Origin of the sequence: Sabulicella glaciei (assembly GCF_026183895.1) — a bacterium.
GTDB classification, from domain to species: domain Bacteria; phylum Pseudomonadota; class Alphaproteobacteria; order Acetobacterales; family Acetobacteraceae; genus Roseococcus; species Roseococcus glaciei.
Genome location: NZ_JAPFQI010000001.1, coordinates 153,510 through 267,735, shown reverse-complemented (window position 1 = coordinate 267,735; position 114,226 = coordinate 153,510). Strand labels below are relative to the sequence as shown.

At 70.2% G+C, this 114,226-nt stretch carries 98 protein-coding genes and 2 tRNA genes (1 of these 100 running past the window's edge); 54 read left to right on the top strand and 46 right to left on the bottom strand.

Annotation, left to right across the window (positions count from 1 at the left end; translation table 11 throughout):
* A protein-coding gene (locus tag OF850_RS01170) for a M48 family metalloprotease (protein ID WP_301587832.1) crosses the window boundary here: on the top strand, positions 1–362 show its final stretch. The gene continues 856 nt to the left of window position 1, outside the view; only the last 362 of its 1,218 coding nucleotides appear in the window; its start codon lies off the left edge, out of view; it ends in the stop codon at positions 360–362.
* 14 nt (positions 363–376) lie between these two features.
* Here OF850_RS01170 and OF850_RS01165 read toward each other — a convergent pair whose 3' ends face one another.
* Positions 377–1,057: a GntR family transcriptional regulator gene (locus OF850_RS01165; RefSeq protein ID WP_301587831.1), complete on the bottom strand. Its 681-nt coding sequence runs from the start codon at positions 1,055–1,057 to the stop codon at positions 377–379.
* A gap of 56 nt (positions 1,058–1,113) precedes the next feature.
* On the bottom strand, positions 1,114–2,826 hold the full coding sequence (locus OF850_RS01160) for a thiamine pyrophosphate-binding protein (RefSeq protein WP_301587830.1): 1,713 nt from the start codon (positions 2,824–2,826) through the stop codon (positions 1,114–1,116).
* 178 nt (positions 2,827–3,004) lie between these two features.
* Between OF850_RS01160 and OF850_RS01155 the strand changes: the two genes are divergently transcribed.
* Positions 3,005–3,898, top strand: coding sequence for an amidohydrolase family protein (locus OF850_RS01155; protein ID WP_301587829.1), 894 nt, complete (start codon positions 3,005–3,007; stop codon positions 3,896–3,898).
* Here the strand turns inward: OF850_RS01155 and OF850_RS01150 are convergent.
* Together OF850_RS01150 and OF850_RS01145 are read right to left on the bottom strand one after the other, a co-directional pair.
* Positions 3,895–5,703 carry a thiamine pyrophosphate-binding protein gene (locus OF850_RS01150; RefSeq protein WP_301587828.1) on the bottom strand — a complete coding sequence of 603 codons (1,809 nt, stop codon included), beginning with the start codon at positions 5,701–5,703 and terminating at the stop codon, positions 3,895–3,897. The two genes, OF850_RS01155 and OF850_RS01150, sit on opposite strands and share 4 nt — an antisense overlap.
* A 25-nt stretch (positions 5,704–5,728) precedes the next feature.
* Positions 5,729–6,514, bottom strand: coding sequence for an IclR family transcriptional regulator (locus OF850_RS01145; RefSeq protein WP_301587827.1), 786 nt, complete (start codon positions 6,512–6,514; stop codon positions 5,729–5,731).
* A gap of 139 nt (positions 6,515–6,653) precedes the next feature.
* Here OF850_RS01145 and OF850_RS01140 point away from each other — a divergent pair, with 139 nt between their 5' ends.
* Positions 6,654–7,625, top strand: coding sequence for a Bug family tripartite tricarboxylate transporter substrate binding protein (locus tag OF850_RS01140; protein WP_301587826.1), 972 nt, complete (start codon positions 6,654–6,656; stop codon positions 7,623–7,625).
* 4 nt (positions 7,626–7,629) lie between these two features.
* Here OF850_RS01140 and OF850_RS01135 read toward each other — a convergent pair whose 3' ends face one another.
* Complete coding sequence (locus OF850_RS01135; RefSeq protein ID WP_301587825.1) at positions 7,630–9,021, bottom strand: amidase; 1,392 nt, start codon at positions 9,019–9,021, stop codon at positions 7,630–7,632.
* On the bottom strand, positions 8,985–9,650 hold the full coding sequence (locus tag OF850_RS01130; RefSeq protein ID WP_301587824.1) for a TetR/AcrR family transcriptional regulator: 666 nt from the start codon (positions 9,648–9,650) through the stop codon (positions 8,985–8,987). The genes OF850_RS01135 and OF850_RS01130 overlap by 37 nt, the downstream gene beginning before the upstream one ends.
* Positions 9,651–9,807: 157 nt before the next feature.
* On the opposite strand from OF850_RS01130, the gene OF850_RS01125 reads away from it, so the two are divergent.
* Positions 9,808–11,001 (top strand): efflux RND transporter periplasmic adaptor subunit, encoded by a 1,194-nt coding sequence (locus tag OF850_RS01125; protein ID WP_301587823.1) that lies wholly within the window; start codon positions 9,808–9,810, stop codon positions 10,999–11,001.
* Positions 11,002–11,011: 10 nt separating this feature from the next.
* Entirely contained in the window at positions 11,012–14,131 is a 3,120-nt protein-coding gene (locus tag OF850_RS01120) for an efflux RND transporter permease subunit (RefSeq protein WP_301587822.1), read from the top strand.
* 6 nt (positions 14,132–14,137) lie between these two features.
* On the opposite strand, the gene OF850_RS01115 is transcribed toward OF850_RS01120, so the two are convergent.
* Positions 14,138–14,302: a hypothetical protein gene (locus OF850_RS01115; protein WP_301587821.1), complete on the bottom strand. Its 165-nt coding sequence runs from the start codon at positions 14,300–14,302 to the stop codon at positions 14,138–14,140.
* Positions 14,303–14,455: 153 nt separating this feature from the next.
* Here OF850_RS01115 and ssb point away from each other — a divergent pair, with 153 nt between their 5' ends.
* The gene (gene ssb, locus OF850_RS01110; RefSeq protein WP_301587820.1) at positions 14,456–14,944 is read left to right on the top strand and encodes a single-stranded DNA-binding protein; all 489 of its coding nucleotides are present in this window, start codon (positions 14,456–14,458) and stop codon (positions 14,942–14,944) included.
* 114 nt (positions 14,945–15,058) lie between these two features.
* The gene (locus OF850_RS01105) at positions 15,059–15,847 is read left to right on the top strand and encodes a helix-turn-helix transcriptional regulator (protein ID WP_301587819.1); all 789 of its coding nucleotides are present in this window, start codon (positions 15,059–15,061) and stop codon (positions 15,845–15,847) included.
* Here OF850_RS01105 and OF850_RS01100 read toward each other — a convergent pair.
* The 8 genes from OF850_RS01100 to OF850_RS01065 all read right to left on the bottom strand — a co-directional run bounded on the left by OF850_RS01100 (position 15,844) and on the right by OF850_RS01065 (position 26,137).
* Positions 15,844–16,845, bottom strand: coding sequence for a hypothetical protein (locus OF850_RS01100; RefSeq protein ID WP_301587818.1), 1,002 nt, complete (start codon positions 16,843–16,845; stop codon positions 15,844–15,846). The genes OF850_RS01105 and OF850_RS01100 overlap by 4 nt on opposite strands.
* A complete protein-coding gene (locus OF850_RS01095) occupies positions 16,842–18,761 on the bottom strand; it encodes an ATP-binding protein (protein WP_301587817.1) in 1,920 nt (639 codons plus the stop codon). The genes OF850_RS01100 and OF850_RS01095 overlap by 4 nt, the downstream gene beginning before the upstream one ends.
* Positions 18,761–19,078 carry a hypothetical protein gene (locus OF850_RS01090; protein WP_301587816.1) on the bottom strand — a complete coding sequence of 106 codons (318 nt, stop codon included), beginning with the start codon at positions 19,076–19,078 and terminating at the stop codon, positions 18,761–18,763. The genes OF850_RS01095 and OF850_RS01090 overlap by 1 nt, the downstream gene beginning before the upstream one ends.
* Positions 19,079–19,109: 31 nt before the next feature.
* Entirely contained in the window at positions 19,110–19,730 is a 621-nt protein-coding gene (locus OF850_RS01085; protein WP_301587815.1) for an ImmA/IrrE family metallo-endopeptidase, read from the bottom strand.
* A gap of 11 nt (positions 19,731–19,741) precedes the next feature.
* Positions 19,742–20,542 carry a hypothetical protein gene (locus OF850_RS01080; protein ID WP_301587814.1) on the bottom strand — a complete coding sequence of 267 codons (801 nt, stop codon included), beginning with the start codon at positions 20,540–20,542 and terminating at the stop codon, positions 19,742–19,744.
* Positions 20,543–20,786: 244 nt separating this feature from the next.
* Entirely contained in the window at positions 20,787–23,150 is a 2,364-nt protein-coding gene (gene recD2, locus OF850_RS01075; RefSeq protein WP_301587813.1) for an SF1B family DNA helicase RecD2, read from the bottom strand.
* A 130-nt stretch (positions 23,151–23,280) separates the two neighbouring features.
* Complete coding sequence (locus OF850_RS01070; protein WP_301587812.1) at positions 23,281–24,114, bottom strand: ABC transporter substrate-binding protein; 834 nt, start codon at positions 24,112–24,114, stop codon at positions 23,281–23,283.
* A gap of 79 nt (positions 24,115–24,193) precedes the next feature.
* Positions 24,194–26,137 carry a hybrid sensor histidine kinase/response regulator gene (locus OF850_RS01065; RefSeq protein ID WP_301587811.1) on the bottom strand — a complete coding sequence of 648 codons (1,944 nt, stop codon included), beginning with the start codon at positions 26,135–26,137 and terminating at the stop codon, positions 24,194–24,196.
* A gap of 321 nt (positions 26,138–26,458) precedes the next feature.
* Between OF850_RS01065 and OF850_RS01060 the strand changes: the two genes are divergently transcribed.
* Together OF850_RS01060 and OF850_RS01055 are read left to right on the top strand one after the other, a co-directional pair.
* Positions 26,459–28,996 (top strand): GAF domain-containing hybrid sensor histidine kinase/response regulator, encoded by a 2,538-nt coding sequence (locus OF850_RS01060; protein ID WP_301587810.1) that lies wholly within the window; start codon positions 26,459–26,461, stop codon positions 28,994–28,996.
* A gap of 15 nt (positions 28,997–29,011) precedes the next feature.
* The gene (locus tag OF850_RS01055) at positions 29,012–29,299 is read left to right on the top strand and encodes a DUF3303 domain-containing protein (RefSeq protein WP_301587809.1); all 288 of its coding nucleotides are present in this window, start codon (positions 29,012–29,014) and stop codon (positions 29,297–29,299) included.
* Here the strand turns inward: OF850_RS01055 and OF850_RS01050 are convergent.
* On the bottom strand, positions 29,296–30,507 hold the full coding sequence (locus OF850_RS01050) for an aminotransferase class III-fold pyridoxal phosphate-dependent enzyme (RefSeq protein ID WP_301587808.1): 1,212 nt from the start codon (positions 30,505–30,507) through the stop codon (positions 29,296–29,298). The two genes, OF850_RS01055 and OF850_RS01050, sit on opposite strands and share 4 nt — an antisense overlap.
* Positions 30,504–32,063 carry an ABC transporter substrate-binding protein gene (locus OF850_RS01045; protein ID WP_301587807.1) on the bottom strand — a complete coding sequence of 520 codons (1,560 nt, stop codon included), beginning with the start codon at positions 32,061–32,063 and terminating at the stop codon, positions 30,504–30,506. Before OF850_RS01045 ends, OF850_RS01050 begins: the two co-directional genes overlap by 4 nt.
* Positions 32,064–32,163: 100 nt before the next feature.
* Between OF850_RS01045 and OF850_RS01040 the strand changes: the two genes are divergently transcribed.
* Positions 32,164–34,443 carry a penicillin acylase family protein gene (locus tag OF850_RS01040; RefSeq protein WP_301587806.1) on the top strand — a complete coding sequence of 760 codons (2,280 nt, stop codon included), beginning with the start codon at positions 32,164–32,166 and terminating at the stop codon, positions 34,441–34,443.
* 3 nt (positions 34,444–34,446) lie between these two features.
* Here the strand turns inward: OF850_RS01040 and OF850_RS01035 are convergent, their stop codons facing one another.
* Together OF850_RS01035 and OF850_RS01030 are read right to left on the bottom strand one after the other, a co-directional pair.
* Positions 34,447–35,451, bottom strand: a complete 1,005-nt coding sequence (locus OF850_RS01035; protein WP_301587805.1) for a DUF697 domain-containing protein — start codon at positions 35,449–35,451, stop codon at positions 34,447–34,449.
* Positions 35,444–36,871: a YcjX family protein gene (locus OF850_RS01030; protein WP_301587804.1), complete on the bottom strand. Its 1,428-nt coding sequence runs from the start codon at positions 36,869–36,871 to the stop codon at positions 35,444–35,446. Before OF850_RS01030 ends, OF850_RS01035 begins: the two co-directional genes overlap by 8 nt.
* 188 nt (positions 36,872–37,059) lie before the next feature.
* On the opposite strand from OF850_RS01030, the gene OF850_RS01025 reads away from it, so the two are divergent.
* The 4 genes from OF850_RS01025 to OF850_RS01010 all read left to right on the top strand — a co-directional run bounded on the left by OF850_RS01025 (position 37,060) and on the right by OF850_RS01010 (position 39,932).
* Positions 37,060–37,380, top strand: coding sequence for an ArsR/SmtB family transcription factor (locus OF850_RS01025; protein ID WP_301587803.1), 321 nt, complete (start codon positions 37,060–37,062; stop codon positions 37,378–37,380).
* Between the two features lie 23 nt (positions 37,381–37,403).
* Positions 37,404–37,940: a rhodanese family protein gene (locus OF850_RS01020; RefSeq protein ID WP_301587802.1), complete on the top strand. Its 537-nt coding sequence runs from the start codon at positions 37,404–37,406 to the stop codon at positions 37,938–37,940.
* A 68-nt stretch (positions 37,941–38,008) separates the two neighbouring features.
* Entirely contained in the window at positions 38,009–39,085 is a 1,077-nt protein-coding gene (locus tag OF850_RS01015; protein ID WP_301587801.1) for an amidohydrolase family protein, read from the top strand.
* A 721-nt stretch (positions 39,086–39,806) separates the two neighbouring features.
* Positions 39,807–39,932 (top strand): hypothetical protein, encoded by a 126-nt coding sequence (locus OF850_RS01010; protein ID WP_301587800.1) that lies wholly within the window; start codon positions 39,807–39,809, stop codon positions 39,930–39,932.
* A 153-nt stretch (positions 39,933–40,085) separates the two neighbouring features.
* On the opposite strand, the gene OF850_RS01005 is transcribed toward OF850_RS01010, so the two are convergent.
* Genes OF850_RS01005 through OF850_RS00985 form a run of 5 tightly spaced genes read right to left on the bottom strand, consistent with a single transcriptional unit; the run spans position 40,086 to position 44,161 of the window.
* The gene (locus OF850_RS01005; protein WP_301587799.1) at positions 40,086–40,607 is read right to left on the bottom strand and encodes a Zn-ribbon domain-containing OB-fold protein; all 522 of its coding nucleotides are present in this window, start codon (positions 40,605–40,607) and stop codon (positions 40,086–40,088) included.
* Between the two features lie 11 nt (positions 40,608–40,618).
* A complete protein-coding gene (locus OF850_RS01000; protein WP_301587798.1) occupies positions 40,619–41,878 on the bottom strand; it encodes a thiolase C-terminal domain-containing protein in 1,260 nt (419 codons plus the stop codon).
* A 26-nt stretch (positions 41,879–41,904) separates the two neighbouring features.
* Entirely contained in the window at positions 41,905–42,231 is a 327-nt protein-coding gene (locus tag OF850_RS00995) for a Zn-ribbon domain-containing OB-fold protein (RefSeq protein WP_301587797.1), read from the bottom strand.
* On the bottom strand, positions 42,228–43,364 hold the full coding sequence (locus OF850_RS00990) for a thiolase family protein (RefSeq protein ID WP_301587796.1): 1,137 nt from the start codon (positions 43,362–43,364) through the stop codon (positions 42,228–42,230). The genes OF850_RS00995 and OF850_RS00990 overlap by 4 nt, the downstream gene beginning before the upstream one ends.
* On the bottom strand, positions 43,361–44,161 hold the full coding sequence (locus OF850_RS00985) for an IclR family transcriptional regulator (protein ID WP_301587795.1): 801 nt from the start codon (positions 44,159–44,161) through the stop codon (positions 43,361–43,363). The genes OF850_RS00990 and OF850_RS00985 overlap by 4 nt, the downstream gene beginning before the upstream one ends.
* A gap of 248 nt (positions 44,162–44,409) precedes the next feature.
* Between OF850_RS00985 and OF850_RS00980 the strand changes: the two genes are divergently transcribed.
* The 7 genes from OF850_RS00980 to OF850_RS00950 are packed head-to-tail and all read left to right on the top strand — an operon-like array spanning position 44,410 to position 53,561.
* Entirely contained in the window at positions 44,410–45,393 is a 984-nt protein-coding gene (locus OF850_RS00980) for a Bug family tripartite tricarboxylate transporter substrate binding protein (RefSeq protein ID WP_301587794.1), read from the top strand.
* Positions 45,390–46,370, top strand: coding sequence for a Bug family tripartite tricarboxylate transporter substrate binding protein (locus OF850_RS00975; RefSeq protein ID WP_301587793.1), 981 nt, complete (start codon positions 45,390–45,392; stop codon positions 46,368–46,370). Before OF850_RS00980 ends, OF850_RS00975 begins: the two co-directional genes overlap by 4 nt.
* A gap of 7 nt (positions 46,371–46,377) precedes the next feature.
* Positions 46,378–47,925, top strand: a complete 1,548-nt coding sequence (locus OF850_RS00970) for a class I adenylate-forming enzyme family protein (protein WP_301587792.1) — start codon at positions 46,378–46,380, stop codon at positions 47,923–47,925.
* Positions 47,926–47,957: 32 nt separating this feature from the next.
* Positions 47,958–48,920, top strand: a complete 963-nt coding sequence (locus OF850_RS00965) for a Bug family tripartite tricarboxylate transporter substrate binding protein (RefSeq protein ID WP_301587791.1) — start codon at positions 47,958–47,960, stop codon at positions 48,918–48,920.
* Positions 48,917–50,095 (top strand): acyl-CoA dehydrogenase family protein, encoded by a 1,179-nt coding sequence (locus OF850_RS00960; RefSeq protein WP_301587790.1) that lies wholly within the window; start codon positions 48,917–48,919, stop codon positions 50,093–50,095. Before OF850_RS00965 ends, OF850_RS00960 begins: the two co-directional genes overlap by 4 nt.
* Positions 50,096–50,104: 9 nt before the next feature.
* Positions 50,105–51,163, top strand: coding sequence for an acyl-CoA dehydrogenase family protein (locus OF850_RS00955; protein WP_301587789.1), 1,059 nt, complete (start codon positions 50,105–50,107; stop codon positions 51,161–51,163).
* 10 nt (positions 51,164–51,173) lie between these two features.
* Positions 51,174–53,561 carry a CaiB/BaiF CoA-transferase family protein gene (locus tag OF850_RS00950; protein ID WP_301587788.1) on the top strand — a complete coding sequence of 796 codons (2,388 nt, stop codon included), beginning with the start codon at positions 51,174–51,176 and terminating at the stop codon, positions 53,559–53,561.
* A gap of 126 nt (positions 53,562–53,687) precedes the next feature.
* Here the strand turns inward: OF850_RS00950 and OF850_RS00945 are convergent, their stop codons facing one another.
* The 8 genes from OF850_RS00945 to OF850_RS00915 all read right to left on the bottom strand — a co-directional run bounded on the left by OF850_RS00945 (position 53,688) and on the right by OF850_RS00915 (position 60,488).
* Complete coding sequence (locus OF850_RS00945) at positions 53,688–54,668, bottom strand: tripartite tricarboxylate transporter substrate binding protein (protein WP_301587787.1); 981 nt, start codon at positions 54,666–54,668, stop codon at positions 53,688–53,690.
* 39 nt (positions 54,669–54,707) lie between these two features.
* Positions 54,708–55,850, bottom strand: a complete 1,143-nt coding sequence (locus OF850_RS00940; protein ID WP_301587786.1) for an acyl-CoA dehydrogenase family protein — start codon at positions 55,848–55,850, stop codon at positions 54,708–54,710.
* A 2-nt stretch (positions 55,851–55,852) separates the two neighbouring features.
* Positions 55,853–56,845, bottom strand: a complete 993-nt coding sequence (locus OF850_RS00935; protein ID WP_456313490.1) for an acyl-CoA dehydrogenase family protein — start codon at positions 56,843–56,845, stop codon at positions 55,853–55,855.
* Positions 56,846–56,878: 33 nt separating this feature from the next.
* Positions 56,879–57,058 carry a hypothetical protein gene (locus tag OF850_RS23590; protein ID WP_368044667.1) on the bottom strand — a complete coding sequence of 60 codons (180 nt, stop codon included), beginning with the start codon at positions 57,056–57,058 and terminating at the stop codon, positions 56,879–56,881.
* A gap of 103 nt (positions 57,059–57,161) precedes the next feature.
* Complete coding sequence (locus tag OF850_RS00930) at positions 57,162–58,277, bottom strand: Ldh family oxidoreductase (protein ID WP_301587785.1); 1,116 nt, start codon at positions 58,275–58,277, stop codon at positions 57,162–57,164.
* Positions 58,274–58,696 (bottom strand): nuclear transport factor 2 family protein, encoded by a 423-nt coding sequence (locus OF850_RS00925; RefSeq protein ID WP_301587784.1) that lies wholly within the window; start codon positions 58,694–58,696, stop codon positions 58,274–58,276. The genes OF850_RS00930 and OF850_RS00925 overlap by 4 nt, the downstream gene beginning before the upstream one ends.
* Positions 58,697–58,698: 2 nt before the next feature.
* Positions 58,699–59,541 (bottom strand): fumarylacetoacetate hydrolase family protein, encoded by an 843-nt coding sequence (locus OF850_RS00920; RefSeq protein WP_301587783.1) that lies wholly within the window; start codon positions 59,539–59,541, stop codon positions 58,699–58,701.
* Positions 59,542–59,579: 38 nt separating this feature from the next.
* Positions 59,580–60,488, bottom strand: a complete 909-nt coding sequence (locus tag OF850_RS00915; protein ID WP_301587782.1) for a TauD/TfdA dioxygenase family protein — start codon at positions 60,486–60,488, stop codon at positions 59,580–59,582.
* Positions 60,489–60,715: 227 nt separating this feature from the next.
* Here OF850_RS00915 and OF850_RS00910 point away from each other — a divergent pair, with 227 nt between their 5' ends.
* The 4 genes from OF850_RS00910 to OF850_RS00895 all read left to right on the top strand — a co-directional run bounded on the left by OF850_RS00910 (position 60,716) and on the right by OF850_RS00895 (position 67,383).
* Positions 60,716–61,537, top strand: a complete 822-nt coding sequence (locus tag OF850_RS00910; protein ID WP_301587781.1) for an IclR family transcriptional regulator — start codon at positions 60,716–60,718, stop codon at positions 61,535–61,537.
* A 109-nt stretch (positions 61,538–61,646) separates the two neighbouring features.
* A complete protein-coding gene (locus OF850_RS23585) occupies positions 61,647–66,473 on the top strand; it encodes a choice-of-anchor I family protein (RefSeq protein WP_301587780.1) in 4,827 nt (1,608 codons plus the stop codon).
* A gap of 470 nt (positions 66,474–66,943) precedes the next feature.
* Entirely contained in the window at positions 66,944–67,150 is a 207-nt protein-coding gene (locus OF850_RS00900) for a cold-shock protein (RefSeq protein WP_301587779.1), read from the top strand.
* Between the two features lie 98 nt (positions 67,151–67,248).
* Positions 67,249–67,383, top strand: a complete 135-nt coding sequence (locus OF850_RS00895) for a hypothetical protein (RefSeq protein ID WP_301587778.1) — start codon at positions 67,249–67,251, stop codon at positions 67,381–67,383.
* Between the two features lie 41 nt (positions 67,384–67,424).
* On the opposite strand, the gene OF850_RS23885 is transcribed toward OF850_RS00895, so the two are convergent.
* A complete protein-coding gene (locus OF850_RS23885; RefSeq protein WP_302474055.1) occupies positions 67,425–67,955 on the bottom strand; it encodes a hypothetical protein in 531 nt (176 codons plus the stop codon).
* Between the two features lie 1,092 nt (positions 67,956–69,047).
* Here OF850_RS23885 and OF850_RS00880 point away from each other — a divergent pair.
* The 4 genes from OF850_RS00880 (at position 69,048) to OF850_RS00865 (ending at position 75,877) form a co-directional block, all read left to right on the top strand.
* The gene (locus OF850_RS00880) at positions 69,048–69,875 is read left to right on the top strand and encodes an Ntn hydrolase family protein (RefSeq protein WP_301587776.1); all 828 of its coding nucleotides are present in this window, start codon (positions 69,048–69,050) and stop codon (positions 69,873–69,875) included.
* An 808-nt stretch (positions 69,876–70,683) separates the two neighbouring features.
* Complete coding sequence (locus tag OF850_RS00875; protein WP_301587775.1) at positions 70,684–72,627, top strand: AsmA family protein; 1,944 nt, start codon at positions 70,684–70,686, stop codon at positions 72,625–72,627.
* A gap of 361 nt (positions 72,628–72,988) precedes the next feature.
* Entirely contained in the window at positions 72,989–74,530 is a 1,542-nt protein-coding gene (locus tag OF850_RS00870) for a class I adenylate-forming enzyme family protein (RefSeq protein ID WP_301587774.1), read from the top strand.
* A 33-nt stretch (positions 74,531–74,563) separates the two neighbouring features.
* A complete protein-coding gene (locus tag OF850_RS00865) occupies positions 74,564–75,877 on the top strand; it encodes a flavin-containing monooxygenase (protein ID WP_301587773.1) in 1,314 nt (437 codons plus the stop codon).
* A 3-nt stretch (positions 75,878–75,880) separates the two neighbouring features.
* Here the strand turns inward: OF850_RS00865 and OF850_RS00860 are convergent, their stop codons facing one another.
* On the bottom strand, positions 75,881–76,570 hold the full coding sequence (locus OF850_RS00860; protein ID WP_301587772.1) for a GntR family transcriptional regulator: 690 nt from the start codon (positions 76,568–76,570) through the stop codon (positions 75,881–75,883).
* Between the two features lie 130 nt (positions 76,571–76,700).
* On the opposite strand from OF850_RS00860, the gene OF850_RS00855 reads away from it, so the two are divergent.
* The 7 genes from OF850_RS00855 to OF850_RS00825 all read left to right on the top strand — a co-directional run bounded on the left by OF850_RS00855 (position 76,701) and on the right by OF850_RS00825 (position 84,645).
* Positions 76,701–78,146: an aldehyde dehydrogenase gene (locus tag OF850_RS00855; RefSeq protein ID WP_301587771.1), complete on the top strand. Its 1,446-nt coding sequence runs from the start codon at positions 76,701–76,703 to the stop codon at positions 78,144–78,146.
* Between the two features lie 2 nt (positions 78,147–78,148).
* Positions 78,149–79,168, top strand: coding sequence for an NAD-dependent epimerase/dehydratase family protein (locus OF850_RS00850; RefSeq protein WP_301587770.1), 1,020 nt, complete (start codon positions 78,149–78,151; stop codon positions 79,166–79,168).
* A 72-nt stretch (positions 79,169–79,240) separates the two neighbouring features.
* Positions 79,241–80,221, top strand: a complete 981-nt coding sequence (locus OF850_RS00845) for a Bug family tripartite tricarboxylate transporter substrate binding protein (RefSeq protein WP_301587769.1) — start codon at positions 79,241–79,243, stop codon at positions 80,219–80,221.
* A gap of 7 nt (positions 80,222–80,228) precedes the next feature.
* Positions 80,229–80,888 carry an RraA family protein gene (locus OF850_RS00840; RefSeq protein ID WP_301587768.1) on the top strand — a complete coding sequence of 220 codons (660 nt, stop codon included), beginning with the start codon at positions 80,229–80,231 and terminating at the stop codon, positions 80,886–80,888.
* Positions 80,889–80,894: 6 nt separating this feature from the next.
* On the top strand, positions 80,895–81,824 hold the full coding sequence (locus OF850_RS00835; RefSeq protein ID WP_301587767.1) for a 2-hydroxyacid dehydrogenase: 930 nt from the start codon (positions 80,895–80,897) through the stop codon (positions 81,822–81,824).
* Between the two features lie 31 nt (positions 81,825–81,855).
* Positions 81,856–82,824: a tripartite tricarboxylate transporter substrate binding protein gene (locus OF850_RS00830; protein WP_301587766.1), complete on the top strand. Its 969-nt coding sequence runs from the start codon at positions 81,856–81,858 to the stop codon at positions 82,822–82,824.
* Positions 82,825–83,007: 183 nt separating this feature from the next.
* Entirely contained in the window at positions 83,008–84,645 is a 1,638-nt protein-coding gene (locus OF850_RS00825) for a phosphoenolpyruvate hydrolase family protein (protein ID WP_301587765.1), read from the top strand.
* Here OF850_RS00825 and OF850_RS00820 read toward each other — a convergent pair.
* Positions 84,609–85,217 (bottom strand): hypothetical protein, encoded by a 609-nt coding sequence (locus OF850_RS00820; protein ID WP_301587764.1) that lies wholly within the window; start codon positions 85,215–85,217, stop codon positions 84,609–84,611. The genes OF850_RS00825 and OF850_RS00820 overlap by 37 nt on opposite strands.
* A 123-nt stretch (positions 85,218–85,340) precedes the next feature.
* Here OF850_RS00820 and OF850_RS00815 point away from each other — a divergent pair, with 123 nt between their 5' ends.
* The 11 genes from OF850_RS00815 (at position 85,341) to OF850_RS00765 (ending at position 96,315) form a co-directional block, all read left to right on the top strand.
* Positions 85,341–86,216: a branched-chain amino acid ABC transporter permease gene (locus tag OF850_RS00815; protein WP_301587763.1), complete on the top strand. Its 876-nt coding sequence runs from the start codon at positions 85,341–85,343 to the stop codon at positions 86,214–86,216.
* Positions 86,209–87,201 (top strand): branched-chain amino acid ABC transporter permease, encoded by a 993-nt coding sequence (locus tag OF850_RS00810; protein WP_301587762.1) that lies wholly within the window; start codon positions 86,209–86,211, stop codon positions 87,199–87,201. The genes OF850_RS00815 and OF850_RS00810 overlap by 8 nt, the downstream gene beginning before the upstream one ends.
* Before the next feature lie 50 nt (positions 87,202–87,251).
* The gene (locus tag OF850_RS00805; protein ID WP_301587761.1) at positions 87,252–88,526 is read left to right on the top strand and encodes an ABC transporter substrate-binding protein; all 1,275 of its coding nucleotides are present in this window, start codon (positions 87,252–87,254) and stop codon (positions 88,524–88,526) included.
* Between the two features lie 49 nt (positions 88,527–88,575).
* Positions 88,576–89,322, top strand: a complete 747-nt coding sequence (locus tag OF850_RS00800; RefSeq protein ID WP_301587760.1) for an ABC transporter ATP-binding protein — start codon at positions 88,576–88,578, stop codon at positions 89,320–89,322.
* On the top strand, positions 89,322–90,029 hold the full coding sequence (locus OF850_RS00795; protein WP_301587759.1) for an ABC transporter ATP-binding protein: 708 nt from the start codon (positions 89,322–89,324) through the stop codon (positions 90,027–90,029). The genes OF850_RS00800 and OF850_RS00795 overlap by 1 nt, the downstream gene beginning before the upstream one ends.
* 22 nt (positions 90,030–90,051) lie before the next feature.
* Positions 90,052–91,248: a Tm-1-like ATP-binding domain-containing protein gene (locus OF850_RS00790; RefSeq protein ID WP_301587758.1), complete on the top strand. Its 1,197-nt coding sequence runs from the start codon at positions 90,052–90,054 to the stop codon at positions 91,246–91,248.
* Complete coding sequence (locus OF850_RS00785) at positions 91,248–92,078, top strand: phosphoenolpyruvate hydrolase family protein (protein WP_301587757.1); 831 nt, start codon at positions 91,248–91,250, stop codon at positions 92,076–92,078. The genes OF850_RS00790 and OF850_RS00785 overlap by 1 nt, the downstream gene beginning before the upstream one ends.
* A gap of 11 nt (positions 92,079–92,089) precedes the next feature.
* Positions 92,090–93,004, top strand: a complete 915-nt coding sequence (locus OF850_RS00780) for an SRPBCC family protein (RefSeq protein WP_301587756.1) — start codon at positions 92,090–92,092, stop codon at positions 93,002–93,004.
* Between the two features lie 12 nt (positions 93,005–93,016).
* Positions 93,017–94,072, top strand: coding sequence for a sugar phosphate isomerase/epimerase family protein (locus OF850_RS00775; RefSeq protein ID WP_301587755.1), 1,056 nt, complete (start codon positions 93,017–93,019; stop codon positions 94,070–94,072).
* Positions 94,072–95,208, top strand: coding sequence for a Gfo/Idh/MocA family protein (locus OF850_RS00770; protein WP_301587754.1), 1,137 nt, complete (start codon positions 94,072–94,074; stop codon positions 95,206–95,208). The genes OF850_RS00775 and OF850_RS00770 overlap by 1 nt, the downstream gene beginning before the upstream one ends.
* A 183-nt stretch (positions 95,209–95,391) precedes the next feature.
* Positions 95,392–96,315, top strand: a complete 924-nt coding sequence (locus tag OF850_RS00765; protein ID WP_301587753.1) for a tripartite tricarboxylate transporter substrate binding protein — start codon at positions 95,392–95,394, stop codon at positions 96,313–96,315.
* Between the two features lie 111 nt (positions 96,316–96,426).
* On the opposite strand, the gene OF850_RS00760 is transcribed toward OF850_RS00765, so the two are convergent.
* A tRNA-Glu gene (locus OF850_RS00760) sits at positions 96,427–96,502 on the bottom strand.
* 75 nt (positions 96,503–96,577) lie between these two features.
* On the opposite strand from OF850_RS00760, the gene OF850_RS00755 reads away from it, so the two are divergent.
* Positions 96,578–97,393 carry an alpha/beta hydrolase gene (locus OF850_RS00755; protein WP_301587752.1) on the top strand — a complete coding sequence of 272 codons (816 nt, stop codon included), beginning with the start codon at positions 96,578–96,580 and terminating at the stop codon, positions 97,391–97,393.
* 60 nt (positions 97,394–97,453) lie between these two features.
* Here OF850_RS00755 and clpA read toward each other — a convergent pair whose 3' ends face one another.
* The 3 genes from clpA to OF850_RS00740 all read right to left on the bottom strand — a co-directional run bounded on the left by clpA (position 97,454) and on the right by OF850_RS00740 (position 100,964).
* Positions 97,454–99,805: an ATP-dependent Clp protease ATP-binding subunit ClpA gene (gene clpA, locus OF850_RS00750; RefSeq protein ID WP_301587751.1), complete on the bottom strand. Its 2,352-nt coding sequence runs from the start codon at positions 99,803–99,805 to the stop codon at positions 97,454–97,456.
* Between the two features lie 130 nt (positions 99,806–99,935).
* Entirely contained in the window at positions 99,936–100,265 is a 330-nt protein-coding gene (clpS, locus tag OF850_RS00745) for an ATP-dependent Clp protease adapter ClpS (RefSeq protein WP_207538338.1), read from the bottom strand.
* Positions 100,266–100,469: 204 nt separating this feature from the next.
* On the bottom strand, positions 100,470–100,964 hold the full coding sequence (locus OF850_RS00740; RefSeq protein ID WP_301587750.1) for a phasin family protein: 495 nt from the start codon (positions 100,962–100,964) through the stop codon (positions 100,470–100,472).
* Positions 100,965–101,232: 268 nt separating this feature from the next.
* Between OF850_RS00740 and OF850_RS00735 the strand changes: the two genes are divergently transcribed.
* The 4 genes from OF850_RS00735 (at position 101,233) to OF850_RS00720 (ending at position 105,796) form a co-directional block, all read left to right on the top strand.
* A complete protein-coding gene (locus tag OF850_RS00735; RefSeq protein ID WP_301587749.1) occupies positions 101,233–102,387 on the top strand; it encodes a D-alanyl-D-alanine carboxypeptidase family protein in 1,155 nt (384 codons plus the stop codon).
* Positions 102,388–102,486: 99 nt separating this feature from the next.
* Positions 102,487–103,329 (top strand): UTP--glucose-1-phosphate uridylyltransferase, encoded by an 843-nt coding sequence (locus tag OF850_RS00730; protein WP_301588834.1) that lies wholly within the window; start codon positions 102,487–102,489, stop codon positions 103,327–103,329.
* 8 nt (positions 103,330–103,337) lie between these two features.
* Positions 103,338–104,750, top strand: a complete 1,413-nt coding sequence (gene pgmG / locus OF850_RS00725) for a phosphoglucomutase/phosphomannomutase PgmG (protein ID WP_301587748.1) — start codon at positions 103,338–103,340, stop codon at positions 104,748–104,750.
* Positions 104,751–104,824: 74 nt separating this feature from the next.
* Complete coding sequence (locus OF850_RS00720) at positions 104,825–105,796, top strand: Bug family tripartite tricarboxylate transporter substrate binding protein (RefSeq protein ID WP_301587747.1); 972 nt, start codon at positions 104,825–104,827, stop codon at positions 105,794–105,796.
* A gap of 3 nt (positions 105,797–105,799) precedes the next feature.
* Here the strand turns inward: OF850_RS00720 and OF850_RS00715 are convergent, their stop codons facing one another.
* Positions 105,800–107,026 carry a flavin monoamine oxidase family protein gene (locus OF850_RS00715; RefSeq protein WP_301587746.1) on the bottom strand — a complete coding sequence of 409 codons (1,227 nt, stop codon included), beginning with the start codon at positions 107,024–107,026 and terminating at the stop codon, positions 105,800–105,802.
* Between the two features lie 34 nt (positions 107,027–107,060).
* Between OF850_RS00715 and OF850_RS00710 the strand changes: the two genes are divergently transcribed.
* Positions 107,061–108,170 carry a DSD1 family PLP-dependent enzyme gene (locus OF850_RS00710; RefSeq protein WP_301587745.1) on the top strand — a complete coding sequence of 370 codons (1,110 nt, stop codon included), beginning with the start codon at positions 107,061–107,063 and terminating at the stop codon, positions 108,168–108,170.
* A gap of 1 nt (position 108,171) precedes the next feature.
* Here OF850_RS00710 and OF850_RS00705 read toward each other — a convergent pair whose 3' ends face one another.
* The 6 genes from OF850_RS00705 to OF850_RS00680 all read right to left on the bottom strand — a co-directional run bounded on the left by OF850_RS00705 (position 108,172) and on the right by OF850_RS00680 (position 113,496).
* Complete coding sequence (locus tag OF850_RS00705; RefSeq protein WP_301587744.1) at positions 108,172–108,528, bottom strand: hypothetical protein; 357 nt, start codon at positions 108,526–108,528, stop codon at positions 108,172–108,174.
* Between the two features lie 34 nt (positions 108,529–108,562).
* The gene (locus OF850_RS00700; protein WP_301587743.1) at positions 108,563–109,261 is read right to left on the bottom strand and encodes a J domain-containing protein; all 699 of its coding nucleotides are present in this window, start codon (positions 109,259–109,261) and stop codon (positions 108,563–108,565) included.
* A gap of 3 nt (positions 109,262–109,264) precedes the next feature.
* A complete protein-coding gene (locus tag OF850_RS00695) occupies positions 109,265–109,963 on the bottom strand; it encodes a VWA domain-containing protein (protein ID WP_301587742.1) in 699 nt (232 codons plus the stop codon).
* Between the two features lie 47 nt (positions 109,964–110,010).
* Complete coding sequence (locus tag OF850_RS00690) at positions 110,011–112,278, bottom strand: NADP-dependent malic enzyme (RefSeq protein ID WP_301587741.1); 2,268 nt, start codon at positions 112,276–112,278, stop codon at positions 110,011–110,013.
* A gap of 59 nt (positions 112,279–112,337) precedes the next feature.
* Positions 112,338–113,342, bottom strand: coding sequence for a sensor histidine kinase (locus tag OF850_RS00685; protein ID WP_301587740.1), 1,005 nt, complete (start codon positions 113,340–113,342; stop codon positions 112,338–112,340).
* A 68-nt stretch (positions 113,343–113,410) separates the two neighbouring features.
* A tRNA-Leu gene (locus tag OF850_RS00680) sits at positions 113,411–113,496 on the bottom strand.
* Between the two features lie 30 nt (positions 113,497–113,526).
* Here OF850_RS00680 and lipB point away from each other — a divergent pair.
* Positions 113,527–114,216 (top strand): lipoyl(octanoyl) transferase LipB, encoded by a 690-nt coding sequence (gene lipB / locus OF850_RS00675; RefSeq protein ID WP_301587739.1) that lies wholly within the window; start codon positions 113,527–113,529, stop codon positions 114,214–114,216.
* The last annotated feature ends 10 nt before the right edge of the window (positions 114,217–114,226 follow it).

Here is a 114,226-nt window from a genome sequence, read left to right as displayed (position 1 = left end):
CCGAGTTGCCGCGCATCCCGGACCAGGTGCGGGCCCTGTTCCTGCACGACGCGGCGCTGTCGCGCGGCGCCGGATGGTTCGCGACCCATCCCCCGATCGACGAGCGCGTGGCCGCTCTGGTGCGCTTCGCGAGCGGGCGCGACCCAGGCCCCCTCCCCGCCATCGAGGCAGCGCCGGTGCCGGCGCCCACCGACGCGGCAACGGAAGCGCGAAGCCCGTTCCTCGAAAGGCTGGATGCGATGGCGCATTTCGCGCAGACCAAGGATCCTGCGGTCATGCAGAACCAGGCCCTGCGCGAGAATGCCCGCCGTGCCGGCCAGGACCCCGACGCCGCGGCACCCCCGCAACCGCGGCGCGTGTAGGACGCGGCGCCCCGCTATTCCGCGAGGTGCGGCAGCAGCTTGGCGCCACCCTCCAGGATGTCGCGGCGGATCGCCGCCCCTGCCGCCACCCCGTCCCGTTCGCGCAGCGCTTTCAGGACGAGCATGTGCGGATGCGGGTCCGGCACCGTCGCCCCGGCACTGTCGAACAGGTAGTTCAGGAACGGGCCGCTCTGCGACCACAGCCCCTCCACCAGCCTCAGCAGCCGCGGCATCCCGGCAGCCCCCGCGAGCAGGAGGTGGAACTCCTCGTTCCAGCGCAGGGCGGCGGTGAAATCCTCGCGCGCCTTGGCCTGCATCAGCTTCTCATGGACCTGCGCCAGCCGGTTGAGGCTAGGCTGCGTGACCCGCTCCGCAGCCTTTTCCGCGGCCATGCCCTCCATCGCCATGCGAAGCTCGCGCAGTTCCAGATAGGCGGCGCGCGTCAGCACCGGCACGGTGAAGTAGCGCCCGGCCTGCATCTCCAGCGCGCCCTCGGCGGTGAGCTGCAGCAGCGCCTCCCGCACCGGCGTCAGGCTGGTGCCCAGACGCGTGGCGAGGTCGCGCCCGTTCAGCCTCTCGCCCGGGCGCAGCTCGCCGGTGGTCAGCGCCTTGCGCAGCTTCTCATAGGCGAGCGTGCCGAGGTTGCGGCGGCCGATGGGGTCGAGCGCCCGCGGCGCCGGTTTCGGGGCGCTCACGCGGCTTCTCCGCGGCGCCGGCATGATGGGGGCCATGAGGTCATGTGCCGCCCCCTTCAGCCCTTCGCAAGCGGCGAGGTCATGTCGATGTAGGAAGTGGAGAGCGAGGTCCGCACGTCCACCACCGCCGGGCGCCCCGCCGCCAGCGCCGCCTCAAGGGCCGGCTCCAGCTCCTCCGGACGCTCGACGCGGAACCCGGCGCAGCCCATCGCCCCGGCGATGGCGGCGTGGTCGAAATCCTTGAACTCCGCCGCGAAGGGACCGCGCGAATGGAGCGACCAGCCAAGGGCACTGTTGTTGAACACGACCACGACGACGGGCAGGTCGTGCTCGATGGCGGTCATCAGCCCGTTCATGGTCATGGCGAACCCGCCATCGCCGCACACCGCCACCACGGCGCGCTCGGGATGCACCAGCTTCGCCGCCAGCGCGGCCGGGATGGCGAAGCCCATCGGCCCAGCCCCGGCCGCCTGGATGAAGGAGCCGGCGGCGCGGGTCTGGAACAAGTGCATCATGAAGATGCGGTTCTCGCCCGCGTCGCAGGTGACCATCGCATCCTCGGGCAGGATCTTGTGCAGCGCGCCGACGATGCGCTGCGGATGCACCGGCGCGTCCGCCGCCTCGTAGCCCGGCCCGTCGAAATGCCCGTGCTCCGCCCGGTGCGCCGCCACCCGCGCCTCGCCCGCCGCACGGTCCCGCTCCGGCATGGCGGCGCGAAGCTGCCGCAGCACGGCGCCCGCATCGCCGAGGAGCTGATGCTCGGCAGGAAAGGTCCAGGCGGCGTTGCGCGGTTCTACGTCCACCTGCACGAAGACCTGCCGCTCGGGATCAAGCAGCGCCGTGTTCTCCCGCGCCGTGTCGGAGGCGGTGAGCTTCGATCCCACCACCAGCACGAGGTCCGCTTCCGCCACGCAGGCATTGGCCGCCGCCGTGCCATAGGTGCCGAAGACGCCCAGCGCCAGCGGATGTGTCTCCGCCAGCGCGCCCTTGCCCGAGGGGGTCGTCACCACCGGGCAGCCCAGCCGCTCGGCCAGTTCCTGCAGGGGGGCGAAGGCGCGGGCGATGCGCACGCCGTTCCCCGCGACGATCACCGGCCGCTGCGCCGCCGCGACGGCCTGCGTGGCCTCGCGCACCGCCGCTTCCGGCGCGCCGCCCGCGCGCGGGGGGAGGTAGTTTGCCGTGGGGTAAAGACGCGGCCGCGTTTCCGGTCCCACCTGCCCCGACAAGGCGGCGATGGAAAGCAGCACCGCGACCGGCCCGGGCTGACCGGCGAGGGAGTGCTTGATCGCAAGCTGCGTCGCCTGCACGGCCTGGCCCGGCTCCAGCGCCGAGAAGACCTGCTTGGTCACGCCGCCAAAGGCCCGCCGCGCGTCCCAGGACCCGTAGTCGCCTGTGCCGGACTGGTAGGGGCCATGCAGCGAATAGGGCGGCGTGTCGCTGAAGTCGGTCAGCAGCAGCATGGGCGTGCTGGACAGGAAGGCCTCGATGGTGCCGATCAGCCCGTTGCCGAGCACCCAGGGCCCCTGCCCCAGCACCACCCCGGGCCGCCCGGTCAACCGCCCATAAACCTCGGCCATCACCCCCGCGAGCGACTCCTCGCGCACCAGCACGGTGCGGATGGCGTTCTGGCAACGCGACAGCGCGGCGAAAACCGTGCCCGTGTGCCCGCCCGAGATGCCAAACACCATGTCGATGCCCGCCTCCTGCAGCACCGCCGCGATGGCGTCCGGAGCGGGCACGGGCTCGGAGAGCAAAGGCGGGACGGGCATCGCGTTTCCTCGGTTCGTTCGGTCTTTGATATATCGTATAACGCAGCCTGGCGCCAGCGGCTCGCCGAGCCACCGGGCTCGTCCACGGACTCTCTTCGGTGCGGCTCAGCCAGCGCGGCGCTTGCCGTCCTGCCACACCCGAAGCACCCTCGCGCGCCGCATGCGGAAGGAGGACGTGATGGCGCCGGACGAGAAGATTCCCGTCTGCCTGGGTCCCGACCCCTCGCCGCGCCGCCCGGCGCTGCGTCTGCCGGAGGGCGCCTGCGACGCGCATGCCCATGTCTTCGACGCGGCGCGGTATCCCTATCAGGCGGCCCGCGGCTACACCCCACCGGACAATGGCGTGGACCAACTCCTCGCCCTGCATGACGTGCTGGGAGTTTCGCGCGGCGTGGTGGTGCAGGCCAGCGTCCACGGCACGGACAACCGCGCCGTGCTGGACGCCGCGAGCGCCCACCCCGGCCGCCTGCGGGCGGTCGTCGCCGTCGGCGAGGACGTCACGGAGGCAGAGCTCCGATCTATGCACGCGAAGGGGGCACGCGGCATCCGCGTGAACCTCGTGGACAAGGGCGGTATGCCCTTCCGCTCCCTCGCCGCGCTGGGCTCAGTCGCGGCGCGCATCCGGGCCCTGGGCTGGCATGTCGAGCTCCTCGTGCATGTGGAGGACGACCCCACCGCGCTGCGCGACTTGGCACGGGCGGTGCGAGTGCCGGTTTCGGTCGGCCATGTCGGCTACACAAAGGTGGCGCGCGGCGGGGCCACCCATCCCGGCTTCCGGGAATTCCTGGCGATGCTGCGCGACGGGCTGTTCTGGGTGAAGCTGACCGGCCATTACCGCATCTCCGCCGAAGCCACCCTTCCCTATGGCGACGTGACGGAGATGGCGCATCGCGTGGTGGAAGCGGCGCCGGAGCGCGTCCTTTGGGGCAGCGACTGGCCCCACGTGGCCCAGTACCGCGCCATGCCGAATGACGGCGCGTTGCTGGACCTCCTGGCCGAATGGGTGCCCGACGGCGCGCGGCGCGACGCCATCCTCCGCGACAACCCGGCGCGGCTCTACGGCTTCGGCTAGAGACTCAGCCCGCGCGCCGCCAGCGCCTTCAGGAAGTTCGGCTCCGGCGGCGGCAACGGCGGCAAATCCCACGAACCCGTGCCGATCGGACGGATGTCGCGATCCACCGGCACCTCCACCAGGTAAGGCCGGTTCGCCTTGATGGCGGTCCCGATCGCGTCCTCCACCTCGTCAGCGTGCGTGACGCGATGCGAGGGCACGCCGAAGGACTTCGCCATCATCGCGAAGTCGGGGCTATAGGATTCGCCGGAGCGCTGGATCTCGAAGGCCGTGGCCAGTTCGCGCCCGCCGAACATGCCGTGCTGGATGTCGCGGATCGAGCCGTAGCCATGGTTGTTCCACACCACCCAGACCACGGGGATTTCGTATTCCACCGCCGTCGCCATGGCGTGCGGCGTCATCAGGAAGGAACCGTCGCCCACCACCGCCACGCAGGGCCGGTCCGGCGCGGCCAGCTTCGCCCCCAGGATGCCGGAGGTCGCGAAGCCCATCGCCGCGAAGCCCCAGGAATGGATCAGGTGGCGCGGCCGCAGCGTGTCCATCAGCTGAATGATCCAGTTGTGATGCACACCGACATCGGACGCGACCACCGCATCCTCGGGCACGGCGCGCGACAGGGCGCGCATCAGCCGCTCGGGCCGCAGCGGCATCTGGTCGCTCTCCGCGAGGCCGGATTGGTATTCGCGCCAGACCGCGCGACCCTTCTCCAGCCGCCCAAGCCAGGATGCGAGGCTGTCCCGCCCGCCGCCGATGCGCCCCTCGGCCATCTCGGCCAGCAGGTCCAGGCTGGCCTTCGCGTCGCCCAGTATGCCGAACTCGGCCGGGTAGTTGCGACCGATCTCCGACGGGTCGATGTCGATCTGGATGAGGCGCGAGGGCGGCACGGACAGCGTGTAGCCGTCAAGCCAGGCGCTGGTCGCGCGATCGTCGAAGGAGAAGCCGATGGCAAGGATCACGTCGGCATTCCTGGTCGCGTCATTCGCCGCATAGGCGCCGTTGCGGCCGATGGCGCCAAAGGCCAGTTCGTGCCGGTCCGGGATCGCTCCCTTGCCGTTCGGGCTGGTGACAACCGGGATGCGCGTGCGTTCCGCGAAGGCGACCAGCGCCTCGCTCGCCTTGCCCAGCAGCACGCCCTGGCCCGCGATGATGACGGGCTGCCTCGCCGCCAGCAGCACGTCCAGCGCGGCCGAGAGCGCCTTCGGATTGCCCGGCGTGCCGTTGATCACCGGCGTCGCCGTGCCGCCCCCGCCCACACTCGCTTCCTCCACAAAGACGTTCAGCGGCACGTCGAGATTGACCGGCCCGGGCCGGCCGGAGGTCAGCAGGTCCCAGGCCTGGGTGATCGCCAGCGGCACCATGTCCGCCCGCGTCGGCTGGAATGAGCGCTTGACGTAGGGTCGCACCACCGAGGGGAAGTCGCCCTGGAAATGCCGCCCCGTCTCCTGGAAGGGCCCGCGGTTGAACTGCCCGGTCGGCACGTTGCCGGTGATGGCCAGGAAAGCGGAGGAGTCCATCATCGCCGCGGCCATTGCCATCACGATGTTGGCCGAGCCCGGCCCGCAGGAGGTGAAGGTTGCCACCGGCTCGCCGCGCACCTTGAAGTAGGCATCGGCCATGTGGCCCGCCGTCTGCTCGTGGTGGGTGGAGATCGTTCTTATGCGGTTCTGCGCCTTGAAGGCCGCGTCCATGAAGCCGGTGATGCCGTGCCCGCACAGCCCGAACAGGTAGGGGACCTTCTGCTTCACCAGATGGTCCACGATGATGTCGGCGCCGTTCATCAGCACCTGGCGGTCCCTTCCGTCCATGGTCGTTTTTCTCCCGTGTCGTCGTTCAGGCGGCGGCCATGGAAGGGCTGCCGAGCATGCGCGAGATGCGCGAGGCGCTGGCCTTCAGCTGCGGCACCAGCGCGGCGACGCGGGCGCCGTCCATGCGCGACGCAGGCGCCGAGATGGCAAGGGCCGCCGTCGGCCGGCCGGTGTGGTCGGCGACGGGCACGGCGATGCAGCGCAGCCCGACCTCCTGCTCCTCCTCGTCCTGGGCGAAGCCGTCCTGGCGGATGTGGTGCAGCGCCTTGCGCAGCGCGCCGGGCGTCGTGAGGGTCGCGGCGGTGAAGCGCTTCATGCCGTGAGCGGCGATGGCGGCCTCCACCTCCGCATCCGGAAGAAAGGCGAGCAGCACCTTGCCCAGCGCGCTCGCATGGGCGGGGCTGCGCTTGCCCACGACCGAATGCATCCGCACTGCGTGCGTGCCCTCGACGATCTGCACCGTTACCGCGACGCCGTCGTGCAGGATGCCGACATGCACCGTCTCGCCCGTTGCTTCGGCGAGGTCCTGCAAGGGCGGCAGGGCCTGCCAGCGCAGCTGCTCATGCCGCACCGCGGCCGCGCCCAACGCGTGGAAGCGCAGCCCCAGCGAGTAATGCCCGGTGGCGGGGTCCTTCGTGAGGTAACCGAACTGCTCCAGCGTATGGAGGACGCGGAATACCGTCGCCTTGTTCTGGCCCAGTGCCGCCGAAAGCTCCGCCAGCGACCAGGATTGCCGGCGCGCGAAGCAGTCGATCACCTCCAGCCCCCGATGTAGCGAGGCGAGGTGGTAGGGGTCCTTCCCGGCGGTCATGGCGCAGGATGTCTCAGCATGAATCGCATTTCGTCATGATAGACGCTTGACCTCATGATGCGAAAGGCGGTTCGCTCTCCGAAACGCAGGGGGCCTTAAGCCTAGTGCCAAGGGACTTCGACAAGACGGGAGGAATCGGATGAAGCGTCTCTTCGCGGCCGCACTGGTGGCCCTGCTGGCATGTGCCCCTGGTCTACGCGCCCAGGATTTCACCAGCCGCCCCATCACCATGCTGGTGGTCTTCGCTCCCGGAGGGGCCACCGATGTGCTGGCGCGCATCGTCGCCGACCACATGTCGCGCACGCTGAACCAGCGCGTGATGGTGGAGAATGTCTCCGGTGCCGGCGGCACCATCGGCGGCGCGCGCGGCGCCCAGGCGGTGCCGGATGGTCACACCCTGACGGTCGGCAGTCTCGGCAGCCACTCGGCCGCGCCGTCCATCTACCGCTCCATCCAGTACGACCCGCGCGAGCTGCAGCCCATCGGGCTGATCGCCGGCACGCCCCTCTTCTTCGTGGTGCGGAACGGGCTTCCGGTGAACACCATGGGGGAGTTTCTGGCACTGGTGCGCGAAAATCCGGGCCGCGTTTCCAACGGTCATGCCGGCATCGGCTCCACGAACCACCTAGCCTGCGCGCTCTTCGCGCATCTCACCGGCGCCAGGATGAACAACATCCCTTATCGCGGCGAAGGTCCGGCCATGAACGACGTGGTGGCGCAGCAGGTGGACAGCGCGTGCCTTCTGGCGCCTGCCGCCGTGCCGCAGATCCAGTCGGGCACCATGCGCGGCCTGCTCACCGCCGCCGCCGAGCGAAACCCGAACGCGCCCAACGTGCCCTCCGCGCGCGAGGCCGGCGTGCCTGACTACATTTTCCAAGGCTGGAACGCGATCTTTGCCCCGCGCGGCACCCCCGCTCCGGTGGTGGAGCGGCTGGACCAGGCGCTCCGCGCGGCCCTCGCCGACCCGACCATCCGCCGCCGCATCGAGGACCTCGGCTCCATCCCCGCCGCGCCGGACCGCCAGGGGCCGGAGGCGCTGCTCCAGATGGTGCGCTCGGAGGTGGATCGCTGGGCGACGGTGGTGCGCGCTGCCGGCATCGAGCCGCAGTAGCGCCCTACCCCTCCACGGGTTCGATGGCCTCGCCCATCCAGCGGGCGATGGCGGTCACCGCCGCCTCGGCTCCCACCGGGCCGACCACCTGCACGCCGAAGGGCATGCCGCCCACGGCCATCATCGGCGCCGTCACCACCGGGGCGCCCAGCGCGGAACTGACCGTGTTGAACACCGTGTCGCCGGTCGGCCGCGGCTCCAGCGGCTGCCCCGGCACGTCGCCGGACCACAGCGGCGCCGGACCGGGCGAGGCGGGCGCGATGATCGCCTCCGCCAGCGTCCCGAGGGCGCGCCAAGCCTCACGCAGCGCCTCCCGCTTTTCCAGCAGCGCCTCGTAGCCCTTTGGCCCCAGCCGCTCCGCCGCTTCCACCGTCGCCTTCGTGCGCGCGCTCACCCCATCCGGGTGGTTCGTGATTAGGGCGCGCAGGGACCAATGGTTCTCCCAGCCGGTGATGCTGTTGCACATCTCCTGCACACCATGCAGGTGGCGCTCGAACTCCGCCAGCGCCGGGTTGTCGGAAGCGCGCAGCACCGTAACCTGCGCCTCGCGCAGCCGCTCCACCAGCGCCTCGAACACCGCGCGGCTCGTGGCATCCAGGCGCGGCCAGGCTTCGCCTTCCATCAGCGCCAGCGTGGCCGGGCGGCGCGGCGCGGGCGGCGCGTCGGGGCCGCGCAGGGCCATGCGCCCCGGGTCGCCGCCGGCGCGCCGGGCGATCTCGATCATGACCTGCCACATATCCTCGGCCGAGCCCGCATGGGCGCCGTGCGTGCTCATGCTGGTGGCTTGGCGCTCGCCGCGATTGATCGCGCCCTGGCTCGGCTTCAGCGCCCAGTTGCCGCAATAGGCCGCCGGCCGGATGATCGAGCCCGCGACCTGCGTGCCGATCGCCGCCGGCACCATCCGCGCCGCCACCGCCGCCGCCGAGCCAGAGGAGGAGCCGCCCGGCGTGCGCGCCGGGTCGAAGGGATGGCGCGTCGGCCCGGGATGCGACCCGCCAAGCTCCGCGGTCACGGTCTTGCCCAGCACCACCGCGCCGGCCTCGCGCAGCGCCCAGACGGCGGCGTTGTCGCGTTTCGGGAAGTTCCCCTTCAGCGCCTCGGCGCCCATCTCGGTCGGCATGTCGCGCGTCTCGAGCAGGTCCTTGATGCCGATGGGCATCCCATCGATGGGCGAAAGAGGAGATCCAGCCTTCCAGCGCTGCGTGCTCGCATCCGCCGCCTCCCGCGCGCCCGCCTCGTTCAGGCAGACCCAGGCCCGCACCTCGGGCTCGCGCACCCCGATCGTTTCCAGGCAGCGCTCCAGGTAGGCGCGCGGCGTATCGCCGCCGTCGCGGAACCGTGCGACGACGTCGTGAAAGCTCAGGGCGCGGAAGTGGCGCGGCGAGTAGCTGGGCATGCGGCGTTTCCTTCTTTGCCGCCAGCATCCCGCCCGCCGCCCCGCGCGTCCATCCCGCCAGGCGCCAGGGCGCGGGCCAGCAGCGCCGCCTGCGCCGCGTGCATCCCAGCGCGCGACGGCGCACGCCCCTCGCCCAGCATCATGCGCCACACCTCGTTCATGATGGCGGGGGCCAGCAGCACCTCGGCCATGCCCTCCTGCTCCGCCAGCGCGGCGTCGAACTCGCCGCGCCGGGCGCCATGGCGCAGGACGGCGCGGGCGATGGCGACGGCGCGGCGAAACACCGCCTCCTCGTACCAGGCGGACAATTCGGGGAAGCGCTGCCCCTCGGCGACGATGAGGCGGAACAGGATGCACTGCCTTTCCTGCCCTTCCCGCTCCGCGTAGGCGAGGTCGAGGAGGCGCTCCAGCATGACGGTGGCCGGCACGTCCTCGTCCGTCGCCTCCCGCTCCGCCTCGGCGAAGACCGGCTCCAGGCAGGCCTGCATCACCGCGCGGAACAGCGCCTCCTTGGAGGGGTAGTAGTGGTAGACGAGGCCCTTCGCGACGCCCGCGCGCTGCGCCACCGCGGTCATCTTCGCCCCGGCATAGCCATGCGCGGCGAATTCCTCGAAGGCGGCGTCAAGCAATTGCGGCTGCCGCGCCTCGGGAGGAAGCCGCCGGCGGGAGGAAGCGTTGGGTGGCGATACCGTCAGGGGGTCGACTCCTCTATTGACGATTGGGTCAATAAGCCCAAGATGGGGAGTGCGGAGGCCGGAGCCAAGCCCCTTCCGCGTGAAGAGAGCCATGCCCGACCACAACCTTCCTGAACGCACCAGCCCCGCCGAGGTCCAGGCTTCCCCCGCGCCCCGGCGTGGGCGCGCATGGCTTTGGCTGCCCGTCCTGGCCGTGCTGGGTGTGGGCGGATGGTGGGGCTGGACGCACCGTCCCGCCGAAGCCCCTCCCCCTGCCGCCATCGCCGCGGCGCCCGCCGCCCTCACCGTCGCCGTGCGCCCGGTCGAGCGCCGCTCCCTGCTGCGCCCGGTGATCGGCGACGGCTCCGTGGCCGCGTGGCAGGAACTGGTCGTCGGCGTCGAGACGGGCGGGTTCCGTGTCATCGAGGCCAGCTTCGAGCCGGGCGACCGCGTCCGCGCCGGGCAGGTCCTGGTCCGCCTGGACCCCTCGGTGCCCGAGGCCCTGCTGGCCCAGGCCGAGGCAGCGGTGGCCGAGGCGGAAGCCGCGCTCCGCATCGCCGAGGCCGAGCAGCGCCGCGCCGCCGACCTCGCCCGCACCGAATCCGTCGCCCGTGCCACGCTGGAACAGCGCCAGTCCGTGACGCGTCAGGCCGAGGCGCGGCTCGCCGCCGGCCGTGCCCGGCGCGACGAGGCCGCGTCCCGCCTCGCCCAGACCCGCATCGCCGCCCCCACGGACGGCACGGTCTCGCGCCGCTCCGTCCTTCTGGGCGCCGTGGTGCAGCCGGGCCAGGAGATGTTCCGCCTGATCCGCGACGACCGCCTGGAGCTGGAGGCCCGCGTGCCCGAGCTCGAACTGGCCCGCGTCGAACCGGGCCAGGAGGTCCGCGTCCTTCATGGCGAGCGCGAGATCGCCGGGCGCGTCCGCGCCATCTTTCCCACGGTGGAGGGGACGACCCGCCTCGGCATCGTCCATGTCGTGCTGCCGCCGGAGGCTGGGCTGCGCGTCGGGCAGTTCGCCCGTGCCGAGATCGGCGCCGGCAGCGCCCCCGCCCTCGTGGTGCCGCAGGAAGCGGTGGTGTTTCGCGGCGGCCAAGCCGTGGCCTTTGTCCTGTCCGAGGATGGCGAGAAGGCGATGCAGCGCACCGTCGCGACCGGCCAGCGCCGGGAAGGCCTGGTCGAGGTCACGCAAGGCTTGCGCGAGGGCGACCGCGTGGTGACGCAGGGCGCCGGCTTCCTGGCTGATGAAGACCGCGTTCGGGTCGCGCCGGAGCCGCGCGCGAGCCAGTCCGCATCGGCGGCGCGCTGAGGGGGCCCCGATGAGCGAGCGCCAACACGACCACGCCAACATCTCAGGCTGGGCGATCCGCAATCCGATCCCCACCATCGTGCTCTTCCTTCTGATGACGGTGGCGGGCCTCCTCGCCTTTCCGGGGCTGCGGGTGAACAACACGCCCGACCTCGACCTCCCGGCCGTGGTCGTCACCATCATGCAGCCGGGCGCCGCGCCATCGGAACTGGAAACCCAGGTGACGCGCCGCGTCGAGGACGCCGTCTCGGGCCTGGGCGACGTGAAGCGCATCAACTCCGTCGTGCAGGACAGCATGTCCATCACGATCATCGAGTTCGCGCTGGGCAAGAGCCCGGACCGCGCGGCGAATGACGTGCGCGACAAGGTGGCGCAGATCCGCGCCGACCTGCCCGCCGCCATCCGCGACCCCATCGTGTCGCGCGTCGAGATCACGGGCGGCGCCATCGTCACCTACACCGTCTCCGCCCCCCACATGTCCCCGGCCGAGCTGTCCTGGTTCGTGCAGGACACGGTCGCGAAGTCGCTGCTGTCCGTGCGCGGCGTCGGCCAGGTGAACCGCGTCGGCGGGGTGGAGCGGGAGATCCGCATCGCCCTGCGCCCCGACCGGCTACTAGCCCTCGGCATCACCGCCGCGCAGGTGAACGACCAGCTTCGCGCCGGCAACATCAACCTGCCCGGCGGGCGCGGCACGCTCGGCGAAAGCGAGCAGAGCATCCGCACCCTCGGCTCCGCCACCTCGGTTGAGGCGCTGCGGGCGCGTCCCATCATCCTGCCCGGCGGCCGCACCGCGCGCCTCGGCGACCTTGCCGAGGTGACGGATGCGACGGCCGAGATCCGCACCGCCGCCCGGCTGGACGGCCAGCCCGTCGTCGCCTTCGAGGTGCTGCGGACCCGCGACAGCTCCGAGGTGCGCGTGGCCCGGCAGGTGGCGGCCCGCGCCGCCCTGCTGGAGCAGCAGCACCCGGGCGTGCGCATCCAGCGCGTCACCTCCACCGTCGCCTTCGTGGAAGCGGGCTACATCGCCGCGGTGGAGGCGCTGCTGGTCGGCATGGCGCTGGCCGTGGTCGTGGTGTGGATCTTCCTGCGCGACTGGCGCGCGACGGTGATCGCCTGCGTCGCCATGCCGCTCTCGCTCATCCCGACCTTCCTCGTCATGTCGTGGCTCGGCTACGCCCTGTCCAACATCACCCTGCTGGCGCTGACTCTGGTGGTGGGCGTGCTGGTGGACGACGCGATCGTCGAAATCGAGAACATCGTCCGCCACCTGAAGGAAAGGCCGGAGCGCGGTCCGTTCCGCGCGGCGCTGGACGCCTCGGCCGAGATCGGCCTCGCCGTGGTGGCGACGACGGCGACGATCCTCGCGGTCTTCGTGCCCGTCGCCTTCATGCCGGGCATCCCCGGCCAGTTCTTCCGTCAGTTCGGCCTGACCGTCGCGGCTGCCGTCACCTTCTCCCTTGTCGTCGCGCGGCTGCTGACGCCGCTCATGGGCGCTTACCTGCTGCGCGTCCGCAACGACAACCGGTCGGAGGAGGTGGGCGATGGCTGGGTCGGGCGGCGCTACATGGCCCTGCTGCGCTGGTGCCTACGCCACCGCTGGCTGACCCTGGGCGGCGCCGCGGCCTTCTTCGGCCTGTCCGTCGCGCTCGTGCCGATGATCCCGCAGGACTTCGTGCCCGCCGCCGATCGCGGCCGCTCGGCCCTCGCCATGGAACTCGCCCCCGGCGCCACCCTGGCCGACACAGACCGCGCCGTTGCCCGGGCCACGCGCATCCTGCGCGAGCGGCCGGAGGTGGAATCCGTCTTCGCCTCGCTCGGCACGGCGAGCATGGTGGGCGGCCCCGGCATGGGCTCCACCACCATGCAGGGCGACCCGCGCAACGCCAACCTCATCATCACCCTGCGCCCGCGCGGCGATCGCAGGCTGAGCCAGCAGCAATTCGAGGCGGAGCTCCGCCCCCAGCTGGAGGCCATCCCTGGTGCCCGCGTGCGCTTCGGCGCGGACGGAATGAGCGGCGCCAAGGCCACCATCACCCTGATCGGCGAGGATGCCCGGACGCTCGCCGCCGCGGCGCGCGAGTTGGAGCAGCAGATGCGGACCGTGCCTGGCCTGGCCGGCGCGCGCTCCGTCGCCAGCCTGGAACGGCCGGAACTGCAGATCGTCCCGCGCGAGGCGCGCGCGGCGGAACTGGGCGTCTCGCCCACCGCCATCGGCCTGACGGCGCGCATCGCGACGATCGGCGACACGGACCAGAACCTCGCCCGCTTCAACCTGCCCGACCGGCAAATCCCGATCCGCGTGATGCTGGACGTGGAGGCGCGCAATGACCTCGACGCGCTGCGCTCCCTGCGCGTCGCCGGCCGTGCCGACATGCCCATCCCGCTCGACGCGGTGGCGGAGATCCGTCACGGCGCGGGCCCGGCGCAGATCGACCGGCTGGACCGCGTGCGCCAGGCCACAGTGGAGGCGGAGCTGAACGGCATGCCGCTGGGCGAGGCGACGGCGCGCATCGCGCAGTTGCCCATCATGCGAAACCTCCCCCCCGGCGTGCGCGAGCGCGAGACGGGCGACAAGGAAATCATGACGGAGCTGTTCAGCGGCTTCGTCATGGCGCTCGGGACCGGCGTGCTGCTGATATACCTCGTGCTCGTGCTGCTCTTCGGCGGGTTCCTGCAGCCGCTCACCATCATGTCCGCCCTGCCGCTCTCGCTGGGCGGGGCGCTGATGGCGCTGCTGCTCGCGCAGAAGGCTCTCGGCGTCTCGGCGGTGATCGGCGTGCTGATGCTCATGGGCATCGTCGCCAAGAACTCCATCCTCCTCGTCGAATACGCGATCGAGGCGCGGCGGGCGGGGCTGGCGCGAGAGGCGGCGCTGATGGAGGCGGCGCGCAAGCGCGCCCGGCCGATCATCATGACCACCATCGCCATGACGGCGGGCATGGCGCACATCGCCGCCGGCATCGGCGCCGACGCGGAGTTCCGCGCGCCCATGGCGCTGGTGGTGATCGGCGGCCTCGTCACCTCGACGCTGCTGAGCCTCGTGGTAGTGCCGGCCTTCTACGTGGTGGTGGACGACCTTGGCTTGTGGGTGGCGCGCCGACTGCGCTTCCTGCGCCCCCGCGAGGCCTGATCCACCTCAGCTCCCGGAGGGCACGATCTCGTCCGACAGGCGCGATTGCGGTCCGCCGGGCGACTTGCGCTCCTCGCTTTCCGGGCCGACGCGGCGCTTCTCCAACTCCGCCGCGCGCTTCGCCAGGGCCTCCTTGGTCTCGGGGGGCCGCTTCTTGTCCGTGTCGTTCATGGAGCCAGAACGCCACGGGGTGCCGCGACGCTGCCTCGACGTACCTTTGTTCTTTTTTTGTTCTCGTCGTCCGCGCCTTGTGCTAGAAACCAGCTCGGCAGCGGACAGGGAATCCTCCCATGGGGGCCGCGGCCAGGCGAAGGAGCGAGCCCCATGGCGGGTATGAACAAGGCGCTGATTCTGGGTCGTCTCGGGAAGGACCCCGAGGTGCGGAACTTCCAGAATGGCGGCAAGGTGGTGAACCTCCGCGTAGCGACGTCGGAGCGCTACAAGGACCGCGAAGGCAACCAGCAGGAGCGCACCGAGTGGCACTCGGTGGCGATCTTCAACGAGAAGCTGGGCGAGATTGCCGAGCGCTTCCTGAAGAAGGGCAGCGAGGTCTACCTCGAAGGCCAGCTGGAGACGCGCAAGTGGCAGGGCCAGGACGGCCAGGACAAGTACACCACCGAGATCGTGCTGCGGCAGTTCCGCGGCGAGCTGACCCTGGTCGGCGGACGCGGCAACGCAGACGATTCGCGCGAGGAGGAGGAAGCGCCGGCTCCGGTCGAGTCGTCGCCGGTCTCCAAGCCGCGCGCACGCGCCGCAGCGTCGCGGCGCGCACCGCGGGGCGGCTGGGATGCGGCGGATGACGTGCCTTTCTGAGGCGTCACGCACAGCACGGCACACACGGGAAAAGCGCCTTCGGGCGCTTTTCTTGCGAAACGGGAAACGACCATGGTAACCGCCGACTGACACGGATTCGTGTCAGGAGGATTCATGGCGAACCGGGTGCAGGCATGGCGGAAGCGGCTGGGCTGGAGCCAGCGCGACCTCGCAAGCCGCGCACGGACCAGCCAACAGCAGATCCAGCGCATCGAGAGCGGCGCGCAGGTCCCGCGCATCGGCCTCGCCATGCGCATCGCCGCCTCGCTGGGCCGCGCGCTGGACGAGGTGTTCCCCTCCCCTCCGGCAAGCAGCGCGCCACGGCAGCCAAATGCGGCCGACGGCGCCGGCCGCGTCTGGACGCTCAGCGTCTCCCTGCGCGGCGGCGCCGCCGCGCGCCTCATCCTGTCGCCGCCGGAACTGGATCGCGTGCGCGATGCGCTGCGCGTCCCGGCCGAGGAAGGCCGCTTCCTCGTCTTCGCGAGTGTGACGCACGAGGTCGCGCTGCGTCCCGACCAGATCAGCCTGTGGCGCCTCTTCTCCAGCAGTTCCGGCGACGCCGCGCCCCATGGCGGATTGCCGCCCGGCCAGGCGCTGGTTCATCTCGCCGGTGATCCGCTGCCCCTGCTCTTCACCCCCGAACCTGACGACTCCGACATCGAGGACACGGAGGAGGGCGAGGAACTCGAGGCCTGCCGCAACCAGGGCATCATGGCCGCCCTGGACATGGGCGCGCTGGGTCCGCTGTCGCGGCTGACGACGCTGGACGCGCGAACCGGCGAGATGCTGGGTTTCCTCCCACGCGACCTCGCCCTGCTCGCCATACCCTTCGAGGCGCTGCGACCCGGCGAGGCCGGCACGGCGCGCGGCACGCGCCCGCAGCACGCCGACAACGACGCCTAGCGCGAACCGCCGCGCCCCGCCGCATCCTCCAGCAGCCCGAGCACGATGCGCCGCGCCGCGGGAGACACGTCGCCCGCCGCAAGCCGCGCCTCGATCATCTCGCGCAGGAAGGCTCCGTCATCCGCCGCCACCGGGTCCATCATGCTGCTTTCGAGCAGCGAGGCGAAGGCGCTGTCGAAGGCATCGCGCTCCGCCGCATCGCGGCGCGGCGCTTCCGGCTGCACCAGCTTCCCGGTCAGGTCGAAGGCGTCGCGGCGATGCGGCACCTCGATGCGTCGCATTCCCCAGTCGCTGAAGCGCAACTCCCACACGCAGGGCGCGTGCGCGGCCTCGGTGACGCTGACGCGCGTGAGCGCGCCCGGGTTCATCCAGGTGGTCTCGCCCATCTCCACCGGCGCGCATCCCACGTGCATGTGCCCGTTGAGCGCGAGGCGGCACCCGGCGATTGGCTTCAACGCCGTGCTGCCGGGGTAGCGGCTGTTGAAGGCGAGGTCGTGATGCGTGACCCAAACCGTCGCATCCGGCATCGTCTCGCCGAACGCCCCTGCCACGCAGTCCGGGATCTCCACCCCGTGCGGCGTGAAGCCGATGCCGACGCGCCTTCCCTCGCCTTCCACCACGACGCCTGCACCGCCCTGCGGCACCGCGTGCAGCGCCCCTGCGGCGAGGAGCAGCGAAAGGCTGTCGCTTTCCGCGAGCGCAAGCCCCGAGACGTCGTGGTTGCCGACATTGCTCCAGGCGCGGCGCGGCTGCGCCAGCAGCAGGCGCAGGAGGCGCGCCTTCAGCCCGTCATCCGCCTCGCGCGCCGCATGGAACATGTCGCCGAGAAAGACCGGCAGCAGGTCGCGCGACGCGGCGGCATTCAGCGCGAAGCGCAGCTTTTCCAGCACGCAGGCGGCGTAATCCTCGTCCAGCCGCCGTCCCGGCCGGCGTGACCAAAGATGCACGTCGCCGATGAACAGCACGCCGCGCGCCGCGACGACGGGAAATCCGTTCATGCCGCCCCCGCCATCGCAAGCAGCCCACCGCCGCAAACGGGGCACACATCCATCTCGGCCAGCGCCTCCTCGCGCGCGCGTTCAAGCGCCGTCACGGCGGAAGCAGCCTCGCGCAAGGCCGCTTCGGTGGCATTTGCCTCCTCCACCCCCTGCAACAGCCGCGCCGCCATCGCCTCGGCTCGGTCCGCATCAGGCGGAACGGGAACCGCGGCGGGAAGCGGCCGCAGCGCGGCCCGCGCCTGGCCGATGCCACGCACTCGCGCCTCCGCGCGCCGCAGCGTCGCCTCGGCGGCGAGGGGCGCCGACGCGTCGGGCAGCACAGGCGCGTCGCCCGGCAGCCGCGCGCAGGCGGCCGCCGCAGCGGAAAGCCTTGCTTCCCCCTTTGCGGCGGCGGAGATCCGCGCAGCGAGCCAGTGTGCCCGATCCGCCGCACCGAGCGCGGCACCAGCGCCGTCCGGCATGGCTTCCGCCGCGCGCAGACGCTCCGTCATGCGTTCCAAGGCGCCGCGTGCCGCCAGTATCTCTCCACCTCGCACTTCGATCGCCGCCGCCTTGTCCGCGGTGGCATCGGCAGTGCGCGCCAAGGCGTCGGCGCCTTCCGCGACGCGCCGCAGCGTCTCCAGGTCCGGCCGGCGCGACAGGATGGCGTCCAGCAGCGCCGCCTCGCGCTCCAGCACCGCAAGCTCTGCCTCGCCCTGGCGGACCAGCGCGGAATCCTCACCGCAATTCTGCCGGTGACGCTCGATCATGCCGCGCAGGTAGCCGCTTTCCCGCCCCAGCGAGAGCACGGAGGCGCGGCGCGACGGCGTCTCGCCCAGCAGGAAGACCGGCGCCGCTTGCCGGGACACCTGCAAATCCATCTCGTCCACGCGGCCAAGGCCCAGCGCCTCGCGCAGCCAGTCGGGCGGCAGGCGGCCGCCGGCGCGGCATGCGCCGCCCTTCCACTCGGCCACGCTGCCGTCGCGCTCGAAAAGCGTCCACAGCGTCACGGGATTGCGTCCGGGCCGGCGCGACCAAAGCAGGCGGCGCCCGTACTCCAGCGCGATCTCCACCTCCGCCTGCTTCTGCCCGTGGCGGATGTCGCCGTCGCCGCCCTCCGCCCCGCCATAGAAGACGCAGCGCAGCGCGCGGATGAAGCGGCTTTTGCCGATGTTGTTCTCGCCGGTGATGGCGGTGACACCGGGACCGAGCGGGATGGTGGCGTCGCGGATGGAGCCGAAATTCACCAGCCGGATCGAGCGGATGCCGCGAATCTCCTCGTCGGGCCAGGCCGGCCCTTCGGCCTGGACGACCGCCGCCACGCCCTCGCGCCGCGCCTCCAGCCCGATGATGGCGATCGCGCCGCCCAGGCTCGACACGTCATGGTGACTCACCGCGAGGGTCTGCATGCCGATGCGCTCGGACAGGCGGCGCAGCACGTGGCAGAAAAGCTGCACGCGGCCGGGGCGGATCCAGCAATCCGCCTCGTCGAGCGCCAGGAAGGGCCGCAGCCCCGACTTCATGGTGGCGATGGCGCGCAGCCCGGCGCTGACCACGTTGTTCAGCGAACCGCCGCAGCCATCCAGCACGGAACAGCGCGCCCCGTCCTGCTCCGCCTCGATGTCCAGGCTCGGCAAGCCGCGCTCCGTACCCAGGGCAAGCCGGATCGCGACGCCTGGCCCCAGCACGTCCTGCGCGATGGCGGAAAGCATCGCCTCGTAGGAGCCGAGGGTGCGGCGGTGCCCGGCCTCCTGCATCTCCTCCAACAGCGCGTCCACCTCGGGCTTGGCGTCCAGCCTTCCCTTGGCGGCGGCGACGTTCTCGCGCAGCGTCGCGGCGCGGCGCGCGACGGCATCTCGCCGGCCCTCCAGCACGGCGAAGCCACGCCGGACCTCATCGAGGCGGCGCAGCAAGGGCTGGGCCGGGCCGGCGCGCATCAGCGCGGTGCCGCCCCGTCGGGCGTGGCCTGGGCGATGGCCTCCTCCGCCTCGTCCAGCGCCGCCTCAAGCTCGCGCAGCATGACATCCGCCTCGGCGCGTCGTTCCTCAGCGATGCGGCGCAGGGCGTCGGGGTCGTCCGTGCCGAACTCCTCGCGGGCGCGGCGGCGGTTCTCCTCCTGCTCGGCCTGAAGCTGGCGCAGCTTCTCGTCGAGACGGATCTCCGTCGCCTGGGCGCGGCGCAGCCGGTCGGCCAGCGCGGCCAGGCGCGCGGCGTGGCCGTCCCTGGCTTCGGACTTGGGTCGCGGACCGGGCATGGGTGTTGCTCCCGTTTGGCGGAACGCGATCCTAGGCCGCCTGCCGGCCCGTCTCCAGGCCCAGATACTCGGCACGCACCTCGGCGCTGCGCAGCGGCACGCCGAAACGCGTGGCGACGCGGTGCAGACGGTCTTCCGCTGAGATATCATCCGCGCCATCCGCCCAGGCCGCGCAGAACGCGGAAGCGGGCATCAGGATCTGATGCGCGAACCAGAAGGCTTCCAGATCGGCGCGCTGCCCCTCGACGTCGTGCGGGCTGACCATGGAGGGGGCGGCCGTGCGGAGGCCCTCGCCATTCTCCTGCCGCAGCGCCAGGTCGTGCAGCACGAAATGCGCCAGCTCATGCGCGAGGTCGAGCCGCGCGCGGGCGGGCGTCGTGATTCCCAGCAGATGCACCTCGAAACGGTCCGGCGCATCGGCGAGGAAGGACAGGCGCTGGCCGCGAAACCAAAGGTTCGGTCCGCCGCGATGGATGCGGCCGCCGAGGCGGGCGACCGCCTCCTCCAGCCTTTCCCCCGGCGCGAAGCCGAGCCGCGCGCCCAGCGCGTCCGCCGCCGCCTCGACGGCTTCGCGGCTGGCGCGCAGGGGCTTCACCAGCACCGGGCGATCCGGCGCGAAAGTGAGGTCCTGGGTGCGGGACATCTGGTCCATAATCGGATTCCTCAGGCCGCGGCCTTGGCGACGCGGCGCTTCGCCTTCTCCATCGCCGCCCGCAGGGCGTCGATCTCCTCGCGCAGGCCCAGGCGCAGCAGCGAGGGACGCAGCTTGAGCGCCGCCGCCATCGCGCTGTTGTAGCCCTCGCCATCCGTGACGGCTTCCAGCCGCTCCAGCAGGCCCGTCGCGTTGTCGCGGGCTTCCTGGAGGTCGCCCATGCGCGCCGCGCCCTCGGCCGCGACCTGCTCGGCCTCCGCATCCTGGTTGCGGGCCTCGACGTACTTCACGTCGTCGAAGCGGCCGAGATGGACGTCGGCACCGATGCCGACCTCGGACGCCGCCTTGGTCAGCGCATCGGTCAGCGACTTCTTCCACGCCTCCTCGTCCGTCTCGAAGCGGCCGGCCTCGCCGTTCTTGCCACGGCGCCAGGAAACGTAGGTGGTCTGCCCGACCTGCTCGGACTGCGCGCGCGGGCCGAGCGGCGCCAGCGCGCCGTCCTCGCCCTGCCGGCAGCCGGCGGGGTGGTACCAGAAGCGGATGCGCATGCGCTGCACGCTTTCCTGGCCAAGCACGCGCCCGGAACCGTCGATGACCGGCGCGCCGGGCACCACGTCATCGGCCAGCACCTCCACGCCCCAGCCGAGGCCGACCGGGCCGAAGGCATGGGTCAGGCGCTTTCGGACGTAGGTCGCGTTGATGGCCGTGCCGCGGAACCCGCCGGAACGGGTGAAGGGCTTGGTGTACTTCGGGTCGGTCGGCTCCTCGCGAGACCAGAGGAGCATCGTGTCGGCCTTGGGATCGATGGGCACGGGGGCCTTCCTCTCTTGCGTGCTTCCGCCAGCGCCACGAGGGCGCTTGGCGGCACTTCCCCGAAGCGGGAGCGCACCGGCCGCGCCACGGCTGGCATGCCCTATGTTCTATTTCTGTTCCGTTTTTTCAAGGGGGAATCTGCCGTTCCACCCCGGAAATCAACGAATCTTCCAGGACCTTTCCCAAGCATTCCAGCTGAGACGCAAAGTCATCGTGACGGACCTTCCCGACTGCGGAAAGTCGTCAATGACCCTCAAGTCTCACATCGGGTGAAGGAATACTCGGCGTGTCCTGCGCGGCGCGACGCCACGATGGATATGGGGAGGCGGGGAGCAGAAAACGATGGCGCTGCTCCACTTCCCGCGCGTCCAATTGCAGCAAACGTCGCAACCCCGTGTTGCGCCTCGACCCTTCCGTCCGCACCGCGCGCAGGACAGCCGAACGCGGCCCCACGAGCACCACGGCCTTCCGCGCCCGCGACACCGCCGTATACAGCAGGTTGCGATCCAGCATCCGTCCGTGTTCCTCGGCCGCCACCACGATGACCCCCTCGAACTCCGAGCCCTGGCTCTTGTGGATGGTCGCGGCACGGGCATGGATCAGGCACTCCGCCTCCTCGCGCAGGAAGCCCACGGCATCGGGCCGTCCGGGAAAAAGGACGGACACGCCCCCCTCCGACACCGTCTCCACCGTGCCGATGTCGCCGTTGCTCACGTCGGCACGCGGGTCGTTGCGGACCGCCATGACGCGGTCGCCTGGCGCGAAGCCTGTGCCGCCCACGAGCAGCTCCCCGCCGCGATCCGGCACGAGGATGCGCTTCACCGCCTCGTTCAGCGCGACCACCCCGCAGGCGCCGTGGCGCCGCGCGGCCAGGATCTGCACCTCCGTCGCGGGGTCCAGACCCAGCGTGGCGATGCGCCCTTCCATCAATTGTCGGACCCGTTCGACCACGCGCCCATCGGAGGTTTCGATCAAATGCACCCCCAGCAGGGTGCGACCTTCAGGCACCGGGTGCAGCCCTTCGCGGATACGCGCCGTGGCGAGCGGGATCTCCACCCCCTCGGCGGTGCGACGGACGCGCGTCAGCCGGGTCACCGGCACGGCGCCGCTTTCGATCACGTCACGCAGCACTTGGCCGGGGCCGACCGGGGGAAGCTGGTCCGCATCCCCCACCAGCAGCAGGGTCGAGCCGCTGGCCACCGCGCGGAGCAGCCGTTCCGCCATCTCCAAGTCGAGCATGGAGGTCTCGTCCACGATGATGAAGTCTGAGGGCAGCGGGTTGTCGGCATGGTAGACGCGTCCGCCCCGCCCCATGCCGAGGCGCAGCGTCTGATGCAGCGTCGCCGCCCGGCGCCCCGTGACGTCGCGCAGCCGCCGCGCGGCGCGTCCAGTGGGGGCCGCGAGGGTGATGCCGTAATGGTCGGGCGGCAGGCGCAGCGCGTTGACCACAGCGCGCACGATGACGCGCAGCACCGTCGTCTTGCCGGTTCCGGGCCCGCCGGTGATGACCGAGACGCCGTGCGACAGGGCTGCGGCCGCCGCGTCGAACTGCCCCGCATCGCGGTCCAGCCGGATGCCGGTCTCCGTCTCGGCGCGGGCGATCTCCGCCTCCGCGGCTTCGCGCGCCATCAACCCTGCCCCGCGGGCGAGGCGCCGGAGGTGGCGCGCCACCTGCAACTCGCGCTCCTCCAGCCGCCGCAACCCGATATGTCCCGTCTCCGGACACACGCCGAGCGGCGGCCCGGGCAGGTCCAGCACGTCCTGCAAGGCCTCCGCCGCCAGCTCCGGCGCCACGGCGAGGAGACGCGACGCCTCGCCGACCAAGTCCATCTCGCCCATGCGGGTGCCGCCCGAGGCGCCCAGCGCCGCTTCCGCGGCCGCGACACAGCCGGCCTGGAGGCGGCGCGGATCGTCGGCGGCAAAGCCCAGGGCGCGGGCCACGCGGTCCGCCGTGTCGAAGCCGATGCCCGCCACGTCGCGGCAGGCGCGCCACGGATCCTCCTCCAGCATGCGCAGTGCATCCACCCCGCCGTGGCGGGCCGCGAAGGCGCGGGCCTGGGAGGGGGAAAGCCCGATGCCGAGCAGCCGCGCCTGCGCCTCGTTGCGGCGCAGATCCTCCTGCCAGGAGGTGCTGATCCGCTCCGCCACGGCGCGGGAAATGCCCTTGACCGCGGAAAGCCGGCGCGGGTCGCGCATGCCTTCCTGCCATTCTGGGCCGAGCGCGGCGGCGATCCCGGCGGCGCGGCGCCGGCCCACCCCGGCGATACCCGCGGAGCGCAGCCAGGCTTCCAGCCCGAAGGCTTCCTCCACCGGCACGCGCCGCACCACCTCGGCGTGCAGCAGCATGCGGTCGCGCCCCTCGACGAAGCTGCCCTCGACATCCAGCGCCGTGCCCGGCGCGATGCCGGAGCCGGAGCCGTTGCGGCAGCGAAGTGGAAGGGCCCCGGAACCGAGCGCCCGCAGCGCCTCACCCGAGACGCGCAGGAGGTGGAAGCGCTCGTCGGCGGCGGCGTACAGCACGGCCTCGACATGGACACGCCCGATGAACCCACGCCCGGCCAGCCGGGGCGCGCAAGGGATGCCCGTCGTGTCACCCTGGTGTAGCAAGGATGGGCCTCCGCGTCCCGGCGAGCGTTCGTTCCTGTTCCGTACATGGCGAACGCTGGGGCGCGCTGCAAGGCGAATCGGCAGAAATCCGCCGATTCGCGGCGCGTGACGAAAGACGGGACGAATGCGCCTAGGGGGCTGACGGCGCCACCGTCGCACTTCGCTGGCCTGTCGCCTCCAGCCCGCGGGCGACGACGCCGGAGGCCTTCATCTCCTCCACGAAGGCGCGCAGCCAAGGCAGCGCCGCCTCGCGCTCCTGCGGGATGCCGATCGCCTGCTCGATCACCATGAACCGCCCTGGGATCACGCGGAAGCCCGGGTTTGCGGCGGCGTAGTCGATCAAGGGTTGCTTCACCCCGGCCGCGGCTTCCAGCGCGTCGCGCCGGAATACCTCCACCGCCTCGGGCGAAGTCCCGACGCGCACGATCTGCGCCTGGCGCAGCTCGCGCGACAGAAAGAGGTCATAGGCGCTGCCCCGAGCCACCGAGATCCGCGTGCCGGGTCGGTCAACCTCCTCGATACGGCGCAGGGGCGACGCCTCGGCGACGAGGTAGGTGCCCTCGATCACGACATAAGGCGCGGTGAAGCGGATGCCCTGCGCGCGCACCGGATCGACGGCAAGGAAGCACAGATCCCACGCCCCTTCCCGCCGCGCATCGGTCACGCGCCCAGCGGCGTCGTAGGTGACGAACTGGATGGGCAGGCCAAGGCGTCGGCCGATCTCGTTGGCCAGGTCCACTGACAATCCGCGCGGCACGCTGCTCGCGGGGTGGCGCTGCGCCAGCACCGGGTTTCCGTAGTTGATGGCCACGCGCAGCGTTCCGCTCGGGGCCAGGACCGAAGCAACCTCGCGGGGCGCGGATTGTGCATGGACTCGTCCCGGCGCGATGGCGGCCCACGCCAGCAGCGGGGCGGCACACGGCGCCGCGGACAACGTCAGGATGCGACGACGGGTGATGTGCATGGCTTCCCTCCCAGGCTGCTTTCAGCGGCCCTTTCGCGCCGATGCTCGCATGCAGGCGCGCCGGAGCACAACGCAGCGCTCACAGGCCCCGGCGCGTCGTGGCCTGGCGCAGCACGCGGGAAAGCTCCGCAGCGGCATAGGGTTTCTGGAGCAGCTCGAAGCCATGCCGTCCTTCGGAAGCGAGCACATGGCTGTAGCCCGAGGTGAGCACGACGGGCAGGCCCGGGTGGCGGCGCCGGATTTCGAGCCCCAGCTCGATTCCGCTCATGCCCGGCATCACGACATCGGAGAACACGGCATCGAAGCGCCCCTCGGACAGGTGGTGCAGCGCCTCCCCCGCATTGGCGGCCCAGACCGTCTCGTAGCCCAGATCCTGCAACAACTGGGTCGAGAAGGTCCCGACATCCGCGTTGTCCTCGACCACCAGGACGCGGCGGCCGCGCCCATCCTCCATCGCCGCGTCGCGGTCGCGGCCGGAGGCGTCCACGGGCTCCGGGGGCGCTACCCGCGGCAGGAGGAGGGTGAAGGTGGCGCCCTGTCCTGGTGGGCTCTCGACGGCGACGTCGCCGCCCGATTGCTTGGCGAAGCCGTAGACCTGCGACAGGCCGAGGCCGGTTCCTTTGCCCACCTCCTTGGTGGTGAAGAAGGGCTCGAAGATCTGCGGCAGCTTGTCCGGCGGAATACCGGCGCCGGTGTCCGACAGCGCCACCTCGACGACCTCGCCGGAGCCGCGCGGCCGACCCGGCGCGGGGCGAACCCGCACGACGAGCGTACCCTCCCCGTCCATCGCATCGCGGGCGTTCACCACCATGTTCACCAGGGCCGTCTCGAACTGGCTGGCGTCGGCCTCGATGAAACAGGGTGCCTCGGCGAAGTCGGTCACGATGACGATGCGAGAGCCCACGATGGTGCGCATCATGTCGGCAATGCCGCGCATGCGCTCGGCGACGTCGAACACTTCGGGCCGCAGCGCCTGGCGCCGCGCGAAGGCAAGAAGCTGACCGGTCAGCTTCGCCGCCCGGTCCGCGGTCTCGGCGATGGCGTTCAGGTAGCGCTCGCGCCGCTCCTCCGGCAGGTCAGGACGGCGCAGGAAATCCACCGAGGCACCGATGATGGTCAGCAGGTTGTTGAAGTCGTGCGCCACCCCGCCGGTGAGCTGCCCGACCGCCTCCAGCTTCTGCGCCTGGCGCAGCTTATCCTCCGCCTGGCCCAGCGCCTCCTGCTGCATCTTCTCGGCGGTGATGTCGCGCCCATAGGCATAAACCAGCGCGCCCTCCACGGAGGTGTGCCAGGAAATCCAGCGCGGGGTCCCGTCCTTGTGCGTGTAGCGATTCTCGAAATTGGTGAGGTTGCTGGCCCCTGCGGCCTGTTCCAGCGCGGCGAGGGTCAGTTCCGCGTCCTCGGGCCAGATGAAGTTCACGAAGTTGTGGCCGACCACCTCCTCCGGCCTGTGACCCAGGATGGCCTCCCAGGCGGGGTTCGCCGCATGGAACACGCCTTCCGCATCCACCACGGCGAGGAGGTCGCGCGAGTTGCGCCATGCCTGATCGCGCTCCGCCGCGTGCTCCGCCACGCGGCGTTCCAGCGTCTCGTTCAGCTCGCGCAGCGCCGCCTCGGCGCGCCTCGCCTCGGAAACATCCTGCACCAGCCCATAGATCCCGACGATGCGGCCATCCTCGGCACGGCGCGGAACATACTCGACCTGGACGTGGCGGTGCTTGCCCTCGGCATAGGGCATGAACTGCTCAAAGGAAACGCGTTCGCCAGCCAGGGCGCGCCGGATCCAGGGCTCCACCTTCGCGAAGGCCGCCTCACCCACCACGTCGCGCACGCGCCGGCCCAGGATCTCCTCCCGCCTTCGCGGGAACCAGCTTTCGTAGATCTTGTTGACGAAGGCGTAGTGCACCTCTCCGTCATGCGCATCGAGGTAGGAAACCAGCACCGGGAGCGCGTCGGTCAGCAGCCGGAGTTCCTCGCTGACCCGCCCCGGGTTCAGGGCTTCCAAGGTGATATCCGCGGCCATTGGCGCAGTCCTCCCATGGGGTTGCGGCAATGTCAAAGAAAAGAGATTTCCCAAGCGAGTGTGCAGCGGCCGCAACCGCGTGCGCGGCAAACGGTTCTCCCATTCTTGGAGAGGGACGGTTCGTGCGTCAGGATGCAGCCATCCCTGCGGTCTTTCGCCGCGCGCTTTGCTTGCAAGGTCGTTCCCACGAAAATACCTCCCGCGACGCGGCACGTTCATTAGTGTTCCGCATGTTGATTGGGTCATTGAGGTGGATGGGTTGTTGAGCGGAAACGGCAAGGCATCCCCCGGCCCAGGCACCCACTTTTCCAGGGACGGAGCATGACCGCTTCCGGATTCCTGTCAGGCGGGGGAGAGATGGGCGCGCTGATCCGCGTCCATGACTGGGGATCGTCGCCACTGGGCCAAGCTGAGACGTGGCCGCAATCCCTCCGCTCTGCCCTCTCGATCTGCCTGAATTCCTCCTTCCCGATGGCGATCTACTGGGGACCGGAGCTTCGCCTCCTCTACAACGACGCCTGGATGCCCATCCCGGAGGAGCGCCACCCCTGGGCGCTCGGCCGCCCGGCGGCGGAAGTCTGGGCCGATATCTGGGAGGTACTGGAGCCGCAGTTCGCGCGCGTCCTCCAGTCGGGCGAAGGCTTTTCCACCTACGACCAGATGCTGCCACTGCTCCGGGGGGGCATCCGGCGCGAAACCTACTGGAACTACAGCTTCACTCCCATCCGGGGCGAGGACGGGACGGTCGCGGGGATCCTCAACCAAGGCAACGAGACGACGGCGCGCGTTCTTGCGGAACGGCGAGGCCGCTTCCTGCTCGACCTCAGCGACCGGTTGCGCAGCCTGTCCGACCCCCGCGCGGTGATCGAGACGGCACAGGCGGCGCTCGGCGAACATCTGGGCGCCAACCGCGTCGGCTATGGCGAGGTCGAGGAGACACGGCGCTTCTTCACCACGGAGCGCAACTGGACCGACGGGAGCGTGCCGACGCGCGAGGGCACGCACGACCTCGCTTCCTTCGGGCCGGAGATCCTGGCGGCGCTGCGCGCCGGCATCCCGCTCCTGATCCCGGACGTGGAGCGTGATCCGCGCACCAACTCACCGGAAAGCCTCGCCGCCTTCGACGCCATCGACACGCGGGCCGTCATCACCGCCTCGCTGGTGAAGGCGAGCGGGCTGAAGGCCGCCCTTTACGTCCATTCACGCGCCGCGCGGCCCTGGACGGAGCACGACGCCGAACTCGTCGCCGAGGTGGCGGACCGCACCTGGGCCGCGGTCGAGCGGGCCCGCGCCGAGGAAAGGCTGCGCGACCTCAACGAAACGCTGGAGCGCCGCGTCGCTGAGCGCACCGCCGAGCTGGCCGAGACTGACCGCCGCTTCCGCGGCCTGTTCGACTCCGCGCTGCAGTTCATGGCGCTTCTGACACGCGACGGCACGGTCATCGAGGTCAACCGCACCGCCCTCGAATGGAGCCGAATCACCGCGGACGACATCGTGGGACTTCCCTTCTGGCTCGCCGCGCCGATGCGGGGGAACCCGGCGCTCCAGAATGCGATCCGGGATGCCGCGCGGCGCGCCGCCGCGGGCGAAACGGTGCGCGAGGAGCACGAGATGCGCGGGCATGGCGAGACGCGCGCGATCGTGGACTTCTCCCTGAAGCCTGTCTTCAGCGCGGATGGCGAGGCGACCTGGCTGGTCGCCGAGGGGCGCGACATCACGGAGCTGAAGCACGCACAGGACGCGCTGCGGCAGGCGCAGAAACTGGAGGCAGTCGGCCAGCTGACCGGTGGCGTGGCGCACGACTTCAACAACCTGCTGACCATCATCCGGTCCTCGGCCGATCTGCTTCGCCGATCCGACCTGCCCGACGACCGCCGCCGCCGCTACGTGGAGGCTGTCGCCGAGACGGTGGACCGGGCGGCGAAGCTGACCGGCCAGCTCCTCGCCTTCGCGCGGCGCCAGGCGCTGCGGCCGGAGGTGTTCGACGTCGCCGAGCGCATGCGCGACATCGCCGACATGCTCGGCACGGTTGCCGGCGCCCGCATCCGCATCGTCGCCGAGATCGCGTGCACGGAATGCCATGTCGAAGCGGATGTCAGCCAGTTCGAGACGGCCCTGGTCAACATGGCCGCGAATGCTCGCGACGCGATGGACGGCGAAGGCACGTTGACCGTGCAGGTGGAGCGGCGCCGCCGCGCGGCAGGCGAGTTCGTCGCCATCTCCCTCGGCGACACCGGGCACGGCATTCCGCCGGACAAGCTGCCGCAGATCTTCGAGCCCTTCTTCACCACTAAGGAAGTGGGCAAGGGCACGGGCCTCGGCCTGTCCCAGGTCTATGGCTTCGCCAAGCAATCGGGCGGCGATGTGGTTGTCGAAAGCCCACCGGGACAGGGCGCCACCTTCACCCTCCTCCTGCCGCGCGCCCAGCGGCAGGAGACGGTGGAGCCGCCGGCGCCCCCAGCGGCCGAGACGGACCCGCGTGACGGCGGGGATGGCCGTCGCGTCCTGGTGGTCGAGGACAACCTCCAGGTCGGGGAGATCTCCACCCAGATCCTGCGCGACATGGGCTACGAGACCGTCTGGGCGACGGATGCCCAGGCGGCGCTGGCCTTCCTGTCCGACCAGCACCGGTTCGACGTGGTCTTCTCCGACGTCGTCATGCCGGGCATGAGCGGGATCGAGCTGGGCGAGGAAATCCGCCGCCGCCATCCGGGCCTGCCCGTCGTGCTCACCTCTGGCTACAGCGACGTGCTGGCCGAGGAAGGCAGCCATGGCTTCGACCTGATCCATAAGCCCTATGCCGCCGCCGAACTCTCCCGCATCCTGCGCCGGCTGACGCGGCGCGACCCGTCCGCCTGAGCGAAGGGGACCCCCATGCTGTTTCTCGTCATCAGCGAGCCGCGGCCCGAGCGGCCGAGCCAAGTGACCGGCCAGCGCCAGGAATTCTGGCGCTGGATCGAACCCTTGCTGGAATCGGGCGAGGCACGCTCCGTCCATGCCCGCGTCGGGCGCGGCGCCGTCGTGCTGTTCGACGCGCCGGACCACGAGACGCTGCATCGCCGCCTGACGGAATGGGCGGACATGATCCCGGCGGAGTTCACCACCTATCCGCTGATCGACGCGCTCGCGGCGCGCCGCTTCCTCGGCAGCGCCGAACGCTAGGCCCCGCGCAGCGCCTCGAACCCTGCCTCCGCCGCGCGCAGCACCTCGTCCATGTCCGCTTCCGTGTGCGCGGCGCAGAGGAACATGTTGTGGCGCGGGTGCAGATAGGCCCCTGCCGCCAGCGCGGCGGCGCAGAACGCCCGGCCTTGCGCGAAATCCGCATCCCCATCGAACATGAAGAGCGGCATGGAAACCGGCCCGGACTGCCGCAGCCCGACGCCGAAGGCGACAGCGCGCTGCGCGAGGCCCTGCCGCAGCCGCGTGCCCAGGTGCTCCAGCCAGGGCACCACGTCGCGCCGCTCCAGCTCCTCCAGCACGGCCAGCGCCGCGGCCATGGGCACGGCCGCGCACCAGAAGGAACCGGTGACGAAGACCCGGCCGGCGGCCTCGCGCAGCGCCTCGCTCCCTGCGATGGCGGCGATGGCGTGGCCGTTGCCGAGCGCCTTGGAATAGGCGGACAGGTCGGGCCGCACCCCCACCGCCTCCCAGCTTCCGTCGGGGTGCAGGCGGAAGCCCGCGCGCACGTCGTCCACGATCAGCGCCGCCCCGCGCCGGTCGCAGATCGCGCGCGCGGCACGGGCGAAGCCGGGCTCGGGCATTTCCTGGTCCACGACGTTGTCGTGGCGGAAGGCGGTGACGATGATCCCGGCCAGATCGGGTCCGGCCGCGTCGGCCGCCGCTTCCAGGCTCGCGATGTCGTTGTAGCGGAAGCGGTGCTGGTGCGCCCGGTCTTCCGCCGTCGTGCCTGCCGGGACCGGCGTGCACCAGGGCATGGCGCCGTGATACGAGCCTTCGGCCACAAGGATGGCGCGGCGTCCCGTCGCGGCGCGGGCGATGGTGACGCAGGCGGTGGTCGCATCCGTGCCGTTCTTGCAGAAGATCGCCCAGTCCGCGTGGGCGATCCGGTCCACCAGCCGCTCCGCGAGGTCCACCATCACCGGCGCCGGCCCGTTCAGGCAGTCGCCCAGCGCCGCCTGCCGCGCGGCCGCCCCCTCCACCGCCCCGTCGCGGTGGCCGAGAATCACCGGGCCCCAGGCGCACATCAGGTCCACGTAGCGCCTTCCGTCCGCGTCCCACACATGCCCGCCCTCGCCGCGCGTGAAGAATTGCGGGTAGCCCGGCGGCATCCGGCCGGCGTGCAGGTGGCCCCACATGCCGCCCGGCACCACTCGCGCCGCGCGGGCGCGCAGCGCGGCGTCCGTGCTCAAACCCGCGCGTCCCAGAACATCGGGTAGGCGGCCTGCGGCACGTCGCGCAGCCTTTCGCGGATCCCGGCCGGAATGGTGAACTGCCCCCACATCACGCTCGGCACGTGCCGCGCGGCGTGGCCCTGGATCTCCTCCGCCAGCCGCTTGCGCTGGTCCGCGTCGCCCGCATTGGCGAACTCGCGCAGCAGGCGCTCGATGTCGCGGTCGCAATCCCAGCCCGGATAGTCGGCGCAGGTGTTGGAGACGTAGAAATTGGTCAGAGGCGAGAACATGTCCGTGCCGTTCGCGTAGACGGCGAAGATGTGCCACCCCTCGCGTCGACCACGCCGCGCCAGCAGCGTGCCCCAGTCCATCACCTGCTCCTCCGCGTCGAAGCCGGCGCGCTGCATGTTCTGGATCATCACCTGCGCGGCGGTCTGGCTGATGCCGCCCGCGGTGGTCAGGAAGGCCAGCTTCTGCCCGCGGTAGTTGGTCGCCTGCAGCATCCGTCGCGCCTCGTCCGCGTCGAAGCCCATCATCTCCGCGCCCGCGGTGCTGCTGAGCGGCGCGTCGCAGAGGAAGAAGGAGGGGCAGGCGGGCGCGCGGAAGCGCTCGGGGATGCCGATGGCGGTCAGCGTGGCCGTCTGGTCGGCGCAGCGCCACAGGACGCGCCGGATCGCCGGGTCGTCCATCGGCGCGGCGGCGTGGTTGACCCGGAAATTGCCCTGGAACTGGTGGATGCCGCCAAAGGCTGCCAGCCGCACGCCCCGCGTCCGCTCCAGCCGCGGCAGCAGGTCGAAGGGCAGGTACTGCATGTAGTCCACCTCGCCCGCCATCAGCGCCGTCGCGCCGGTGGCCGGGTCGGGCATGACGCGCAGCGCGATGGCGGGCAGGTGGACGCGCCGCCCGCCGGCCAGGAAATCCGATGGCTCCTCGCGCGGGACATAGCCCTCGAAGCGCTCCAGGATCATAACGTTGCCCGGGCGCCAATCCGCCTGGCGGAAGCGGAACGGGCCGGAGCCGACCGGCTCGCGGATGCGCTGCTCCACCGGGATGCGCGCCAGGCGCTCGGGCAGGATGACCGGCAGGGGCGCGTTGGGCTTGCCCAGCACGTCCAGCACCATCGGGAAGGGCCGCGTCAGGGTCAGGCGGAAGGAGCGCTCATCCACCGCCTGGAGGTCGCCCTTCGCCGCCCAGAGCATGCGGCCCAGGCTGTCACGCGGCGCCCAGCGATCCAGGCTCGCCACCACGTCCCGAGCAGTGACGGGCGCGTTGTCGTGGAAGCGCAGGTTGGGCCGGAGGCGGAAATCCCAGCGCAGCCCGTCGGCGGAGCTTTCCCAGGCCTCCACCATCTGCGGCCGGATCATGCCCTTCCCGTCCATGGAGAAGAGCGTGTCGAAGACGTGGTAGGCGAAGGTCCGCGTGATGGCCGCCGTGGTGGCATGCGGGTCGAGGATCACCACCTCGCTTTCCAGCACGATGTTCACCGGGGCGGATTGCGCCCGCGCCGAGGGGGTGAACGGCAAAGCCAGCCCGGCGCCCAAGGCGGCGCGGCGGGTGATCGCGGGTTGTTCCATGAACCTCGCCTCCCTGTTGTTGCGAAAAGCGTAGGGGGCGGCTTGGCGCGCTGTCCAGCGCGGGTTCATGCTGCGCGAAACAGGTGGCGAGGGACAGGGAATGACGGATTGGCGCGAAGAAGCGGCGCGCGCTGTGCCAAAGCTGGACGGCACCTTGACCGTCGCCGGGCTTTCCGCCCCCGCCACGGTCATTCGTGACTCCTTTGGCGTTCCGCATATCCGCGCCGCCACCGTGCGCGACGCCTTCTTCGCGCAGGGCTTCGTCCACGCCCAGGACCGGCTGTTCCAGATGGAGCTGAATCGCCGCCGCGCCCTGGGCCGCGCTGCGGAATGGCTCGGCGCCCCCGCCTTCGCCTCGGACGCGCTGTCGCGCCGCCTCGGCATGGAAGCAGCCAACCGCCGCGACGCCGCCGCGCTGGGCGAGGAAGCCCGCGCCATGCTGGACGCCTACGTGGCCGGAGTGAACGCCTTTCTCGCCTCCGGCGCCCCGCCGCCGCTGGAGTACCGCCTCCTCGATGCGACGCCGGAACCCTGGGAGGGGTGGCATTGCATCGCTGTGATGCGGCGCCTCGGCCTCCTGATGGGATCGGTCTGGTTCAAGCTGTGGCGCGCCGCGGCCTTGCCGCTCGCGGGCGAGGAGGTGACCAAGCTGCGCTACGACGATGGCGGCGGCGACCTCGTGATCGCGCCACCTGGTGCCGAAACCGCGCGCTGGCGCGCCGCGCTTTCCGACCTCGCCCCCGCCGTCGCGGCATTGCTGGAGGAAGCGGCGCCGGACGCGACGGGCGGCGGCAGCAACAACTGGGTCGTGTCGGGCGCCATGTCCGGCACCGGCCGCCCGGTCCTCGCCGGCGACCCGCATCGCGTCTTCGAGGTGCCGAGCATGTATGCCCAGGGCGGGCTGGCCTGCCCCGACTGGGACTTGGTCGGCCTCACCGTTCCCGGTGTTCCCGGCTTCCCCCATTTCGCCGAGAACGGCCGCGTCGCCTATTGCGTGACCCACACCTTCGCCGACATCCACGACCTCTACGTCGAGCGCTTCGACAAGGGGGCGCGCCACGCGCTGTTCGAGGGGGAGTGGGAACCCGTCCGCCGCCGCACCGAGAGCATCGCGATCCGCGGCGAGGCGGCGCGCGAGGTGGAGGTGGTGGAAACGCGCCATGGCCCGGTGATCTGCGGCGAGCCCGCTTCCGGCACCGCGCTGGCGCTGAAGAGTGTGCAGTTCTTCGAAACCGACCTGTCCTTCGACTGCCTGCCCCGCATGCTGCGCGCCACGGGCGTGGAATCCCTTTACGAGGCGACGCGCGGATGGGGGCTGATCGACCACAACCTGCTCGCCGCCGACACGGCGGGTCGCACCGGCTGGCTGCTGCGCGCCCGCGTGCCGCGGCGGGGGCGCGAGAATGGATGGCTGCCCGTGCCCGGCTGGACCGGCGCGCATGAATGGCAGGGCTGGATCCCCTTCGAGGAGATGCCGCGCCTGCTGGACCCCGCGCCCGGCTTCCTCGCCACGGCCAACAACCGCCCGGTGCCCGACGACCATCCGGACTATCTCTGCACCGACTGCCACCCGCCCTATCGCGCGAAGCGCGTCACCGAGTTGCTGAGCGATCCGGAGCTGCGCAGCGTCGACGGCGCGGCGCGCATTCACGCCGACACCTCCTCCCTCCCCGCGCGCGAGATCCAGGCGCGGCTCCGCACCCTCGACGCGCTTCCGCCCGCCTCCGCCGCGCTGCGCGACGAGATCTTGGCCTGGGACGCGCGGATGGATGCCGGGTCGCGTGCGGCAGCGCGCTACATCGCGCTGCGCCTCGCCCTGGTGCGACGCTTCGCGGAGGCGAGCGGCCTCGGCGCCCTGGCCGGCCACCCTTTCCTGGCGCCGCCCCCCGGCACGACGCCGCTGGTACAGCTCTGGTGGGCCATGCCCGCCCTGCTGCGCGCGGATGACACGTCGCTGTTGCGCGGCGCGAACTGGAACACGCTGCTGCGCGCCGCGCTGGAGGAGGCGGCCGCTGCCCGAGCCGACTCAGCCTGGGGCGAGGTGCATCGCCCGCGCCTCGTACACCCGCTTTCGGCCCTGTTCCCCGAAGCCGCCGCCCTGCTCGACCCGCCGGCCGATGCGATCGGCGGCGATGGCGACACGGTTCAGGCCAACGGCCTCGTTGCACCGCTCGGCCCGCGTGCCGCCTATGGCGCGCTGTCCCGCTACGCCTTCGACGTGGGCGGCTGGGAGAACAGCCGCTGGTCCGTCTTCCTCGGCGCCAGCGGCCATCCCGGCAGCCCGCACTACGCCGACCAAAACCCGATCTGGTCCCGCTGCGAGATGGCGCCGATGCGTCCGCGTGAGGCCGCGCTGCGCCAGGAGCTGCGTCCCGGGTGAACCCTATTTCGGAGGCGCGCCGCCCCGGGCCAGGATGCGCGCGACCGTGGGCGCCTTCCCCGGGCTGAACGGCACCGGCCGGCACCCGGCCATGACCAACGTGCCGATCCGCGCCACGCGATAGGCGGCGAGCGCGCCCTGCGCCGCCGATCCGGCGACCATCCCCGTCACCTGCCCCGCCGCGCTCGCCACCGCATCCCCGGCGAGGTCGGCGGCGCCCACCACCGCGCCCTCCACCAGCAGGCGCCGCAGCAGCCGCAACTCCGCTACGCGGCCCGGGCGAAGCCCATAGATCACCATCACCTCGCGCATCAGCATGATCGTGCGCAGCGCGAAGCCGATCATGTCCGCGACCGGATTGCCGCTGAGCGCGACGAAGCCGCCCGCCGTGACGGCGGCGCGCCGGACCGCCGCCTCGGCCCGCGCATCGGCGGCGGAGAGCGGGCCGGCCTCGAAGGCGCGCACCACCTCGGGCGCGGTGCGGGCGCCGGGGATGGCGCGGTTCCAACCTTCCAGCAGGCGCGGCGCCGCGACACCGCGCGACAGGAGGTCGCGCCCCAGCGGCGCCAGCAGATGCGTCGCCGCCTCCGCGGTCGCGGCGGCCGCGATGCGCCGGCGCAGCGCCTCCGCCCCGTCGAGGAGTTGCAGCGCACGCCATTCGCGCCAGGCGAGGCCGCCCGCGCCCAGCACGAAGACGGCGAAGGCCGCCCATCCCACCGCGCCCAGCACCGGGATCTGCGCCGACAGCGCCCAGAGCCAGTCCACCAGCCACACGAGCAGGAGGCCGGAGAGGCCGATTGCCAGCACCCGCCCGGCGCGGCTTCGCGGCGGCTGCGGGGCGCCCGGCGGCGGCTGCGCGTCCTCCATGCGCGGCGGCACCTCGGCCGCGCCCTGGCTGATCTCCGGTGCGAAGACGCGCGGGTCGGTGACGCCCGCGGGCGGCTCCGGCGACGGGGCGCCGGTTGTCAGGCTCGGCCGGAAGAGTGGCGGGTCGCGGTGGTCAGACATGGTCACCGAGCAGGAACTCGATCGCCTCGTCCAGGTGGATGTGGGGCAGGTCGTGCCGGTCCTCCAGCATGCGGGGATCCAGCACGAACTCGGGAAAGCGGAACCCCGTCACCCCCGCGCGACGCAGTGCCTCCCATTGTTGACGCGTCGGACGGCGTGGCGGCGGTGCGGGATAGGCTAGGACCTGGTCGCGCCGCACCTCCCCGGTCTCCCGGTCGCGGATGTTGCCGCGGACCGCCTCGCGCCCATTCGGGTCCACCGCGTCCCGCGTGCAGGCGACCGAGGCCAGCGGCAGCATCCGCGCCTCGAAGCTCGCCACCCCGCTGGCCTGCGCCGCCTGCAACTCACGCAGCAGGTCGCCGAGATGGGTCTCGAGGTTGGGCCAGAAGGAGGAGTGGACGTGATCCGCCTTGGTGACAGCGTAGAGCACCTTCTGCGCCGGCCGCCCGAGCAGCCATTCCCACCAGCCCCGCCCCGGCGTCAGCACCTCCGCGATCTGTGCCAGTGCGGCGCGGGCGTCGGTGTAGGCATGCTCTCCGTCCGACAGGGCAGAGAGCAGGTCGAACAGCACCACCTGCCGCGTTCCCGCCGGGCCGCGCAGGCTGGAAAAGAAAGCCTGTACAGAGTTGCGCTTGAAGGCCTCGAAGCGCTGCGCGAGCACTTGCCCGAAGGACCCCTTCCGCGCAGGGTGCCTGGACGCGCGCAGCGGAAAGAACCGGAACGCCTCCTGCCGCAGCAGGCCGGCGCGCCCGCCCACCTGCTCGGGCCGCAGGAACAGGCCCGGTTGCAGCAGCGACAGGCGATGCTGTGAGCGGCAGGTTTCCAGGAAGACGACATAGGCCTCGTGCGCCGCGATGGCGCGCGCATCGTCATAGGGTGCGGCCGGGTCCACGCGGTCCAGCGCCTGCAGGAAGCCCTGCGCCACGGAGCGGCGCGGCTCCGTCTCCATGGCGGCGAGGGTCGCGGCCGACCACTGCTCGAAGGACATGCGCAGCAGCGGCACGTCCAGCACCCATTCTCCCGGGTAGTCGAGGACGGTGACGTGGACGGAGGAAAGCGATGTCCGTGCTCCCTGCCCCATCACCCGCGCCGCCTGCCGCGCGGCCCAGGAGCGCGCGGCCACCACGGTCAGCTGCACCGTCACGGCGCGCGGCTTCTCCGTCGCCTCTGGCCAGCGGGGCGGGTCCTCGCGCAGCCGCTCCGCATTCTCGTGATAAGGAAACTGCTCCATCGCACCGAGCGCACCGGAAGGCGGAACGAGCCGCGCGCTGTGCAGCCGCCCCTCCGCCGCCGCGCGCCACGCCGCGAAGCCTTGCGGTCGATGGACGGCTTGAAACAGCGCATCCACCAGCGCCGTGATGAAGGCCGTCTTTCCCGCGCGGGAAAGCCCGGTGACGCAGATGCGGATGTCTTTCGCCATCCGGAGGAAGCGTAGGCGCGCGCTGCCCCTCCGGCAACGCCGGTGCTCACGGACCTTTGCCGCGTGCCTCACGGCGATGTGGAAGCAGCCGCGAATTCAAGAGCGGCACGCCAGCAAGAACCGATTGACGGCTCCATAAGGGATTTCTAATTTAGTTTCTCCTTATGCACCCTCTGGCGGAGAGCGGAGTGGCCACGGCCCTCGGGGACGATCTTCAGATCCTGCAGAAGAAGGCCGCGGAAGCGGCACGGCTGCTGCGGCTCCTGTCCAACGAGAAGCGTCTCCTCCTGCTGTGCCACCTCATGGCCGAGGGCGAGATGGGCGTTGGCGCGATGGCGGAAGCTGTCGACCTGTCTCAACCAGCCCTTTCCCAACACCTCGCCCGGCTCCGCGAGGACGGCCTCGTGGCGACGCGGAAGGAGGCGCAGGCGGTGTTCTACCGCCTCGCCGACCCCAGCGCCGGCCGCATCCTCGCCCTTCTGCGCGACATCTACTGCCCTCCCGCCTGATGCCCATCGGAAAGGACGCAACCATGCTGAAGCTCATCTCGCCCCGGGACGCCGCGAAGCTACTGCGCGAGGGCAAGGCCATGCTCGTGGATGTGCGCGAGGCGGACGAGCACGCGCGCGAACGCATTCCCGGCGCCACCTGCCTGCCCCTCTCGAGCCTGGACGAGACGACGCTCGAGGCGGAGGACGATACGACCATCCTGTTTCATTGCCGCTCCGGCGCGCGCACGACCGGCAGCTCCAGCCGGCTTTCCGCCATGGCCGGAACGCATCAGGCCTTCGCCATCCAGGGCGGACTCGAGGCATGGAGACGCGCGGGACTGCCGATGATCCAGGACCGCGGGCAGCCGATCGAGCTGATTCGGCAGGTGCAGATCGCGGCCGGCTCGCTGGTGGTGCTGGGCCTGTTGCTTGGCGTCCTGGTCGCGCCGGGCTTCTTGCTGCTGGCGGGCTTCGTCGGTGCTGGGCTTATCGTTGCGGGCGTCACGGGCACGTGCGGCCTGGCCCGCATCCTGCGCCTGATGCCCTGGAACCGTTCGGGCACGCGCGCGCCCGCCTGAGCGGCGCCTCCGTGGGGGGCGTGGGCCAGTGGCTTGCACCCGGCCCGCGCCGGCGGAATCCTCGCCCCATGACGCCCGCCCCGACACCGCCCTTCACCCCGTCGCGCCAGATCGCGGTGCGCGAGGAATGGCTCGCCCAGGTGCAGGAGGAGGCGCTCGATCCAGCTCTTCCGATCGTGGACCCGCATCATCACCTTTGGGACCGCGAGGGCGAGCGCTACCTGCTCGACGACCTGTTGCGCGACACGGCCTCGGGTCATGATTTGCGCGCGACCGTCTTCGTGCAGTGCGGCGCCATGTACCGCGCCTCCGGCCCGGAGGACGAACGCTCCCTCGGGGAGACGGAGTTCGTGAACGGGGTCGCGGCAGCCAGCGCCAGCGGCACCTACGGTTCCCTGCGGGCCTGCGCCGGCATCGTCGGCTTTGTGGACCTTACCCTCGGCGATCGCGTCACGCCGCTGCTGGAGGCGCATCTTGCGGCAGCTGGGGCGCGCTTCCGCGGCGTGCGCAACCGCACCGCCTGGCACCCCTCGCCGGAGGTTCGCTCCAACCTCCTTTCGCCGCCACCGGGGCCGCTGGAGAACCCGCGCTTCGTCGAGGGCGCCCGGCGTCTCGCGGCCCAGCGCCTCGTGCTCGACATCTGGGCCTACCAGACGCAGCTGCCACACGTCCTCGCCGTCGCGCGCGCCGTGCCGGAACTGACCGTGGTGGTGAATCATTGCGGCGGCCCGCTCGGCGTCGGCCCCTTCGCCGGGCGCCGCGCCGAAGGCTTCGAGGAGTGGCGGCGCGAGGTGCTGGCGCTTGCCGCGCTGCCCAACACGGTGATGAAGCTGGGCGGCCTCGCCATGGAGGTGGGTGGCCACGACTTCCATCTTCATGACCTGCCGCCGCGCTCGGCCACGCTGGCGGAGGCATGGCGCCCCGTGATCCACACGCTGATCGAGGCCTTCGGCGCGCGGCGCTGCATGTTCGAAAGCAACTTTCCCGTGGACAAGGGGATGTGCGGCTATGGCGTGCTGTGGAACGCCTTCAAGCGTCTTGCCGCCGGCACCTCCGAGGCGGAGCGCACCGCGCTGTTCTCCGGCACGGCGACACGGGTCTACCGTCTGCAAGACGCGCCGGGTTGCGAAGGCCTGGCCGCTTAGTCGGAGGCACCGGCCGGCGCCAGGATTCCAGCACGCCACCCTCGTGCAACCGGCGCGGGTGCTGCGCGCTCGGGGCCCGCGTCGTCGCTATGATGCATGGAGGCGCGCCAAGCATTCATGCCGTCGCATTTTCCCCTCGACTTCGGCCGAGGCGGACCATACCCTCCAACTGCGGGTGCGATCAGCCGGGTTCTGCCTCGTCTAGAATATGCGGTGCTTGCTGTGTGGAGCGGGCCGCACGGGGGGGCGATTCGTTGGTGGCTGGCAGCTATCTTAGGATCGACACGGTCGGGCGTTCGTCGGACGGCGCGTCATCGCGCAGGCACCCACGGCCATTTCCGCCATCGTGGGCGCGCCTGCTGGAAGGTGCAGGCATCCCGACCTTCGACGCGGACCGCCGCTGGGTGTCGAAGTCCCAGTCGGTTTCGGAACTCGACAGCAACAGGAATGGCGTCGCCAGCGCGCGGCTGACGTTCGGGACCGAGGGCTGGAAGCGCGACGCGGACGTCGCGGAGCCCGAGGGGCCGACCTCCGATAAGCCGCCGCTCCAAGGCAGCCATGGCGGGGGAGGGCGCGACGCTGCATCGGATACGGGAGGTGGGGAAGGGCCTCCCATCAACCGCGCGCCGCGACCCTCCTCCACGCGGCGGGCGAGGAAGCGCCGCCCGGCGTTAGCGCCCTCCCGCGCGGAGTTCCTGGCGCGCCGGTGCGGGGACGCAAGATGATGCGCCGTCTTCTCCCCGTCGATGCCGGCGCCATCGGCAGCCTCGTCCAGGCTCAACTGGCGAACGAGGCCGAACAGATCCGCATCACCCAGGGCCCGCCCGGCCTTGCTGCGAGGACCTAGCTCTGGAAAGTGATGCAGGCCTCCAACCGCCTTAGCGCCACCGATCGCGTCTCTGTGGCGCTGGTCGAGGCACGTCGCGGGGGCGGAACGGCATTGCCCGTGCGGCGGCCGTGACGCTGCTGCAGGCCATGCCAACTCCGATGGGCGCGGCCCTTACCCGGATGGATACCGCCAGGGCCGGTCAGGCTGCGGCGCCTCCTCATCCAGCGCCCATTGCGGCAGGGCGATGTCCTGCGCCACGTCGGTGAACACCATGCGCACCCGCGAGCCGATCCCGACCTTACGCACCATCTCGGGCGGCGCCAGCACCCCGTCCGGGGTCACGAGGTTCCCGAGCACGCGGATCGCCTCATGCTCGGTGGGCTGACTGCGCTGGGTGTCCAGCTCCACCAGCAACACCAGGTAGGGCGCGGCTTCCCGGAAGCCCGGATGGATGGCGTGATGCACCTCGGTGTAGGAATGCACCGTGCCGCGCCCCGCCACCGGCACCCACTCCGCGCGCGGATCGCCGCACCAGGGGCAAGCGGTGCCGGGCGGATAGCGCACCAGCCCGCAGGCATCGCAGCGCTGGAGATGAAAGGAGTGCCGCGCGCATAAGCCGAAATAGGCGCGGTTCTCGTGGTCCTGGTCGTCCAGGCGCAGCGGCATGCCTAGATACTCGGCTTGGATCGTCATGGCCTTTTCCTTCAGCCGCGCCGCATCACCAGGGCCGAGCCGGTGCCGGGATTGGCCCAGCCCAGGTTGGCCGTCAGTTCCACGTCGCGTACCTGCCGGCAGCCGCCCTCGCGATAGTCATGGGTGTGGATCCGCTTGCCATCCGCTCCGACCGGACAGGAATCGTCGGCGTCGTGCCGAAGCTGGCGGACATTCTCGATCACCATGTTGATGCCATGCGTGTATCCCTCGCAGAGATGGCCGCCGCTCGTGTTGTTGGGCCGCTTGCCACTCAGGCGCATGGTGCCGTCGCTGACATAGGCGCCCCCCTCGCCCTTGGCGCAGAAGCCGTAATCCTCCAGCTGCATCAGCGTGGTGAAAGTGAAGGCGTCGTAGGAGCCGGTGACGTCGATCTCCTCCGGACCCACGTCCGCATTGGGCCAGAGGATTTCCCGTGCATACTTGGCCGCGACGGTGGAGATCGGTCCCGCCTGGTAGTGCATGTCGATGCGCGGCTTGCAGCAGCGCCCCACCGTCGCGCGGATCAGCGCCGGGACGTGCCGGCAGTCCCGCGCCCGATCCGCCCGCGTGACGATGATGCAGGTGCCGCTGTCGGTTTCCACGCAGCAATCCAGCAGGTGCAGCGGCGTGCAGATCATCCGGCTGGAAAGCACGTCCTCCACCGTCACCCGCTTGGGGTAGAGCGCCTTTGGATTGTTCGAGGCGTGTTCGCTGTGGATCACCTTCACCATCGCCACCTGCTCCGGCGTGGTGCCGTAATCGTGCATGTGGCGCATGAAGGAGGGGGCGAACCACTGCCCCGGGCTCTCCCATCCGTAGGGCCGCCCGTGCAGGGCATCGCCCACCACGGGGATCGCCGCGCGGACGCCCGTGCCGCCGATCCGGACCTGGGAATAGCCGTTGAAGGCGCGGTAGATCGCGACGGTGCGGCACATCCCCGCCTCGATCACCCCCATCGCCATGCCGATCAGCGCCTCGGTGGTCGAACCGCCGCCATGCACATCCATGAAGAAGTTGGGCCGGATGCCCAGATCGCCGGCGACAAAGGTGGAGGGCGTGGAGTCGCTGCCGTACTGGTAGGAAAGCAGCCCATCCACGTCGCCGGGCCTCAGCCCCGCATCCTCCATCGCGTTGCGGATGGCCCAGGTCGCGAGCGCCCGCGTGGTCAGGCCGGAGCCGCGCGAATATTTCGTCTCCCCCACGCCGACGATGGCGTATTTGTCGCGCAGGTGGCGCGGCGTGGTGGTGTCGGTTTCCGCCGAGAGCGGCATGCGTTCCCCCTTCCTCTCCGAGGGCGTCATTCCGCGCGCCGGAAGCGCGGCAGGGTGGCGCCGTCGAATTCGTGGAACTCGGCCCGCACCGCGTCGCGGATCGCGAGGCCCGGCTCGCCATGGGCCATCAGGCGGAAGCCCTCCGCCATGTCCACCAGCAGCAGCGTGTAGGGCGCGTGTCGTCGCAGCGCCTCGGTCGGGGCGCGCGAAACCACCGTCACGGCGTGCACGGTCCCGCGCCCCGTCGCTTCGCGCCGTTCGGGCTCGGCACTGCCGCAACGCGGACAAAAGCCGCGGGCGAAATACCAGGTTGCGCCGCATCCGCCGCAGCGCTGGAAGGCAATCGCCGTCATCGCGCCCGCTCCAGGAACAGGCTGACATGGGACGACAGCACGCCCCCATCCCCGTGCAGGAGCGCGGCCGGGACGCCACGCACCTGCCGCGGCCCGGCGCGCCCCATCATCTGGATTTGCGCTTCCGCGAGATGCGCGATGGCGCCGCCCACGCCGCAATGCCCGTAGCTGAGCAGGCCGCCATGGGTGTTCAGCGGCATCGCGCCACCCCGCCCGAAATGCCCGTCCCGCGCCAGGGCCCCTGCCCCGCCGCGCGGCGCCAGCCCGATCTCCTCAAGCAGGATCGCGAGGGTGATGGTGAAGCTGTCATACACCGCCGCATAGCGCGCGTCGGACACCGCCATTCCGGACGCCTCGCTCGCCCGCGCCACCGCCTCGGCCGCGCCGAACCGCACGAGGCTCGGCGCCTCGCTGACATGCTGGTGCGTGTGCGCCTGGCCGCAGCCGCGGATCCGCACGCCATCATCCCCCGGCCGTTCGCGCGTCACCACGAAGGCCGCGCCGCCATCCGAGACCGGACAGCAATCGAGGAACTTCAGTGGCGCGGCGATGGGGCGGGAGGCCATCACCTCCTCCACCGTCACCGCTTCGGTGAGTTGGGCGCCGGGCGTGTCCCCGGCGTGGCGGCGCATCAGAACCGCAAGCTCCGCGAGATCCTCCTGCCGTACCCCGTACTCGTGCATGTAGCGGGAAGCGACGAGCCCGTAATAGGCGGGAATGGTCGGGCCGAAGGGCACCTCGTATTCCGGATGCCCCACCTGGGCGAGGCTCCGCACCGCCTCGTCCCGCGTCTGCCCGCTGAGCCGGTTCTCGCCCGCCACGACCAGCACGTTCCGGACCACGCCGGATTCCACCAGCGCATGCGCCACCATCGCCATCGCGAAGCCCGTGGCCCCGCCGACCTGGACCGCGTGGCAATAGCGTGGCTGGACCCCGAAATGCTCGGCGAAGACCGTGGCCAGCATGATGTGTGGCAGGGTGGTGGAATAGCCGCACAACACCCCTTCCACTTCGCGCCGCTCCAACTCCGCATCGGCTAGGGCAAGCGATGCCGCTTCCGACATCAGGTCCAGCGTGGTGCGGCCGGGCAGCCGTCCGAAGGGGGTCAGCCCGACTCCCGCGATCCAGCTCATGCGCGCCGCGCCTTCCGCGCGGGCGGCACGGCATTCCCTTCGGCCAGCAGCGCCGAGAGCGCCGCCGCCTCCCGCTGCAGCATGGTGGCGAGTTTCGCTTCGCGTTCGCGCATGCGGTCGATGGTGCCGGCCAGGCTGAAGGCGCCCACCACGTCGCCCAACGGGCCCCGCACCGGCACGCTGACCCCGCCCATCCCCTCATAAGTGTTACCGAGCAGGACGAGGTAGCCGCGCTTGCGCGCCGCCGCCATCTCCGCCCGGATTGCGTCCAGCGGCAGGCGCGACATCGCTTCCAGCCGCGGCGTCACCTGCTCCAGCAGTGCTTCGGCCTCCGCCTCCGGAAGCCAGGCGAGCAGGCCGAGGCTGCTCGCGCCGACGCCAAGCGGACGCCGAGTGCCCACCTGCAGGATGTTCGGCTGCATCGGGAAATCGCCGACTTCCCGCGCGATGTAGGCGGCCTCCGTCCCGCTCCGCACTGAGAGCAGCGCCGTGTCGCCCGAGGCAGCAGCGAGGCGCAGCAGCCCCGGCGCCGCCAGCGCGGCGAGGTTGGGCACGGCGCGCCGCGCCGCGGCCATCACCAGCGCCTCACGCCCCAGCGCATAGGTCTTCGTGCCGGGCACGCGCTGCACGAAGCCTTCCGCTGTCAGCGTCTCGAGGATCCGCAGCGCCGTCACCTTGTTCAGCCGCGCCGCCTCCGCGATGGCCGTCAGGCGCATGGGGGCGGGTCCGGAAAGGGCACGCAGCACCGCGCAGACCTTCTGCACGGCATTGGTCACGGGCGGGGACGATGCGGTCATCTCGGGTCCAGGCGGCTGATCGGGAGGGAGCATGCCCCGTCGCGGCCCGCCCGGCACGAGAGCATGCTTTTCATCCTCAAGAATTCGCCCGAAGTTATGCCCCAAGGAACAATCCCCACGCCTTCATCGTTGTTTATGCTCGGCTTCTGGCGCATCTTCAAGCATCCGGCGCCAAGCACCCCTTCGTGTTCCGCTGGGCAGAAAATCCGACCGGGCGAGCGCCCGGCGCTTCGAGGAGGGAGGAACGGGTGGTCGAGGGACTTCAGATCGGGCGGCGCACCCTGCTCGGCGCCGGGGCCACGCTTGCCGCGCTGGGCCCCGCCATGGCCCAGGAAAGCTACCCCAACCGCCCCGTGGTGCTCGTCACCGGCTACCCGCCCGGTGGCCACACGGACATCACGACCCGTGCCCTGGCGGAGCACATGGCACGCAGCCTCGGCCAGCCCGTGGTGGTGGAGAACAAGCCGGGCGCCGCCACGGCGATCGCCGCGCAGCAGGCGGTCCAGGCGCGCCCGGACGGCTACCAGCTGCTGATGGGGACGGCGAGCCTCGCCATCAATCCGGCATTGCAGCCCGGCACCCCGCCCCAGGACCCGCGCCGCGAGTTGCTTCCGGTCGGCATGGCCTACCGGACCTCCTTCGTGCTGCACGTCCACGCCGACCTGCCGGTGCGGAGCCTTCCGGAGTTCCTCGCCTTTGCGAAGGAGCGTCCTGGCCGGCTGAACTACGGCAGTGGCGGCAATGGCGCGGTGAACCACCTCGCCTTCGCGCTGCTGTGCCAGCAGACGGGGCTGGACATGGTCCATGTGCCCTATCGGGGCGACCCGCCGGCGACGCTGGACCTCCAGGCCGGGCGCGTGCAGGCCATCTTCCAGTCGCCCGTCGCGGCCGCGCCCTCCGTCGCCGCAGGGAAGACGCGCGCCCTGGCCGTGTCCTCGCGCGACAGGCTCCGGGGCTGGCCGGAACTGCCGGCGGTGGCCGAGCTCCTGCCGGGGTACGAGGCGGTGTTCTGGCAAGGCCTTTTCGCACCGATCGGCACGCCGGAGCCGGTCACCGCGAAGCTGGCCGCCGCGCTGCGCGCCGCGACGGACGACGCGGAACTTCGCGAGGCGATGGAGCGACGCGGCGTCACCTTGGTTTCCGGCGACGCCGATTACTTGCAACGCCTGCTGGCGGAGGACACGGAGCGCTGGGGCGGGCTGATCCGCAGCGCCGGAATCCGCGCGGAATGAGCCCCTTCGCCATGCGCCGCCGCCACGCCTTCGCCGCCGGGCTCGCCCTGCCCTTCGCCCGCACCGCCTTCGCGCAGGGGGATTATCCCAGCCGTCCCGTCACGGTCGTCATCGGCTTCACGCCTGCCGGGCTGACCGACACGATGACGCGCATCATCGCTGGGCGCATGGGGCGCGAGCTGGGCCAGAACCTCGTGGTGGAGAACCGGCCTGGCGCCGCAACCTCCATCGCCTCCGCCCATGTCGCCCAGGCGCGGGCGGATGGCTACACGCTGCTGATGGGGACTGCGAGCCTCGCCATCAACCCGGCGCTGCAGCCCAGCCTGCCGCCGCGCGACCCGCGGCAGGATCTGGCGCCGGTGGGCATGGCCTATGAGAGTCCCTTCCTGCTGATCGTTCGCGCCGACCTGCCCATCCGCGACCTTGCGGACTTCGTCGCCCATGCCCGCGCCCATCCCGGCCGGATCGAGATGGGCAGCTCCGGCACCGGCGCGACCAACCACCTGCTGATCGCGATGCTGGCGCGCGAGGCCGGGATCCAGCTGGAACACATCCCCTATCGCGGCGCCGCGGCCGCGCTGACCGACCTGCGCGGCGGCCGCATCGCCGCCACCTGGGCCACGCCTCCCGATGCCATGCCGCTGGTCGGGGACGGGACGGCACGCGCGCTGGCCGTCTCTTCGCGCGAGCGCATGCGAACCCTGCCCGATGTCCCCGCGGCGCCGGAAACCCTGCCGGGCGTCCACGGCACTTTCTGGCAGGGTCTCTTCGCGCCGCCCGGGACGCCCGAGCCCGTGCTGGCCCGCCTCGGCGCCGCCTTGGACGCCGCGACGCGCGACCCCGAGATCGTCCGCCGCGCGGAGGAAAGCGGCGTCGTGATGCGGCCTGGGGATGGCGGTGCGCTGCGGGCCTATCTCGCTTCCGAGACGGAGCGCTGGAGCACGCTGATCCGGGCGGCGAACATCAGGGCGGAGTGATCGCGGCGTGACGGGAACCGGCATCGACCCCGCGACCGCGTGTGCGGCCGCGTCGATCACGATCGCGGGGCTGTTTCATGAGCGGGTGCGCCGCGAGGGCCATGCCGTGGCGCTGGAGGAGGATGGGCGCCTCCTCACTTGCGCCGCGCTGAAGGACCGCGTGGACCGGCTCTGCGGCGTCCTCTCGGCGCGCGGGGTCGGCCGCGGCGACCGCCTCGCCATCCTTTCGGAGAACCGGACCGAGTTCATCGAGGCGCTGCTGGCCTGCGCGGAACTCGGCGCCATCCTCGCCTGCCAGAACTGGCGCCAGTCGGGGGAGGAGCTGACGCACTGCCTCACCCTCGCCGAGCCGCGACTGACCATCGTCTCGCCGGGCTTCGCGTCGCGGCTTGCCGCGACCGGGCTTGGCGGTCCCACCCTGCTTCTCGGCGAGGAATACGAGGCCGCCCTGTGCGCGCAGGTGCCGCGCGACCCCGCCTCCCCGGCCGAGCCGGAGGACGGGCTCGTCATCCTCTACACCTCCGGCACGACCGGCATGCCGAAGGGTGCCTTGGTCTCGCACCGTGCCATGATCGCGCGCGGCGTCATCGCGCGGCTCGACGGCAATTTCTTTCCAGGCCGAAGCTTCGTCTGCTGGTCGCCGCTCTTCCACATGGCCGGGCTCGACAACGCGATCACCGCCGTGACGCAGGGCGCCAAGGTCATCCTGCAGAACGGCTTCCAGGCAGCGCGTCTGCTCGAGATCGCGGCGCGCGAGGAGCTGGGCTGGCTGTCCCTGATGCCGGGCACGACCGCGCAGGTGATCGCCGAGGCGCGCGCCATGCAGCTCCGCCCCAAGGGGATCTCGGTCATCGGCGCCATGCCCGACTTGGTTCCGCCTGGGGAGATTGCCGAGATCACGGCGCTGCTCGGCGCGCCCTTCCGCAACACCTTCGGCTCCACCGAGACCGGCATGGCCCCCGCCTCGGCAGGGCGCATCCCCATCGGCGTCGCCCCCGCCTCCTTCGGCAAGACCCAAAGCTCGCTGTGCCAGATCCGCCTGCTCGACGAGCACGGCCATGAGGTTCCCGACGGCACCCCCGGCGAGGTCGCCTTTCGCGGCCCTTCCCTGTTCTCCGGCTACTGGCGCAACGAGACCGCCAACCAGGAGGCCTTCCGCGGCGGTTGGTACCACATGGGCGACGTGCTGCGCCGCAACCCCGACGGCACCTTCGACTACGTCGACCGCCGCAAGTACCTGATCAAGTCGGGCGGCGAGAACATCTACCCCGCCGAGATCGAGCGCGTCCTGCTCGCCCACCCCCAGGTGGCCGACGCCGCCGTGGTGCGACGCAAGGACCCCCGCTGGGGCGAGGTGCCCGTCGCCTTCGTGCTGCCCCGCGCGCCCGGGCTTTCGGCCGACGACCTCCTCGCCGCCTGCCGCGCCCGCATCGCCTCCTACAAGCTGCCGCGCGAGATCCGCTTCGTCACCGAAAGCGACCTCCCACGCTCCACCACAGGAAAGATCATGCGACACAAATTGGAAGAAACATTGAAGGACAAGAACGGCGGCTGACGTCGCCCCGGGATGAAGGAGGAGACGAAACAATGATTGGACGCCGCACCCTGCTGGCCGCCCTGCCAGCCGCGCTTCCCGTGCACCGTGCCGCCGCGCAGGAGTTTCCCTCCCGCCGCGTCACGATCGTGGTGCCCTACCCGCCCGGCGGCACGACGGACGCCATGGCACGCATGCTGGCGCAGCGCATCACCGGGCCGCTCGGCCAGCCCGTGGTGGTGGAGAACCGCGCCGGCGCCAACACCGTGATCGCGGCGGAGCACGTGGCGCGCGCCGAGCCGGATGGGCACACGATCCTCGTCTCCTCCGGCACCACGCATACGCTCAACCCGCTCCTGAACCGCTCACTCCCCTACAAGCCCGAGGATTTCGCGCCGGTCGCCCTCGTTTCGCGCGTGCCCTTGACGCTCCTCGCGCGCAAGGATCTCCCGGGGACGCTGCCGGAGTTCACCGCCTGGGCGAAGTCGCGCGGCGCCGCGGTGAACGCGGGCACGAACGGCCCGACCAGCATCCACCACCTCACCGTCCTGATGCTGAACCAGGCTCTCGGCCTCTCGCTGCAAGGCGTTCCCTACCGGGGGGATTCCCAACAGATCGTGGACCTGCTGGCCGGGCGGATCGACCTCGCGGTGGTGGGCGGCGGCACCAGCATCGCCGCGCACCGCAACGACCAGGGCCGCATCCTCGCCTTCACAGGCGGCCAGCGCCTGCCGAGCCTTCCGGACGTGCCCACGCTCAGCGAATCCACGCCCGACCTGCTGGCGCAGACCTGGTTCGGATTGATGGTCCCGGCCCGGACGCCACGCCCTGCCATCGACCGCCTGAACCAGGTGGTGGTCGCCGCCCTCGGCGACGCGGAGCTGCGGCAGCGCCTGGAGGCGGACGGCCAATTCGTGTCCGGCCCCACCACGCCCGAGCAGGTCTCCACCTTCCTGCGCGAGGATGCGGAGCGCTGGGCCCCGATCGTCCGCGGCATCGAGCGCCGCCCGGAATGAGGCTCGACTTCACGCCCGAGGAACTCGCCTTCCGTGAGGAAGTCCGCGAATTCGCCGCCAGGGCGGCGCCGGACGCGATGCGGCGCAAGGTGCGCGACGGCGAGGAGCTGACCAAGGACGAGTTCGTCGCGTGGCAGCGCATCATGCAGGCCCGCGGCTGGGCCGCGCCCTCCTGGCCACGCGAGCATGGCGGGACGGGCTGGACCCTGTCGCAGCGGCACATCTTCGAGGAGGAGATGGCCGCGGCCGACTGCCCGCAGCAGGCGCATTTCGGGCTCAGCCTGATCGGACCCGTGCTCTACACCTTCGGCGACGAGGAGCAGCGCCGGCGGCACCTCCCGGGCATCCTTTCCGGGGATGTCTGGTGGTGCCAGGGCTACTCGGAACGCCAGGCGGGCTCCGACCTCGCCGCCTTGCAGACCCATGCGGTGCGCGACGGCGACGACTATGTGGTGAACGGGCACAAGATCTGGGTCACCTACGCGCACTGGGCGGACATGATTTTCGCCCTGGTTCGCACCTCGCGCGAGGAAAAGCGCCAGCGCGGCATCTCCATGCTGCTGATCCCGATGGACGCGAAGGGCGTGACCGTGCGCCCCATCGAGACGATCGACCGTAACCACCAGATCAACGAGATCCTCCTGGACGACGTGCGCGTCCCGGTCGCGAACCGCGTGGGCGCCGAAGGGGCAGGCTGGGGCTACGGCAAATTCCTTCTCGCCCGCGAACGCGGGGTCGGTGCCACGCAGCGGCGCCTCCGCCGCGCGGTGGAAAGGCTGCGCGACCGGCTGCGCCGCGCGCCCGGTCCCGACGGACGCCCTCTGGCCGAAGACGCCCTCTTCGCGGACCGGCTGACGCAACTCGAGATCGAGGTGATCGGGCTGGAGGTGACAGTGCTGCGGGTGTTGGCCGAGCTGGAGGCCGGGCACGAGCCGGATGCCCGATCCTCCATGCTGAAGATCCGCTCGGCCGAGCTGCTGCAACGGATCACCGAGATGGCAGTGGAAGCGGGAGGCACTGAGGCCATGCCCTTCGTCCCGCTGGATGACGCGACCTTGCCGCCCGGCGCGGCGCATGCGGTGCGTAACTATCTCTACACCCGCGCCACGACGATCTTCGGCGGCAGCGCCGAGATCCAGCGCAACGTGATCGCCCGGCAGATTCTCGGGCTCTAGCGAGGCTCCATGGACTTCTCCCTCACTACGGAGCAGCAGATGCTGTCCGACAGCGTTGCCCGCTTCGCGCGTGGCGGCACGGAGGCTAGTTGGGCCACGATGGCGGCGCTGTGCTGGACGGCAATCGCGATCCCCGAGGCCTCGGGCGGCCTCGGCGGCAGCGCCGTCGAGGTGATGATCATCATGGAGGGGCTTGGGCGCGGCCTCGTCGCACAGCCCTTCGCCGAAAGCTGCGTGCTGTGCCCGACGCTGCTGACGGAGCTGGGAGAAGGACACCGGCCCGAGCTGCAAGGGATGGCCAGCGGCACACTTCGCGCCGCCTTTGCCGGGGCGGAGGCGGAGACGCGATTCGATCCGCTCAATCCGCGGCTTCGCGCGGGGCGGAGGCCGGATGGCTGGATCCTAGACGGGGTGAAATCCTTCGTCCCGGACGGAGCGGCGGCCGACCATTTCCTCGTTACCGCGCGGACCGGCAGCGAAGGTCCCTCCGTCTTCCGGGTCCCGCGCGACGCGCCAGGACTGGAGCGCGAGGATTTCCTCTGCTTCGACGGCCATCCCGCCTCGCGGCTCCGCTTCACCGGAACAGCGCTTCCGGCAGATGCGCTGCTGGGCGCGGAGGGCGGCGCGGGCCCCGCCATCGAACTCGCGCTGGACCGCGCCACGGCGGCCCTCTGCGCCGAGGCCCTGGGCGCGATGGAAGCGCTGCGCGAGGCGACGGCGGAGCACCTCCGCACGCGCCAGCAATTCGGCCAGCCCCTCGCAGGGTTCCAGGTGCTGCAGCACCGGCTGGTGGACATGTTCCTGGCCTGCGAGGAGGCACGCTCCATGACCCTGCTCGCCACGCTGCGCCTGGAGGCGGAGCGGCGCGAACGGATCCGCGCCGTCTCCGCCGCCAAGGCGCGCATCGCGCAGCTGGCGCGGTCCGTCGCGTATCAGGCGATCCAGCTTCACGGCGCCATGGGCATGTGCGAGGAGTTCACGGTCGGCCGCCAGGCCAAGCGGCTGATCGCCATCGGCATGCTCTACGGCGATGCCGACCACCACCGCCGTCGCTTCGCCTGCGCGTGAAAGGCCTGAGATGACCGACCTCCCCTTCCGCTCCCTCCGCGTCGCCGAGCTGGGAACCGGCGCCGCCCTGGCCTATGCCGGCAAGCTCTTCGCGGATTTCGGCGCCGAGGTGTTCAAGCTGGAGCCGCCCGAAGGCGATCCAATGCGCCGCGAGCCCCCGCTGGTCGAGACGGGCGACGGCGCTGAATCCGCCCTTTTCGCCTGGCTCAACACCAACAAGCGCGGGATGACGGGAAGCCCGGCACGGCTGCGCGCCGTCGCTGCCGGGTGCGACGTGATCCTGGACGGAAGGCCGCGCGCGGAGCGGGAGGCGCTCCCCCTCGGACGGACCGACCAGGTGGTCGTGGAGATTTCCTGGTTCGGCGATCACGGCCCGTATCGCGACTTCCGCATGACCGATCCGCTCTGCCGTGCCCTGGCGGGCGTCTTCGCCGCGACCGGGCCGCGCGAGGGGCCGCCCGTGATGCTGGGCGGCATCGCGGCGCAGGTCATGGGCGCCCTGGCCGCCTTCAACGCCGCGGCCGCGCAGCTTCTGTCGGGCCATGCCGCGCGGCTGGAGGTCAGCATCCACGAGGCCAATGTCTGCGTGGCCGAGTACCAGGCCACGCAGGGCCTGGTGAATCCCGAGGCGGAGCAGCGCCATGGCGTCAACCGCTTCGCCCCCACCAGCCCACTCGGCGTGTATCGCTGCAAGGAGGGCTGGCTGGGCATCACCGTGGTGACGCCGGCCCAGTTCCGCTCCCTGTGCGAGATGGTCGGCGCCCCGGAGCTGGGGCGCGACCCGGGCCTCCTCGTCGGGCTGGACCGGCTGCGCCGCGCGGATGAGCTGGAGGCGGTATTCGCGCCACGCCTGCTCGAGCGGACAGCCGCAGAGTGGTTCGAGGAAGCGATCCGCCGTCGCCTTCCCTTCGCCGTCGTGCCCGACATGGCGCAGCTTCTCGAGACTCCCACGCATCGGGCGCGCAAGGCCTTCGCCACGGTACGGATCGGCGGTGCCCGCTTCGAGGGGCCGGCCCTGCCGCAATACCTGACCCGCACCCCGCCGCTGAAGGAGGGTGTTGCGCCGCGTCTCGGCGAGCACGACGCCCTTCCCTCGCCCGACCGGCGCCCGTCCCTGCCGTCCGCCTCGCCCGGCGCGCTTCCCTTGGCCGGGCTGCGTATCCTGGACCTGTCCATGGGCTGGGCCGGCCCGCTCTGCACGCGCCAGCTTGCCGACCTCGGCGCGGAGGTGCTGAAGGTCGAGGCTTGCCAGTACCCCGACTGGTGGCGCGGCGTGGACCCGCGCCCGGAATTCTTCGCCCGCCAGGGCTATGAGCGCGACCCGCGCTTCAGCGCGCTCAACCGCAACAAGACCGGCATCACGCTGGACCTGTCCTCGCCCGAAGGGGCGGCGCTGCTGAAGCGGCTGGTGCGCGACGTGGATGCAGTCGTGGAGAACTACGCCCGCGAGGTACTACCGAAGCTCGGCCTGGATTATCCGGCGCTGTCGGCGGAGCGGCCCGACCTCGTGATGGTCTCCATGCCGGCCTTCGGCGGCGAGGGCCCGTGGCGCGATGCCCGCGCCTATGGCTCCACGCTGGAGCACGCTTCCGGCCTCCCCAGCGTGTCCGGCGAGGCCCATTGGCCGCCCACCACCAACCATGTCGCCTATGGCGACCCCGTGGGCGGCATGAACGCGGCCGCAGCCTTGCTCGCCGCGCTGCTGCACCGGCGCCGGACGGGGGTCGGGCAGCATGTCGACCTCGCCCAGGTGGAGTGCATGTTTCCCCTGCTAGCCCCTTGGCTCGTCGCCCAGTCGACGACGGGCTCGCCGGGCCCACGGCATGGCAACCGGCACGCGACCCAGGTGCCGCATGGCTGCTTTCCTTGCGCAGGCGGCGAATGGCTCGCCCTTGCCGTGGAGGACGACGCGGCCTGGGCGCGCCTGTGCGGCGTCATCGCGCGGCTGGATCTCGGGGGCGACCCGGGCCTCGCCACGCTGGAGGGGCGCCGGACGCGGGAAGCGGAACTCGAGGCGGCCCTGTTGGCCTGGACGGGCGCGCGGGAGGCGGACGCAGCCATGTCGGAGCTCCAGGCAGCCGGCGTCGCGGCGGCCACGGTGCGGCGCCCCACGACACTGTGGCACGATCCGCATCTCAACGCCCGTGGCTTCTGGCAGCATACCGAGCGCGCCTTCCTGGGTCCCCATCAGCAGCCCTCGGCGCCGCTCCGCGTGGCGGGCCAGGGGCCCTACCCCATCCGCCGGGCCGCGCCCACCCTTGGAGAAAGCAACGAGGAAGTGCTGGCCGGGCGGCTCGGCCTCGACGCCGCTGCCATGGCGCGTCTCGCCCGGTCTGGCGTCATCGGATGCAAGGCCATCCCGGTTTCCGAGCGGAAGTCGCGCGCAGCTGCAGGTTGACCGGAGGCCCCGGGCAAAGCCGCCCGGCCCGCTTGCGGCGAGATCGGCCTCTCGCCGCCACGCGGCACGCCACACGCTTGGGGAAGAAGGGGATCGCGGCGACGTCGATTCCGTGACCCCGGCCCGTCAGTTCATCCGCAGGTTGAGGCGCCGCACGATCTCCTGCTCCCGCACCACTTGCTGCCGCACGAAGTTCGAGTAGGCCTCGCTGTCCATGTAGACGACGGGCTGATCCAGCCCTTCCAGGTATTTCAGCGAATCCGGATGGTAGAGCGCCTCCTTGAACGCATCGTGCAGCGTCCGGACCACCGCCGGGTCCATGCCCTTCGGCCCCGCAAGCCCATAGGGCGAGGTGGCGACGATGTCGTAGCCCAGCTCCTTCAGGGTCGGCGCGTCGGGGTAGCGGCGAATGCGGTCGGCGGTCCAGACATTCAGCAGGCGCAACTGCCCGGCCTGCACCAGCGACGACCAGTGGCTGGCCGTCGCGACGGCATGGATCTGCCCGCCGAGCAGGGCATTGGTGAGCTCGCTGCCGCCGCGGAACGGCACATGCAGCCACTCGACCTTCTCCTGCTCCGCGATGCGGTCCATCACCACTTGGGATTCGGTGCCGATGCCCGGCGAGCCGTAGGAAATCTCCCCAGGCCGCTGCCGCGCTGCAGCCACGAGGTCCTGCCAGGTGCGGTACGGCGAGTCCGCGCGCACCACGAGGCCGAAGGTGTAACCGGTCAGGCAGATGTTGTAGGTGAGGTCGTTCACCGGATCATACGGCATGCGCGCCATCATGTAGGGCACGCGGAAGACCGAGCCCGGTATCTGCGCCAGCGCATGCCCATCCGGGCTTTCGGTGGTGACGGCGCGCGCCGCGAGCGTTCCGTTGGCGCCGGACTTGCTCTCGATCACCACGGGCTGACCCAGGCGCGGCGACACGATCTCCGACAGGACGCGCGTGTAGACATTGGGCCCCGGCGCCCAGGCGCCGAAGATGCGGATGGGGCGGTTCGGGAAGGGCTGGTCGCGACGCTGCGCGAAGGCCGGTGCGGCCAGGCTCGCGGCGGCGCCGGCCAGGACCGTGCGCCGGCCGATGGGTCCGGGGATGTCTCGCATGATCGTTTCCTCCTGATCTTCTGGGGTGGGCGCGGCGGTTCAGGCGACGGCGGACACCTCTGCCGCCAGCGTCTCCAGGTGGTGGTCCACGTTGCCGAAGAGCGTGTCGATCGCCGCGAGGCGCTTGAAGTAGTGCCCCGCCGCGTACTCCGTCGCGATGCCGATGCCGCCATGCATCTGCACCGCGTGCTGCCCGATCAGCTTCGCCGAGCGGCCGATCTGCACCTTCACCGCCGACATGGCGGAGCGACGCTCGGGCGTGGGCTCGTCCAGCATCATGGTCGCGTACATCGCCATGCTGCGCGCCTGCTCCAGCGCCACCATCATGTCGGAGGCGCGGTGCTGCAGCACCTGGAACTGGCCGATGGCGCGGCCGAATTGGTGGCGCGTCTTCAGGTATTCGAGCGTCAGGGCATGGAGCGCCGACATGCACCCCACCGCCTCCGCTGCCAGGGCGGCGATGGCCTCGTCCACCACCCGCTCGACCAGCGGAAGCCCCTCCGCCGGATCGCCGAGCACGGAATCCGGCCCAACGCGCACGCCGGAAAGCGTCACCTCCGCCGCGCGCTGCCCGTCCACGGTCGCGTAGCCCTGGCGCAGCAGGCCCGGCGCACTTGCTGGCACCAAGAACACGCCGATCCCCGCCCGGTCCGATCGCGCGCCGGAGGTCCGGGCCGTGACCACGACCCAGTCGGCGGTGTCGCCATGCAGGACGACGCGCTTGCGTCCCTCCAGAACCCAGCCATCGCCATCACGCCGGGCCTCCGTCGCGACGTCGGAGAGGGAGTAGCGCGACTGGGTCTCCATCTGGGCGAAGGCGACCAGCGCTTCCCCCGCCGCGATCTGCGGGACCAGCGCCCTGCGCTGCGCCTCCGAGGCGCCGTGACGCAGGAAGCCGCCGCCGAGCACGACCGTGGTGAACCATGGCTCCAGCGTCAGCGCCTCACCCAGCGCCTCGGCGACCAGCATCGCTTCCACCGGGCCGCCGCCGAAGCCACCATCGGCCTCCTCGAAGGGGAGGCCGAGCAGGCCAAGCTCCGCGTAGCTGCGCCAAATCTTGCGGCTCCAGCCCTCCGGCGCCGCCATCGCGGCATTGCGCTGCGTGAAGCCGTAGCGGTCCGCCAGCAACCGGCGCAGGCTTTCCTGGAGAAGGCGCTGCTCCTCCGAAAGGTCAAAATTCATGCTCAGAGTCCCATAAAGGCCTTGGACATGATCTGCCGCTGGATCTCGTTCGTGCCGCCAAAGATCGAGAGCTTGCGCCAGTTGAAATAGACGGGGGCGATGGTCCGCGCCCAATCCTCCATCAGCCCGGGCTCGTTCGTGCCATCCATCTCCGGGTCGGCCAGGGCCGGCAGCGCGTAGGGGCCTGCCACCTCCATCATCAGCTCCGTGATGGACTGCGCGATCTCCGAGCCCCGCAGCTTCAGAATGGAGGAAGCAGGATCGGCGTTGCGCGACTCCCCGGCCCGCTTCGACGCGGCGAGGACGCGCAGCACCGTCATCTCCAGCGCCTTCAGCTCTACCTCGATGCCGGCGATCTTCTCGCGGATGCGCGGGGAATCGATCAGCCGCCGCCCGCCCTCCTCCACCTGCGAGGCGACGTATTTCAGCCGGCGCAGCCGCTCCTTGCTGACGCCCACCCGCGCGGCGCCCGTGCGCTCATGGCCAAGCAGGAGCTTCGCGCAATCCCAGCCGCGATTCTCCTCGCCGACCAGGTTCTCGACGGGAACGCGGACATCGTCGAAGAAAACCTCGTTTACCTCGTGCCCGCCATCGATGGTGATGATGGGCCGCACCGTGATGCCCGGCGTCCTCATGTCGATCAGGAGAAAGGAAATCCCCTCCTGCTGCTTCGCCTCGGGATCGGTGCGGACGAGGCAGAAGATCCAGTCGGCATGCTGGGCGTAGGTCGTCCAGGTCTTCTGGCCGTTGACGACGTAATGCTCGCCCTCCCGCACCGCGCGCGTCTTGAGCGAGGCAAGGTCCGATCCCGCGCCGGGCTCCGAGAAGCCCTGACACCACCAGTCGTCGATGTTGCGGATGCGCGGCAGGAAGCGTCGCTTCTGCGCCTCGGTCCCGAATGCGATGAGGATGGGGCCGACCATGTTGGTGCCGAAGCCAACGGGCTGCGGCGCTGGAGTCTGCTGCAGTTCCTCGCGGAAGATGTAGCGCTGCACGGCGGTCCAGCCGGTTCCGCCGTGCTCCTCCGGTCAGTCGGGCACGGCCCAGCCGCGCGCGTTCAGCATGCGCTGCCAGGCGACCGTCTGCGCCTTGGTTGGCACCCGTCCCTCGACCATGCGTTGCCGTGTGTCGGCGGGCAGGTTGGCGTCGATGAACCCGCGCACCTCGGCGCGGAAGGCGCGCTCCTGCGGCGTGTACCTCAGATCCATGCGTTGCTCCGCTTCCTCGTTCCGCTCTGCCGCCCGGATTCCCGACCGAACGGTCGGTCGGGTGGATGCTATGGTCAACCAGTCCTGTTCGACAAGCGATGTGTCAGGCCGCGCCGCCCAGCACGTAGGATGCACCGCAGCGCTCGCAGATGGCGCGGATATGCCGGTCGAGCGCCGCCGGGATCGGGATGCCGTGCCGCAGGCGACGCTCGCGCTCCTCCTCCTCCGGGTCTCCGGCGACGAGGACCGGCTTCGCCGGATCGGCGGGCGGCGTCGCGTGCAGCACGTCGATCGCGTCGTCCAGGTCTTCCTCGAAGGCGCCGTCCTCGCGGAAGGCCTTCGGGTCCAGCGCCATGAAGAAATGGCCGAGATCGTCGGGGTCGGTCGGCTTCTGCGTGCGGTTCCGGATCGGCGAGAAGGAGGAGCCGACAAGCGTCCCGCCCAGGATGTGCACCATCATCGCCAGGCCGTAGCCCTTGTGGCTCGCCATCTCCGGCGTGCCGCCGAGCGGCGTCAGGCCGCCCTCCGGCCGCTTCTGCAGCACTTCCATGCCTTCCGCCGCGTCGGTGACGGGACGGCCTTCGCCATCCACCATCCATCCCGCCGGGAGGGGGCGCCCATTCAGGTCATGGACCTTGATCTTGCCGGCCGCGGTCGTCGTGGTCGCCATGTCCAGCACAAAGGGCCGGTTGCGCTTCGTCGGTGCCGCAAAGGCCAGCGGATTGGTGCCCAGCACCGGCACCGAGCCCCGCGTCGGCACCATGGTCACGCCACGCGTCGCGCTGGTGACGAGCCCGATCACGCCGCGCCGTGCGGCGATGCGCGCATAGACCCCCGCCGCGCCGAAATGGTGCGAGTTGCGCACGCCCACGATGCCGACACCGGCCGCGAGCGCCTTGTCCACGGCAAGGTTCATGGCGAAGGCGGAAACCGAATGCCCCAGCCCCGCCATCCCGTTCACCATGGCGGTGCAGGCCGTCTCCCTCTCCACCTTCGGCGGGGTGCGGAGGTCCAGCTTTCCTTCCTGCATGCGTTGCTCGTAGGTCATCATCATCGAGATGCCGTGGCTGTCCACGCCGAACAGGTCGGTCTCGACCATCAGCTTGGCCGTCGTCGCGGCCAGGTCGGGCGCCATGTTCCAGGCATGCAGCACCCCGAGGATCTGTTCCCGGACCCGATCCGCCGGGACACGGAGGGCGTGGCTGACGGATTGGTTCATGCTGCGAAGATCCTCCGTGAGCGGCGTTCCACCGCGAGCCACCGGTCACCCTCGCGACGCAGGCGGTCCACGTGGGCCGAGATCGAAAGCGGCTGCGACAGCGGCGCGGGTCCGGTTCCGCCTTCACCGTCATGGCGGTAGACCAGCGTCATGTAGCGCAGGGTCGCGCTGCGCTCGTCCGCCAGATCCACCACCAGGTTCTGCACCAGATGCGCGGTGACCCGGCCCGCGGGCCGCTCCGCCAGCGCGGCGCGGACCTCGTCCGGTCCGGTCAGCATCTTGCCCTGGCGGTGCCAGGAACCCTCCGGCGCCATGCTGGCGGCAACGCCCGCATAGTCGGAGGCATCCAGCGCCGCGTAGAAGCGGTGAACCGCCTGCTGGCAGCCGATCAGGAGCGCGGCACGGCGCAACTCGTCCATCGCTACGCCTCCTCGGCGACCGGGTTTCGGAGCGTGCCGATGCCGGAGACCTCCACCTCGACCACGTCGCCGGGCTTCAGCCAGAGCGGGGGATCGCGGTGGAGCGCGACACCTTCCGGCGTTCCCGTGGCGATGACGTCGCCGGGCGCCAGCGGCGTAATGGTCGAGATGTATTCGATGAGGAAGGGGATGTCGTAGATCAGCTCCCCCGTGCTGGCCCGCTGCACCTGCTCGCCGTTCAGGCGCGTGGTCAGGGTGAGGGCTGTGGGGTCGGGGATCTCGTCCGCCGTGACCATCCAGGGCCCGAGCGGTCCGGTGGCGTGAAAGTTCTTGCCGGAGGTGGTGGTGTGCTTCTGCCAATCCCGCACGCTGCCATCGTTGAAGCAGGCATAGCCCGCGACATGTTCCATCGCCCGCGCGGCGGGGATGTGCCGCCCTGGCTTGCCGATGATGACGGCAAGCTCCCCCTCGAAATCGAGATGGGCAGAAACGAGCGGACGCCGCATGGGCTGGCCATGGCCGAGTAGCGTATCGTTCCAGCGCGAGAAGACACGGGGGAATTCCGGCGGCGCCCGCCCCGCCGCCTCGCCCACATGGGAGCGGTAGTTCAGGCCGATGCCGATGATCTTGGCGGCATCGGGAACAACCGGCAGGAACTCGACCTCTGCCAGCGCGTGATCCGGCGGTGCCCGGGCCAGGTCCTGCAGCAGGGGCAAGGCCTCCTTCCAGCCGGCCAGCATGCCACGCACGCCGCCGAACCGCCCGCCGAAGCGGCGCCCCAGATCCAGCACGCCCTGGTCGGTGGCGAGCCCGAAGGACGGCCCGCGAGCCGTCGCGAAACTCATCAGGCGCAATCGCGTCCCTCCCCGCCCGGCCTCAGGGGCTACTCGGCCGCCTGCATCGGCGGCAGCGAGGCGCGGAGGAACTCGGGATCGAAGATCTTGTCGGCCAGCACTTGGCAGCGCTTCATCAGGCGATGCTCGTTCGGGCCATAATTCGGGATCGCGTTGTGAAGCGTCCCGATATTGTCCCAGATCAGCAGGTCGCCTTCGGTCCACACATGGGCGTAGAGGAAGCGCGGCTGAAGCTGGTGGGCGAAGAGCTGCTCCAGCACCGCGTCGCTTTCTCGTTCGTCGAGCTCGTTGATGTGGATCGCGTAGCCGGGGTTGCAGTACAGCACCTTCCGGCCGGTGATCGGATGCGTCAGGAACACCGGATGGACCGAGGGCGGGCGCGCCGCGCGCTGCTCGGGCGTCAGCGGGGCTCGCGAGCTGCCCTTCTTGCGCATCTCGTCCCAGAACTTGTTGAAGTCGTGCGTCGCGGTCGCATCGCGCAGCCGTTCCTTCAGCGCGGGGTCCAGCTCGTCATAGGCAGCGTGCATGTTGGCGAAGACCGTGTCGCCCAGGGGCTTGCCGTCGCGATGCGGCACCTTCCAGGCGTTCAGCACGTTCACGAACCCCATCAGGTCCCGGTAGGACATGTCGGTGTGCCAGTCCTGCCCGGCATCGCCGATGCCGATGGGCTGCCCGTTCTCGATGATGTTGGACAGAATGCCGACCTCAGGCACCTGCGGGTCGTGGAACTTGCCGGTGACGGAGCGCTGGATGCTGCCGAAGCGCTGCGAGAAGTCGCGCAGCGCCGCGGGCTCCAGACGCTGCCCGGGAAAGCACAGCACGCCATGCGAGCCCAATGCCCGCAGGATCCCCGCGAACTCGCCATCGCCGAGTGGCTTCGAGAGGTCGATCCCGGTGACGCGCGCCCCCAGCGTTTGTCCCGTGGGTTGGATGTTCATGATGCGCCTCCTCCCTGACCATGCCGCTTCAGACGTATGGGGAGCCGGGCTTGCGGGATGCCAGCTATTCCCCATAAGCGGGAATTTCTGAAATCCCGCATATTGGGAATAGCTAACATTGCGCTACGCTGCTGTGCAAGCGTTCTCGTGCGACGCAGACTCCGGCGGGCCGGCGACCAGGGGGGCGGATGCAAGGTTCGGAAACTCGGCGGAAGCGGCGCGCCGCCGTGGCGACAGGCGACGATCCGGCGGAGCTGAAGCGCGGCACGACCCTGGCTGAGCGCGGCGCCGGCAGCATTGGCCGCATCCTCGAGATCCTCGACCTGTTCACCGAGGAGCACCCGGTCGTCCGCGTGGAGGACCTCATGGCGCGGCGGGACTATACGCGCTCCACCGCCTATCGTTACGTGAAGGCGCTGTCGGATGCCGGCCTCGTCGCCCCCGTCGGCAACGGCTTCTACGCGCTCGGCCCCCGCATCGTGGAGCTTGAGCGGCTGATGCACATGACCGACCCATTGCTGCAGGCAGCGGAGGCGGTGCTGCCGGATCTGGCGGAGGCGGTGCCGAACAGCATCGTGCTGTTGTGCAGCCTGTACCGCGACAAGGTCCTTTGCGTGCTGAAGGCCGGGCCGGGATCCATCCACGCCGAGGGCCGGGACATCCAGATCCTCCGGGCGCGGGGCCTTCCCCTGCCCTTGTTCCGCGGCGCCGCGTCGCTCGCCATCCTGGCCTTCCTTCCGCCCCACCGCATCCGCAGCCTTTATCTGGACCGGCAGGCCGACATCGCCGAAGCCGGGCTGGGCGCCACCTGGCCGGAGGTCCGGAGCCGCCTCGCCGCCATCCGCAGGGACGGGCACATGACCACCGTCGGCCAATTCAACCCGGACCTTGCCGCCGTCGCCGTGCCTGTCCTGTCGCGCGACCGGTCGGAGGTGGTGGCAAGCCTCACGAGGATCCTGGCGCGCCATGACTTCGGCCCCGATTTTCACCACGGAGAGGTCCAGGCGTTGAAGGAGGGTGCGGCGCGGCTTGCGGCGCGGATGCCCTAGGACGCCTCGCGGGCCGTCACGGAAGCTTCTCGTCCCTGTCGCCGAACTGGCAAAGACATGAAAGGCGGCGCCCCACAGAAACGCCCGGTCAACGGACCGGGGGCGATCAGTGACCATCAACGTCAAGGGCACGGCCATCTTCAACGTCAGCCATGCGGGCCTTCCAGGCGGCGCGGCCGGCAACTCGGAGGTGGTGGCCTACGACGCCGCCCGGAACCTCGTCTTCACCCTCGGCGCCAATGGCGTGGACGCGCTCGACGCCCAGGCCGGCGCGCTGCGCTTCTCCATCCCGAAATCCGCCATCCTCGCGCCCGACGGCGGCGCGACGCCAAGCCTTGGCACGGGCAACTCCGTGGCGGTGAGCGGCAGCAACCTCGCCATCGCCTTCGACGGGCCGGCTCCCGGCGCCGAAGGCTTTGTCGCCGTCTTCACACTGGATCAGGCCGGCACCGCCGCCACCTGGCGCGCCACGGCCCAGGTCGGCGCCGTGCCGGACATGATCACCTTCACCGCAGACGGCGCCCGCCTCCTCGTCGCCATCGAGGGCGAGCCCGCTCCCGGCTACGCGGCGGACCCGCAGGGCGGCCTCGGCGTCATCCAGGTGTCCGACTGGTCCTACGACTTCTTTGGCTTCGAGGCCTTCGACCCCCAGGTGGACGCGCTGCGCGCTGCGGGGGTGAAGATCGCCAATGGCTTCGGCGCTGCCAGCACCGCCCTGCCCTCCACTGATTTCGAGCCGGAATACATCACGGTCAGCGGCAGCCGCGCCTACGTGACGCTTCAGGAGAACAATGCCATCGCGGTGTTCGACCTGGAGGCGAATGCCTGGGTCTCCGTCATGCCGCTCGGCCTGTCCGACCATTCCCAGCCGGGGAACGGCATCGACACCAGCGATCGGGATGGCGGTCCCAATATCCGCCAGGTTCCCATCTTCGGCGCCTACATGCCCGATGCCATCGCCTCCTTCGTGCAGGACGGCATGACCTTCCTCGTCACCGCCAATGAGGGCGACCTGCGCGAGTATGGTGGCGCGTTCAACGAGGGCGTGCGGATCTCGGCCCTTGTCCCAGCCTCCGGCAGTGTCCCCACCACTGGCAATCCGCCGCTGGACCCTGCTCTGCTGACACAGGTGCAGTCGCGGCGCGGCGACGCAGATCTCGGCCGGCTCGAAGTCACCAAATGGCACGGCGACCTTGATGGCGACGGCGACCTCGACGTGCTGGTGGCGCCGGGCGCACGCTCCTTCTCGATCTGGGAGGTGGGCGGGCCGGACGACGCCCCGACACTGACGCTTCGCTTCAACAGCGGCCAGATGATCGACGAGGTCCTGGCGAGCCGCTTCCCCGCCCTCTACGACGATGGCCGCTCGGACAACAAGGGCGCGGAGCCGGAGCACATCACCCTCGGGACGGTGGATGGCCAGCTTTACGCCTTCGTGGGGCTGGAGCGCGGCAACGCCAACATGGCGTTTCGCATCGACGGGCCGGAGGAGGTGTCCTATGCCGGCCTGATCCAGCGCCCCGGCGACACCGGGCCGGAGACCAGCGTCTTCGTGCCTGCCACGGAAGACGAGGCGCCCCGCCTCATCGTCGTGAACGAGGTGAGCGGCACGACGACCGGCTTCGACATCACCGTCGGCCAGCCCGGCACCTTCCGCTTGCAGCTCCTGCACGGCTCGGATGTCGAGGCGGGGTTGCTCGCCACGGACCGCGCCAAGCAATTCGCGGCCATCGTGGACCGGCTGGAGGATGCCGTCCCCGCCAGCATCACGCTTTCGGGCGGCGACAACTTCCTGCCCGGTCCCTTCGGCGCTGCCGGCACCGACCCGAGCCTTCTGCCCGTGCTGCGGGGCTTCTATGAAACCCTGCTTGGCCTTCCCGCGGGGTCGCTTACCGGCTTAGGCGGATCCAGCCCAGCCTTCTTTGCCGCCGACATCGCCATCATGAACGCGATCGGCATTCAGGCTTCCGTGCTCGGCAACCATGAATTCGACCTCGGCCCCAATGCCCTTGCCGCCGCAATCGACTTCACGGCCGGCACCTCCGGCACCACGACGGGGCGCGTCACCAATATCGGCGCGCAGTTCCCCTATCTCTCGGCCAACCTGAACTTCGCCGACGAGCCGACGCTGCGCGCCCTCGTCACCACGGCGCTGCGCGACGCCTCCACCTATGCGACCAAGCCCGCGGACCTCGCCGACAACCAGTCAGTCGCGAACGAGAACGTCGACGCGCAGATCGCGCCCTGGACGACGGTGCAGGCAGGGGGCGAGACGATCGGCATACTGGGGCTGACCACCCAGCTTCTCGCCTCCATCTCGACGGTGGGCGGGGTGCGCGTCCTCGATTCCGCTGGCGATGGGGGCCGCGACAACATGGCGGAGCTGGCGCAGATCATCCAGCCCTGGGTCGACGCCATGGTGGCACAGGGCATCAACAAGATCGTCCTGCTCTCCCACCTCCAGCAATACGCGAACGAGCTGCAGCTGGCCTCTCTGATCAGCGGCGTGGACATCATCGTTTCCGCCGGGTCCCACGCCATCTTCGCCGATGGCGACGACGCGCTGCGCCCCGGCGACACGCCGAGCGAGGGATACCCGGTGTTCCGCACCGCCGCCGACGGCAAGCCGGTCGCGGTCGTTTCCACCTCGGGCGAGTACTCCTATGTCGGCCGCCTCGTTCTCGACTTCGATGCGAATGGCGTGATCATCCCCGGCGCCGTCGACACTGCGCTGAACGGCGCCATCGCCACGACCGACGAGAACGTCGCCGCGCTCTGGGGCGAGTGTGACGCCTATGGCGAGGGTACGCGCGGCGGCGAGGTGAAGAAGATTACCGACGCCATCCAGGCGGTGATCGAGACCAAAGACGGCAATGTCTTCGGCTTCACCGACGTCTTCCTGGAGGGCCGCCGCAACGAGGTCCGCACGGAGGAAACCAACCTCGGCAACCTTTCCGCCGACGCCAACCTCTTCGTCGCACGCCAGGTGGATGCCGGGGTGATGGTGTCGCTGAAGAATGGCGGCGGCATCCGGGCCGAGATCGGCGCCGTGCTGGGCCAGCCCATTCCGGAGGAGCTTCCGCCGCTGGAGAACCCGGCGGCCGGCAAGCCGGCCGGCGGCGTCAGCCAGCTCGACATCGAGAACTCGCTTCGCTTCAACAACACCCTTTCCATCGTGTCCGTCACGGCGGCAAATTTCGAGCGGCTCTTCGAGCATGCGGTGGCGGGATGGACCTCCACCGCCACGCCGGGCCAGTTTGCGCAGGTCGGCGGCGTGTCCTTCTCCTTCGACCCGGCGCGCGCCGCGCAGGCCGTCAGCGGCGGCGCGGTCACGACGGAAGGCGAGCGCATCCGCAACCTCGCCATCCTCAACGAGGACGGTTCGGTCGCCGACGTGATCATGCAGGACGGGGTGCTGGTCGGCGACCCGGGCCGCGTGATCAAGCTAGTGACCCTCTCCTTCCTCGCGGATGGCGGCGACAGCTACCCCCTGCCCGGCTTCATCATCCCCGGCAGTCGGGTGGATCTTCAGAACAACGCCGCGCTTTCGGACGGCGCCGCCTCCTTCGCCGTCAAGGGGACGGAGCAGGACGCCCTCGCCGAGTACATGGTCGCGCTGCATGGAACCCAGTCCAGCGCCTATGAGGAGGCGGATGCCGGACCGCAGGCCGATCTTCGCGTTCAGAATCTCGACTTCCGCGACGACACGGCGCTGCGTCCCTGGGCGCAGATCACGCCGGACGGGAGCTATGCGCGCCTCGTGCAGTTCGATGCCTCCATGTCCGTCCGCGGCGGCGAGCGCGGCGAGGCGATCCAGGGCCACGCTGCCGCGGAGGCGATCTTCGGCGAGGGTGGCAACGATACGCTCATCGGCCGCGGCGGCGACGACCTGCTCGATGGTGGGCGCGGCTTCGACACGGCGGTCTTCGCCGGAAACCGTGCCGATGCGGTGATCACCAACCTGTTCGATGGCCGCCTCCAGGTGCAGACCTCGGGCGGCACCGCCCTCGTCACCGGCGTGGAGGCGCTGCGCTTCGACGACGGCGCGCTCAACCTCCAGCCCCGGCGCGGCGACATGACTGGCGACCTGTCGGCCGACCTGGTCTTCCTGAACGGGAACGGCGTCATCGGCCTCTGGACGATGGATGGATCAACCGTCGATGACGCGGCGGTCATCGGCTGGGCGCAGCCGGGCGCGTGGCGCTTCCGCTTCTCCGGCGACATGACCGGCGACGGGCGGGCCGACCTCCTCTTCAACAGCGCGGCCGGGAACAACCTCTGGCTGCTGAAGAGCGACGGTACGGGGATGGTGAGCGCCTCCTGGCGGCAGGGCCCGACTGGGCTGACGCTCGTGGCTCAGGGCGACCTGGATGGCGACGGCGACGCCGACCTCGTGTGGCAGGGCGCCGATGGCGGCGTCACCGCTTGGCGCATGGATGGCAACGGCCTCGCCCCCGCCGCCAGCGTCTTCGTGGGCCATGCACCGGGCCAGACGGTCCTGGCCAGCGCGGACGTCACAGGCGACGCGAATGCCGACATCGTCCTTCGAGACGAAGCGGACGGCATCTGGGTGTGGGAGATGGACTGGACCACCCGGCTCTCCGCAACCCAGGCCGGGACGGTGGAGGGGCGCTTCGCCCTGGCCGGCATGGCCGACCTGGATGGCGATGGACGCTCCGGCTTCGTCTGGCAGGATGACGCGACGGGTGACGTAACGCTGTGGGAATGGGGCACGGAAGGCGTGGAGAGCACAACGCTCGCCTTCGGTCCGTCCTGGCGTGTCGCCCAGGTGGCCGACCTGTCGGGCGACGGCCGCGCCGACCTCGTGCTGCGGCACGAGACGGGTGCGCTTGGCCTATGGGAGATGGACGGTTTCGCGCTGAAGGCGGCCACCATGATCGGTGGGCCGGGGAGCGAGTGGACGCTGCTCGGCTGATTGGCCCGCGGACCGCTGGGTTGCGAGAAGCATGTAGGGGGAGCCTTTCGCACGGCATGGCTCGCGATGTTGTCCGCTGAATTGGCTCTCGGGCGCGACAGCCGAAGGGGAGTGTGCTTCTCGGAAAAAGGTGCGGGCGGCTCGCGGTGAGCGAGGCAGGAAGCCGCGCCCGAGTTCCAGCCTCAAGGAACCGGCGCGGTCACGAGGAGGCGAGGAAACAACGGACGTCCGAAGCTGGAAAACTCCCCCGCACGCCCGGATGCGGAACCAAGCTCCGCAAGAAGCTGACGGCCGAACATTTTGCACCTTACATTCTGGTGCGGCCTCAGCTATATTGGAGACATCAGCTTTTCTTGGTTTTAGTGCGCTCCCCCAGCTCCTCATCGAGCGCTGAGCCCGCCCATTCCCTGTAGAAGATTGATCGGACACATCATTCGGTGTGGCCGTGACCTATCGAACACGGAACATTCATGTCCATTGGTACCATCAAGTGGTTCAACGCCACCAAGGGATACGGCTTCATCCAGCCTGAAGACGGCACGAAGGACGTTTTCCTCCATATCTCCGACGTCCAGCGCGCCGGCCTCGACGCGCCCAACGAAGGTGACAAGCTCGAATACGAAGTCCAGCGCGGTCAGCAGGGCAAGATGTCCGCGACCAATCTGCGCAAGGCCTGACGGCCTTTCGATTGCGGCCGGCGCAGCGCGCCCGGCCCTTTCGCATGGATGCGGCGCCGCCCCCTGGGACGGCGTCGCCAAGAAGAAAGAAAATTAGCATGACCATCAAGCACGCTCCGCGCGTTCTATCCGCGCATGGCGACACCACGGCCGCAGCGCCGCCGGCGCCTCGCCCCAGCACCGGGCTTTCGCCCGCAGAGATCCGCCAGATCGTCCTCGACATCCTCGGATGATCTAGGCGGCTCGCCCTCGTTCACCACTTCAAGGACAATAGCTACGCATGATGCACGGAACCAAGCGCGACGATTTCAATGCCAGGCGCGAAGCGGCCGACCTCGCCCGCAAGGCGATGATCGACCGCTTCCGCGCGCAACCGCGTGTGGATGATCCCACAGTGCAGGAGCGCCTTGCCGCACAGCGCGCCGCTGCCGAGTTGCGCGAGGGGGTACGCGCCCAGCGTCGCGCCGAGGCCGAGGCGCGGGCAGAGGCTGTCGCTGCGGAAGCCCGAAAGGTCGAGGCAGAACAGGCCGCCCGCCGGGCCGAGGAGGCACGCCTCGCCGCAGAAGAAATCGAGCGGCAGGCCGAGGCCGAGCGTGATGCGGCCCAGGCGGCCGAGACGCTCGCCGTCGAGCAGAAAGCCAAGCGCGATGCGCGTTATGCCGCCCGCCAGGCACGCCGCAAGTAAGCGAACCGAATCAGAACCACCTCCCGAACGGAACTTCTCATGGCAATCCCTGTGGCCGACTCTGCGCCGAAATCCGACGTACAGGTCGATGAAGATGTCGCTCAGATCGCGAAGCGGCACAGGATCTCCCCAGCCATCGTGCGGGAGATCATGCGGCGGGCCGGAACGACCGACCGCTCTGTGATCGAGCGCGAGATCACCAAAGGAAAGGCCCGCCGCTGAAGGCGTGCGGGCCTTCCGGTGCGCATCTGCGCCCGGCAGGCTTGAGGTTCGGCTGCAGGAAAAGGCGCCCGAGCGCTTTCCAGCCGGCCGGATTGCTTGGGTTGCAGGGGCTGGTCGACCTTCTCGACCAGACGCGAACACTGTGTTGCGGAGCCTGGTGCGGAAACCCGCTTAATGGTTCAGGCTTCTCATGGATGGGGCACTTCTGCCCTGCGACAACCCGGTGACCATTGCGCCTCCGCAGCCACAGGCCGTTTTGGGGCGCGATCCCCTGAAGTAATTGGAGACCCATGTCGGACATTGACCGCGTTTTCGCCCGGCTGGGCGGAGGACAGCCCACCGGCAGCAGCCAGCGTGAACTCCGAACCGTCCCGCGCAGGGGCGGCTCCACCGGAAGCCGGGTTGTCGAGGTCGTTCGCTTGCCGGCCAGAGGCGCCGGCTCCGGCGGTTCCGACGCCCGACAGAATGGTCCTGGGGTTCACGCCCAGACCTGGGGTGATGGCTTTCCCGCCAGATCCGTCACATCGCCGGCACCCGAGCCCGTCGAGACCGCCACGAGGGAGGCAGTCACCCACGTCATGCCGATGTGGACACCGACCGCTGCCGAGCCCGCGGACGAACTGGTGGCGACTGTCTCGCCCGATGCTGGACAGGTAACCGAGCCGCCAGCCAAGCGTGTGGGCGGAGGGGTGCGGAGACCGAGCCGGCGCGTGGCCGATCCGTTCGACGCGCAGGACGACGAAGCGAATTGCCTGCGTTGCGGCTACGCGATCGGGCTCGTGCGCGAGCGGCGTGGGCTGGCAACCTGTGCGGAATGCGGATAGCCGGAGGCCAAGGACCGGCCTGCGACACGGCTCGGCCTTGAAGCTCCAGCGGCCAGGCGGCGTGGATTGACGCTCCATCGAAGCCGCCGGCCGCATGATGGCCTTCGTGGCGCACCGGCACGGCGGCGCAGATCGTGAGGGCCAGCCTCGGCCCGGAAGGGACGCCATGACCATCATCGTCTCCGTGAAGATCAACGATGGCGTGGTCATGGCCGCCGACAGCGCCGGGACCATGGGCAGCGGGCAGATTTACCTCCACGCCAACAAGATTGCCCATCTCGGCGAGGGCTTGCCCATCGGAGCGATGTCCACGGGCGCGGGCGGAATCGGAAACGAGTCCGTGGAGACCCTCATGAAGGATCTGCGGCGCCGCTTCGCCGGGCGAGACCCGGCCCGCCCCGAATGGAAGCTCGACCCCGCCCGCTACACGATGGAGCAGGTCGCAACGCAGTTGAGGGCCTTCCTGTTCGAGGAAAAGGCCGCCGCCTGTCCCGAGCCGACCAGTCTCCAGCTCCGGCTTTGCGGCTATTCCGCCGGCCGGTCCCTGGCCGAAGTCTGGCAAGTGAGCATGACGGGGCAACAATGCCCCCCGCCACGGCGAATCATGGACGAGACGGCGTTCGGGGTGCTGTGGGACGGGCAGTACGAGGCCCTGAACCGGCTGGTTCTCGGCGTGGGCTTCGACATCGCCGACGTCCTGGCGGAGCACGGCTTGCGCCCGCCGGAGGCCATGCGCCTGCAGGAGAAGCTCGTCCGGGACCTTTATGCCGCGCTCTCGGTCCCGGCCATGCCGATGAAGGATGCGATCGACCTCGCGCGCTTCCTGGTCGAGACCACGATCGGCTTCGTCCGCTTCGCGGTGCTGCTGCCGAAATCCGTGGGGGGCATGGTCCGGATCGCCGCCATCACCAAGCACGAGGGCTTTCGGTGGGTGCAGGGGGGAGACCCCACCATATCGGAGGGCGGCCCACGCCTTGGGGGCCCCATCCGGTAAGGCTCCCTGGCTACGCTGGGGACGCCATCGCGATGCCTGCTGGCGGCTGGGAGAGTCGGCTCCCACGCCCGTCGGGAAGCAGCGCTTGTCCGCCAGTCCCTCTGCCACGGCTTCTGAAGCGCCGCCGCAAGAATTTGCCCCGTCAGGGATCGGCGCGTCCCCTTGCGCCAAGGCCGTGGTGGCGGGAGGTTTCCCCAACGTTTCGCGCATCGAGTGGGGGCTAAGGCATGCGGTCGTTCTTTCGTACCCTGGCGATGATCGGCTTCCTGCTTGTCCTGGCCTCCGCCTTGGGTGCGGCCGGTCCGACCGCGGGCGACCAACCCCCTCCCCCGAAGAGCTGGACGGAACCTGCGCCCCGCAAGATGCCCCGGCCGCACGCTGAACAGGCGCCGCCGAGACCGACGCAGCCACCGCCGACCCGTGCGACCTGTGCGGCGCCCCTTCGGCAGGGCTGCGAGGCCCAGCAGGCCTCCTGCCGCATGGCCTGCCCTCCAACCTGGAGCACCAACCCTGGCGCGCCAGCCTTCACGCCCACTGACCGGGCCGGCTGCACGCAGCAATGCCTCACCCGCTACTTCGCCTGCCTCAACCTGTATGGCTGCTCCAGATGACGCCCGCCGCGGCTGAGCCCTGAATACGACAAATCAGGGTCATCATTCCTGCATCGGAACAACCCAGACGCGCCACACGACAGCCCCGAAGGAAAGCAACCCTCGGCCGGGGGCGCTCATTCCCTTCAGTGGAAGACTTCACGGGGTGCGGAGCGGCCCTCCTGCACCACCCAAGAAAAGCCTGTCAGGAGGATGAGGTGCCGCGCCTGAACCTGCCGCGTTGGCTGAAATGGACGGCTCCGCCCGTTGTCTTCCTGCTGCTCCTCATCGCCTTCTGGTCCTGGGACTGGTTCGTGCCGTTGGCGGAGAGCCGGGCTTCCGCGGCCCTCGGCCGCCCCGTCACCATCGCCCACCTGCATGTCCGCCTGGGCCGGACAATCGTGGTGACGTCCGAAGACGTGCGCATCGCGAACCCGCCCGGCTTCCCGAGCGAAGTGCCTTTCGCCCGGGCCGATCGCCTGGTGGCGCATGTCGACCTAATGGAGTCCTGGAAGCAGGGCATCCTCGTCCTGCCCGCACTCGAGATCCAGAAGCCGGTGGTCGAAGCCGTTGCCCTGAACGACCGCACCAGCAACTACAGCTTCGGCAGCTCGGCCTCGGACACGGGCGGGTCCTCGCAGCCCCGCCTGGGCATCCTGCGGATCGTGGACGGCTCCGCGCACGTCGTCCTTCCCCATCTCCAGGCCGATTTCCAGCTTGCCGTGAATACCCGCGACGAGGCGAGCACCGAGCCCAAGATCGCGGCCGAGATCTCCGGCACCTATGCCGGCTTGCCGATCACCGGCCAGGCACTCGGCGGGGCGATCATGGCGCTGAGCGAGGACCGGCCCTGGCCGGTTTCCCTGCAACTCGCGAACGGGCCGACCCAGCTCTCGCTGGAGGGCACGCTGCGTGACCCGCTGGCACTGGCGGGCGCCGATCTGCGCCTGAACCTCCAGGGCCCGGACATGGTGCAGCTGGAAAAGCTGACCGGCGTTCCGACGCCGCCCACCCCAAACTACGAGGTGTCGGGCCGGCTCGACTACGCGGAGGGGCGGTACCGATTCAGCGAGATCGTCGGCCGCGTGGGGCAATCCGACATCAGCGGCCACATCACGGTCGGCACGGCCGGCGAGCGCATGGATGTCGAGGGCGAGTTGCAGTCGCGCCGCGTGGACCTCGCCGATCTCGGCGGCTTCATCGGCGAGGAGCCCGGTCGCCGCACGACGCCCGGTCAGACCCCGGAGCAGCGCCGCGCCCAGGATCGCAACCAGTCCCGCGCCCGCGTCCTCCCGGACGAACCATTCGACCTGCCGAAGCTGCAATCGAACGACATCCGCATCAGCTACCGGGCCGACAGCATCATCGGCCGCAACGTGCCCTTCGACTCCATGCGGGCCGAGCTGGAGGTGAAGGAGGGGGTCGTGCATCTGCGGCCAATCGCACTCGCCGTGGGCCGCGGCCAGATCTCCGGCAACGTCACCCTGGCGCCGACCGAGGAGGACCGCATGCGGGCGCAGGCCGATTTGCGCTTCGAACGCCTGGACCTGTCGCGCCTGATGCAGGCGACGCGTACCTTCGAGGGCGCCGGGACCTTGAGCGGGCGGGCGCGGGTCGAAGGCACCGGGAACTCACTGGCCGGCATCCTGGGCACCGGCAATGGCTCGCTGACCCTGGGCATGTCCGGGGGCAATCTGTCCGCGCTTCTGGTCGACCTGTCGGGGCTGAGGCTGGCGAATGCGTTGGTCTCGGCGCTGGGCGTGCCGGGGCGCACCCCGGTGCAGTGCTTCGTCGGCGATTTCGCCCTGCAGCGGGGCGTCCTCAACATGCGGACCGTCCTGCTGGATACGGAGGACGTGCTCATCTCCGCGACCGGAAGCGTGAACCTGGCGAGGGAGCGCCTCGAAGTGCGTCTGCGCAGCGAGTCGAAAAGCTTCACCATCGGCGCCTTGCCCACCTCGCTCCTGATCTCGGGCACGTTCCGCAATCCGTCCGTCGGGCCCGAGATGGGCGAGTTAGCGGCGCGCGGCGGCGCCGTCGCGGCGCTGAGCGCGCTGCTCGCCCCGGTGGCGGGGCTGCTGCCGACCATCCAGTTCGGCATCGGCGAGGACAATCGCTGCGAGGCCATGGTCCGCCGCAACACGCGCCCTGCCGCACGCTGAAACGGGAGGGTCAGGGCGGTGGCCGTCTCATGGATACGCGAACACCTGGGCTGACCGACCAGGATAAGCGCCGCGTACCAAGACGTCCGGCAGGTGCCGCAGTTGCGTGTTCTCGCCCTTGCATATCAAGTTCCGCCGGACAGAATTTTATGTGCTAGCGACGTCATGCCCGGGCTCGGGCCATTCACTTCAACGCATACGGAGCTGAAAGAGATTGAGGCCGGTTGAATGCTGTGCCAAGCCAGCGATGAGTTGCGCGGAATGGACGACCTCATGCTAATGCACAGCATCCGGTCCAGGGGGCACGGGCCTAATGTTCCTCTCAACGGAACAAATCGCTGCACGCTTCACGTGCCGCCTCATGTCTGACGCTACGGCGCGGCTCCTCACCGACGCTTTCCAGATCACGGTCGGAGATCTCTTTGAAGAGCAGGTCCGGCGGCAACCCGGCGCGCCAGCGCTTGAGCAGGATGGACGCCTGCTTTCCTATGCCGCGCTGAATGATCGCGTGAACCGGCTCTGTGCCGCATTGATCGCGCATGGGACTGTGCTTGGCGACCGGGTGGCGATCCTGTCGGAGAACCGGGCCGAGTTCATCGAAGTCCAGCTGGCCTGCGCCAAGCTCGGCGTCATCCTGGCCTGTCAGAACTGGCGCCAATCACCTGAGGAGCTGGCCCACTGCCTCGCCCTCGCGGAGCCACGCCTGACCATCGTCTCCGAACGTTTTTCCGCGCGGCTCAAACCGCTGGATCACCCCCTGCCCGCTATCGTGCTCGGCGATGATTACGAAGCCCTGCTCCATTCGCAGCCGGCGCGAAGCCCTTCCACGGCGGTTCAGCCGGAAGACGGGCTCGTCATCCTCTACACCTCCGGCACCACCGGCATGCCGAAGAGTGCCGTCATCTCGCATCGCGCGATGGTGGCGCGCACGGCCATCGCCTTCATGGATGGCTGCCTCGACCCAAGGAAGTGCTTCGTCGCGTGGGCCCCGCTGTTCCACATGGGGGCGGCCGACAATGTCTTCGGCACCCTGATGCATGGCGGCAAGGTGATGGTGATGGACGGCTTCAACGCCGCCACACTGGTCGAACTTCTTCCGCATGAGGAGCTGGGGCTTCTCGCCGTCACGGGCGTGGTGGCGAGGGTGCTGGAGCAGCTGCGCCGCACCCCCGTGCGCCCGCGCGGCATCACCGTGATGGGATCGATGCCCGACTTGGTTCCGCCTGGGGAGATTGCCGAGATCACGGCGCTGCTCGGCGCGCCCTTCCGCAACACCTTCGGCTCCACCGAGACCGGCATGGCCCCCGCCTCGGCAGGGCGCATCCCCATCGGCGTCGCCCCCGCCTCCTTCGGCAAGACCCAAAGCTCGCTGTGCCAGATCCGCCTGCTCGACGAGCACGGCCATGAGGTTCCCGACGGCACCCCCGGCGAGGTCGCCTTTCGCGGCCCTTCCCTGTTCTCCGGCTACTGGCGCAACGAGACCGCCAACCAGGAGGCCTTCCGCGGCGGTTGGTACCACATGGGCGACGTGCTGCGCCGCAACCCCGACGGCACCTTCGACTACGTCGACCGCCGCAAGTACCTGATCAAGTCGGGCGGCGAGAACATCTACCCCGCCGAGATCGAGCGCGTCCTGCTCGCCCACCCCCAGGTGGCCGACGCCGCCGTGGTGCGACGCAAGGACCCCCGCTGGGGCGAGGTGCCCGTCGCCTTCGTGCTGCCCCGCGCGCCCGGGCTTTCGGCCGACGACCTCCTCGCCGCCTGCCGCGCCCGCATCGCCTCCTACAAGCTGCCGCGCGAGATCCGCTTCGTCACCGAAAGCGACCTCCCACGCTCCACCACAGGAAAGATCATGCGACACAAACTGGAAGAAACATTGAAGGACATGGGAGACGCCGGATGAAGCTGCGCAGCGCCTCGAGGGATCTTCGCCGCCATGGCTGAACAGCACATCCCGGCGGCCCCCATCTGCATCATCGGCGGCGGCTCCTCCGGCATCGCCACCGCCAAGGCGCTGAAGGAGAAGGACCTCGCCTTCGACATCTTCGAGAAGGGCTCGCAGCTTGGCGGGATGTGGCGCTACGAGAACGACAACGGCGTCTCTTCCGCCTATCGCAGCCTTCACATCGACACAAGCGTGCGGAACCTCGCCTATTCGGACTTCCCCTTCCCGCCCGACGCGCCGGACTTCCTGTCCCACTGGGAAGTGCTGGATTACCTTGAGGCCTATGCCGACCGCTACGGCCTGCGCGAGCATGTTCAGTTCCGCACCGAGGTGACACGCGTCTCACCCGCCAAGGGCGGATGGGACGTGGCCCTCAAAGGCAGCGAGACGCGGCGCTACCCCACGGTCATCGTCGCGAACGGGCATTTGTGGAAGCCACGCTGGCCCGACTTTCCCGGTCAGTTCGACGGCGAGGCGCTCCATTCCCACCACTACCGCGTCGCCGACCCCTACCGTGACAAGACCGTGCTGGTGGTGGGCATCGGCAACTCGGCAGTGGACATCGCCTCCGACGTGGCGCGGCAGGCGCGCACCACACATCTCTCCACGCGGCGCAGCGCCCATATCATGCCCAAGTACATCATGGGCATTCCCACCGACCGCTGGTCCTCCTTCCTCACGCGCAAGCTTCGCCTCCCCGTGCCGCTGGCGCGCGCGATCCTCGGCCGGCTGAAGGTGCTCTCGATCGGCCGGCAGGAGCGCTTCGGCGTCCCGCGCCCCGCACACCCGATCTGGCGCGAGCACGCGACGATCAGCCAGGACCTGCTGCCACATGTGGGCCATGGGCGCATCCGCATCCGCCCGGACATCGCGCGGCTGGATGGAAGGACGGTCGAGTTCACGGACCGCACCCGCACCGATTTCGACGCGATCATCTACGCCACTGGCTACGAGACGGAGTTTCCCTTTCTCGACCGCGACCTTTGGCCCGTGAAGGATGGCAAGGCGCGCCTTTATCGACGGATCATGCCGCCCGCGCATCCCAGCCTGTGCTTCACAGGCCTCGTGCAGCCGATCGGTCCCACCATTCCGCTGGTGGAGATCCAGGCGCGCTGGCTGGCAGGCGTGCTGGCCGGCACGATCCGCCTGCCCGATCGCGCGACGATGGAGCGCGAGGTGGAGGAACACCTGGCGATCCTCGCGCGCACCTATGTCAACTCCGCGCGCTATGCGCTGGAGGTGGACTTCCGCCGCTATGCCGGGCAGCTGAACCGCGACATGGCACAGGGCAGCGCCGGCGCTTAAGCGTCAGCCGGCGAGGAATTTCTGGATGTAGAGCTGGCGCGCGCGGTCCATGTGCGTGACCGACAAGTGCTCCAGCGTCTCGCGGTCTCCGTCACGGAGGGCCTGCACCATCGCCCCATGCTCCTCGCAAGCCTGGGCCAGCGCGCCCGGGCCGGCTGCGCCATAGGCCCGGGCGGGGAAGCTCAACCAGTCATGCAGCCGGATCGATTCGGCGAGGTAGGGGTTGTCGCAAAGCCCGAACAGCGCTCGATGAAACGCCATGTTCTCCTGGTGGATGCGGATCAGGTCGCCGCTCCGCGCCGCGGCCGCGTGGGCCTTTTCCGCGGCGGTCAGTTGCGCCATCCGGGCGCGCGGCACCGGAAGCGGCGTGGCCTGCACAGCCGCGCGGTGCAGCACGGCGCGCATGGCATAGAGGTGGTCGAGCTGTCCTCTCTCGAAACGGGGGAGCTCCGCGCCGCGATGGCGCGGCTTCACCACCACCCCCAATCGCTGCAGCTCCGCCAGTGCCGCGCGCACAACGTGCCGCTTGGCGCCGTAATCCTCCATCAGGTGATCCTCGATGAGGCGGGTGCGCGGCAGGATGCGGCTGCGGATGATGTCCGTCTCGATGGCGGCGATCACCGCTGCCACCTGCTCGGGCAGTTCCACATCCAGGTCGAGGCGCCGCGCGGCGGGGCTTGGGGCGGCGGTCACGGCGGCTCCTCCAGGACGGGCCTCGAAAAAATTATCGATAATCTTATCGGTGAGATTACCGACATCGACCTTCTTTGCAAGGTTGCCCGGAGCGCGCAAACCCCGCGGCAAGAGTTGAGAAAGACGCTGCATGGACGCCTTGCCGCAGGCCCTGGACGGGGACGAACTGGAAAGCACGGACCCCGCAACCGGGGCGATCGTCGGATGCGTCAGGATGACCACGGCCGAAGGTCTCGACGCCATGGTCGGGCGCGCTTGGCACGCCTTCCACCATTCGGGCTGGAAGTCGCTGCTGCCGCACCGCCGGGCCCTGGTGCTGCAGGCCATCGCGGACCGCCTCGCGGCGGAGAAGGAGGCGCTGGCGACGCTGCAGATGCGCGACAACGGCAAGCCTCTCGCCGAATGCCGCGGCATGGTCGAAAGCGCCATCGGCACCTTCCGCTACTACGCGGGAGTCTGCGAGACGCTCGAGACCGACGTGACGCCGAGTCGTGGCGACTACGTCTCCTTCACTGTGCTTGAGCCCTTCGGCGTGGTGGCCTGCATCACGCCCTGGAACTCGCCGATCATGAACGACGCGACCAAGGTCGCGCCGGCGCTCGCGGCCGGCAATGCCGTGCTGCTCAAGCCCTCCGAGGACTCGCCGCTCCTGGCGCCCGAACTGGCGCGCATCGCGCGGGAAGCCGGGCTGCCCGATGGGATGCTGCAGGTCGTGCAGGGCCGCGGCGCGGAAATCGGCGCGGCGCTCGTCGCCCATCCCGGCGTCCGGATGATCAGCTTCACCGGCGGCACGGCAACCGGGCGCGCCATCGGACGCGTGGCGGGCGACCGCCTCGTGCCCGTGGCGCTCGAACTCGGCGGCAAGTCCCCGCACGTGGTCTTCGCCGATGCGGAGATCGAGCACGCCGTGGCGGCAGTGGTCGCGGGAATCTTCGGCTCGGCGGGGCAGTCCTGCGTCGCCGGGTCCCGCCTCTTCATCGAAGCCAGCCTCTATGACGAGGTGCTGGCGCGGGTGGTGGAACGCACCCGCGCGCTGCGCGTCGCCGCTCCGGATGCGCCGGGCGTGGAGATGGGTCCCCTCGCCTCCTTCCACCATCGGGAGCGCGTGATCCGCTTCGTGGATCGCGCGCGGGAAGAGGGCGGGCGCATCCTGTGCGGCGGCAGCGCGCCGGAGGGCGAGGGCTACGCGAAGGGCGCCTATTACCTGCCGACCGTCATCGACGGCCTGCCCCCTGAGGCGCTGACCTGCCAGGAGGAGGCCTTCGGCCCCGTGCTGGTGGCCTTGCCCTTCCGCGACGAAGCCGATCTGATCGCCCAGGCCAACGGCACGGCCTTCGGCTTGGCCTGCGGCATCTGGACGGAAAGCTTCAAGCGCGCCTGGCGGGTCGGCCGCGCGCTGGAGGCGGGTTCGGTCTGGATCAACACCTACAAGCAATCCGTCACCACCACGCCTTTCGGTGGCTTCAAGAACAGCGGGATCGGCCGGGAGAAGGGCATCGACGGCCTCCGCCTCTATGCACAGGTGAAGAGCATGTATTTCGGACTGCACGAAACCCCGATGCTGGTGGCCCGCTGACCATGGCGCACAAGGACAGTGCCGCCGTCCCGGTGAAGGACGCCCGGATCATGGTCATTGGCGGCGCGAGCCTCGTCGGCTCTGCGACCGTCGACGAATTGCTGGCACGCGGCGCCCGCGAGGTCGTGATCTTCGACAACCTGTCCTTCGGCGGGCAGCCCAACATCGCCCACCTCGACGGCAATCCGAAGGTGAAGGTCGTCCAGGGCGACATCCTGAAGCTGCACCAGCTTCTGGCCGCCACGGAGGGCGTGGACGGCATCGTCCACCTCGCCGCCTACATGACGCTGAACTTCGACCGCGACCCCTGGGGCGGCATCGACGTGAACGTGCGCGGCGTGCAGAACGTGCTGGAGGCCTGCCGCGCCAACAAGGTGCGGAAGCTGATCTTCTCCTCCTCCAATGCCGTCTATGGCTATGGTCCTGGGGTGAAGGGCGACCTCGTGGAGGATACGCCCTTCCACGCCGCCGGCGCGCCGCCCGCCGCCATTCTCTACGGCGCCAGCAAGATCATGGGCGAGCAGCTCTGCCGCGACTCCTTCCGCAAGCACGGCCAGGATTACGTGGTGCTGCGCTATTCCACCGTCTATGGCGAGCGCCAGCACTACCGCGCGGCCAACGCGCTCTACATCGTCGAGACGCATGACGCCATCAAGCGCGGCGAGCGCCCGAAGGTCATCGGCGACGGCAGCGAGACCAAGCACTTCGTCTATGTTGGCGACCTGGCGCGGGCCAACATCATGGCACTGGAGGCGCCCGCCACCGACGTCGCCGTCAACACATCCGGTCCAGAGCCGGTGACGACGCTCGAACTCGTCAAGCTGGTCGCCGAACTCTCGGGCCGTCCCGACCTCCAGCCCGAACATGTGCAGCCGGACCCGACCAAGGTTCGCCTCACTTCCGGCGGCGCCTTCGAGATCGTGCACAAGGCCGCCAAGGACGCGATCGGTTGGGAGCCGCAGGTGACCATGCGCGAAGGCCTGCGCCGCCTCCTCGCCTGGCGCGACGCCGCGACGAATTAGGCACGACAGCCGGGCGGCGAACGCCCGGCCCCTCATGGCCGCACGAAGAACGGCAGGCCAAGGAAACAGGAGATGTCCATGATGACGCTGAACCGACGCGCGCTCGGCCTGCTGGCCGGCGCTTCCCTCCTTCCCGCGCCCGCCTTGGCGCAATCTAACTTCCCGTCGCGCCCAGTGCGCTTCGTCGTGCCGTATCCGGCGGGCGGCGCCACCGACGTGATCGCGCGCATGATCGCCGAGAAGCTTCCCGCGCTCTGGGGTCAGCCCGTGGTGGTGGAGAACCGCGCCGGCGCCGGCACCACCGTAGCGGCGGAGCACGTTTCCCGCTCCGAGCCGGACGGGCACACATTGTTCGAGACGACGAGCGCGCACACCATCAGCAAGAGCCTGTACCGCAACATGTCCTACGACCCGATCCGCGACTTCACGGCGATCACGCTGACCTCGGTCGTCCCGCTCGTCCTCGTGGTGTCGAAGCGCGTGCCCGCGACGGACCTCGCCGGCTTTGTCGCCTGGGGCAAGGCGCAGCGCCAGGGCGTGACCTTCGGCACGACCGGCAACGGCACGGCGCAGCACCTTACGGCCGCGCTGTTCAAGCTGCGCGCCGACGTGCCCGCCGAGTACGTGCCCTATCGCGGCGACGCCCCGCTGAACACCGATCTCCTCGCAGGGCTGGTGGACGGTTCCTTCAGCACCCTTTCCGCCGTGCTGCCCTATATCCGCGGCGGCGAGCTGAAGGCGATCGCGCTGGCGCATCCGCGCCGGATGGACGCGATCCCCAGCGTGCCCACCTTCGCCGAGGGCGGGATGCCGGGCTTCGAGGCCGCGACCTGGTTCGGCACCTTTGCCCCGGCCCGCCTGCCCGACGCGCTGCGGGAACGGATCGCGCGCGAAATCCAGGGCATCGTCTCCGACGCCGCCTTCACCCGGCGCTTGGTGGAGATGGGCGGCGACGTGACCAATTACGGCCCGGCCCGCTTCGACGAGTTCATCGCCGCCGAGACGGCGCGCTGGGCGGAGGCGGTGCGCGTCTCCGGCGCCACGATCAACTGAGGGCGCCATGACGGAGGAGGAAACTGTTGCTCGCGCCGGCGCCATCCCGGTCAGCACCTGGGCCGATGCGCTGGATCAGTTCGATGTCTGGGGCGTGGTGCATGGCATGACCCTGCGCTCCGGCGAGGGCCGCATCTGCGGCTTCGCCACCACCGCGCGCCAGGTGCCGGGGCGGCTGCACGAGTTCGAGAAAGCGGAGTTCGCGGTGGGACGCATCGTCTCCGCCGCTGCGCCCGGTCGCGTGCTGATGGTGGATGTGGGCGGCGAACCCATCTCCACCATGGGCGGGCTCGCGGCTTATGGCGCGAAGCAGCTTGGGGCGGCCGGGGTGGTGATCGACGGCGCGTGCCGCGACGTCGATGAGATCCGCGCCACCGGGCTCTGGCTCGCCAGCCGCCATGTCGCGCCGACCACCGGCAAGGGCCGCTTGCGCCTGATGCCGCTGGGCGAACCGGTGGAGATCGGCGGCATCACCGTCCGGCAGGACGACCTCGTCGTGGGTGACGAGACGGGCATCGTCGTGGTTCCGCGCGCCCTGGTGGCCGAGGCGCTGCCGAAGGCGGAGGCGCTGATGGCCGCCGACCAGGCGGTGGAGGAGCGCATGCGCGCCGGCCAGACCTTCGCCGAGGCAGGCCGCGCCACCGGCTACCTGCCCCCGAAGGGCTGACGCCGGATGCTGCTGCAGATCGCCTCCATCGGGCTCCTGGCCGACCGCCTGCTGACCGAGGAGTTCGATGCCGTGCGCCTGTGGGAGCAGCCCGACGCTTGGCTCACCCGGCACGGCGCGGAAGTCGAGCTGGTCGCCACCAGCGTGCGCGCCGGGTGCGGGCCGGAGATGCTTGCCGCGCTGCCGCGGCTGCGCGCCATCTCAAGCTGGGGCGTGGGGCATGAGACGCTGGACGTGGCGGGGGCGAGGGCACGGGGTATTGGCGTCGCCACCACTCCCGAGGTGCTGGATGACTGCGTGGCGGACCTCGCCTGGGGGCTGCTGATGGCGGTGGCGCGGCGCATTCCCGCCGCCGATCGTCACGTGCGCGCGGGCGAGTGGACCGAGGTGGGCCGGTTCCCGCTCTCCACCAAGGTTTCAGGCAAGCGGCTGGGCGTGCTCGGGCTCGGGCGCATCGGCGCAGCCATCGCCCGGCGCGGTGAGGGCTTTGCCATGGAGGTGCGCTATCACGGGCGCGGGCCGAAGCCCGGCGTCGCCCATGGCTTCGAGCCGTCGCTCCGGGAACTGGCGGCGTGGTGCGACTTCCTGGTCGTGGCCTGCGAAGGCGGCCCCGCGACCCGCCACCTCGTCTCGGCCGAAGTGCTGGAAGCGCTCGGCCCCGGTGGCATCCTGGTCAACATCGCGCGCGGCTCCGTCGTGGATCAGGCGGCGCTGATCGCGGCGCTGGAAGCCGGACGCCTGGGCGGCGCCGGCCTCGACGTCCTGGAGAATGAGCCGGGCGCGCCGCTGGCGCTGCGACGGTGCGACAACGTCGTCCTCACCCCGCATGTCGGCAGCGCAACGCATGAAACGCGCGAGGCGATGGAACGGCTCGTGGTCGACAATCTCCGCGCCTTCCGGCGCGACGGAACGCTTCTCACGCCCGTGCGGGCGTGAGCGCGTCCGAACTCCCAAGGGAACAGACAGAATGACCCACCTGATCCGCCGCCGGGCGCTGCTTCCGCTCGCCTCCGGCCTCCTCGCAGCGCCGGCCCTGGGCCAGACCCGCCGCTACCCCGACCGGCCCGTGGAACTGATCGTCGGCTTCGCTGCGGGCGGCGGGACGGACGTGACCGCCCGCACCGTCGCCCGCTTCCTGGAGCGCGAGCTGGGCGGCGCGGTGGTGGTGAACAATCGCCCGGGAGCTTCCGGCGAGATCGGCCTCTCTTATGTCGCGCGGTCGCGCCCGGATGGGCACGTGCTGGGCATCACCAACATGCCGGGCCTCGTCAGCCTGCCGATCGAGCGCCGCGCGCCGCAGTTCACGCTGAACGATTTCGAGTACGTCGCCAATCTGGTCGCTGACCCCTCAGCCTTCAGCGTCCATGCCACGAGCCCGATCCGCGACTTCGACGACCTTGTCGCCCGTGCCCGTCAAGCGCCTGAGACGATCAGCTTCGGCTCCACCGGCGTCGGCACGGACGAACACTTGGCACTGGTGCTGTTCCAGGCGGCCGCAGGTGTGAAGCTGGTCCATGTGCCCTTCCCGGGGGCGGGGCCGATGCGCACCGCGATGCTGGGCCGGCAGGTGGAAGTGGGCGGGCTGAACGTGGGCGAGGTCGCGGCCACGCCGTCCGGGCTGCGCATGCTGGTGCAGGGCGGTACGACACGCTCGGCCTTCGCGCCCGACGTGCCGACCTTCCGCGAGACCGGCCTCGACGTCGCCATGAGTTCCGAGCGGGGCATCGTGGTCGCCAAGGGCACGCCGGAGGATCTGGTGGCACGCCTGCGCGAGGCGACGGCCAAGGTGGCCCGGGACCCTGGCTTCCAGGAGCAGTGCCGGGCGCAGTTCACGGAGCTGGACTACGTGGACGGCCCGGCATGGCGGGCGCGCCTCGCGGAGGCGGATGCACGCTTCCGGCAGATGTGGCAGCGTCAGCCCTGGGCGGAGGCCTGACGCCCCGAGCTGAAGCGCGGTCTTCGCCGCAGGTCGAGATGGCTTCGACTTGCCAAGGCAACCACAGCCCTCGATCGAAGAGCGGCCGTGACGGCTGATGCGCCGATGCGTGAACGCGCTGGCTGACACCCTGCAGCCTGGGGACGCGGTTCCGCCCGGCCCGCGCCATGCTAGCCTCCCGCCATGCGGACGGCGCGGCGGGACATCCTGGTCGGGGCGGCCATCGGCCTGGGGATGACGGCGCGTGCCGCGACGGAGGGCGGCGCCGACTTCCTCCTGGTGCTGAACGCCGGGCGGCTTCGCGTCATGGGGGCGCCGTCCCTCGCCGCCATGCTGCCCATCACGGACAGCAACGCCTTCACCGACAATTTCGCGCGGCGCGAGATCCTGGACCGTGTGCGGATCCCGGTCTTCTTCGGTGCGGCGGCCTGCGATCCGAGGCTCGACCTCCAGCGCTTCGTGGCGGGGCTGAGGGCGGCCGGCTATCAGGGCGTCGCCAATTTCCCGACCGCGATCCATTTCGATGGGGCGTTGCGCCACGCCATGGAGGCGGCCGGGCTGGGCTTTGGGCGGGAGGTGGCGCTGCTGGCCGAAGCACGCTCCCAAGGGCTCGCCACGCTGGGCTACGCCAAGACACGCGCCGAGGCAGAGGCGATGGTCGAGGCGGGGGTGGAGCGGCTTGTCCTCAATTTTGGGTGGAATGCCGGCGGCAGCCTGGGCGTGCCCGGCGGCGTCCCGCTGGAGGAGGCAGCGGAGCGCGCGCGTCGCGTCTTCGCGATGGTCCGTCGCCGGGCTCCCACGACGCGCTGCCTCGTCGAAGGCGGGCCGATCGTGGACCCCACCCACATGCTCCAAGTCTGTGACGCGTCGCGCGCCGACGGATATGTGGGCGGATCGACGCTCGACCGCCTGCCGCTCGAGCTGTCGGTCATGCAGAGCACCTCGGCCTTCAAGACCGCGCCGCTGCTGCGCCCCGGTGCCCCGGAGCCGACGGCGCTCCCGCTTGGCCTCGTGGGCCGCTCGCCAGCCGCGCTGGCCCTCGCCGCGCGCATCGCCCGGCTGGTCGCGACCGATCTGCCGGTGGTGGTGGAGGGTGAACCGGGCAGTGGGCGCACCACCGTCTCGCGTGCCCTGCACGCCGCCGGCGGCCGGTCCGGCAGCCCCTCCTTCCTGGATGCGCGTGATGAGATCGAGGCCGCGCTGTTTGCAGAAGCACCACGTGGCCTCCTTGCGGGGCGCGGGACGAGCGTGGTGATCGAGAATGCCGACGCGCTGCCACCGAAGCTGCGCGTGCGCTTAGCGGACTGGATCGAGCAGGGCGTCTTCGACCGCTTTTCCCGTCCCTCCGATCGCGCGCCCCGCGCCCGGCTTATTCTCACCCACCCGCCGGGCGCGCAGGGCCTCGCGCGCGCCCTTTCGGCGCAGCGCCTGACCTTGCCGCCGCTCCGGGAGCGGCTGGAGGACATCCCGCCCCTGGCCCGCGCCATGCTGCGCCAGCGTGGCCGCGCGGCGACGCCCGTGGAGCCACAGGCGCTACGGCTGCTGATGGCGCAGCCCTGGCCCGGAAACCTCCGCGAGCTGCACGAGGTGCTGCTGCGGGCCGCGGCGGAAACCCGCGATGGCCGCGTCACGGCGGCCCATCTGGAGGCCGCGCTGGGACCAGCGCCCGTCGCCCCTCCCCAGGGCGCGGCGGATGAACGTGCCTGGATCCTCGACGCGCTGCGACGGCATCGCTTTCGGCGAGGGGAAACGGCGGCATTTCTGGGGATCGCCCGGAAGACGCTCTACAACCGCATGCGCCGCCTCGGCCTGAGCGTCTGAGGCGGCGCGTCGCTCCAGGCCAGGGCCTCGCCGCCCTCGATGACGACATGGGCCGCCATGCTGTCCCACCACCCCGGCGGCGCCGGCCCGGGACCCGGCGGGTGAAGCAGGATGCGCCGCAGCCCGAGCGCCAGCGCCACCTCCACCGCCTGGCGCGTCGCGGCCCGCGCGATGGGGCGCATCCCTTGCTCCCGGAAGCGCAGCAGCACGCGGAACTCGGCCTCGGCCCGGTAGCCCACGGCCGAGAGCGCCGCGGCGGCCTCCCCCTCATGCGCCTGCACGCTGGGATGGTTTACCACCTCGGCAAAGCCGGCGCGCCCGAGGATCTCCGCGAGGTCTGGCACGCGCAGGAAGGGATCGCATGCGAAGATCCCGGCAACAGGAGGCGAAGCGCGAAGGGCGGGACAGCCCGCAAGCGCCGCGGCCAGGGTTCCGTTCACGTCCAGCACGGGCAGATGCGCGACGAGAGGCCAAAGCTTCGCCGGAAAGGGCGACAGGCAAGGCAGGAAGACGGAGGCCGCGCGGTCCTGGGGCGACGCTCCATCGAGGCGGCTGGTGGGGCGAAGGGTCACATGCATACCCAATCTTACCCATAACTCCCGCGAATTCACCTTGCAGGTCCTTCCGCCTTCCCGCTTCCTGAAAGGGAGGCGGGCGATCCGTGATCCGCCGGAAAGGGAGCAAGCGTCCGGGACATGGATCTCGCGGCCACCATCGTGCTGAACGGGCTCACGCTCGCGGCCCTCTACTTCATCGTGGCCAGCGGCTTTTCGCTCGTCTTCGGGCTGATGCGTGTCGTGAACATGGCGCACGGCTCGCTCTATTTGATCGCCGGCTACGTGGGCTATGCGGTGTTCGAGCCGCTCTACGACCAAGACGCGTGGTACGCTTGGCATGCCGGACTCGCGGCGGGCATCCTGGCGGCGGCGCTTGCGGGCGCGCTGATGCAGAAGATCCTGCTCGGCTGGATGCAGGGGCAGGAGCTGCGCCAGGCCCTGGTGACGATCGGCGTGTCCATCATCGTCGCCGACCAGATCCTCGCCTTCTATGGCGGCAACCCGCGCCAGTTCTTCGCGCCGGATTCCATCTTCGGTTCGACGCAGGTGCCGCTCGTCGGCGGCTATCCGACCTTCCGGCTGGTGCAGATCGGCGTCGCCCTCGCCGTCGGGGTGGGACTCTGGCTGCTGCTGAACCGCACGCGCCTGGGCATGATGATCCGCGCCGGCGTGGATGACCGCGAGATGCTGGGCGCGTGCGGCATCAACGTGCCGCTCGTCGGCATCGCCGTCTTCGCGCTTGGCGCCGCGCTTTGCGGACTGGGCGGGGTGATCGGGTCCACGGCGCAGCCCCTCGCCATGGGGCAGGACGGGCGCTTCCTCCTTATCTCCCTCGTCGTCGTGATCGTCGGCGGGATGGGCAGCATCGCCGGCACCGCCGTCGGCGCGGTGCTGATCGGGCTGGCGGAACAGCTGGGCCAGGCGCTGTTCCCCACCTATTCGGTCGTCCTCACCTTCGTAATCATGGCGGCGGTGCTCGCCATGCGCCCACAGGGGATCCTGGGCCGTGCGTGAGCGCGTGCTCCTCGCCCTTGGCGCCTTCGCCCTCGTGGCGCTGCTGCCCTTCCTGCTGGCGGCGATCCTGCCTGCCAACCAGGCGCAGTTCTGGACCGCGAACATCCTCGGCCGCGCCCTCGTCTTCGGGATCGTCGCGCTGTCGCTCACCTTCCTCGCGACCTATGGCGGCTTCATCTCCCTGGCGCAGATGATGATCGCGGGCGTCGCAGGCTACGCGCTGGCCGTTTTCGTCGAAGGGGCGGTGCCACGCGTCGTGGGTGGGCTCGGCTACCTCGCGGCCATCCCGCTCGGGCTGCTGGCCTCGACGCTGATGGGGCTGCTGGTCGGCGCCATCGCGGTCCGCACGCGCGACATCTACCTGCTGATGATCACCCTGGCCCTGGCGATGGGCGTGTTCCGCTTCGTGGAAACCAACATCGCCTGGTTCAATGGCTACGAGGGCATCCGCAACGTGGTCGGCCCGAATGTCTTCGGCCGGGATTTCCGCGACCCCTGGGTGTTCTTCTACGTGGCGCTGGGCACGGCGGCGCTGCTGCTCGTCGGCGTCCTCTACCTCGTGCGCTCGCCCTTCGGGCTCGTGCTGCAGGGGATCCGCGACAATCCGCGGCGCGTGGCGGCGCTGGGCTACAACGTCGCGCTGCACCGCATCGCCGCCTTCGGCGTCGCGGGCTTCATCGCGGGATGCGGCGGCGTGCTGGGCACGATCTACAACATCGGCATCTCGCCGGGCACGATCGGCCTGGGCGCGACGGTGAACGTCCTGATCATGAGCGTGATCGGCGGGCTCGGGCATCCGCTCGGGGCCTTCCTCGGCTCGCTGGTCTTCACCGTCTTCGACACCTTCGCCGCCAATCTCTACGACCGCGACCGCTTCAACACGCTGATCGGCACGGTCTTCCTCGTCATCGTGCTCCTCTCGCCCGACGGGCTGACGGGCCTCGCCTCGCGGCTGCGGCGCCTCGCTACGGGGCGCCGGGAATGAACGGACCCGCCCCGCCTCGCCACCACGAAGAACGAAACAGGAGGAACCCCATGTCTGCATCCATCACGCGCCGTGCGGCGCTTCTCGGCGGGGTTTCCCTCGCCGGAGGGCTCGCCGCCCCCGTCATCGCCCAGAACGCCCCCATCCGCCTCGGCGGCCTCACCACGCTCGAGGGTCCCTTCGCCACGGGCGGGCAGGATTCCTTCCGCTGCGTGCAGATGGAGCTGGAGCGGATCAACAACACGGTCGGCGGGCGGCGCATCGAGTTCATCCGCGAAAGCTCCAATGCCCAGGCCGACGTGGCGCTCGCCCGCGCGCGCAAGCTGATCGAGCAGGACAACGTGGACATCATCCTGGGGCCGCTCTCGGGCGCCGAGGGGATCGCGCTGCGCGACTATTCGCGCACCCTGACGGGCAAGACCATCGTCAATGGCAGTTCCGGCGCCTCTGACACGACGCTGCGCAACCCGAGCCCCAACTTCTTCCGCTTCTCCACCGACGGCACGCAATGGATGGCGGGGCTGGGCAACCACGTCTACCGCAACCTGGGCATCCGCGAGGTCGCGATTTCCGCCGGGGACTACGCCTTCCCCTACGCCCAGGTCTTCGGCTTCAACCTGGAGTTCTGCCGCGCCGGCGGCCGGGTCCAGCACTACTGGGCGCCGCTCGGCACCACGGATTTCTCCGCACAGATCGCGCAGATCAACCGCTCCAACGCGGGCGCCGTCGTCGTGGTGCATGGCGGCACGGACGGGCTGGCCTTCATGACGCAGTATGCCCAGGCCGGCGGAAACAAGCCGCTGATCGGCGGCTCCATCATGGCCGACCAGACCATGCTCTCGGCGCGTGGGCCGCATCGGCGCGTGATGGTGGGCATGCTTTCGGGCGGACCCATCGCCGACGTGATCGACGACCAGAACTGGCGCGAGTTCGTGGAGCGGTACCGCCGCCGCTGGGCGAATGAGGGCGGGTTCCAGTCCCCCTCCATCCATGGCGTGAACTACACCACCAACCTGTATGGCATCCTCGCCGGACTGCGCGCCGTGGATGGCGACCTGTCAGGCAACCAGGCCGCCTTCCAGCGCGCCTTGGCGGCGGCGCAGGTCACCGCGCCCACCGGGGCTGCGGTGCGCCTCGACCACAACCGCCAGGCCATCTCGGACATCTTCCTCAACCGCATCGAGGAGCGGGACGGGCGCGCCCAGGTCGTGGCCTTCGACCGCACCCCCCAGGTGAACCAGACGCTGGGAACCCCCGAGGCGCAGTTCCTCGCCCTCGGCGCGCCATCGCGCGACAATCCCGGCTGCGTCCCCGCGGCGACCTGAGTTCCTGGCGGCGGGGCGCCCTCGTCCCGCCGCCGCTTCCGGACGGATCATGACCACCCCCGCCATCAGCCTTGCCGGTGTCAGCCGGCGCTTCGGCGCGCTCCAGGCCGTGCGTGACGTGTCGCTCGACGTCATGCCCGGCGAGCGACGGGCCGTGCTCGGGCCCAACGGCGCGGGCAAGACGACCTTGTTCAACACGATCTGCGGGGATTTCCCGCCCACCTCCGGGCAGATCCTTCTCTTCGGCGAGGACATTTCCGCTCTGAGGCCGCACCAGCGCACGCGCCGGGGCATCGGCCGCACCTACCAGACCTCGCTGCTGTTCAACGGGCTGAGCGTGCTGGAGAACCTCTTCGTCGCGGTGCGGGGGCTTCGGCCCGGCCGCTTTTCCTTCCTGCGCCCGCGCGGCAGCGATACCGGGATGGCCAAGGCGCGCGACATCGCGGAGCGGATGCGCCTGTCGCACCTGCTGCACGAGCAGGTGCTCAACCTTTCCCACGGGCAGCGCCGCCAACTTGAGATCGGGATGGCGCTGGCTGGCGACCCGCGCGTCCTGATGCTGGACGAGCCGGCAGCCGGCCTCTCCCCCGGCGACCGGCCGGAGCTGCTGCTCCTGCTGCGCGAGTTGCCTCGCAGCCTGACGCTGATCCTGATCGAGCACGACATGGACATCGCGCTGCCCGCCGCCGATTTCGTGACCGTGATGAAGGACGGCCAGGTGGTGGTGGAGGCCCCGCCCGACCGCATCGAGGACGACCCGGTGGTGCAGGCCATCTATCTCGGGGGCGGGCACTGATGCTCGCCGTTTCCGATCTGCATGTCCGCTTCGGGCAAGCGCATATCCTGCAAGGGGTCTCGCTGAGCGTCGGGGAGCGGCCGCTTGCCGTCATCGGGCGCAACGGGATGGGCAAGACCACGTTGTGCGGGGCCATCGCCGGGCTGATCCGCCGCAGCGAGGGGGCGATCACTCTGGGCGGCGAGCGCATCGACGGCCTCGCCCCCTTCCGCATCGCCCGACGCGGCATCGCCCTGGTGCCGCAGGGGCGCCGCACCTTCCCCTCGCTTTCGGTGCACGAGCACCTGAGGCTGGTCAGCCGGGGAAGCCGCGCGCGCTGGACGATCGAGCGCGTCTACGAGACCTTCCCGCGCCTTGCGGAGCGTCGGCGGAACGGCGGGACGGAGCTTTCGGGCGGCGAGCAGCAGATGCTGGCAATCTCCCGCGCCCTGCTGATGAACCCGCGCCTCGTCATCATGGACGAGCCGAGCGAGGGACTGGCCCCCGTCATCGTGGACCAGCTGATCGGCGTGCTGCGTGCCCTTCCCACCGAGGGGATGGGCCTGCTGCTGGTGGAACAGAATCTGCGCGTCGCGACCGAGGTGGCGGAGGAGGTGGCGATCATGGTCACCGGCCGCATCGCCACCTCCATGCCCGCGCGCGCCCTGGCGGAAGACAAGGAGGCGCAGCGGCGCTTCCTCGGAGTCTCCGCCGGCGGGCATCACTGAGAAGGGACGGGAGGGGCAGGCGATGGCCAAGGTCTACGTCATCGGGACGATGGACACGAAGGGCGAAGAGCTGCGCTTCGCGCGCGACTGCATCATTCGCGCGGGCGCGGAGGCCGTGCTGGTCGATGTGGGCACGCGCGGGCCAGGCGCGGGCGCGGAGGTGGGCGCGGAGGAGATCGCCGCGCACCACCCCGAAGGCGCCTCCGCCGTGCTCGGCCTGGACGACCGCGGCAAGGCGGTGGCCGGCATGGCCGAGGCGCTGACGCGCTGGCTTTCCGCGCGCGGTGACATCGGCGCGGTGCTGGGGCTCGGCGGGTCCGGCAACACGGCGCTGGTGACCCAGGCCATGCGTGCGCTGCCGGTCGGCACGCCCAAGCTGATGGTCAGCACCGTGGCGTCGGGGAACGTTGCGCCCTATGTCGGGCCTGCCGACATCGCACTCATGTACTCCGTGGTGGACGTGGCCGGGATCAACGCCATCTCCCGGCGCGTCATCGCCAACGCGGCGCATGCCGCCGCCGGGATGGCATTGTTTCGGCCGCCCTCAGCCCCGGCGGGCGAGAAGCCCGGCATCGGCATGAGCATGTTCGGCGTGACGACGGGCTGCATCACCGCGCTTCGCGAGGCGCTGGAGCCGAGCCACGAATGCTACGTCTTCCACGCCACCGGCGCGGGCGGGCAAAGCATGGAGAAGCTGGCGGATTCCGGCCTCCTTTCGGCCTTGATCGACATCACGACGACCGAGGTGCCTGACCACCTGGTGGGTGGGGTGTTTCCCTGCACCGGAGACCGGTTCGGCGCCGCGATCCGCACGCGCCTGCCCTATGTCGGCAGCGTCGGCGCGGTGGACATGGTGAACTTCGGCGCGAAGGAAACCGTCCCGGCGCAGTTCGGCGGGCGCAACCTCTACGTCCACAACCCGCAGGTGACGCTGATGCGCACCACCCCCGCCGAGAACAAGGCGATCGCGGAATTCATCGTGGCGCGGCTCAACCGGATGGAGGGCCCGGTGCGCTTCCTGCTCCCGCTGGGCGGCGTGAGCGCCATCGACGTCCCCGGCATGCCCTTCCACGACCCCGCGGCCGACGAGGCGCTCTTCGCCACGATCCGCGCCGGCTTCGTGCCGGGCGCCGACCGCAAGCTGATCGAGGTGCCGGCCGCGGTGAATGACCGCGAGTTCGTGGACTCCGTCCTGGCCGCCTTCAAGGAGATTGCCTGATGCCCCGCTTTTCCCGCGGCGACTTGCTGCGGAAGTTCCAGGATATGGCCGCGCGGCGCGAACCGATCATCGGCGGCGGCGCCGGCACCGGGCTTTCCGCGAAATGCGAGGAGGCGGGCGGCATCGACCTCATCGTCATCTACAACTCAGGGCGCTACCGCATGGCAGGCCGCGGCTCGCTCGCGGGGCTGCTGGCCTATGGCAACGCGAACGAGATCGTGAAGGAGATGGCGCGGGAGGTGCTGCCGGTGGTGAAGCACACCCCGGTGGTGGCGGGCGTGAACGGCACCGATCCCTTCGCGATCATGGACCACCTGCTGGACGAGCTGAAGGCACTGGGCTTTGCCGGGGTGCAGAACTTCCCCACTGTGGGGCTCATCGACGGGGTGTTCCGCGCGAACCTGGAAGAGACGGGGATGGGGTTCGGGCACGAGATCGACATGGTCCGCCTGGCCCACGCCAAGGACATGCTGACGACGCCCTACGTCTTCAACGCGGGGGAAGCAGAGGAGATGGCGAAGGCGGGCGCCGACATCCTGGTGCCGCATATGGGCCTCACCACGGGCGGCGCCATCGGCGCGCACACAGCCCTCAAGCTGGAGGATTGCCCGGCCCTGATCGCGGAATGGGCGGAGGCGGCGCGCCGCGTGCAGCCCGACATCCTGGTGCTGTGCCATGGCGGGCCGATCGCCACGCCGGAGGATGCGGCCTGGATCCTGCGGAACACGCCCGGGATCAATGGGTTCTATGGCGCCTCCTCCATGGAGCGCCTGCCGACCGAGATGGCGCTAACCGAGCAGACCCGCGAATTCAAGTCCATCACCTTCTGACGGAGGACGCCATGGCCCGTGCCTATGCCTCGACCATCCTGGACGCCAACATCGCCACCGTCTGGGCGACGGTGCGCGACTTCAATGGAATGCCTTCGTGGAATCCCGGCGTCACCCGCTCGGAGATCGAGGGCGGCCTCGACTCGGACGTGGTCGGCTGCGTGCGCCGCTTCTCCCTGCGCGATGGCACGGAGGTGCGGGAGCGCCTGCTGAGCCTGTGCGACCGCACAACCAGCTTCACCTATAATTTCGAGACGCCAGCCTTCCCGGTGATGAACTATCTCGCCCGCATGCGGCTGATGCCCGTCACCGCCACCGGCCAGACCTTCGCGGAGTGGGAGGCGACCTTCGACGAGGCGCCCGGCGACGAGGGAAAGTATGTCGAGATCGTCTCGAACGGCGTGTTCCAGGGCGGCTGGGACGCGCTGAAGGCGACGCTCCGCTCCCGCCCGCGCGTCGAGGCACCGCTCTGGGCTGGCTTTCCGCCGAACAAGGTGTGGTGCAGCACGGTGATCGACGCGCCGGCGGCGAAGGTCTGGTCGGTGATCCGCGACTTCGCCGGCATGGGCGGATGGCACGAGGACATCACGAAGATGCACATGCTGGGCGGCGTGCGCAGCGACAAGATCTCCGGCACGCGCGACTTCCTGTTCGGCGAGGGGCATCTGAACGAGGTGCTGCTGCACCTGGACGACGAGGAGATGAGCTACTCCTACTACATCACCAAGTCGCCGCTGCCCTGGATGCATTACGTCAGCGGACCGCGCCTGTGGCGCGTGACGGATGGCGAGCGCTGCTTCGGCTCTTGGTTCGGGGACTGGGTGGCGAGCCCGCAGGATGACCTCACGCTGATGCCGAACACCGAGCAGAACGTCTATCTCAAGGCTTTCGAGACCGTCGCGGCCCAGCTTGCGGGATCACGCTGAGGAACGGCCCCAATGCGGACAATCAAGGGACCCGCTGTCTTCCTGGCCCAGTTCGCGAGCGACGCGGCGCCTTTCGACAGCCTCGACGGCATCGCGGGATGGGCCGCTTCGCTCGGCTTCAAGGGCGTGCAGATCCCCTCCTGGGATTCGCGCCTCTTCGACCTCGCGCTCGCCGCCGAGAGCCGGACTTATTGCGAGGAGGTGCAGGCCGTTCTCGCCCGGCACGGGGTCGTCGTGACGGAACTGTCCACGCACCTGCAGGGTCAGCTGGTCGCGGTGCATCCGGCCTATGACGCATCCTTCGACGGGTTCGCAGCACCGGAGGTGCGCGGCGACCCGCAGGCACGGGGGGAATGGGCGGCTCGGCAGCTTCACCTCGCCGCGCGCGCCTCGCGCAACCTTGGCCTATCGGCGCACGCCACCTTCTCAGGCGCGCTCGCCTGGCCCTTCGTTTATCCCTGGCCGCAACGCCCGGCGGGTCTGGTGGAGACCGCCTTCGCGGAACTCGCCCGGCGCTGGCGGCCCATCCTCGATGCCTTCGACGAGGCAGGGGTGGATCTTTGCTACGAGATCCATCCGGGCGAGGACCTGCATGACGGCGCCAGCTACGAGATGTTCCTCGACGCGGTGGGACAGCATCCGCGCGCCTGCATCCTCTACGACCCGAGCCATTTCGTACTGCAGGCGCTCGACCATCTGGCTTTTCTCGACATCTATCATTCGCGCATCCGCGCCTTCCACGCGAAGGATGCGGAATTCCGGCCCACCGGGCGCGTCGGCGTCTATGGCGGCTACCAGCCCTGGACCGACCGCGCGGGCCGCTTCCGCTCCCTGGGCGACGGGCAGGTGGATTTCCCCGCCGTCTTCTCCAAGCTGACGCAATACGGCTTCGCGGGCTGGGCCGTCCTCGAGTGGGAGTGCTGCCTGAAGCATCCGGAGGATGGCGCGCGTGAGGGCGCGGAGTTCATCCGGCGCCACATCATCCGCGTCACCGACAAGGCCTTCGACGATTTTGCCGCGAGCGGCGCCGACGAGGCCGCGAACCGTCGCATGCTGGGACTGGGCTGATGCGCCGCATCCGCTACGCCATGGTCGGGGGCGGCCACGGCGCCTTCATCGGCGCGGTGCACCGCATGGCCGCGCGGCTCGATGGGCGCTTCGAGCTGGTCGCGGGCGCGCTGTCGAGCGACCCGGCGCGTGCGATGGAAAGTGCGGCTGAGCTTGGCATCCGCCCCTATCCCGATTTCGCGGCAATGATTGCTGGGGAGCGCGGCCGTCCCGACGGCGCCGAGTGCGTCGTCATCGTCACGCCCAACCACGCGCATCACGCGCCCGCCAAGGCGGCGCTCGAGGCGGGGCTGCACGTCATCTGCGACAAGCCCCTCGCCCTCACCGTGGAGGAGGCCGAGGACCTGGTCGCTGCCGTACGGCGCACCGGACGTGTTTTCGTGCTGACGCACAACTACTCGGGCTATCCGCTGGTGCGGCAGGCGCGTGCCATGGTGAAGGCCGGGGAGATCGGCGCGGTCCGCGTGGTGCAGGTGGAGTATCCGCAGGATTGGCTGGCGACGCCACTGGAGGATGAGGGGCAGAAGCAGGCTGCTTGGCGGGTGGACCCTGCGCAGGCGGGGCTCGGCGGCTCGCTCGGCGACCTCGGCACCCATGCCTTCCACCTCGCGGAGTTTGTGACGGGGCTTCAAGTCGAGAGCGTCCTGGCGGATCTTCAAACCTTCGTCGCCGGGCGCCGGCTCGATGACAATGCCCATCTCCTGCTCCGTTTCTCCGGCGGGGCGCGTGGGATGCTCTGGACCTCGCAGGTGGCGCCGGGCAACGCGAACGCGCTTCGCTTGCGCATCCATGGCGAGCGCGCTTCGCTCGACTGGAGCCAGGAACATCCGAACCAACTCTTGCACGCGCCCCTCGGGGGGGAGGCGCCGCGCATCCTGGGACGGGGCATGACAGCGCTTCACCCGGCGGCCGTTCATGCCTCCCGCCTCCCGGCCGGGCATCCGGAGGGGTACCTCGAGGCCTTTGCCCAGATCTATCGCGACGGGGCCGATCAGATCCTTGCCCACGATGAAGGGCACGCGCCCGTTTCCGCATCCTTCATGACGCCGCGCGTCGAAGACGGGCTCCGCGGGATGCGCTTCGTTGCTGCCGCGGTGGCGTCAGCGCAGGCGGGGTCCGCCTGGATGGCGGTCTGAGGCCGAGCAGGACACCTTTGGGGTCGAGCGAAACCGACGCCATTCGGCCGGCTGCTTTCGCACCTGCACAGCACCGTGTTGCACGGCCCGCGCCAGAATCGGCAGGCTTGGGGAAACCCGAGGATACCCGCGATGACCTTCCCACGCCGCGCGACCTTGTTGGCGGCGCTTGCCGCCCCGTCCTTGGCGCTGGCGCAGCCCCGCTTCCCCAGCCGCGCCTTGCGTGTCTTCGTGCCATGGACGCCAGGCGGCGCCACCGATCTGCAGATGCGCGCGGTCTGCGAGGTGGCCTCGCGCCATCTGGGCCAAGCCATCGTCGTCGAGAACAAACCGGGCGCATCGGGCACGCTCGGCGCACAGATCCTGGCGCGCGAGGCCCGGCCCGATGGGTACACGCTCAGCCAGATGCCGAATGGCGTCTTCCGTGTGCCGGCGATGATGCGCGCCCAGAACATGACGCCGCCCTACGATCCGCTGGCCGACTTCACGTGGATCCTGCGCATGGTGGGCTACATGGGCGGCGTGGTGGTTCGGCCCGATGCGCCCTGGCGCAGCATGGAAGAACTGCTGGCGCATGCGCGCGCCAATCCGGGGACGCTGTTCTACGGCACGCCCGGCGCCAACACGACCGACGTGACGATGACACGCCTCGCCCAGCTTCTTGGCATCGAGTGGACGGCGGTTCCCTTCCGGGGCGCCGCGCCCAACCTGCAAGCCCTTCTCGGCGGTCAGATCAGTTTCTCGGCCGAAACCTCTGCATGGGCCGACATGGCGCTCGAGGGGCGCGTGCGGCCTCTGGCGCTGTGGATGGCGGCGCGTGCGACGCGCTTTCCGGAGGTTCCGACCTTCCGCGAACTGGGATACGACATTGTCTCGGAGAGCGCCTACGGGCTTGCGGCCCCGCGCGGCACGCCACCAGAGATCGTCCAGATCCTGCACGACGCCTTCAAGCTCGCGGTGCACGATCCGCTACACCTCGCCGTGCTGGCGCGCTTCGACATGCCTGTTCGCTATCTGGACAGCGAGGCCTATGCGGATGATGTGCGCCAGGTGAACGCGCAGGAGATCGCAACGGTGCAAGCCCTGGGCCTGCGCCCTGGCGGTTGAGGCACCCACCCCAAGGAAAAGTGACTTCACGGTCTTGCGACCGGGAAACGCCGCTTCGCCGTGGCACCAGGATGGATGCGTGCCGGGAGTTGTGGAGGGAAGTCCGCTGAATGGCGTCCCGTACGGGATTCGAACCCGTGTCGCCAACGTGAAAGGCTGGTGTCCTAGGCCTCTAGACGAACGGGACTGACCGTGCCGCCGCGAATAAAGGCGATGCGACGGTTGGTCAATCCTTCGTGGCCTTTCGTCGTTCCAATTCCCGATGCCGCCCCGACGCTTCCTTCCTCTTCTCGCCCTGGCTGGCTGCTCGCCGGCGGGTGTCGCGACCTTGCTCACTCCGGCCGGTGGCGTCTCCACCCAGGCGGACATCGCCTACGGTCCCCTATCCCGCCAGCGCCTCGATTTCCACACGCCGCAGACGCTGCGGGAAGAGGCGCCCCTGCTCGTCTTCTTCTATGGCGGGGGTTGGGTCGGCGGCAGCCGCTCGGATTATGGCTTCGTCGCGCGGCCCCTGGCCCAGCAGGGCGTCGCCGTCGCGGTGCCTGATTACCGGCTTTACCCGGAAGTCCGCTTTCCTGCCTTTGTGGAGGACGCGGCCCTTGCGCTGCGCTTCCTCGAGGCGCGGCATCCCCGCCGAAAGCTGGTGCTGATGGGACATTCGGCCGGCGCCTTCATCGCAGCGAGCCTTGCTCTCGATCCGCGCTGGGGTGCACACGCCGGCGTGCGGGGCTTCATCGGCTTGGCGGGGCCTTATGATTTCGGCGCCGAGGAGGTAACGCCGCCCGATATCTTCGCCGACACGCCGCGCGTGAGGGCGGTTCCCGAATTGGTGGACCTTCGCGGCGGGCCGCCCATGCTGCTGCTCCACGGCGCCGATGACCGGACCGTGGGCCCGTATCACTCGCGCATCCTCGCCGCGCGCGCCGTCGCAGCCGGCGTTCCCGTCCGGCACCGGGAATACCCCGCCATGGGCCATGTCGGGATCATCGCTGCTCTCGCTGCACCGCTTCGCGGCCTCGGCCTCGCGCAGGGCGACGTGCTCGGGGAGGTCACGGGCTTCCTGCGCGCGCTCGCATGAAAAAGGGCCCCGGCGCGACCTCTCGCCGGGGCCCCTCATTCACCGCACCGGATGCGGTCCTTACTGGACCGATTCCGGCTCCTTCTCCGCCTCGCCATCGCCCTCGGGCTTCGGCAGGGCGGCCATGGGCGCTTCCGCGATGTCGAAGGTCAGCGCCCCGTCCACGAGGTTGACCTTCACGCCGCCACCCTTCACCAGCTTGCCGAACAGAAGCTCCTCGGCCAGCGGCTTCTTGATGTGCTCCTGGATCACGCGGGCCAGCGGCCGCGCGCCATAGAGCGGGTCGTAGCCCTTCTCGGCCAGCCACTCCTTGGCGGCCGAGGACAGCTCGATCGTGACGTTGCGGTCGGCCAGCTGGGCCTCCAGCTGCATCACGAACTTCTCGACCACCTGCGCCACGATTTCCGGCGTCAGCCCGCCGAAGGGAATGACCGCGTCGAGGCGGTTGCGGAACTCCGGCGTGAAGAGGCGCTTCACCGCCTCCTGGTCCTCGTCCGTCCGCACCTCGCGTCCGAAGCCGATGGCGGGCTTGGCGAGGTCCGACGCGCCGGCATTCGTGGTCATGATCAGGATCACGTTGCGGAAATCCACGGTCTTGCCGTTGTGGTCCGTGAGCTTCCCGTGGTCCATCACCTGCAGGAGGATGTTGTAGAGGTCCTGGTGGGCCTTCTCGATCTCATCCAGCAGCAGCACGCAGTGAGGGTGCTGGTCCACGCCGTCGGTCAGCAGGCCGCCCTGGTCGAAGCCCACATAGCCCGGGGGTGCGCCGATCAGGCGGGAAACGCTGTGCCGCTCCATGTACTCGGACATATCGAAGCGCAGCATCTCGATGCCGAGCGTCTTTGCCAGCTGCTTCGCGACCTCGGTCTTGCCGACGCCGGTGGGGCCGCTGAACAGGTAGTTGCCGATCGGCTTCTCCGGGTCGCGCAGCCCGGCGCGGGACAGCTTGATCGCGGAGGACAGCGCCTCGATCGCGTTGTTCTGGCCGAAGACCATCGCCTTCAGGTCGCGCTCCAAGTTGCGGAGCGTCTCCTTGTCGTCGGCGCTGACGGACTTGGGTGGGATGCGGGCGATCTTCGCGACCGTCTCCTCCACGTCCTTCAGCGTCACGGTCTTCTTGCGCTTGCCCTCGGGCTGCAGCATGCGCGAGGCACCGACCTCGTCGATCACGTCGATCGCCTTGTCCGGCAGCTTGCGGTCATGGATGTAGCGGGCCGAAAGCTCCACCGCGGCCTTGATGGCCTCCGGCGTGTACCGCACCTTGTGGTGCTTCTCGTAGTTCACCTTCAGGCCGGTGAGGATCTTCACCGTGTCCTCGACCGTCGGCTCGTTCACGTCGATCTTCTGGAAGCGCCGGACGAGCGCCCGGTCCTTCTCGAAGTGGTTGCGGTATTCCTTGTACGTGGTCGAGCCGATGCAGCGCAGCGTGCCCTGGGCCAGCGCCGGCTTCAGCAGGTTCGACGCATCCATCGCGCCGCCGCTGGTCGCGCCGGCGCCGATCACCGTGTGGATCTCGTCGATGAACAGCACCGCGCCCGGCTGCGCCTCCAGCTCGGAGACGACGGCCTTCAGCCGCTCCTCGAAATCACCGCGGTAGCGCGTGCCGGCTAGGAGCGAGCCCATGTCCAGCGAGAAGATGGTGGACTTGGCCAGCACCTCGGGCACGTCGCCCTCGACGATCCGCTTGGCGAGGCCCTCGGCGATGGCAGTCTTGCCCACGCCCGGGTCGCCCACATAGAGCGGGTTGTTCTTGGTGCGGCGGCACAGAATCTGGATCGTCCGCTCGATCTCCGTGTCACGGCCGATCAGCGGGTCGATCTTGCCCTGCCCTGCCTTCTTGTTGAGGTTGACGCAGTAGGTGGACAACGCGTCCTGGTTGCGCCCGCCGCGCGGCTTCTCCTCGCGTTCGGGACCGCTGGAGTTGTTCTCCTCCTGCCCGGGGCCGGAGCCCTGGACGGGGCGCGGCTGCGACCGGCCGGGCGCCTTCGCGATGCCGTGGGAGATGAAGTTCACCGCGTCGAGCCGCGTCATGTCCTGCAGCTGCAGGAAATAGACCGCATGGCTCTCCCGCTCGCTGAACAGCGCGACGAGGACATTCGCCCCCGTCACCTCGTCGCGGCCGGAGGACTGGACGTGAATGGCGGCGCGCTGGACGACGCGCTGGAACCCGGCGGTCGGCTTCGGATCGCCGCCGCGGTCGCTCACCAGCCCGGCAAGATCCTTGTCGAGGAACTCGGTCAGGTCGCGCTTCAGCTTCTCCACGTCCACGCCGCAGGCACGCAGCACGGTGGCCGCGTCACTGTCGTCGCCAAGGGCGAGGAGGAGATGTTCAAGCGTGGCGTACTCATGCCGGCGGTCATTCGCGAGGCCGAGGGCACGGTGGAGCGTCTGCTCAAGGTTGCGGGACAGCATGGATCAACGCTCCCCTAGGAGTGGTCCGGTGCCGGGGAATGGCACGCGGATTGGTTAACGGACATGTGGGGCGCCCCCTTGGGCCTCACAGCCTCCGACACATGTTGAAAACGCATTGCACGTAGGAAGGTCACTCCTTCTCGATGGTGCATTGCAAAGGATGTTGATTCTGCCGCGCAAGGTCCATGACCTGGGTGACCTTCGTTTCCGCGACCTCGTAGGTGTAGATGCCGCAGACCCCTACCCCACGCCGATGGACATGCATCATGATGCGCGTGGCCTCGTCACGGCTCTTCTGGAAGAACCGCTCCAGCACGTGAACGACGAACTCCATCGGCGTGTAGTCGTCGTTCAGCATCAACACCTTGTACATGGCGGGCTTCTTGGTCTTCGGCCGTGGCTTGACCACCACGCCCGTCGCCGGCCCGCCCTCGCCCTCGCGTTTATCGCCTTCCGCCATGGATTCCCGCTCGATCAAACAGAATGGGCCGTGCCCGTCGTCCCAGGATATCGGTCCCCGGGGCCGCGGTAAAAGGCCTGTGCCATCATCGGGGCACGGAATGAGCAAAAGCAAAGCCCGGCGCGCTTTCGCGGCCGGGCCTCCCGGCGCCCCGTGGGGCGCCCCGGATGGAGGGGACCGGCGAGCCGGCCCCCTTTGCGCACTTCAGGCGGCGAGGGGCTTGCCCACCTTCTCCATCGCCAGCGTCATGCGGGCGGTGATCGGGGCGAAGCTCTGCTCGGCCAGCTTGAACGCGGCCTCCTGCAGCTTGACCGTGTCGTTCATCGCACGCTCGAAGGTCGTCTTGGCGAAGGAGGCCTGGAACTCGGCGGCTTCCTTCAGCGACTTCGCGGTGGACAGGGTCTTCACCCCCTCCAGCGTGTGATCGGACAGGGCCTGCAGCATCGCCAGGGTCTGGCGGGACAGGTCCTGCATGCCGGTCATGTAAAGCTGGCTGGCCTTGGTGACGGCCTCCAGGTTGCCGCGGCCGAACTCGTTGGCCTCCTCGGCGACCTTCAGCATGTCGGCGGCGGTCTTGTTGGCCTGCTCGAGGCCCTTCTCGACGGTGGCGCGCGCCTGCACGGTCGTCTCGGCAACGGCCGTCTGGCCAACCTGCGCGGCGTCGGACATCACCTTCTTCACGTCTGCCTGGGACTTCATGGTCTCTACCCTTCTCATGCTCGTTCGGACCGTCCCGATCCCGAAAGGGCACGGACGGCATATGCTGCGATGCAGCAAAACCTATCTAGGCGAGGCGGAAGCTGGATGCAAGGGATTTTTTGTGCACTGCACAAAATCCGTTAACCTACGGATAACGGCCAATTTTGCCCGAAACCGCTGGACAGGCCGAAAGGCATGGTGTTCCCTTGTCGAGGATGGTTCCGCACCTGGGGGGGTGCGCATCCGTCAAATGGGGGGATTTCCTGAGATGCGACTGCCTGTCCTCGCGCGGCGTCTGGCCTTGTGCGCTGCCTTTGCCGTGACCGCGGCCATCCCAGCCCAGGCGCAGCTTCTCGAAAGTCCCCGCTACGCCTCCATCGTGACCGAAGCCCGGTCGGGCAACGTACTCTCCGCCACCAACGCGGATGACCTCCGGCATCCCGCCTCGCTCACCAAGATGATGACCCTCTACATGCTGTTCGAGGCGATGCAGGCCGGCCGCGTGGACCTTTCCACGCCCATCCGCTTTTCCGGCACCGCGGCCTCCCGCCCCCCGTCCAAGCTCGGCGTTCCTGCAGGCGGCACGATCAGCGCCGAAACGGCAATCCTGGCCCTCGTCACCCGGTCGGCCAACGACGTCGCATCGGCGGTAGGCGAGCACCTGGCGGGCAGCGAGGAGGCCTTCGGCCGCATGATGACCATGCGCGCCCGCTCCCTCGGCATGACGCGCACCACCTTCCGCAACGCCTCCGGCCTGCCGGACCCGGAGCAGGTGACGACGGCCCGGGACATGGCGCTGCTCGGCCGGCGCCTCTTCACCGATTTTCCGGACCGCTACTCCTATTTCGCGGTGACGCAGTTCGCCCATGGGCGGCAGATGATCCGCAACCACAACGGCATGCTGCACGACTATCCGGGCGCCGACGGCATCAAGACGGGTTTCATCAACGCCTCCGGCTTTAACATCGTCACCTCCGCCCAGCGCGACGGGGTGCGGCTGGTCGGCGCGGTGTTCGGCGGCAATTCCTGGTACCAGCGCAACCGCCACATGGCCGAGCTGCTGGATGACGGCTTCGACCGCATGGGCGTGCGCCGCGGCGCCGCCATGGCTTCGGCCCCCATTTCCCGGCCCACGCCGATCCGCGTGGTGGCCCCCGTCGCCACGCCCAACACGCCGGCCTCCCGCCGCGCCGCCGCCGCGGCCAGCCGGGCCGAAAGCAGCCGCGCCCAGGGCAGCCGCGCCGCCACGGCGCGCCCCGCGGCCCGGCCGACGGCGCAGCGGCCGGTCCGCGTGATCCACCGCCCGGCCAACCCGGCACGCCCGGCCGCTTCCCGGCCGGCTTCCACCCGCCCCGCCGCGACCCCAGCGACGCGTTCCCGCCCCGCCACGTCGCGCCCGGGCTCCCGCACCACCCGCGGCTGACAGGAGCCCCGCTTGGCGAAGGAAGCCGGGCGTGGCATCCCGGCTCGACAGCCCTTGCGGAGTGAACGCCTCGTGACCAAGCCCCTCAGGAAGGCCGTGATGCCGGTGGCCGGCCTCGGCACCCGGTTCCTTCCCGCCACCAAGACCGTGGCCAAGGAACTCCTCCCGGTCGTGGACCGGCCGCTCATCCAGTACGCGGTGGACGAGGCGCGCGAGGCGGGGATCGAGCAGTTCTGCTTCGTCACCGGCCGCGGCAAGACCGCCATCGTCGAGCAGTTCGATGTCGCCTTCGAACTCGAGCGCACGCTGGAGGAACGCGGCAAGGCCAAGGAACTGGCCGAACTTCGCGCCGCCGCCCTGCCCCCCGGCTCCGTCGTCACGACGCGGCAGCAGGTGCCCATGGGCCTCGGCCACGCGATCTGGAGCGCCCGTCACTTCATCAACGACGAGCCCTTCGCCATCCTGCTGCCCGACGACCTGATGATGTGCGACGTATCCTGCACGAAGCAGCTGGCCGACGCCTATCGCGAGACCGGAGGCAACGTCGTCGCCGTCGAGGAAGTCCCCCGCGAGCGGGTGAACAAGTACGGCGTCCTTGCGCCAGGCAAGGATGATGGCCGCCTCGTCGAGGTGAGGGGCCTCGTCGAGAAGCCTAAGGTGGATGAGGCTCCCTCCAACCTCACCGTCATCGGCCGCTACGTGCTGATGCCCGAGGTGATCGGCCACCTCGCCAAGATGGAGAAGGGCGCGGGCGGCGAGGTCCAGCTGACCGACGGCATGGCGAAGCTGATCGGCGTCCAGCCCTTCCACGGGCTGCGCTACCAGGGAAGGCGCTTTGATTGCGGCGACAAGCTGGGCTTCCTGGAGGCGCAGATCGCCTTTGCCCTGCGCCGCCCCGACCTCGCGGACGGGGTCCGCGCCTTCCTCCCCTCCTACCGCTGAGGCGCCCCATGGCCGGCTTTACCCACAGCTTCGATCCCACGACCCTGCGCGAGTACGACATCCGCGGAATCGTCGGGAAGTCCCTTTCGGCCGATGATGCCTTCGCCATCGGGCGGGTCTTCGGCACCATCGTGTCCCGCGCCGGTGGCTCCCGTGTCGCGGTGGGCCGCGACGGTCGCCTGTCCTCGCCGGAGCTGGAGCCGCGTCTCGTCGAGGGATTGATGGCAAGCGGGATGGAGGTGCTGCGCGTCGGCACCGGGCCGACACCCCTGCTCTACTATGCGGCCTACGCTCTGGAGGCGGACGGGGCCATCATGGTCACGGGCAGCCACAACCCGCCCGACTACAACGGCTTCAAGTCCATGCTCGGCCGCAAGCCCTTCTTCGGCAAGGATATCCAGGAGCTCGGCCGCATGGCCGCCGCCGGCGACGTGGTGCCGGAAGCCAAGGGCAGCGAGCGCAGCGTGGACCTCGCGGCCGACTACGTCGCCCGGATGATGAAGGACTACGACGGCGGCGACCGCGCCCTGACCGTGGTCTGGGACCCGGGCAACGGCTCGGGCGCGGAGATCGTGAACCGGCTGGTGCAGGAGATCCCGGGCCGGCACACCGTCATCAACGGCACGATCGACGGCACTTTCCCCGCCCATCACCCCGACCCCACCGTGGCCAAGAACCTCGAGCAGATCATCGCCGAGGTGGCGCGGGTGGGCGCCGATCTCGGCATCGCCCTCGATGGCGATGCCGACCGCATCGGCGTCGTGGACAACGAGGGCAACATCCTGTTCGGCGACCAGCTCCTGGTCGTGCTGGCACGCGACGTCCTGCGCCATCGTCCGGGCGAGACGATCATCGCCGACGTGAAGGCCAGCCAGGTCCTGTTCGACGAGGTGGCGAAGGCCGGCGGCAAGCCGCTGATGTGGAAGACCGGCCACTCGCTGATCAAGGCCAAGATGGCCGAGACGGGCGCGCCCCTGGCCGGCGAGATGTCGGGCCACATCTTCTTCGCCGACAAGTGGTACGGCTTCGACGACGCGCTTTATTCCGCCGTGCGCCTGCTGGGCATCGTGGCGCGGATGGACGGCTCGCTCTCCGAGACGCGCGCCGCCATGCCGCAGGTGATCAACACGCCGGAGCTTCGCTTCGACTGCGACGAGGGCCGCAAGTTCTCCGTGGTGGAGGAGGTGCGCCAGCGCCTCGCCGCTGAGGGGGCGGATGTCTCGGCCGTGGACGGCGTCCGGGTGAATTCGCCCGATGGGTGGTGGCTCCTGCGCGCCTCAAACACCCAGGCCGTGCTGGTCGCTCGCTGCGAGGCGTCGAGCGAGGACGGGCTGGAGCGGCTAAAGGCGCAGCTGGTCCGGCAGTTGGAAGCCTCCGGCCTCGCCGCGCCGGATTTCTCAGGCAACAACGCGGGGCATTGACCCCGGCGCTCCGGCGTTTCCAAACTTCCTTCGCGCGGCCCCGCCAAAAGAGGGCCGCGCGAAGGAGGAAGTCCATGACCACCCGCCGCGCGCTCCTGGCCGCTCCGCTGTTCCTGCCCGCCCTCGCCCGCGCGCAGAACTGGACCCCGAACGGTCCCATCCGCGTCGTCGTGCCCTTTCCGGCCGGCGGCACCACTGACATCCTCGCCCGGCTCTACGCGCAGCGCCTGACGGAAACGCTCGGCACCTCCGTCGTCGTGGAGAATCGCGGCGGCGCCGGCGGCTCCATCGGCGCGGACGTGGTGGCGAAGGCGCCGCCCGATGGGCAGACGCTGCTGTTCCACAACCTCACCTTCAGCACCACGACGGCGGCGCTGGAGCACATGGGCCGCGCGCCCCACTCCATGGAGCGCGACTTCGCCCCGATCACCCTCGGCGCCAACGTTCCGATGATGCTGCTGGTGGCCAAGGATGTGCCCGCCAACAACCTGCACGAGATGGCCGAGTGGGCGAAGCGCCAGTCCACCGCGCCTTTCTATGGCTCCACCGGCCCCGGCTCGACCATGAACCTGGTGGGCGAGGTGCTGAAGCGCGACGGGAGCTTCCCGATGGAGCACGTGCCCTTCCGCGGCGCCGCGCCGCTGGTGCAGGAGATGCTGGCGGGACGCATCCATTTCGGCGGCGACCAGCTTTCCTCGTCGCTCCAGCACATTCGCGGCGGAGCGCTGAAGCCCGTCGCCACGCTGTCGGCCACGCGCGCCCGCGCCGTGCCGGACGTGCCCACGGTGCGGGAGCAGGGCTTCCCCAATGCCGAGCTTCTCGGCTGGAACGGGTTCTTCGCCCCCGCCCGCACGCCGGAGCCCATCCTGACGCGGCTGCATTCCGAGATCGCGGCGGCGGCGCGCCACGCCCCCATCGCCGCCCGCATCGAGGAACTTGGCGCGGAGCCCGGCGGCAACTCACCGGCGGAGTTCGGGGCCACCGTCCACGCCCAGGTGGCGCATGTGCGACCGCTGGTGCGCGACCTTCAGCTTCAGATGGGCTGATCCCTACCGGGCGAGGCGCGACGCCGCCTCGCCCGAAAGCCACGCCCCGGCCACCGTGCCGGCGAAGCGCGAATGCGTCGCCTCCCCGGCGAGGACGAGGCGCCCGCCGCCCAGGGGCCGCGCGAGCACGGCGCGGCTCGCATGGTGGCCCGGACGCGCGTGGGTATAGGCGCCCAGGAAAAGCGGGTCGGCACCCCATCGCGTCAGCACGGCGGGACCGAGCGGCGCGTCGCCGAAGATGTCGCGCAAGTCGCGCCGCGCCGCGTCCTCCAACGCCGCCGGGCCTTCGCGCGACAAGTCCCAGGCGCGCTCGCCGCCCACGAAGCCGAAGAGATGGTCGCGCCCGAAGGGACGGACGATCCAGCCGAAGGGATGCGGCGCGGCGGCGCTGGGCACCTGCCGGACCGAGTGGAAGGGCGCGACGGGGAAGCGCTCCGGCTCCGGCAGGCGGAATCCGAGCTTGGTGAGTAGCCCCATGGGCAGGCCGTGCACCGCCTCCATCACCTCGGGCGGGAGGTCCGGCGTGAAGCGGATGCCGCCGGAGGCCAGCACCCCGGTAGAAACGGAAACGATGGCCGAGCGCGCCCGCACCGCACCGAAGACGCCTTCGGCCACGACCTCAACCCCGTCCCAGCGCAGCCTATCCACCCGCGCGCCGAGACGGATGGGAAGCCCCTCCGCCAGCCGCGCGACGATCGCGCCCACCCCCTGCTCCGGCAGCAGGTTGGGACCGCCCAGATCGGTCTTGAGGAAATCCTCCAGCGAGATCTCCTCCAGCGGCGCCGCGTTGATCTGGTTGCCAAGCCAATGGGCGATGCTGGCGCTCCAACGACTGCCGCGCGGCGCGACCGCCGCGACCGACACGTCGGGTCCTTCGCGCGGGGCATCCACCGCCGCGTCGAAGGCATCGGCGGCCCTTGCGTGATCGTCCAGCTCCTCGGGTGTCGCGAAGCGCGTGCCGAGCCAAAGGTGGCGCTCGCGCAGCGCATCGTGGTCACAGGCGGGGCCGGCATGCGGGGTAAGCAGATTCTCGTCCGCCTGGTGCAGCCAGGTCGCGCCGTGGTCGAAGGGCGCGCCCAGCGAGGCAGATTCGGTCCAGGCCCGCCCGCCGACGCGCCCGCTGCCCTCCAGCACGACGCAGCTTCGCCCGGCCGCGCGCAGGGCGCGGGCCGCCGCGATGCCGGCGCAGCCCGCGCCGATCACCACCACCTCTGGATCGCTGGGGATCATGCCCGCATCATGCGTCGGAACGTGAGGACCGACCATGATGCAGCCGCCGCCCGCCGAACCCGGAATGCGCGAGGAGGAGGTGGACACCCCTGCCCTCCTGCTCGACCTCGACGCCTTCGAGGGGAATCTCGACGCCATGGCGGCGCTGCTGGCCGAGCATCCGGTGAAGCTGCGCGCCCACGCCAAGACCCATAAGTCGCCGGTCATTGCGCGGCTGCAGATGGAGCGTGGCGCGATCGGCCAATGCGTGCAGAAGGTCGCTGAGGCGGAGGTGCTGGCCTGGGGCGGCATCCCGGACGTGATGGTGACCAATCAGGTTTGGGGCGCGCGCAAGCTGGCGCGGCTCATGGCCCTGGCGCGGATCAGCCGCGTTTCGGTTTGCACGGATGACGCGGCGCAGGTCGCCGCGATCGAGGCGGCAGCCGAGGCGGCGGGGGTGCGGATTCCCGTGCTGGTCGAGATCGATGTCGGCGCGGCCCGCTGCGGCGTCGAACCCGGTCCGCCCGCGGTGGAACTGGCGGAGCGCATCGCCGCGTCGCGCCACCTCACCTTCGGCGGGCTTCAGGCCTATCACGGCTCGGCGCAGCACATCCGCGCGCCGGAGCGGCGCACGGAGACCATCGCGCAGGCCGCCGACGCGGCGCGGCGGACGGTGGAGCAGCTTCGGCAGCGCGGCCTCGACTGTCCGGTGGTGGGTGGCGCCGGCACCGGCACCTTCCGCCACGAGGCGGCGAGCGGCGTCTACACGGAGATCCAGGCCGGCTCCTACGCCTTCATGGATGCGGACTATGCCCGCAACGAGGAGGCACCGCCCTTCCGCCACGCCCTCTTTGTCCTGGCAACCGTCATGAGCGCGGCGCAGCCGCACATCGCCGTGGTGGATGCGGGTCACAAGGCCATCCCGACCGATAGCGGCCTCCCGCTGGTCTGGGACCGCCCGGGCGTCTCCTACGCCGGGGCGAGCGACGAGCACGGCAAGCTGACGGTCGAGGACCCGTCCCTGCGCCCGCGCCTGGGGGAGAAGCTCCGCCTCGTCCCCGGTCATTGCGACCCGACGGTGGATCGCTTCGACTGGTATGTCGGCGTGCGGAAGGGCCGCGTGGAATCGCTCTGGCCGGTCGCCGCGCGCGGCGCCATGGCCTAGGTCAGAGGTCCAGCGCCCCGTCACGGATGGTGGGGGCGCCCTTCACCTCGGTCCGTTTCCCGAGTTGCGTGTCGAGGAGGGCGCGCAGCTTCCGCGTGGCTCCCTGCGCGGCCTCGTGCGGCGTCGCGGCGTGATGCGTCACTGCCACGGGCTTCTGCCCCGTGGGCCGCGCCTCCATCGCGCAGCGCATGTCGTTATCGCCGCCCTTCTTGGGGGAGTTGGCGTCGCCCAGATGCACCTCGATGCGCGTGATCTGGTCGGAGAAGCGGCCCAGCGCACGCTGGATCTCTTCCGCCAGGCGCTGGGTGAAGTCCTCGCTGCCGCGAACGCCATCATCGGTGTTGATCTGGATCTGCATGCAGGGGAAACGGGTCGGGGCGGGGGTAGTTTCCCTACCCGCCCAGCAGCACGTTCCGCGCCTCGTTCACCTGGGCCGCGAGCCAGTCGCTGCCGCCGCGATCCGGGTGGGCGGACTGCATCAGGCGACGATGCGCGGCGCGGATCTCCGCCTCGGTCGCACCCTCCGGAAGCCCGAGGATCGTAAGTGCCTCCTCCCGCCCCATCCGGCCGGAGGCGGAACGCGGCGGTTCCTCGTGGTGGGTTTCCTCGCGCCAGCCCGGATGGGCGCGGTCGAGCCACGCTTCCAGCAGGCCGACGCTTTCCCCGTCCACGGCGGCGCAATGCTCCAGCAGCATCAGCAACTCAGGCAGGGACAGGCCGCCAAGTTCGCGCCCACCGAAGGGGCCTTGGCGCACCCGGCCGGACAGGGCTCCGGTCTCCATGTCGAGGCGCATCTCCAGCGTGTCGGTCTCGACGCCGCTGGCCTCGCCGCCCGGGGTGGGGCGGCGGAAGCGGCGCCGCGTCCACCAGCCGCGCACCGCCTGGGCAATGGCCGGGCCGAACAGGAACAGCGCCCAGAAGGCTCCGGCCCCGCGCCCGCTCATCAGCATCAGCGCGAGCAGCCCAGCCCCGGCAATCCCGAGGGACCAAGTCAGCGCCACCCTCACCTGCCCCGGCTTCGCGTTGGCGAAGCCGTGAAGCAGGGCCAGGGTCAGGACCAGCGCCAGCCCCCCAAGGGCGAGATAGGCCATCCTCTAGCCCCGCCGCGGCGCGGGAAGCTGCCCCGCGATGCCCGAGGCAGCGCGGCCCGGCAGCTTCGCCAGGGCCGATCGCCCACCCGCCGCGAAGACCGCCACGGCGCGCAGCAGGTCGCGCAGGGCATCCGGGCTCGCGGAGTCGAAGGGTGCCCAGGCGCCGCCGGAAAGCTTGGCGATCTGCCGGAAAGCCCATTCCACCTGCTGGTCGCCGCCTTCCTGGAAGCAGAAGACCGGCGTGCCGCGCAGCCCAAGCTGCGCCGCGAGGTGGCCGATCGGGTCGATCGCCTCCTCCAGCGCATCGCCCACCAGCACCAGGGCGTGGACACGCTCCGCGGTCGTTTCGCGCAGCGCGTGTTCCAAACAACGATGGATCTGAGTCTGACCGGCCAACACCGAAACGCCGGACATGCGCCGCGCCAGTTCGGAAGCATCCGTCAGGAAGGGCGTTGCGGCGAATTCGCGATGGCCGCGCCAGTAGCAAAGCTGGACGGCCAGCCCGCCCAGCCCCTCGGCGGCGACGAACATCTCGGCCTGGACGTGGCAGGCTCGGTCCCAGCTGGGTTGCCGGCTGGCGGTCGCGTCCACGGCAAAGAGCAGCCGCCCGCGCCCTGTGGGACGGACCGCTGGAAGCGTATCGAGGCGCCGCAGGAACTCTGCCACGGCGCCGCCGGATTTGGGGGCGGGAAGCTGCGCCATGAGGGGAAATGTGGGGCTGCCCCGGCGGGAAACCAGGGCGCGCCGCCTCAGCCCCGGTTCACCTGTGCCGCCGCCACTGCGGCGAGGTTCGCGATGCCGCGCGCCGTCACGCTGGGCACCATGATGTGCACCGGCTTGTTCATGCCGAGCAGCATGGGCCCCAGCTGCAACCCTTCGCTCACCGCCTTGGCGAGGTTGAAGGCGATATTGGCGGAATCGATTCCCGGAAAGATCAGCAGGTTGGCTGGGCCCTCCAGCGTCGGGTCGGGCACGGCGCGGGCACGGATCGCCGGCACCAGCGCCGCGTCCGCGTGCATCTCGCCATCCACCTCGAGATCGGGCGCCCGCTCGCGGATCAGGTGCAACGCCGCGCGCATCTTGCGCGCCGACTCCGCGCCGGATGCGCCGAAGGAGGAATGCGACAGCAGCGCCACCTTGGGCGGGATGCCGAAGCCGCGCACCTCCTCCGCCGCCAGCTGCACCATCTCGCAGAGCTGCTCGGCCGTGGGGTCAAGGAGCAAGTGCGTGTCCACGAAGAACAGCGTGCCCGCCGGAAGGATCAGGGCGGACATGGCATAGGCGCGCCCTGCGTCTGGGTGCTTGCCGATGCACGCCAGCACGTGTTCCCAGTGGCGCATCCAGTCGCCCGTCCCGCCGACGATGGCGGCCTCGGCCTCCCCGGATTCCAGCAGCAGGGAGGCTGCGATGGTGTTGCGGCTTTCGACGCGCCGCGCCGCCGCGTCGGGGGTGATGCCGCGCCGGCCCACCTTGCCCTGGTAGAGCCGCACCAGCGGCGCGAAGAGTTCCGGATCTTCCAGCGGATGGACGACCTGGACGGAGCCGCCGATTTCCATGCGCAGGCCCAGCGACCGGATGCGCGCCTCCACCACCTCGCGCCGCCCCACCAGAATGGGCTCAGCCGTGCCCTCGTCCAGCACGGTCTGCACGGCGCGGAGCGTGCGCTCGTCCTCGCCCTCGCCGAAGACGATGCGCACGGGGCGGGACCGCGCCAGTTCCTGCACCGGCCGCATCAGATTGCCCGAGCGGAACACGAAGCGCCCAAGCTCGCGCCGATAGGCCTCGAGATCGGCGATGGGGCGCGTCGCGACGCCGCTTTCCATCGCAGCCTTCGCTACCGCCGGCGCTACTTCCAGGATCAGGCGCGGGTCGAAGGGCTTGGGGATGATGTATTCCGACCCGAAGAGCGGCGGCGTGCCGCCATAGGCGGCGGCCACCACCTCGCTCGCCTCCACCCGCGCCAGCGCCGCGATGGCCTCGACGGCGGCGACCTTCATCACCTCGTTGATCGTGGTCGCGCCGGCATCGAGCGCGCCGCGGAAGATGAAGGGGAAGCAGAGGACGTTGTTGACCTGGTTCGGATAGTCCGTTCGCCCCGTCGCGACGATGGCGTCGGGCCGCGCCGCGCGCACCGCCTCCGGCAGGATCTCCGGCTCCGGGTTCGCCAGGGCCAGGACCAGGGGGCGCGGCGCCAGGCGGCTCAGCCATTCCGCCTTCAGCACGCGCGGCGCCGAAAGGCCGAGGAAGATGTCGGCGCCGTCCAGCACCTCCTCCAGGCGTCGTGCCTCCGTGGGCTGCGCGTAGCGCGCCTTGTAGGGGTCGGTGCCCGGGCGTCCCTCCCAGACCACGCCCTCGATGTCGCAGACCGTCACGTTCTCCCGCCGCAGCCCCATGGCCACCAGCAGGTCCAGGCAGGCGAGGGCGGCCGCGCCGCCGCCCGTGTTCACCAGCCTCACCTCGTCCAGCCGCTTGCCCTGGACGAGGAGGCCGTTGCGGATTGCGGCGGCGACGATGATGGCGGTCCCGTGCTGGTCGTCGTGGAAGACGGGGATCTTCATCCGCTCGCGCAGGCGGCGCTCGATCTCGAAGCATTCCGGCGCGCGGATGTCCTCCAGGTTGATGGCGCCGAAGGAGGGTTCCAGCGCCGCCACCACCTCCACGAAGCGGTCGGGGTCGATCGCGTCCACCTCGATGTCCACGGAATCGATGCCCGCGAACTTTTTGAACAGCACCGCCTTGCCTTCCATGACCGGCTTGGAGGCGAGCGGGCCGATATTGCCTAGCCCCAGCACGGCGGTGCCGTTGGTGATCACCGCCACCATGTTGCCGCGCGTCGTGTAGTCCCAGGCGGTCTGAGGGTCGCGCGCGATCTCCTCGCAGGCGGCGGCGACGCCAGGCGAATAAGCCAGCGACAGGTCGCGCTGGGAGGCCATGCGCTTGGTCGGCTCGACCGTGAGCTTCCCGGGCCGCGGAAGGCGGTGATAGTCGAGCGCGGCACGGCGGAGGTCTTCGTCCATCGGTGTCCCCTGGTCGGGAACGACCATAGCCGCCTTGGCGCAGCGGCAAAACCGCGGCGTCACCCCTCCCGGATGGGGAAGCGCATCCGCGCCGCGGCGCCACGCGTGCCAGCAAGTCGGAACTCCCCGCCCAACTGCTCGGCAAGCTGCCGCACGATCTGCAGGCCGAGGCTGTTGGAGGCGCCCAAATCGAAGCCGTCCGGCAGCCCCTCCCCGTCATCCTCGACGGAAAGCGACGCGACCCCATCCCCCTCATCCGCGAGGGTGACCGTGAGGCTCCCCGCGCGCCCGCCGGGCAGGCCGTGCTCCAGCGCATTGGCCACGAGCTCGGCGGCGATGAGGCCGACCGGGATGGCACGCGCCGGGGACAGGGCGATGGGCGCGGCGCGCAGGACATAGCGCACGCGGTCGCAGGCCCCCGCAGTGGCGAGCGTGTCCTCGCAAAGCTCCGGCAGGAACTCGTCCATGCGGATCTCCGTCGCCTCCGGGTCGTGAAGCTGGCGATGGAGACGCGAGATCAGGCCGGGGCGCCGCTGCGCGTCCTGCAGCACGTGGCGCGCGCGCTCATCCGTCACCGCCCGGCTTTCGACAGCGATCAAGGAGGAGACCATCTGCAAGTTGTTGGAGATGCGGTGCTGCAGCTCGCGATACAGCGTCTCGCGTGACTCAGCGAGGCGGCGGTTGCGCTCCCGTTCCTCCCGCACCCGATGGAGCGAATGCGTCATGGCGCGGATCAGCGCGATGTCCACCGCCGCGATCAACGCGAAGAAGCCGAGGGCCAGCGCCCGGCTCGGGGTCAGCTCAAGCGAGCCGGTGGGCGCGAGGAAGAAGTAGTGGGATGCGAAAAGCGACGCGACCGCCACCGTCGCCCCCGCCAGGGCGCCGCACAGGAAGGCGACGATGATCACCGCCGGAAAGAAGGTGAGGAACGGGAAGCCGGTGGGCAGCAAGGGCTCCAGGGCGAGGCGCATCCCGAAGGCCACCAGGAACGCCAGGATGGCGACGCCCCAGCAGAAAAGCGGGCTACGCGGCGTAAGCGCGAGCCCGGCGAGGAAACGCGTCATGCGCGAAGGGATTCCCGGTGGGCGGAAGCGCCGCGCTTCGGCCTTCATCTGGTCCGGGCGGCGCCGGATGGTGCGGTCGAGAAGATTCGAACTTCCACGGGGTTGCCCCCACTAGCACCTCAAGCTAGCGCGTCTACCATTCCGCCACGACCGCGACGCGGGGTGGCTTTAGCGCAGGAAAGCCATGGGTTCAACCGGCCCCGAATGGGTGATTTCCCCAGGTCTCACCCCCTATCCCGACGCCCTGGCCCAGATGAGGGTCCATGTCGCGGCGATCCGCGACGAGGGCGCGGCCGAACGGGTCTGGATGGTGGAACATCCGCCCAGCTACACCGCCGGCACCTCCGCCAAGCCGGAGGAGTTGCTGGAGCGGCGCTTCCCGCATTACGAGGCGGGGCGCGGCGGGCAGTGGACCTATCATGGCCCCGGCCAGCGCACCGCCTATGTCATGCTGGACCTGTCCCGCCCCCATGGCGGCATGCCGCCGCGTGACGTGCGCTGCTACGTCCACGCGCTGGAGGAATGGATGATCCGGGCGCTGTGGCGCTTCAACGTGAAGGGGGAGCGGCGCGCGGGCCGCGTCGGCATCTGGGTCGCCGACACGCCGGTGGGCGAGGCGAAGATCGGCGCTATCGGCGTGCGCGTGTCGCGCTGGGTGTCGTGGCACGGCATCGCGCTGAACGTCGAGCCGGAACTGTCGCATTTCGCGGGCATCGTGCCCTGTGGCATCCCCGAATTTGGGGTGACCAGCCTCGCTCATCTCGGCATCACCGCCACGATGGAGGAGCTGGATTCCGCCCTGATGGCGGAGTGGCCGGGGGGGGTTGGGGGGGACAAACCCCCCCCGGGGGGGGACCCGGCCCGCCCCCCGTAGAAGCCGGCCC

Coding starts and splice junctions, on each gene's coding strand:
- OF850_RS01135 (WP_301587825.1), bottom strand. CDS start 9,021: ATGCCCAGCTACTCGCCGCGCCACTTCCGCGCCCTGAGCTTTCACGAC.
- OF850_RS01090 (WP_301587816.1), bottom strand. CDS start 19,078: ATGCCCGGTCCGCGACCCAAGTCCGAAGCCAGGGACGGCCACGCCGCG.
- OF850_RS00800 (WP_301587760.1), top strand. CDS start 88,576: ATGACCACCCCCGCCATCAGCCTTGCCGGTGTCAGCCGGCGCTTCGGC.
- OF850_RS00730 (WP_301588834.1), top strand. CDS start 102,487: ATGCCGGTGGCCGGCCTCGGCACCCGGTTCCTTCCCGCCACCAAGACC.
- OF850_RS01095 (WP_301587817.1), bottom strand. CDS start 18,761: ATGCGCGCCGGCCCGGCCCAGCCCTTGCTGCGCCGCCTCGATGAGGTC.
- OF850_RS00920 (WP_301587783.1), bottom strand. CDS start 59,541: ATGAGTTTCGCGACGGCTCGCGGGCCGTCCTTCGGGCTCGCCACCGAC.
- OF850_RS01085 (WP_301587815.1), bottom strand. CDS start 19,730: ATGGACCAGATGTCCCGCACCCAGGACCTCACTTTCGCGCCGGATCGC.
- OF850_RS00735 (WP_301587749.1), top strand. CDS start 101,233: ATGCGACTGCCTGTCCTCGCGCGGCGTCTGGCCTTGTGCGCTGCCTTT.
- OF850_RS01035 (WP_301587805.1), bottom strand. CDS start 35,451: ATGTCTGACCACCGCGACCCGCCACTCTTCCGGCCGAGCCTGACAACC.
- OF850_RS00925 (WP_301587784.1), bottom strand. CDS start 58,696: ATGGACGAGTTGCGCCGTGCCGCGCTCCTGATCGGCTGCCAGCAGGCG.
- OF850_RS01020 (WP_301587802.1), top strand. CDS start 37,404: ATGCTGAAGCTCATCTCGCCCCGGGACGCCGCGAAGCTACTGCGCGAG.
- OF850_RS00775 (WP_301587755.1), top strand. CDS start 93,017: ATGCGGACAATCAAGGGACCCGCTGTCTTCCTGGCCCAGTTCGCGAGC.
- OF850_RS00830 (WP_301587766.1), top strand. CDS start 81,856: ATGACCCACCTGATCCGCCGCCGGGCGCTGCTTCCGCTCGCCTCCGGC.
- OF850_RS00895 (WP_301587778.1), top strand. CDS start 67,249: ATGACCATCAAGCACGCTCCGCGCGTTCTATCCGCGCATGGCGACACC.
- OF850_RS00740 (WP_301587750.1), bottom strand. CDS start 100,964: ATGAAGTCCCAGGCAGACGTGAAGAAGGTGATGTCCGACGCCGCGCAG.
- OF850_RS01100 (WP_301587818.1), bottom strand. CDS start 16,845: ATGAACGGATTTCCCGTCGTCGCGGCGCGCGGCGTGCTGTTCATCGGC.
- pgmG (WP_301587748.1), top strand. CDS start 103,338: ATGGCCGGCTTTACCCACAGCTTCGATCCCACGACCCTGCGCGAGTAC.
- OF850_RS00945 (WP_301587787.1), bottom strand. CDS start 54,668: ATGCGAGACATCCCCGGACCCATCGGCCGGCGCACGGTCCTGGCCGGC.
- OF850_RS00815 (WP_301587763.1), top strand. CDS start 85,341: ATGGATCTCGCGGCCACCATCGTGCTGAACGGGCTCACGCTCGCGGCC.
- OF850_RS01145 (WP_301587827.1), bottom strand. CDS start 6,514: ATGACCGCCGGGAAGGACCCCTACCACCTCGCCTCGCTACATCGGGGG.
- OF850_RS01000 (WP_301587798.1), bottom strand. CDS start 41,878: ATGCCGCTCTCGGCGGAAACCGACACCACCACGCCGCGCCACCTGCGC.
- OF850_RS00790 (WP_301587758.1), top strand. CDS start 90,052: ATGGCCAAGGTCTACGTCATCGGGACGATGGACACGAAGGGCGAAGAG.
- OF850_RS00960 (WP_301587790.1), top strand. CDS start 48,917: ATGAGGCTCGACTTCACGCCCGAGGAACTCGCCTTCCGTGAGGAAGTC.
- OF850_RS00915 (WP_301587782.1), bottom strand. CDS start 60,488: ATGAACATCCAACCCACGGGACAAACGCTGGGGGCGCGCGTCACCGGG.
- OF850_RS00785 (WP_301587757.1), top strand. CDS start 91,248: ATGCCCCGCTTTTCCCGCGGCGACTTGCTGCGGAAGTTCCAGGATATG.
- OF850_RS00950 (WP_301587788.1), top strand. CDS start 51,174: ATGACCGACCTCCCCTTCCGCTCCCTCCGCGTCGCCGAGCTGGGAACC.
- OF850_RS00805 (WP_301587761.1), top strand. CDS start 87,252: ATGTCTGCATCCATCACGCGCCGTGCGGCGCTTCTCGGCGGGGTTTCC.
- OF850_RS00710 (WP_301587745.1), top strand. CDS start 107,061: ATGATGCAGCCGCCGCCCGCCGAACCCGGAATGCGCGAGGAGGAGGTG.
- OF850_RS01115 (WP_301587821.1), bottom strand. CDS start 14,302: ATGAACGACACGGACAAGAAGCGGCCCCCCGAGACCAAGGAGGCCCTG.
- lipB (WP_301587739.1), top strand. CDS start 113,527: ATGGGTTCAACCGGCCCCGAATGGGTGATTTCCCCAGGTCTCACCCCC.
- OF850_RS00995 (WP_301587797.1), bottom strand. CDS start 42,231: ATGACGGCGATTGCCTTCCAGCGCTGCGGCGGATGCGGCGCAACCTGG.
- OF850_RS00795 (WP_301587759.1), top strand. CDS start 89,322: ATGCTCGCCGTTTCCGATCTGCATGTCCGCTTCGGGCAAGCGCATATC.
- OF850_RS00695 (WP_301587742.1), bottom strand. CDS start 109,963: ATGGCGCAGCTTCCCGCCCCCAAATCCGGCGGCGCCGTGGCAGAGTTC.
- OF850_RS00845 (WP_301587769.1), top strand. CDS start 79,241: ATGTCCATGATGACGCTGAACCGACGCGCGCTCGGCCTGCTGGCCGGC.
- OF850_RS01060 (WP_301587810.1), top strand. CDS start 26,459: ATGACCGCTTCCGGATTCCTGTCAGGCGGGGGAGAGATGGGCGCGCTG.
- OF850_RS00770 (WP_301587754.1), top strand. CDS start 94,072: ATGCGCCGCATCCGCTACGCCATGGTCGGGGGCGGCCACGGCGCCTTC.
- OF850_RS01155 (WP_301587829.1), top strand. CDS start 3,005: ATGGCGCCGGACGAGAAGATTCCCGTCTGCCTGGGTCCCGACCCCTCG.
- OF850_RS00835 (WP_301587767.1), top strand. CDS start 80,895: ATGCTGCTGCAGATCGCCTCCATCGGGCTCCTGGCCGACCGCCTGCTG.
- OF850_RS00700 (WP_301587743.1), bottom strand. CDS start 109,261: ATGGCCTATCTCGCCCTTGGGGGGCTGGCGCTGGTCCTGACCCTGGCC.
- OF850_RS00990 (WP_301587796.1), bottom strand. CDS start 43,364: ATGAGCTGGATCGCGGGAGTCGGGCTGACCCCCTTCGGACGGCTGCCC.
- clpA (WP_301587751.1), bottom strand. CDS start 99,805: ATGCTGTCCCGCAACCTTGAGCAGACGCTCCACCGTGCCCTCGGCCTC.
- OF850_RS00930 (WP_301587785.1), bottom strand. CDS start 58,277: ATGAACCAATCCGTCAGCCACGCCCTCCGTGTCCCGGCGGATCGGGTC.
- clpS (WP_207538338.1), bottom strand. CDS start 100,265: ATGGCGGAAGGCGATAAACGCGAGGGCGAGGGCGGGCCGGCGACGGGC.
- OF850_RS00685 (WP_301587740.1), bottom strand. CDS start 113,342: ATGACGCGTTTCCTCGCCGGGCTCGCGCTTACGCCGCGTAGCCCGCTT.
- OF850_RS01125 (WP_301587823.1), top strand. CDS start 9,808: ATGCCCGACCACAACCTTCCTGAACGCACCAGCCCCGCCGAGGTCCAG.
- ssb (WP_301587820.1), top strand. CDS start 14,456: ATGGCGGGTATGAACAAGGCGCTGATTCTGGGTCGTCTCGGGAAGGAC.
- OF850_RS00985 (WP_301587795.1), bottom strand. CDS start 44,161: ATGACCGCATCGTCCCCGCCCGTGACCAATGCCGTGCAGAAGGTCTGC.
- OF850_RS01160 (WP_301587830.1), bottom strand. CDS start 2,826: ATGCCCGTCCCGCCTTTGCTCTCCGAGCCCGTGCCCGCTCCGGACGCC.
- OF850_RS01055 (WP_301587809.1), top strand. CDS start 29,012: ATGCTGTTTCTCGTCATCAGCGAGCCGCGGCCCGAGCGGCCGAGCCAA.
- OF850_RS01065 (WP_301587811.1), bottom strand. CDS start 26,137: ATGGCCGCGGATATCACCTTGGAAGCCCTGAACCCGGGGCGGGTCAGC.
- OF850_RS01150 (WP_301587828.1), bottom strand. CDS start 5,703: ATGGACGGAAGGGACCGCCAGGTGCTGATGAACGGCGCCGACATCATC.
- OF850_RS01005 (WP_301587799.1), bottom strand. CDS start 40,607: ATGACGATCCAAGCCGAGTATCTAGGCATGCCGCTGCGCCTGGACGAC.
- OF850_RS00780 (WP_301587756.1), top strand. CDS start 92,090: ATGGCCCGTGCCTATGCCTCGACCATCCTGGACGCCAACATCGCCACC.
- OF850_RS00825 (WP_301587765.1), top strand. CDS start 83,008: ATGCGGACGGCGCGGCGGGACATCCTGGTCGGGGCGGCCATCGGCCTG.
- OF850_RS01010 (WP_301587800.1), top strand. CDS start 39,807: ATGATGCGCCGTCTTCTCCCCGTCGATGCCGGCGCCATCGGCAGCCTC.
- OF850_RS00965 (WP_301587791.1), top strand. CDS start 47,958: ATGATTGGACGCCGCACCCTGCTGGCCGCCCTGCCAGCCGCGCTTCCC.
- OF850_RS01045 (WP_301587807.1), bottom strand. CDS start 32,063: ATGGAACAACCCGCGATCACCCGCCGCGCCGCCTTGGGCGCCGGGCTG.
- OF850_RS01105 (WP_301587819.1), top strand. CDS start 15,059: ATGGCGAACCGGGTGCAGGCATGGCGGAAGCGGCTGGGCTGGAGCCAG.
- OF850_RS00850 (WP_301587770.1), top strand. CDS start 78,149: ATGGCGCACAAGGACAGTGCCGCCGTCCCGGTGAAGGACGCCCGGATC.
- OF850_RS01030 (WP_301587804.1), bottom strand. CDS start 36,871: ATGGCGAAAGACATCCGCATCTGCGTCACCGGGCTTTCCCGCGCGGGA.
- OF850_RS00975 (WP_301587793.1), top strand. CDS start 45,390: ATGAGCCCCTTCGCCATGCGCCGCCGCCACGCCTTCGCCGCCGGGCTC.
- OF850_RS00870 (WP_301587774.1), top strand. CDS start 72,989: ATGTCTGACGCTACGGCGCGGCTCCTCACCGACGCTTTCCAGATCACG.
- OF850_RS00940 (WP_301587786.1), bottom strand. CDS start 55,850: ATGAATTTTGACCTTTCGGAGGAGCAGCGCCTTCTCCAGGAAAGCCTG.
- OF850_RS00840 (WP_301587768.1), top strand. CDS start 80,229: ATGACGGAGGAGGAAACTGTTGCTCGCGCCGGCGCCATCCCGGTCAGC.
- OF850_RS00955 (WP_301587789.1), top strand. CDS start 50,105: ATGGACTTCTCCCTCACTACGGAGCAGCAGATGCTGTCCGACAGCGTT.
- OF850_RS00855 (WP_301587771.1), top strand. CDS start 76,701: ATGGACGCCTTGCCGCAGGCCCTGGACGGGGACGAACTGGAAAGCACG.
- OF850_RS23590 (WP_368044667.1), bottom strand. CDS start 57,058: ATGGATCTGAGGTACACGCCGCAGGAGCGCGCCTTCCGCGCCGAGGTG.
- OF850_RS01140 (WP_301587826.1), top strand. CDS start 6,654: ATGAAGCGTCTCTTCGCGGCCGCACTGGTGGCCCTGCTGGCATGTGCC.
- OF850_RS00880 (WP_301587776.1), top strand. CDS start 69,048: ATGACCATCATCGTCTCCGTGAAGATCAACGATGGCGTGGTCATGGCC.
- OF850_RS01070 (WP_301587812.1), bottom strand. CDS start 24,114: ATGCACATCACCCGTCGTCGCATCCTGACGTTGTCCGCGGCGCCGTGT.
- OF850_RS00900 (WP_301587779.1), top strand. CDS start 66,944: ATGTCCATTGGTACCATCAAGTGGTTCAACGCCACCAAGGGATACGGC.
- OF850_RS01040 (WP_301587806.1), top strand. CDS start 32,164: ATGACGGATTGGCGCGAAGAAGCGGCGCGCGCTGTGCCAAAGCTGGAC.
- OF850_RS00755 (WP_301587752.1), top strand. CDS start 96,578: ATGCCGCCCCGACGCTTCCTTCCTCTTCTCGCCCTGGCTGGCTGCTCG.
- OF850_RS00705 (WP_301587744.1), bottom strand. CDS start 108,528: ATGCAGATCCAGATCAACACCGATGATGGCGTTCGCGGCAGCGAGGAC.
- OF850_RS00715 (WP_301587746.1), bottom strand. CDS start 107,026: ATGATCCCCAGCGATCCAGAGGTGGTGGTGATCGGCGCGGGCTGCGCC.
- OF850_RS01015 (WP_301587801.1), top strand. CDS start 38,009: ATGACGCCCGCCCCGACACCGCCCTTCACCCCGTCGCGCCAGATCGCG.
- OF850_RS00720 (WP_301587747.1), top strand. CDS start 104,825: ATGACCACCCGCCGCGCGCTCCTGGCCGCTCCGCTGTTCCTGCCCGCC.
- OF850_RS01120 (WP_301587822.1), top strand. CDS start 11,012: ATGAGCGAGCGCCAACACGACCACGCCAACATCTCAGGCTGGGCGATC.
- OF850_RS00865 (WP_301587773.1), top strand. CDS start 74,564: ATGGCTGAACAGCACATCCCGGCGGCCCCCATCTGCATCATCGGCGGC.
- OF850_RS00690 (WP_301587741.1), bottom strand. CDS start 112,278: ATGGACGAAGACCTCCGCCGTGCCGCGCTCGACTATCACCGCCTTCCG.